The 115,343-nt window shown below is 71.5% G+C and carries 100 protein-coding genes and 2 tRNA genes (2 of these 102 only partly in view); 34 read left to right on the top strand and 68 right to left on the bottom strand.

The genetic code is table 11. From position 1 onward, the window contains the following. The 9 genes from CFN78_RS04515 to CFN78_RS04475 form a co-directional block, all read right to left on the bottom strand. A protein-coding gene (locus CFN78_RS04515; RefSeq protein ID WP_094861292.1) for a polyribonucleotide nucleotidyltransferase crosses the window boundary here: on the bottom strand, positions 1-1,678 show its 5' portion. 581 nt of this gene lie to the left of the window's left edge; 1,678 of the gene's 2,259 nt are visible here — the first part of the coding sequence; its start codon is at positions 1,676-1,678; the stop codon falls past the left edge of the window. A gap of 369 nt (positions 1,679-2,047) precedes the next feature. Beyond that, entirely contained in the window at positions 2,048-2,317 is a 270-nt protein-coding gene (rpsO, locus tag CFN78_RS04510) for a 30S ribosomal protein S15 (RefSeq protein WP_094861291.1), read from the bottom strand. 189 nt (positions 2,318-2,506) lie between these two features. Beyond that, positions 2,507-3,139 (bottom strand): 2'-5' RNA ligase family protein, encoded by a 633-nt coding sequence (locus CFN78_RS04505; RefSeq protein WP_094861290.1) that lies wholly within the window; start codon positions 3,137-3,139, stop codon positions 2,507-2,509. 12 nt (positions 3,140-3,151) lie between these two features. Beyond that, complete coding sequence (locus CFN78_RS04500) at positions 3,152-3,631, bottom strand: helix-turn-helix domain-containing protein (protein ID WP_094861289.1); 480 nt, start codon at positions 3,629-3,631, stop codon at positions 3,152-3,154. A gap of 131 nt (positions 3,632-3,762) precedes the next feature. After that, positions 3,763-4,746 carry a bifunctional riboflavin kinase/FAD synthetase gene (locus CFN78_RS04495; protein WP_094861288.1) on the bottom strand — a complete coding sequence of 328 codons (984 nt, stop codon included), beginning with the start codon at positions 4,744-4,746 and terminating at the stop codon, positions 3,763-3,765. A gap of 40 nt (positions 4,747-4,786) precedes the next feature. Next, positions 4,787-5,701, bottom strand: a complete 915-nt coding sequence (gene truB, locus CFN78_RS04490) for a tRNA pseudouridine(55) synthase TruB (protein ID WP_094861287.1) — start codon at positions 5,699-5,701, stop codon at positions 4,787-4,789. Between the two features lie 20 nt (positions 5,702-5,721). Then, entirely contained in the window at positions 5,722-7,083 is a 1,362-nt protein-coding gene (locus CFN78_RS04485; protein WP_094861286.1) for an MFS transporter, read from the bottom strand. Between the two features lie 142 nt (positions 7,084-7,225). Further along, a complete protein-coding gene (locus tag CFN78_RS04480; RefSeq protein ID WP_205660427.1) occupies positions 7,226-8,581 on the bottom strand; it encodes an MATE family efflux transporter in 1,356 nt (451 codons plus the stop codon). A gap of 60 nt (positions 8,582-8,641) precedes the next feature. Next, positions 8,642-9,610, bottom strand: a complete 969-nt coding sequence (locus CFN78_RS04475) for a DHH family phosphoesterase (RefSeq protein ID WP_240519284.1) — start codon at positions 9,608-9,610, stop codon at positions 8,642-8,644. A 225-nt stretch (positions 9,611-9,835) separates the two neighbouring features. Between CFN78_RS04475 and CFN78_RS04470 the strand changes: the two genes are divergently transcribed. Next, complete coding sequence (locus CFN78_RS04470; RefSeq protein ID WP_094861284.1) at positions 9,836-10,888, top strand: TRM11 family SAM-dependent methyltransferase; 1,053 nt, start codon at positions 9,836-9,838, stop codon at positions 10,886-10,888. A gap of 28 nt (positions 10,889-10,916) precedes the next feature. On the opposite strand, the gene CFN78_RS04465 is transcribed toward CFN78_RS04470, so the two are convergent. From CFN78_RS04465 to rimP, 7 genes are all read right to left on the bottom strand, one after another. Beyond that, on the bottom strand, positions 10,917-11,756 hold the full coding sequence (locus tag CFN78_RS04465; protein ID WP_240519263.1) for an alpha/beta hydrolase: 840 nt from the start codon (positions 11,754-11,756) through the stop codon (positions 10,917-10,919). Positions 11,757-11,759: 3 nt separating this feature from the next. Beyond that, entirely contained in the window at positions 11,760-12,269 is a 510-nt protein-coding gene (rbfA, locus tag CFN78_RS04460) for a 30S ribosome-binding factor RbfA (protein ID WP_094861283.1), read from the bottom strand. A gap of 63 nt (positions 12,270-12,332) precedes the next feature. Next, positions 12,333-12,629 carry a DUF503 domain-containing protein gene (locus tag CFN78_RS04455; protein WP_094861282.1) on the bottom strand — a complete coding sequence of 99 codons (297 nt, stop codon included), beginning with the start codon at positions 12,627-12,629 and terminating at the stop codon, positions 12,333-12,335. Between the two features lie 91 nt (positions 12,630-12,720). Further along, the gene (infB, locus tag CFN78_RS04450; RefSeq protein ID WP_094861281.1) at positions 12,721-15,666 is read right to left on the bottom strand and encodes a translation initiation factor IF-2; all 2,946 of its coding nucleotides are present in this window, start codon (positions 15,664-15,666) and stop codon (positions 12,721-12,723) included. Positions 15,667-15,752: 86 nt separating this feature from the next. Beyond that, positions 15,753-16,082: a YlxR family protein gene (locus CFN78_RS04445; RefSeq protein WP_420807850.1), complete on the bottom strand. Its 330-nt coding sequence runs from the start codon at positions 16,080-16,082 to the stop codon at positions 15,753-15,755. Positions 16,083-16,516: 434 nt separating this feature from the next. Further along, complete coding sequence (gene nusA / locus CFN78_RS04440; protein WP_240519262.1) at positions 16,517-17,590, bottom strand: transcription termination factor NusA; 1,074 nt, start codon at positions 17,588-17,590, stop codon at positions 16,517-16,519. Continuing rightward, a complete protein-coding gene (gene rimP, locus CFN78_RS04435) occupies positions 17,587-18,141 on the bottom strand; it encodes a ribosome maturation factor RimP (protein ID WP_094861280.1) in 555 nt (184 codons plus the stop codon). Before rimP ends, nusA begins: the two co-directional genes overlap by 4 nt. A 116-nt stretch (positions 18,142-18,257) precedes the next feature. Here rimP and CFN78_RS04430 point away from each other — a divergent pair, with 116 nt between their 5' ends. Continuing rightward, positions 18,258-19,250, top strand: coding sequence for a ferritin-like domain-containing protein (locus CFN78_RS04430; RefSeq protein WP_094861279.1), 993 nt, complete (start codon positions 18,258-18,260; stop codon positions 19,248-19,250). 19 nt (positions 19,251-19,269) lie between these two features. Here CFN78_RS04430 and CFN78_RS04425 read toward each other — a convergent pair whose 3' ends face one another. From CFN78_RS04425 to CFN78_RS04410, 4 genes are all read right to left on the bottom strand, one after another. Next, on the bottom strand, positions 19,270-19,983 hold the full coding sequence (locus CFN78_RS04425; protein ID WP_240519261.1) for a hypothetical protein: 714 nt from the start codon (positions 19,981-19,983) through the stop codon (positions 19,270-19,272). Positions 19,984-20,089: 106 nt separating this feature from the next. Next, complete coding sequence (locus CFN78_RS04420) at positions 20,090-21,121, bottom strand: aminotransferase class V-fold PLP-dependent enzyme (protein ID WP_094861278.1); 1,032 nt, start codon at positions 21,119-21,121, stop codon at positions 20,090-20,092. A 3-nt stretch (positions 21,122-21,124) separates the two neighbouring features. Beyond that, a complete protein-coding gene (locus CFN78_RS04415) occupies positions 21,125-22,663 on the bottom strand; it encodes a PH domain-containing protein (protein WP_094861277.1) in 1,539 nt (512 codons plus the stop codon). Further along, positions 22,660-23,181 carry a PH domain-containing protein gene (locus tag CFN78_RS04410; RefSeq protein WP_240519260.1) on the bottom strand — a complete coding sequence of 174 codons (522 nt, stop codon included), beginning with the start codon at positions 23,179-23,181 and terminating at the stop codon, positions 22,660-22,662. The genes CFN78_RS04415 and CFN78_RS04410 overlap by 4 nt, the downstream gene beginning before the upstream one ends. A 232-nt stretch (positions 23,182-23,413) precedes the next feature. Here CFN78_RS04410 and CFN78_RS04405 point away from each other — a divergent pair, with 232 nt between their 5' ends. Beyond that, a complete protein-coding gene (locus tag CFN78_RS04405) occupies positions 23,414-24,028 on the top strand; it encodes a TetR/AcrR family transcriptional regulator (protein ID WP_094861275.1) in 615 nt (204 codons plus the stop codon). Between the two features lie 11 nt (positions 24,029-24,039). Here CFN78_RS04405 and CFN78_RS04400 read toward each other — a convergent pair whose 3' ends face one another. Further along, the gene (locus CFN78_RS04400) at positions 24,040-24,708 is read right to left on the bottom strand and encodes a GOLPH3/VPS74 family protein (RefSeq protein ID WP_094861274.1); all 669 of its coding nucleotides are present in this window, start codon (positions 24,706-24,708) and stop codon (positions 24,040-24,042) included. Then, entirely contained in the window at positions 24,705-25,718 is a 1,014-nt protein-coding gene (locus CFN78_RS04395) for an alpha/beta fold hydrolase (protein ID WP_094861273.1), read from the bottom strand. Before CFN78_RS04395 ends, CFN78_RS04400 begins: the two co-directional genes overlap by 4 nt. A gap of 606 nt (positions 25,719-26,324) precedes the next feature. Between CFN78_RS04395 and CFN78_RS04390 the strand changes: the two genes are divergently transcribed. From CFN78_RS04390 to CFN78_RS04380, 3 genes are all read left to right on the top strand, one after another. After that, positions 26,325-27,590: a sensor histidine kinase gene (locus CFN78_RS04390; RefSeq protein ID WP_094861272.1), complete on the top strand. Its 1,266-nt coding sequence runs from the start codon at positions 26,325-26,327 to the stop codon at positions 27,588-27,590. Next, positions 27,565-28,224, top strand: a complete 660-nt coding sequence (locus CFN78_RS04385) for a response regulator transcription factor (protein WP_094861271.1) — start codon at positions 27,565-27,567, stop codon at positions 28,222-28,224. Before CFN78_RS04390 ends, CFN78_RS04385 begins: the two co-directional genes overlap by 26 nt. Positions 28,225-28,325: 101 nt before the next feature. After that, on the top strand, positions 28,326-29,225 hold the full coding sequence (locus tag CFN78_RS04380) for an aminoglycoside phosphotransferase family protein (RefSeq protein ID WP_094861270.1): 900 nt from the start codon (positions 28,326-28,328) through the stop codon (positions 29,223-29,225). 45 nt (positions 29,226-29,270) lie between these two features. On the opposite strand, the gene CFN78_RS04375 is transcribed toward CFN78_RS04380, so the two are convergent. Further along, positions 29,271-29,744 (bottom strand): hypothetical protein, encoded by a 474-nt coding sequence (locus tag CFN78_RS04375; RefSeq protein WP_094861269.1) that lies wholly within the window; start codon positions 29,742-29,744, stop codon positions 29,271-29,273. A 94-nt stretch (positions 29,745-29,838) separates the two neighbouring features. Continuing rightward, positions 29,839-30,213, bottom strand: coding sequence for an STAS domain-containing protein (locus tag CFN78_RS04370; protein ID WP_094861268.1), 375 nt, complete (start codon positions 30,211-30,213; stop codon positions 29,839-29,841). Between the two features lie 295 nt (positions 30,214-30,508). On the opposite strand from CFN78_RS04370, the gene CFN78_RS04365 reads away from it, so the two are divergent. The 9 genes from CFN78_RS04365 (at position 30,509) to CFN78_RS04325 (ending at position 51,110) form a co-directional block, all read left to right on the top strand. Next, on the top strand, positions 30,509-31,597 hold the full coding sequence (locus CFN78_RS04365) for an Rv2629 family ribosome hibernation factor (RefSeq protein ID WP_094861267.1): 1,089 nt from the start codon (positions 30,509-30,511) through the stop codon (positions 31,595-31,597). Positions 31,598-32,194: 597 nt separating this feature from the next. Next, positions 32,195-42,562: a non-ribosomal peptide synthetase gene (locus CFN78_RS04360; protein ID WP_205660426.1), complete on the top strand. Its 10,368-nt coding sequence runs from the start codon at positions 32,195-32,197 to the stop codon at positions 42,560-42,562. A gap of 2 nt (positions 42,563-42,564) precedes the next feature. Next, positions 42,565-42,786 (top strand): MbtH family protein, encoded by a 222-nt coding sequence (locus CFN78_RS04355; protein ID WP_420807849.1) that lies wholly within the window; start codon positions 42,565-42,567, stop codon positions 42,784-42,786. Further along, complete coding sequence (locus CFN78_RS04350) at positions 42,786-43,862, top strand: ATP-binding cassette domain-containing protein (protein ID WP_094861266.1); 1,077 nt, start codon at positions 42,786-42,788, stop codon at positions 43,860-43,862. The genes CFN78_RS04355 and CFN78_RS04350 overlap by 1 nt, the downstream gene beginning before the upstream one ends. Positions 43,863-43,876: 14 nt before the next feature. Further along, positions 43,877-44,659, top strand: coding sequence for an ABC transporter permease (locus tag CFN78_RS04345; RefSeq protein WP_205660433.1), 783 nt, complete (start codon positions 43,877-43,879; stop codon positions 44,657-44,659). A gap of 396 nt (positions 44,660-45,055) precedes the next feature. Continuing rightward, positions 45,056-46,237 carry a sialidase family protein gene (locus tag CFN78_RS04340; RefSeq protein WP_094861264.1) on the top strand — a complete coding sequence of 394 codons (1,182 nt, stop codon included), beginning with the start codon at positions 45,056-45,058 and terminating at the stop codon, positions 46,235-46,237. A gap of 159 nt (positions 46,238-46,396) precedes the next feature. After that, the gene (locus CFN78_RS04335; RefSeq protein WP_094861263.1) at positions 46,397-49,042 is read left to right on the top strand and encodes an EAL domain-containing protein; all 2,646 of its coding nucleotides are present in this window, start codon (positions 46,397-46,399) and stop codon (positions 49,040-49,042) included. A 132-nt stretch (positions 49,043-49,174) separates the two neighbouring features. After that, positions 49,175-50,044 (top strand): bile acid:sodium symporter family protein, encoded by an 870-nt coding sequence (locus CFN78_RS04330; protein WP_240519259.1) that lies wholly within the window; start codon positions 49,175-49,177, stop codon positions 50,042-50,044. A 322-nt stretch (positions 50,045-50,366) separates the two neighbouring features. After that, positions 50,367-51,110, top strand: coding sequence for a GAF and ANTAR domain-containing protein (locus tag CFN78_RS04325; RefSeq protein ID WP_240519258.1), 744 nt, complete (start codon positions 50,367-50,369; stop codon positions 51,108-51,110). Positions 51,111-51,216: 106 nt separating this feature from the next. Here the strand turns inward: CFN78_RS04325 and CFN78_RS04320 are convergent, their stop codons facing one another. From CFN78_RS04320 to CFN78_RS04310, 4 genes are all read right to left on the bottom strand, one after another. Next, the gene (locus CFN78_RS04320; RefSeq protein WP_240519257.1) at positions 51,217-52,080 is read right to left on the bottom strand and encodes an adenylate/guanylate cyclase domain-containing protein; all 864 of its coding nucleotides are present in this window, start codon (positions 52,078-52,080) and stop codon (positions 51,217-51,219) included. Between the two features lie 138 nt (positions 52,081-52,218). Continuing rightward, positions 52,219-55,287 carry an AfsR/SARP family transcriptional regulator gene (locus CFN78_RS04315; protein WP_165777442.1) on the bottom strand — a complete coding sequence of 1,023 codons (3,069 nt, stop codon included), beginning with the start codon at positions 55,285-55,287 and terminating at the stop codon, positions 52,219-52,221. Positions 55,288-55,406: 119 nt separating this feature from the next. Further along, the gene (locus CFN78_RS29025) at positions 55,407-55,571 is read right to left on the bottom strand and encodes a hypothetical protein (RefSeq protein ID WP_165777441.1); all 165 of its coding nucleotides are present in this window, start codon (positions 55,569-55,571) and stop codon (positions 55,407-55,409) included. Positions 55,572-55,907: 336 nt separating this feature from the next. Continuing rightward, positions 55,908-56,621 carry a MerR family transcriptional regulator gene (locus CFN78_RS04310; RefSeq protein ID WP_094861260.1) on the bottom strand — a complete coding sequence of 238 codons (714 nt, stop codon included), beginning with the start codon at positions 56,619-56,621 and terminating at the stop codon, positions 55,908-55,910. A gap of 276 nt (positions 56,622-56,897) precedes the next feature. Here CFN78_RS04310 and CFN78_RS04305 point away from each other — a divergent pair, with 276 nt between their 5' ends. Further along, on the top strand, positions 56,898-57,707 hold the full coding sequence (locus CFN78_RS04305; protein WP_094861259.1) for a M15 family metallopeptidase: 810 nt from the start codon (positions 56,898-56,900) through the stop codon (positions 57,705-57,707). A 96-nt stretch (positions 57,708-57,803) separates the two neighbouring features. Here CFN78_RS04305 and CFN78_RS04300 read toward each other — a convergent pair whose 3' ends face one another. Next, a complete protein-coding gene (locus CFN78_RS04300) occupies positions 57,804-58,382 on the bottom strand; it encodes a TetR/AcrR family transcriptional regulator (RefSeq protein WP_094861258.1) in 579 nt (192 codons plus the stop codon). 50 nt (positions 58,383-58,432) lie between these two features. Between CFN78_RS04300 and CFN78_RS04295 the strand changes: the two genes are divergently transcribed. Genes CFN78_RS04295 through CFN78_RS04285 form a run of 3 tightly spaced genes read left to right on the top strand, consistent with a single transcriptional unit; the run spans position 58,433 to position 60,950 of the window. Further along, the gene (locus CFN78_RS04295) at positions 58,433-59,308 is read left to right on the top strand and encodes an SDR family oxidoreductase (RefSeq protein ID WP_094861257.1); all 876 of its coding nucleotides are present in this window, start codon (positions 58,433-58,435) and stop codon (positions 59,306-59,308) included. 50 nt (positions 59,309-59,358) lie between these two features. Further along, the gene (locus CFN78_RS04290; protein WP_094861256.1) at positions 59,359-60,063 is read left to right on the top strand and encodes a TetR/AcrR family transcriptional regulator; all 705 of its coding nucleotides are present in this window, start codon (positions 59,359-59,361) and stop codon (positions 60,061-60,063) included. Next, positions 60,060-60,950, top strand: a complete 891-nt coding sequence (locus CFN78_RS04285) for an alpha/beta fold hydrolase (RefSeq protein WP_094861255.1) — start codon at positions 60,060-60,062, stop codon at positions 60,948-60,950. The genes CFN78_RS04290 and CFN78_RS04285 overlap by 4 nt, the downstream gene beginning before the upstream one ends. Before the next feature lie 174 nt (positions 60,951-61,124). Here CFN78_RS04285 and CFN78_RS04280 read toward each other — a convergent pair whose 3' ends face one another. Beyond that, complete coding sequence (locus CFN78_RS04280; protein ID WP_094861254.1) at positions 61,125-61,898, bottom strand: SDR family NAD(P)-dependent oxidoreductase; 774 nt, start codon at positions 61,896-61,898, stop codon at positions 61,125-61,127. Positions 61,899-62,040: 142 nt separating this feature from the next. Here CFN78_RS04280 and CFN78_RS04275 point away from each other — a divergent pair, with 142 nt between their 5' ends. Then, entirely contained in the window at positions 62,041-62,739 is a 699-nt protein-coding gene (locus CFN78_RS04275; RefSeq protein WP_165777440.1) for an SDR family oxidoreductase, read from the top strand. A 162-nt stretch (positions 62,740-62,901) separates the two neighbouring features. On the opposite strand, the gene CFN78_RS04270 is transcribed toward CFN78_RS04275, so the two are convergent. From CFN78_RS04270 to CFN78_RS04250, 5 genes are all read right to left on the bottom strand, one after another. Next, positions 62,902-64,659: a sialidase family protein gene (locus CFN78_RS04270; RefSeq protein WP_094861252.1), complete on the bottom strand. Its 1,758-nt coding sequence runs from the start codon at positions 64,657-64,659 to the stop codon at positions 62,902-62,904. A gap of 306 nt (positions 64,660-64,965) precedes the next feature. Continuing rightward, the gene (locus tag CFN78_RS04265) at positions 64,966-65,715 is read right to left on the bottom strand and encodes a phytanoyl-CoA dioxygenase family protein (RefSeq protein WP_094861251.1); all 750 of its coding nucleotides are present in this window, start codon (positions 65,713-65,715) and stop codon (positions 64,966-64,968) included. A gap of 54 nt (positions 65,716-65,769) precedes the next feature. After that, positions 65,770-66,894, bottom strand: coding sequence for an alanine racemase (locus CFN78_RS04260; RefSeq protein WP_094861250.1), 1,125 nt, complete (start codon positions 66,892-66,894; stop codon positions 65,770-65,772). Continuing rightward, positions 66,891-67,727: an amidohydrolase family protein gene (locus CFN78_RS04255; protein WP_094861249.1), complete on the bottom strand. Its 837-nt coding sequence runs from the start codon at positions 67,725-67,727 to the stop codon at positions 66,891-66,893. Before CFN78_RS04255 ends, CFN78_RS04260 begins: the two co-directional genes overlap by 4 nt. After that, positions 67,724-69,289 (bottom strand): N-acyl-D-amino-acid deacylase family protein, encoded by a 1,566-nt coding sequence (locus tag CFN78_RS04250; protein ID WP_133116283.1) that lies wholly within the window; start codon positions 69,287-69,289, stop codon positions 67,724-67,726. The genes CFN78_RS04255 and CFN78_RS04250 overlap by 4 nt, the downstream gene beginning before the upstream one ends. A 65-nt stretch (positions 69,290-69,354) precedes the next feature. Here CFN78_RS04250 and CFN78_RS04245 point away from each other — a divergent pair, with 65 nt between their 5' ends. Further along, on the top strand, positions 69,355-69,732 hold the full coding sequence (locus CFN78_RS04245; RefSeq protein ID WP_165777439.1) for a RidA family protein: 378 nt from the start codon (positions 69,355-69,357) through the stop codon (positions 69,730-69,732). An 11-nt stretch (positions 69,733-69,743) separates the two neighbouring features. Here the strand turns inward: CFN78_RS04245 and CFN78_RS04240 are convergent, their stop codons facing one another. Genes CFN78_RS04240 through CFN78_RS04195 form a run of 10 tightly spaced genes read right to left on the bottom strand, consistent with a single transcriptional unit; the run spans position 69,744 to position 81,623 of the window. Beyond that, a complete protein-coding gene (locus CFN78_RS04240) occupies positions 69,744-70,619 on the bottom strand; it encodes an IclR family transcriptional regulator (protein ID WP_094861246.1) in 876 nt (291 codons plus the stop codon). A 20-nt stretch (positions 70,620-70,639) separates the two neighbouring features. Further along, entirely contained in the window at positions 70,640-71,677 is a 1,038-nt protein-coding gene (locus CFN78_RS04235) for an ABC transporter ATP-binding protein (protein ID WP_094861245.1), read from the bottom strand. Further along, positions 71,674-72,747 (bottom strand): ABC transporter ATP-binding protein, encoded by a 1,074-nt coding sequence (locus CFN78_RS04230; RefSeq protein WP_094861244.1) that lies wholly within the window; start codon positions 72,745-72,747, stop codon positions 71,674-71,676. Before CFN78_RS04230 ends, CFN78_RS04235 begins: the two co-directional genes overlap by 4 nt. Beyond that, positions 72,744-73,628 carry an oligopeptide ABC transporter permease gene (opp4C, locus tag CFN78_RS04225; protein WP_240519256.1) on the bottom strand — a complete coding sequence of 295 codons (885 nt, stop codon included), beginning with the start codon at positions 73,626-73,628 and terminating at the stop codon, positions 72,744-72,746. The genes CFN78_RS04230 and opp4C overlap by 4 nt, the downstream gene beginning before the upstream one ends. Then, positions 73,625-74,584, bottom strand: a complete 960-nt coding sequence (locus tag CFN78_RS04220; RefSeq protein ID WP_094861243.1) for an ABC transporter permease — start codon at positions 74,582-74,584, stop codon at positions 73,625-73,627. The genes opp4C and CFN78_RS04220 overlap by 4 nt, the downstream gene beginning before the upstream one ends. Next, complete coding sequence (locus CFN78_RS04215) at positions 74,584-77,133, bottom strand: GH116 family glycosyl hydrolase (protein ID WP_094861242.1); 2,550 nt, start codon at positions 77,131-77,133, stop codon at positions 74,584-74,586. The genes CFN78_RS04220 and CFN78_RS04215 overlap by 1 nt, the downstream gene beginning before the upstream one ends. Before the next feature lie 7 nt (positions 77,134-77,140). After that, a complete protein-coding gene (locus CFN78_RS04210; RefSeq protein WP_094861241.1) occupies positions 77,141-78,694 on the bottom strand; it encodes an ABC transporter substrate-binding protein in 1,554 nt (517 codons plus the stop codon). A 30-nt stretch (positions 78,695-78,724) separates the two neighbouring features. Beyond that, complete coding sequence (locus tag CFN78_RS04205; protein WP_094861240.1) at positions 78,725-79,582, bottom strand: fumarylacetoacetate hydrolase family protein; 858 nt, start codon at positions 79,580-79,582, stop codon at positions 78,725-78,727. Next, a complete protein-coding gene (locus CFN78_RS04200) occupies positions 79,579-80,610 on the bottom strand; it encodes a Gfo/Idh/MocA family protein (RefSeq protein ID WP_094861239.1) in 1,032 nt (343 codons plus the stop codon). The genes CFN78_RS04205 and CFN78_RS04200 overlap by 4 nt, the downstream gene beginning before the upstream one ends. Then, positions 80,607-81,623: a Gfo/Idh/MocA family protein gene (locus CFN78_RS04195; RefSeq protein WP_165777438.1), complete on the bottom strand. Its 1,017-nt coding sequence runs from the start codon at positions 81,621-81,623 to the stop codon at positions 80,607-80,609. Before CFN78_RS04195 ends, CFN78_RS04200 begins: the two co-directional genes overlap by 4 nt. A gap of 76 nt (positions 81,624-81,699) precedes the next feature. Here CFN78_RS04195 and CFN78_RS04190 point away from each other — a divergent pair, with 76 nt between their 5' ends. After that, entirely contained in the window at positions 81,700-83,232 is a 1,533-nt protein-coding gene (locus CFN78_RS04190) for an aspartate aminotransferase family protein (RefSeq protein ID WP_205660425.1), read from the top strand. Position 83,233: 1 nt separating this feature from the next. Continuing rightward, positions 83,234-84,097 carry a fumarylacetoacetate hydrolase family protein gene (locus CFN78_RS04185; RefSeq protein WP_094861236.1) on the top strand — a complete coding sequence of 288 codons (864 nt, stop codon included), beginning with the start codon at positions 83,234-83,236 and terminating at the stop codon, positions 84,095-84,097. 199 nt (positions 84,098-84,296) lie between these two features. Here CFN78_RS04185 and CFN78_RS04180 read toward each other — a convergent pair whose 3' ends face one another. From CFN78_RS04180 to CFN78_RS04160, 6 genes are all read right to left on the bottom strand, one after another. After that, a complete protein-coding gene (locus CFN78_RS04180) occupies positions 84,297-84,728 on the bottom strand; it encodes a lasso peptide biosynthesis B2 protein (RefSeq protein WP_240519255.1) in 432 nt (143 codons plus the stop codon). After that, positions 84,725-84,982 (bottom strand): lasso peptide biosynthesis PqqD family chaperone, encoded by a 258-nt coding sequence (locus CFN78_RS04175; protein ID WP_094861235.1) that lies wholly within the window; start codon positions 84,980-84,982, stop codon positions 84,725-84,727. The genes CFN78_RS04180 and CFN78_RS04175 overlap by 4 nt, the downstream gene beginning before the upstream one ends. Continuing rightward, the gene (locus CFN78_RS04170; protein ID WP_133116282.1) at positions 84,979-86,718 is read right to left on the bottom strand and encodes an asparagine synthase-related protein; all 1,740 of its coding nucleotides are present in this window, start codon (positions 86,716-86,718) and stop codon (positions 84,979-84,981) included. The genes CFN78_RS04175 and CFN78_RS04170 overlap by 4 nt, the downstream gene beginning before the upstream one ends. A 156-nt stretch (positions 86,719-86,874) precedes the next feature. Then, a complete protein-coding gene (locus tag CFN78_RS29020) occupies positions 86,875-87,036 on the bottom strand; it encodes a hypothetical protein (protein WP_165777437.1) in 162 nt (53 codons plus the stop codon). A 467-nt stretch (positions 87,037-87,503) separates the two neighbouring features. Then, complete coding sequence (locus CFN78_RS04165) at positions 87,504-88,034, bottom strand: GNAT family N-acetyltransferase (RefSeq protein WP_094861233.1); 531 nt, start codon at positions 88,032-88,034, stop codon at positions 87,504-87,506. 407 nt (positions 88,035-88,441) lie between these two features. Further along, positions 88,442-88,515, bottom strand: a tRNA-Ile gene (locus tag CFN78_RS04160). 139 nt (positions 88,516-88,654) lie between these two features. Here CFN78_RS04160 and CFN78_RS04155 point away from each other — a divergent pair. Continuing rightward, on the top strand, positions 88,655-89,131 hold the full coding sequence (locus CFN78_RS04155; protein WP_240519254.1) for a YdeI/OmpD-associated family protein: 477 nt from the start codon (positions 88,655-88,657) through the stop codon (positions 89,129-89,131). 22 nt (positions 89,132-89,153) lie between these two features. On the opposite strand, the gene CFN78_RS04150 is transcribed toward CFN78_RS04155, so the two are convergent. Then, positions 89,154-89,972 (bottom strand): IclR family transcriptional regulator, encoded by an 819-nt coding sequence (locus CFN78_RS04150; RefSeq protein WP_094861232.1) that lies wholly within the window; start codon positions 89,970-89,972, stop codon positions 89,154-89,156. 167 nt (positions 89,973-90,139) lie between these two features. Here CFN78_RS04150 and CFN78_RS04145 point away from each other — a divergent pair, with 167 nt between their 5' ends. From CFN78_RS04145 to CFN78_RS04125, 5 genes are all read left to right on the top strand, one after another. Beyond that, positions 90,140-91,252, top strand: coding sequence for a mandelate racemase/muconate lactonizing enzyme family protein (locus CFN78_RS04145; RefSeq protein WP_094861231.1), 1,113 nt, complete (start codon positions 90,140-90,142; stop codon positions 91,250-91,252). Then, positions 91,249-92,769 (top strand): aldehyde dehydrogenase family protein, encoded by a 1,521-nt coding sequence (locus tag CFN78_RS04140; protein ID WP_094861530.1) that lies wholly within the window; start codon positions 91,249-91,251, stop codon positions 92,767-92,769. Before CFN78_RS04145 ends, CFN78_RS04140 begins: the two co-directional genes overlap by 4 nt. 36 nt (positions 92,770-92,805) lie before the next feature. Beyond that, entirely contained in the window at positions 92,806-93,981 is a 1,176-nt protein-coding gene (locus CFN78_RS04135; RefSeq protein WP_240519253.1) for an iron-containing alcohol dehydrogenase family protein, read from the top strand. Between the two features lie 128 nt (positions 93,982-94,109). Further along, on the top strand, positions 94,110-95,288 hold the full coding sequence (locus CFN78_RS04130) for a cytochrome P450 (RefSeq protein ID WP_094861230.1): 1,179 nt from the start codon (positions 94,110-94,112) through the stop codon (positions 95,286-95,288). Positions 95,289-95,436: 148 nt separating this feature from the next. Further along, positions 95,437-96,024 carry a GrpB family protein gene (locus CFN78_RS04125; RefSeq protein ID WP_205660424.1) on the top strand — a complete coding sequence of 196 codons (588 nt, stop codon included), beginning with the start codon at positions 95,437-95,439 and terminating at the stop codon, positions 96,022-96,024. Positions 96,025-96,365: 341 nt separating this feature from the next. On the opposite strand, the gene CFN78_RS04120 is transcribed toward CFN78_RS04125, so the two are convergent. Continuing rightward, positions 96,366-96,438 (bottom strand) — tRNA-Asn (locus CFN78_RS04120). 162 nt (positions 96,439-96,600) lie between these two features. On the opposite strand from CFN78_RS04120, the gene CFN78_RS04115 reads away from it, so the two are divergent. After that, positions 96,601-96,846: a hypothetical protein gene (locus CFN78_RS04115; RefSeq protein WP_094861228.1), complete on the top strand. Its 246-nt coding sequence runs from the start codon at positions 96,601-96,603 to the stop codon at positions 96,844-96,846. 41 nt (positions 96,847-96,887) lie between these two features. On the opposite strand, the gene CFN78_RS04110 is transcribed toward CFN78_RS04115, so the two are convergent. The 3 genes from CFN78_RS04110 to dnaG are packed head-to-tail and all read right to left on the bottom strand — an operon-like array spanning position 96,888 to position 100,090. Next, the gene (locus CFN78_RS04110) at positions 96,888-97,658 is read right to left on the bottom strand and encodes a trans-aconitate 2-methyltransferase (protein ID WP_094861227.1); all 771 of its coding nucleotides are present in this window, start codon (positions 97,656-97,658) and stop codon (positions 96,888-96,890) included. Between the two features lie 36 nt (positions 97,659-97,694). Beyond that, positions 97,695-98,210 (bottom strand): hypothetical protein, encoded by a 516-nt coding sequence (locus CFN78_RS04105; protein ID WP_094861226.1) that lies wholly within the window; start codon positions 98,208-98,210, stop codon positions 97,695-97,697. After that, positions 98,207-100,090 carry a DNA primase gene (gene dnaG / locus CFN78_RS04100; protein ID WP_240519252.1) on the bottom strand — a complete coding sequence of 628 codons (1,884 nt, stop codon included), beginning with the start codon at positions 100,088-100,090 and terminating at the stop codon, positions 98,207-98,209. Before dnaG ends, CFN78_RS04105 begins: the two co-directional genes overlap by 4 nt. A gap of 64 nt (positions 100,091-100,154) precedes the next feature. Here dnaG and CFN78_RS04095 point away from each other — a divergent pair, with 64 nt between their 5' ends. Then, complete coding sequence (locus tag CFN78_RS04095; RefSeq protein WP_094861224.1) at positions 100,155-101,084, top strand: sigma-70 family RNA polymerase sigma factor; 930 nt, start codon at positions 100,155-100,157, stop codon at positions 101,082-101,084. Positions 101,085-101,241: 157 nt separating this feature from the next. Continuing rightward, complete coding sequence (locus tag CFN78_RS04090; RefSeq protein ID WP_240519251.1) at positions 101,242-101,727, top strand: MarR family winged helix-turn-helix transcriptional regulator; 486 nt, start codon at positions 101,242-101,244, stop codon at positions 101,725-101,727. Positions 101,728-102,708: 981 nt separating this feature from the next. Here the strand turns inward: CFN78_RS04090 and CFN78_RS04085 are convergent. The 8 genes from CFN78_RS04085 to CFN78_RS04050 all read right to left on the bottom strand — a co-directional run bounded on the left by CFN78_RS04085 (position 102,709) and on the right by CFN78_RS04050 (position 111,590). Continuing rightward, positions 102,709-104,499 (bottom strand): glycosyl transferase, encoded by a 1,791-nt coding sequence (locus tag CFN78_RS04085; RefSeq protein WP_094861223.1) that lies wholly within the window; start codon positions 104,497-104,499, stop codon positions 102,709-102,711. A 49-nt stretch (positions 104,500-104,548) separates the two neighbouring features. After that, positions 104,549-105,667 (bottom strand): serpin family protein, encoded by a 1,119-nt coding sequence (locus CFN78_RS04080; RefSeq protein ID WP_094861222.1) that lies wholly within the window; start codon positions 105,665-105,667, stop codon positions 104,549-104,551. 40 nt (positions 105,668-105,707) lie between these two features. Further along, positions 105,708-106,160 carry an HIT family protein gene (locus tag CFN78_RS04075; RefSeq protein ID WP_094861221.1) on the bottom strand — a complete coding sequence of 151 codons (453 nt, stop codon included), beginning with the start codon at positions 106,158-106,160 and terminating at the stop codon, positions 105,708-105,710. Continuing rightward, positions 106,160-107,434, bottom strand: a complete 1,275-nt coding sequence (locus CFN78_RS04070) for a deoxyguanosinetriphosphate triphosphohydrolase (RefSeq protein ID WP_094861220.1) — start codon at positions 107,432-107,434, stop codon at positions 106,160-106,162. Before CFN78_RS04070 ends, CFN78_RS04075 begins: the two co-directional genes overlap by 1 nt. Before the next feature lie 40 nt (positions 107,435-107,474). After that, positions 107,475-108,128, bottom strand: a complete 654-nt coding sequence (locus tag CFN78_RS04065) for a YdcF family protein (RefSeq protein WP_094861219.1) — start codon at positions 108,126-108,128, stop codon at positions 107,475-107,477. A gap of 144 nt (positions 108,129-108,272) precedes the next feature. Continuing rightward, a complete protein-coding gene (locus tag CFN78_RS04060; RefSeq protein ID WP_094861218.1) occupies positions 108,273-109,658 on the bottom strand; it encodes a glycine--tRNA ligase in 1,386 nt (461 codons plus the stop codon). A 106-nt stretch (positions 109,659-109,764) separates the two neighbouring features. Continuing rightward, a complete protein-coding gene (locus tag CFN78_RS04055) occupies positions 109,765-110,472 on the bottom strand; it encodes a class F sortase (protein ID WP_240519250.1) in 708 nt (235 codons plus the stop codon). After that, positions 110,469-111,590 (bottom strand): hypothetical protein, encoded by a 1,122-nt coding sequence (locus CFN78_RS04050; protein ID WP_094861217.1) that lies wholly within the window; start codon positions 111,588-111,590, stop codon positions 110,469-110,471. Before CFN78_RS04050 ends, CFN78_RS04055 begins: the two co-directional genes overlap by 4 nt. 326 nt (positions 111,591-111,916) lie before the next feature. Here CFN78_RS04050 and CFN78_RS04045 point away from each other — a divergent pair, with 326 nt between their 5' ends. Next, positions 111,917-112,306 carry an ArsR/SmtB family transcription factor gene (locus CFN78_RS04045; RefSeq protein WP_094861216.1) on the top strand — a complete coding sequence of 130 codons (390 nt, stop codon included), beginning with the start codon at positions 111,917-111,919 and terminating at the stop codon, positions 112,304-112,306. Positions 112,307-112,358: 52 nt separating this feature from the next. Next, positions 112,359-112,781: a Fur family transcriptional regulator gene (locus CFN78_RS04040; RefSeq protein WP_094861215.1), complete on the top strand. Its 423-nt coding sequence runs from the start codon at positions 112,359-112,361 to the stop codon at positions 112,779-112,781. Positions 112,782-112,806: 25 nt separating this feature from the next. On the opposite strand, the gene CFN78_RS04035 is transcribed toward CFN78_RS04040, so the two are convergent. The 4 genes in view from CFN78_RS04035 to CFN78_RS04020 are tightly spaced (at most 13 nt apart) and all read right to left on the bottom strand, a layout consistent with a single transcriptional unit that may run on beyond the window. Continuing rightward, positions 112,807-113,523 (bottom strand): TIGR03943 family putative permease subunit, encoded by a 717-nt coding sequence (locus tag CFN78_RS04035; protein ID WP_094861214.1) that lies wholly within the window; start codon positions 113,521-113,523, stop codon positions 112,807-112,809. Further along, on the bottom strand, positions 113,520-114,557 hold the full coding sequence (locus CFN78_RS04030) for a permease (protein WP_094861213.1): 1,038 nt from the start codon (positions 114,555-114,557) through the stop codon (positions 113,520-113,522). The genes CFN78_RS04035 and CFN78_RS04030 overlap by 4 nt, the downstream gene beginning before the upstream one ends. 13 nt (positions 114,558-114,570) lie before the next feature. Continuing rightward, a complete protein-coding gene (locus CFN78_RS04025) occupies positions 114,571-114,996 on the bottom strand; it encodes a hypothetical protein (RefSeq protein ID WP_094861212.1) in 426 nt (141 codons plus the stop codon). Next, positions 114,993-115,343, bottom strand: partial view of an isoprenyl transferase gene (locus CFN78_RS04020; RefSeq protein WP_094861211.1) — the final stretch only. The gene runs 492 nt beyond the window's last position; 351 of the gene's 843 nt are visible here — the last part of the coding sequence; its start codon lies off the right edge, out of view — the gene reads right to left on this strand; the stop codon is at positions 114,993-114,995. Before CFN78_RS04020 ends, CFN78_RS04025 begins: the two co-directional genes overlap by 4 nt.

The raw sequence follows: 115,343 nt of genomic DNA, 5'->3' as shown, positions 1-115,343 counted from the left end.
CGGCGAGCACCTCGGACGGGATGCCGTCCAGCTTGGTGTCGAGCTGCAGCGCGGTGACCACGTCCTTGGTGCCGGCGACCTTGAAGTCCATGTCGCCCATGGCGTCCTCGGCGCCGAGGATGTCGGTGAGCGCCACGTAGCGCGTCTCGCCGTCGACCTGGTCCGAGATCAGGCCCATCGCGATGCCCGCGACCGGCGCCTTCAGCGGCACACCGGCGTTGAGCAGGCCCATGGTGGACGCGCAGACCGAGCCCATCGAGGTGGAACCGTTGGAGCCCAGTGCCTCCGAGACCTGGCGGATCGCGTAGGGGAACTCGTCCCGTTTCGGCAGCACCGGCACCAGGGCACGCTCGGCGAGCATGCCGTGGCCGATCTCGCGGCGCTTCGGCGAACCGACACGGCCGGTCTCATTGGTGGAGAAGGGCGGGAAGTTGTAGTGGTGCAGGTACCGCTTCGTCTTCTCCGGGGAGAGCGAGTCGATCATCTGCTCCATGCGCAGCATGTTCAGCGTGGTGACACCCAGGATCTGGGTCTCGCCGCGCTCGAACAGGGCCGAGCCGTGCGCCCGCGGGATCACCGCGACCTCGGCACCCAGCGAGCGGATGTCGGTGAGGCCACGGCCGTCCATGCGGATCTTGTCGCGCAGCACGCGAGCGCGCATGACCTTCTTGCTCAGCGCCTTGAACGCGGCGCCGATCTCCTTCTCGCGACCGGCGAAGGCCTCGCCCTCGCCGACGCCGACCTTCGCCAGGACGGCGGCCTTGACCTCGTCGGTGGCGTTGTCGCGGTCCTGCTTGCCGGCGATGGCCAGCGCCTTGCCCAGGTCGTCGGTGGCGATGGCCGCGACGGCGGTGAACGCGTCGTCCTGGTAGGCGGGGAAGGTCGGGTAGTCGGCGACCGGCTTCGCGGCCACGTCGGCGAGCTGCTGCTGGGCCTCGCAGAGGACCTTGATGAACGGCTTCGCGGCCTCGAGGCCTTCGGCCACGGACTGCTCGTTCGGTGCCTTGGAACCGGAAGCGATCAGGTCGAGGGTGTTCTCGGTGCCCTCGGCCTCGACCATCATGATCGCGACGTCCTTGGTGGCGCCCTCGCCGACGATCCGGCCCGCGACCACCATGTTGAAGGTGGCCTGCTCGAGCTGGGTCCAGGTCGGGAACGCGACCCACTGGTCCTCGATCAGCGCGACGCGGACGCCGCCGATCGGGCCGGAGAAGGGCAGGCCGGAGATCTGGGTGGACGCCGATGCGGCGTTGATCGCCAGCACGTCGTACGGGTCCTCGGGGTTAAGGCTCTGCACGGTGATGACGACCTGGATCTCGTTGCGCAGACCGTCGGTGAACGACGGGCGCAGCGGCCGGTCGATCAGCCGGCAGGTCAGGATCGCGTCCGTGGAGGGACGGCCCTCACGGCGGAAGAACGCGCCCGGGATGCGGCCCGCGGCGTACATGCGCTCCTCGACGTCCACGGTCAGCGGGAAGAAGTCGAAGTGCTCCTTCGGGTGCTTCGACGCGGTGGTCGCGGAGAGCAGCATGGTCTCTTCGTCGAGGTACGCGACGACGGAACCGGCGGCCTGCTTGGCCAGCCTGCCCGTCTCGAAGCGGACGGTACGGGTGCCGAAACGGCCGTTGTCGATAACGGCTTCGGTCTCGTGCACGGTGACTCCGGCGGAGTCGGTCATAGAGAGGTTCTCCTCTGTCGTCTTCGGGCTGCGCGCAGGCGGTGAGGCTCTGCTCCCCGCTGGGGCGGGCGCGTCAGAGGTGATGAGGCCGGTCTTCGATCGAAGCCCCCGGGGTCTGCCCCGGGAACCACTACCGAGGACCGGCGCCGCGTTTGCCGATGCCGTCGCGATCGAACGTGATCGCTCCCGGCGCCTAAACCCTCGCGCGCTGCGCTTGCCCTACTGTGTTCGTGTTCTAGCGGTGTCTGTTCTTGCGGTTGTTCTGGTGTTGCCGTGTTCTGGAGTTGCAGTGTTCTGGTGTTGCCGTCCTACTGTCTCAGTTGTACAGAGGGGGAGCGACCGGACGGTCACTCCCCCTTCTGCCCGAGGCTATCGGCGGAGGCCGAGTCGCTGGATCAGCGACCGGTACCGCTCGATGTCGACCTTCGCCACATAGTTCAGCAGCCTGCGACGGCGGCCGACCAGCAGCAGCAGACCACGACGTGAGTGGTGGTCGTGCTTGTGCATCTTGAGGTGCTCGGTGAGACCGGTGATCCGCTTGGTGAGCAGAGCGACCTGGGCCTCGGGGGATCCGGTGTCCGAGTCGTGCACGCCGTACTCGGTCAGGATCGACTTCTTCTCATCGGTGGACAATGCCACTGATCTGACTCCTCGATGTGTGCCGTGCGGGCCGGACGCACTCCGCGCCGGGTGGTGTTCGCCGATGCGCCCCACGAGAAGGGGGATCGCACCTCGGTCTCGGCCGCCACGGACTGCAGCCGGACCCGATTGTCAAGGGTAGCAGCAGCATGCACGGCGGGTGCCCGCGACGCGGCCGGACACCGCTGCTCAGGACCTTTCCGGGTGAACAGCCGTCCCCGTGGGCGCTGACGGCGTGTCACCCCCGCCGTCCCCGCCACGTGCGCCGCCGTCGAGTGGCACGGTCCCGGCGGGCACGTACCGCGTGCCACCGTCGATACGCTCACCGCGCAGCAGCACCACCTCGCGCGCCGTCCACGACCGGGTGCGGCACCCGGCGGTCAGCACTCTGGCCACCGCGGGCGGCGGGTTCTGCTCGCGTGGCCAGCGGGCCAGTGTCAGGTGCGGCCGGTACGCCCTGCGTTCGAGGTCGGCGCCCGCGGCGGCGGCCAGTCCGGCGAGTCCGCCGCCGTGCACGGCGGCCCAGAGGACGCCGGGGAACGTCCCGGCGCCCTCGATCCGGAGGGTCACCGGCGGCCTGCCCGCCAGTGCCTCGCGCAGCAGGCCGAGCCGTCGCGCCGGATCGCCGGGGCTGCCGGGCGGGCCATCGTCACCGTAGAAGCCGAGGGTCACGTGCCAGCGGGACTCCGGCGTCCAGCGCGGCGCGGCGTCCCCCGCACCATCCTCGCCGCCGCGCTCGCCGACGTCCCGGGGTACGCCGAGCGCGAACCGCAGCGATGCGCGGACGTCGACGGGCGGGAGGAGCGCGGAGAACAGGCTCACCGGCGAGCGGGCTCAGGCACCCTTGCCTGCCCGCCGCAGCAGTTCGGCGATGGCCGGGAACTCGGGATCGAGCCGGTCGGCCGCGTGACCGAGGTTCTCGTCCTCGGCGATGTCCCGCAGCGCGACGAGCAGCGCACGGTCACCGAACGCGGCACCGACCGGGAAGCTGTCGCGCCCCACGGTCGGCCGGGCGTCCCGGACGTCCTCCAGCGCGGCCTGCATGGCGTCGGCGTCGCCCGCGGCCACCCCCGGGGTCAGGACCTTGCGCTCCAGCATGATCATCCGGGCCAGTACGACGGGATTCCCGATCTTTGCCCGCCGCCCGCTCATCACCTGGCTGAGCATCGGGGCGCTGATGCCGAGCACCTCGGCCAGGAAGGCCTGCGAGACGTTGAAGGCCACCACCAGCCTGCGCACCCGGTCACCGAGCGGTTCGCCGTACCACTCGCGTTGCAGCGCGACGTTGCGCTGGACGATCTTGTGGTCCTCCACCTGTGCCCGCTCCCCCTGCCCAGCTTCGTCTGTCCTCGACATCGGCATCCTGCCAGGTCGGCCCGTCGCCGCGGGCCGGAATCACCGATGCGTTCGCTTTTGCACCCGGCCGGGCGGGGGGCGCGCAGGCGTCAGTGGCCCGTCCCCAGCGTCCGGCGGGTCTCGCGCACGTCCTCGGCCATCTGGTCGACCAGGCCGTCCGGCGAGTCGAAGCGGATCTGCCCGCGCAGCCTGCCGACGAAGTCGAGCGCGACGTGCTGGCCGTAGAGGTCCTCGTCGGCGTCCAGCACGAACGCCTCGACGGTGCGCTCCCGGCCGGAGAACGTCGGGTTGGTGCCGACCGACACCGCGGCGGCCAGCAGCCGGTCCGGGCTGCCCGAGCGGGTGAACCAGCAGGCGTAGATCCCGTCCGCGGGTACCGCGGCGAACCTCGTGGTCGACAGGTTCGCGGTGGGATAGCCGAGTTCCCGGCCCCGGCCCGCACCGCGCACGACGATGCCCTCCAGGCGGTGCGGCCGCCCCAGCGCGTCCCCGGCGGCCGACACGTCACCGGCGTCGATGCAGGAGCGGATGTAGGTGGAGGAGTAGGTGATCTCGGTCTGCGGCTGCTCCCCCGCCGCGACGGTGTCCCCCGGCAGGGTCGCGCCCTGCAGGTCGGCGCCGAAGGCGACGAAGCCGAAGCGCCTGCCGAGGGTCCGCAGCGTCTCGGTGTCGCCCGCGGCCTTGGCGCCGAAAGTGAAATTCTGCCCGACGATGACGGCGGCCGCGTGCAGCTTGTCGACCAGGATCTCGTGCACGAAGTCGTGTGCCGGCACCCGGGACAGCTCCGCTGTGAACGGCAGCACGGCGAACACGTCCACCCCGAGGCCCTCGACGAGTTCGGCCTTACGTCGCAGGGTGGTGAGCTGGGCCGGGTGGCTGCCCGGCCGGATCACCTCGGACGGATGCGGGTCGAAGGTCAGCACCACGCTCGGCAGCCCGCGCTCCCGCGCCACCTCCACGGTCCGGCTGATCAGGGCCTGGTGGCCGCGATGCACCCCGTCGAACACGCCGATGGTGACGACACAACGTCCCCAGCCGCCGGGAAGATCCGCCAATCCACGCCATCGCTGCACGGCTCCGGAGCCTACTGCCCCGCCACCGGTCGCCGCCTGCTCACCCCGCGGGGGTCAGCACCAGGACCGGTCGCGCGGTGGCGCCCTCGTCGCGCAGCAGGGCGATGGCGTGCGCGTCCGGTCCGAACACGCCGTACGTTCCGGCGACGCCGGCGGGAGGGACCGCCTGGCCGTGGGTGAGCGCCCGCGCCACCGAGGCGTCGACGTCCACCCTCGGGAACGCGGCCCGCACCGCGTCGTCGAGACCGAGCGAGAGTTCCGGGGTCTGTTCGAGCTGGTCCAGGGTGCGCGCCCGGGCCAGACCGAACGGCCCGACCCTGGTACGCCGCAGGGCACCGAGGTGGCCGCCGACGCCCAGCCGGGAGCCGAGGTCCCTGGCCAGCGCCCGCACGTAGGTGCCGGAGGAACAGTCGACCATGGCGTCGAACTCGACGGCCCCGTCCTCGCGGCTGACCGAGAGCACGTCGAAGCGGGACACGGTCACCGGCCGGGCGGCGAGTTCCACGCTCTCGCCGGAACGGGCGATCTCGTAGGCACGCCGCCCGTTGACCTTCACCGCGCTCACCGAACTGGGCACCTGCATGATGTCGCCGGTCAGCTCGGCGACCCCGGCGTGGATCTCCTCCTCGGTCACCGCGGACGCGTCCGCCGTGGACAGGACCTCACCCTCGGCGTCGTCGGTGCCGGTGGCCGAGCCGAGCCGGATGGTCGCCAGATACGCCTTGGTGTCCATCGCCAGGTGGCCGAGCAGCTTGGTGGCCCGCTCGATGCCGAGCACCAGCACGCCGGTGGCCATCGGGTCGAGGGTGCCGGCGTGGCCGACCTTGCGCGTACCCATGATGCGCCGGGCGCGGGCGACCACGTCGTGCGAGGTCATCCCGCCCGGTTTGTCGACGACCAGCAGGCCGGGCGGAGGGGCGGGACGGCGCGGACGGCGGGACTGCTGCTGGGACACCGGGAAACTGTAGCGAGCGCTCAGGCCGCGGCCGTCGTGGACCGGGCACCGACCGGGGTGTCCCAGCGGTGCCGGACGATGCGGACGGGGATCTGCTCACCCCGTGCCTCGGCGTCGAACAGCGCCGCCCGGGCCCGCCGCCACCAGACCAGCATCCGGAACACGCCGAGCACCAGCACGGTGACGATGCCGAGCAGCGCCCAGCGAAACTCGCCACCGGTCAGTTCGAGCAGCAGCCCGAAGACGAGCGCGCCGATCGTCGTCGCGACGAAGCCGCCGACGTTGACCACCCCGGTGGCGGTGCCGACACGGTGCAGTGGGTTGTAGTCGCGGGCGAGCGCGAAGCCGATCATCGACGCGGGCCCGCCGATGGACAGGAACGCGAAACAGGGCACGAGAACCGCGGCCGGCACCGTGCCCGGCCAGGACAGCAGCAGCGCCCAGACCACGACGGCACCGGCGAGGTAGCCGCCGACGATCGGCATCCGCCACGAGGGGCTGCGCCCGATCAGCGCGCCGACCACCGGGCCGCCGACCATCGAGCCGAAGACGAACACGGTCATCAGCGCGCTCGCGGTCGCGGCGGGCAGGCCCTGCCCCTGCACCAGGTACGGCACGCCCCAGATCAGGGTCAGCACGTTGGGCGCGAACATGGTCGAGAAGTGCAGCCAGAAGCCGAGTCGCGTGCCGGGCACCCGCCACGCACCGGACACCTGGGCGCGCAGGGCGCGCGGGCTCACCGGCCCGGCCGGCTCGCGGCGCACCCCGGCCGGATCGTCGCGGACCACGGCCAGCACCACGGCAGCGAACAGCGCCGTCACCACGCCTGCCACCAGGAAGGTGGGCGTCCAGCCGGGACCGGCGAGCAGCAGGGTCAGTGGCACGGTGGCGGCCAGGTTGCCGATGTAGCCCACGGCGGTGGTGAACGAGGTGACCACCGGGTACTGCCGTCCGCTGAAGTGCGCGGCGATCAGCCGGACGACGCTGACGAAGGTGAGCGCGTCGCCGAAACCGAGGACACCCCGGGCGAGCAGACCGAGCGGGTAGGAGTCGGCGGTGGCCATCAGCACCTGGCCGATGCCGAGGAACAGCAGGGCCGCCGTCAGGATGCGGCGCGGCCCGTACCGGTCCACCAGTACCCCGGTGGGGATCTGCATGGCCGCGTAGACCCCGACCTGCAGCACGGTGAAGGTGCCGAGGGCGGCGGCGCCGACGCCGAAGCGTTCGCTCGCCTGCAAGCCCGCGACCCCGAAGGACGTCCGGTGGAACACGGCGAGCAGGTAGACGGTGGCCCCGGCGAGCCAGATCAGCCATTTCGCCCGTCCGCCCGCCGATGCGACCGTGCCGCTCGGTGATCCGGTGGACTGCGGCCGGGCGGACACTGGCGGCTCCCTGGGTAGGCGGCGACGGGTGCTACGACTGGATGCGCCCTCGTCGCCGCACCCTGCAGTTGTATCGCCCGAGTAACGCCGAAATAAACAGCGCGGGCCCGTGCTGTTCACCACAAGCGGTACCGCCGCGTTCTCAGGCGCGCACGGCGCCGACGACCGCCCACCGTCCGGAACGCCAGCGCAGGACCACCGCGATCAGGCGGAAGACCATGAACAGCGACAGCCCCGTCCAGATCCCGGCCAGGCCCCAGCCGAAACCGAGCGAGGCCCACACCAGCGGCAGGAATCCGAGCGCGGCGCTGAGCAGCGTGGCGTTGCGCAGGAACGCCGCGTCGCCGGCACCGAGCAGCACCCCGTCGATCGCGAACACCACCCCCGCGATCGGTTGCAGCGCAACGAAGAACCACCACGCGTGCGGTACCTCGGCAAGCACTCCTGGGTCGGTGGTGAACGCCCGCGGCAGTACCTGGGACACGGCCGCGAACAGCCCGCACAGCACGACGCCGAGGATCAGCCCGTACCGGGTGATCTGACCCGCCACGCCGCGGGCCCGCCGGGACGACCCGCTGCCGAGCGCCGCGCCGACCAGAGCCTGCGCGGCGATCGCCACCGAATCGAGCACCAGCGAGAGGAACACCCACAACTGCAGGACGATCTGGTGCGCACCCACCGCCTCGGTGGAGGTGCGGGCGGCCACCGCGGCGGCGGAGACGAAGCAGGCCTGGAACGCCAGGCTGCGCAGCACCAGATCGCGACCAAGGCCGAGTTGCGCCCACATGACCTCGCGACGCGGGCGCATCGGCACCTTCTCGGTGAGCAGCGCCCGCACGAACAGGCCCGCGGAGAAGACCTGGCCGATCAGGTTCGCCACCGCCGAACCCTCCAGCCCGAGCCCCGCCGGATAGACCAGCAGGGGACACAGGACCGCGGAGATCCCGTTGCCCGCGAGGACGTACCGCAGCGGCCGGGCGGTGTCCTGCACCCCGCGCATCCAGCCGTTGCCCGCCATGGTGATCAGGATCAGCGGGGTGCCGAGCAGGGCGATGCGCAGCCAGGACACGGCGGCGCCGGTGACCTCGCCGGAACCGGAGAGCACCCCGGCGATCGGCCCGGCGAGCAGTTGCCCGGCCACCACCAGGATCAGGCCGACGATCACCGCCAGCCAGGTGGCCTGCACCCCCTCGCTGACGGCCTCGGCGCGCCTGCCCGCTCCGTGCAGGCGCGCGGTCCGCGAGGTCGTGCCGTAGGACAGAAACGTGAGCTGGGTGGAGATCTGGGACAGGATCACGCCGCCGACGGCGAGCCCGGCCAGCGGCAGCGCGCCGAGATGCCCCACGACCGCGGTGTCGACGAGCACGTACAGCGGTTCGGCGGCGAGCACGCCCAGTGCGGGGACGGCGAGGCCGAACACCGTCCGGGGCGGGACCCGCTCGGTTCCGGGGACGGGATCGTCCTGCGTGGAGTTCACCGGCTCGGATGGCGTCGACACGGCCGCAACCCTAGAGGGCTCCCCCGACGATTCGCCGGTGCAGTCGCGCGGGCATCCGGGTCACGGCCGCGGAGTGGGAAGCACGGCGGCGGCGACGGCGACGAGCACCCGTTCGCGGGCGGCGGTCAGCTCACCGGTGACCGTGCAGCCCGCCGCCCTGCGGTGCCCGCCCCCGCCGAGCTCGCGGGCCGCGGCGGAAACGTCCACGCCGCCCTGGGAGCGCAGCGACACCGACCACTGCCCGCCGGAGGCCTCCTTCAGCACCACCGCCACATCGGCCTCGCGGGTCGTCCGGATCACGTTGATCACGCCCTCCACCTCCTCCGCGCGAACCGTGGCCGCGACGGCGAGCGGCACGGCCGTGTGCACGACGCCGAGCCCGCCGGCGGCGTCCGGCAGCAGGCGGGCCTCGCCCAGTACGGCGGCCAGCATCGGCAGCCAGGCGAAGGGGTGGTCGTCGACGATCCGGCGGGAGACCTCCTCCGGATCGGCACCCGCCGCGAGCAGCCGCGCGGCGACGGCGTGGATCTCCGGGCGGGCCCGCCGGAAGCCGCCGGTGTCGGTGACCAGGCCGGCGTAGAGGCAGGTGGCGATGTGCTCGTCGAGCGGCTCGCCCATCGCGTCGATCAGCCGCAGCACCAGTAGCGCGGTGGCCTCCGCCGTCTCGTCGACGACGTGGTGCGTGCCGAATCGGGTGTTGCCGGCGTGGTGGTCGACGACCAACACGGCGCCACCCTCCGCTCGGCGGTCGTCCACCCGGCAGGCCAGCGGGCCCAGCCTGCGCTCGCTCGCCGAGTCCAGCGCGACCAGCAGCGACTCCGCTTCCGGCAGCTTGCTCGCCGGGACGAACAGGTCCCCGGCGTCCAGCCAGGCCAGGGTTTCCGGCATCCGCTCCGGCTCGCCCACCGACACCCGGACCACGGCGCCCCGACGGGCCAGCACCCGGCCGAGCGCCAGCGCGCTGCCCAGCGCGTCGGCGTCCGGGCGGACGTGCCCGAGCAGCGTCACGTCACGGGCACCGGACAGCAGGGCCGCCGCCCCGGCGACGGTCTCCTCCGCCGGCGCGCCGTCACCCGGTACGCCCGGGCCCGGTGCGCCTGCGCCCGGCCCGTGGTCACCGGGACCGGACGCGGGGACGGGGCTCGGCACGGAGTTCACGATGTCGGTCACGTCCCGCAAGCTACGCCGGGGGTCGGACGAACGCCGGGTCGCGGTAATCTCGGCCACTCCCCCGACGACAGCTCGCGAGCCCCCATGCCTGCCTACGCCATCCTGCTCTACCCCGCCGCCAACCGCGTCTACGCGGACGCCTCTCTCGGCCTGCTCCGCGCGGAACTGGCGGTGTTCGCCGCGACCGCCCTGGACGCGGACGTCACCGAGGTGGCCGAGCGTCGCATCGGCGGCGTCGGCTACGTCGGGTTCACCACCGGCACACCGCTCGGCGACCGGGACGTACGGCTGCTGTCGAACCTCTCCGCGCTGTACGCGCTGTTCGAGGTGACCGGGGAGCTGCTGCGGCCGGTCGAACTCCGCGGTCTGGACCGCTTCGACTCCGACCTGCTGACCATCCAGAAGTACCCCGGCAAGACCAACGAGCTGTTCACCAAGCTGCTGCTCAACGTCACCCTGCTCGCCCGCGACGAGCCCTCGGCCTTCCTCGACCGGCCGGTACACGTCCTGGATCCCTTGTGCGGCCGGGGAACCACGCTCAACCAGGCGATGATGTACGGCTTCGACGTCACCGGCGCGGACACCGACGGCAAGGACTTCGACAACTACTCGACGTTCCTCACCACCTGGCTGAAGAACAAGCGTCTCAAGCACACCGCCGACTCGACCTCGCTGCGGCGGGACAAGGTGCGCCTCGGCAGGCGGCTCGACGTCGAGTACGCCGCCACGAAGGAGCGATACAAGGCGGGCGAGGTCAACCGGATCACCTACTTCAACTGCGACACCCTGGAGACGGCCGCGCTGCTGCGGCGGGAATCGGTCGACGTGATCGTCACCGACGCCCCGTACGGCGTGCAGCACGGCAGCCACCGTTCCGACGGGACCGGGCCCGCCCGGAGTCCGCGGGACCTGCTGGCCGCGGCACTGCCGGTGTGGTCCAGGACGCTGCGCCCCGGCGGCGCCATCGGCATCTCCTGGAACACCACCGTCGCCGGCCGCGAGGTGCTCACCGGGATCCTGACCGGCGCGGGCCTGGACGTCGTCGAGGACGAGGCCTACCTGGGCTTCACCCACCGGGTGGACCAGGCCATCCTGCGCGACCTCATCGTCGCCAGGAAACCCTTGGCGGGCAACTGATCCCGGTGAGCGCGGGGAACCCGGTCGCTCAGGCCAGCCGGGCCCCGACGAATCGGAGGATCTCCGGCATCGCCGACGTCCAGTAGGACTCGTCGTGCTCACCGGGGCCGATCTCCGCGCGGGCAGGCGTGGTGGCCTGGACCAGTTTCCGCGCCGCACCGGCGAACGGATCGTCCTCGCCACACCAGACGCCGATCTCGGCCCGCCCCAGTTCCGCGGTGTGCCGCAACGGCTCGTGCGACTCCCATTGCGACTCGTTCGCGAACACCTCGCGCGCCTCGGCGTCCGGCCAGTCCACGAACAACGCCGGGCTGCACGCCGCGATCGCCTTCATATCCCGCTGCTCACGCGCGTACCGCAAGGCCCCGAACGCGCCCATCGAGATGCCCAGGGCCGCGGCCGGGGCGCCGAGTTCGGTGTCCGCCAGCCAGCCCGGGAGCTCATCGACCAGCATCCGCAGCGGATCGTCGCCACCGTCGACATCGACCCAGTAGTGCGCACCGTCCAGCGCGACCAGTGCGAACGGCGGCGTACCGGCGTCCACGACCTCGGAGAGCATCGCCGGCACCCCGAGGTCGGCGAAGCCGCGCGCGTTGCTTCCCTTGCCGTGCAGGGCAAGGCACACCGGCAGCCCAGCGATCGGCACGCCCTCCGGCGCGATCACCACCAGGTCCACCTCGGAACCGCGCGCGGCGGAGTACACCCGGCGCGCGCTCACCGGGACCGGCGGCGGCGCAGGCGGATCCGGCGTCGCCGGCACATACGGCACCGGCACCTGCTCGCGCTCCTGCGCACCGCACGCGGCCACGGACGTGCACACGGCCAGCCCACCGAGCAGCAGGCCCCGTCGCGTCAGCCCCGCCCGCACGGCTCAGCGCTTCTCGTCGCCGGCGTCCGTCGTGCTCGCGTCCACGCCCCCGGCCGCGTCATCCACGTCATCCACGTCCGCTTCGCGCGGGACGCGGTACGGGTCCGGCTCCCCGGCATGCGCCGCCGCGGCCGCCTGCCTGGCCACCTCGGCGTCGGCCTCCCGCGCCTTCTCCAACAGCTCCTCGATCCGGCGCGCGTCATCCGGCACGCTGTCGGCGACGAAGGCCAGCGTCGGCGTGTACCGCACCCCGGTCCCCTCGCCGACCTTCGTCCGCAGCACCCCGCGCGCCGATTCCAGCGCCGCGGCGGCACCCGCGAAGTCCGGTTCCGAATCCAGGCTCTCGCCCAGCACCGTGTAGAACACGGTCGCGTCCCGCAGATCGCCGGTGATCCGCGCGTCCGTCACCGTGACCCCGGCCAGCCGCGGATCCTTGACGTCATGCTCCAGCGAGGAGGCCACGATCTGCGCGATCCGCTTCGCCAGCTTGCGTGCGCGGGCGTTGTCAGCCACGGCGCACCCCCTAACTCGTTGCCGATGTCGCCCGGAGGGCGAATTGTTGCCAGATAAGGAAAATCAGTCGTCCTCGGGTCCGAACAGCCGCCGGTGCGCGGAGAGCAGCTCCATGTCGGGACGTCCCACGGCGAAACGTTCGCAGCCGTCCAGCACATCCCGCACATGCGCCGCGTCGGCGGCCACCACGGCCACCCCGATCAACGTCCGCCGGTGCAGGTCGAGATGCCCGGCCTCCGCCACCGACACATCGAACCGTTTCCGCAGTTCGGCCACCACCGGCCGGACCGCCGAACGCTTCTGCTTCAGCGACCGCACGTCACCGAGCAGCAGGTCGAGTTCCAGCGCACCAACGAACATCGGCACCCATCGCAGATCGAAGAGACGGACGGCAGCGGAAAGCCGAGTGGCCGGGAGGGGACCGCGGTCCCCTCCCGGCCACTCGTGAGACTCACGCGCGCGGCTTCTCCCGCTGCTCGTAGGTCTCGATGATGTCACCGATCTTCAGGTCGCTGTACGAACCAAGGGTCAGACCACACTCGAAGCCCTCCCGGACCTCGACCGCGTCGTCCTTGAACCGGCGCAGCGAGTTGATCGGCAGGTTCTCCGCCACCACGTTGCTGTCCCGCAGCAGGCGAGCCCGGGCGTTACGCCGGATCTCACCCGAAGTGACCATGCAGCCGGCGATGGTACCGATCTTCGACGACTTGAAGACGTCACGGATCTCGGCGGTACCCAGCTCGACCTCTTCGTACTCGGGCTTGAGCATGCCCTTGAGCGCGGCCTCGATCTCGTCGATGGCCTGGTAGATCACCGTGTAGTACCGGACGTCCACGCCTTCGCGCGTCGCCCGCTCGGTGGCCTTGCCCTGCGCCCGGACGTTGAAGCCCAGCACGATCGCGTCGGACGCCGTCGCCAGGTCGATGTCACTCTCGGTGACACCACCGACGCCGCGGTGCACGACGTTGAGGTCGACCTCCTCGCCCACATCGAGCTGCATCAGGGATGCCTCGAGCGCCTCGACGGTACCCGAGTTGTCACCCTTGATGATCAGGTTGAGGCTGTTTGTCTCCTTCAGCGCCGAGTCCAGGTCCTCGAGGCTGACCCGCTTGCGCCGCGACGCGTTGAGCGCGTTGCGCGTACGGGCCGAACGCCGCTCGGCGATCTGCCGCGCGACCCGATCCTCGTCCACGACCAGGAAGGTGTCGCCGGCACCGGGCACCGAGGTGAAACCGATGACCTGCACCGGACGCGAGGGCCACGCCTCGGTGACGTCCTCGTTGTGCTCGTCGACCATGCGACGGACACGACCGTAGGCGTCACCGGCGACGACCGAGTCACCGACCCGCAGCGTGCCTCGCTGCACCAGCACCGTGGCGACCGGACCGCGACCGCGGTCCAGATGCGCCTCGATCGCCACACCCTGGGCCTCCATGTCCGGGTTCGCCCGCAGGTCCAGCGCCGCGTCCGCGGTCAGCAGGATGGCGTCGAGCAGCCCGTCGATGTTGATGCCCTGCTTCGCCGAGATCTCGACGAACATGGTGTCGCCGCCGTACTCCTCGGCGACCAGGTTGTACTCGGTGAGCTGCTGCCGGATCTTGTCCGGGTTCGCGCCCTCCTTGTCGATCTTGTTGATCGCGACCACGACCGGGGCCTTCGCCGCCTGCGCGTGGTTGATCGCCTCGATCGTCTGCGGCATCACGCCGTCGTCGGCCGCGACCACGATCACCGCGATGTCCGTCGACGTCGCACCACGGGCACGCATGGCGGTGAACGCCTCGTGACCCGGGGTGTCGATGAAGGTGACCAGCCGCTCGACGCCCTCCAGCTCCGTCGCCACCTGGTAGGCACCGATGTGCTGGGTGATGCCACCGGCCTCGCCCTCGGCCACCTTCGCCTTCCGGATGGTGTCCAGCAGACGGGTCTTACCGTGGTCGACGTGACCCATGATGGTCACCACCGGCGGCCGCACCTGCAGGTCCTCGTCATCACCGGCATCGTGGCCGTAGGTGATGTCGAAGGTCTCCAGCAGCTCGCGGTCCTCCTCCTCGGGGCTGACCACCTGCACGGTGTAGTTCATCTCCGAGCCGAGCAGCTCCAGCACCTCGTCGGAGACCGACTGGGTGGCCGTGACCATCTCGCCGAGATGGAACAGCACCTGGACCAGCGAAGCGGGGTTCGCGTCGATCTTGTCCGCGAAGTCGCTCAGCGAGGCACCACGCGGCAGCCGGATCGTCTCGCCACTGCCCTTGGGCAGACGGACGCCGCCAACGCTGGGCGCCTGCATGTTGTCCATGTACTCCTGGCGCTTCTGGCGCTTCGACTTGCGGCCCTTGCGCGAAGGCCCACCGGGACGGCCGAACGCACCGGCCGTGCCGCCACGGCCACCGGGACCACCGCGACCGCGGAAACCACCGCCGCCACCGGGACCGCCACCACCGGGACGGAAACCGCCACCGCCACCGCCGCCACCGGGGCCACCGCCACCGGGACGGAAACCGCCGCCACCGCCACCAGGACCGCCACGGGCACCGCCACCGGGACCACCACGCGCGCCGCCACCGGGACCACCACGGGCACCGCCGCCAGGACCACCACGCGCGCCGCCGGGGCCACCGGCCGGACGCTGCGGGCGAGTCGGCATCATGCCCGGGTTCGGACGCGGCGGCATGTTGCCCGGCGTCGGACGATTGCCGCCACCCTGACCGCCGCCCGGACGCGGACCCGCGGCCGGACGCTCGGCGCCACCACCGGGACGCGGCGGACGCTCGGCGCCACCACCCTGCTGACCCTGCTGGCCACCCGGGCGCGGCCCGGACGGACGAGGAGCCGGCGAACCGGGACCGACACCGAACGGGTTGTTACCCACCCGCGGCGCACGCGGGCCCGGCTTCGGACCGGAGGGCTTCGGACCCTGCGGCTTCGGCGGCACCACCGAACCGCCCTGGCCCGACTGGGCCGCGGCCGGCTGGTCGGCGGCGGGCTGTTCCGGAGCCGGGGCGGGAACCTCGGCCTCGGGAGCCTGCGTCGCTGCCGGAACCTCCACCTCAGGCGCGGCCGGAGCCGGGGCCGGGGGCTTCGGACCGGGCCTCGGGCCAGGCCGCGCGGCGGGCTTGGGAGCCTCCGCCGCGGGCTTCTCCGCGGCCGGACCGGGCTTCGGGGCGGCCGGCTTGCCCTCCGGTGCCGCACCGTTCGACGGGGCGGGTGCGGGCTTCTTGCTGCTCTTGCCGCCACCCTGGCCGGGATACGCGTCGCGCAGACGGCGGGCAACAGGCGCCTCCACCGTCGACGACGCCGACTTCACGAACTCGCCCTGCTCCTTCAGCTTGGCGAGTACTTCTTTACTTGTGACACCGAGCTCTTTGGCGAGCTCGTGTACGCGGGCCTTGCCTGGCACAGCACTCCTACTCTGGGGAGGCCGGCGGCAGACCCGCAGACCTCGTCCTATTGTCGCGCGTTCATGGCTTCAGCTTCACGGCTGACTCATGACGGGTCGACCTGCTTCCTTGATTCCGACTGGATCCGGGCAGCTCCCGCATCCTGACTGTGTTCCGTGAGCCGCTCCAGGTGATGCTCCAGGTACTGCCGCACCTCGCCGAGTGCGTCGACGCCGAGCACCCCGGGAACCCGTAAAGCCCTGGGAAACGCTCGCCGCCGCTCGGCCTTGACCAGACACTCCGGAACCGGGTGCAACCATGCCCCGCGGCCCGGAAGCCGCCGACGCACGTCGACGACCAGGTGCCCGTTCACCGCGACCACTCGCAGCAACTCACCGGCCACCGCCCGCCGCCGGCATCCGACACACGTTCGCACCGGGCCATCCCGGCGCTCCTCGTGCCCGCTCGCCTGCCGCGGTCGTTGAACCACCACCAAGTCTATCCCACCCGTCTCCCACCACCGCCCTCAGGCGACACACTCCGTGCGACAACCCCACCCAGCGTCTCCCACCACCGCCCTCAGGCGACACACTCCGTGCGACAACCCCACCCAACGTCTCCCACCACCGCCCTCAGGCGACACACTCCGTGCGACAACCCCACCCAACGTCTCCACCACCACGCGACACACCGGGGTCCGAGCCGAGGCTGAGTGGACGGGCCGGCGCGGCCGGTCGCCCGAGCGGTGGGTAGCGGTCAACGCATCGCGTGCCCGGAGCATTCCGCGCACCCGGCGGCGCACCGGGGTCCGGCCGGTCAGGACAGCGCGTGGCGTGCCGGGCCACCGATGGCGGCCCGGCACACGAGGGATCAGTCCGCGACCGCGCCCTGGGTCTCGCTCGCGGCGGGCTCCGCCGTCTCGGCCGCTCCGGGAACGGGGTCCTCCGGGTCGGCGACCTCGGACTCCGCGGCAGCAGCATCGCTGCGGATGTCGATGCGCCAGCCGGTCAGACGGGCGGCGAGCCGGGCGTTCTGGCCCTCCTTGCCGATGGCGAGGGAGAGCTGGAAGTCCGGCACGACGACCCGGGCGGTCTTCGCCCGCTCGTCGACCACACGCACCGACACGACCTTGGCGGGCGAGAGCGCGTTGCCGACGAATCGGGCCGGATCCTCCGAGTGATCGATGATGTCGATCTTCTCGCCGGCGAGTTCGCTCATCACGTTGCGCACCCTGGCCCCGACCGGTCCGATACAGGCACCTTTCGCGTTGACGCCCTGCACAGTCGAGCGCACCGCGATCTTCGACCGGTGGCCGGCCTCGCGGGCGACGGCGGCGATCTCCACCGTGCCGTCGGCGATCTCCGGCACCTCGAGCGCGAACAGGCGGCGCACCAGGTTCGGGTGCGTGCGGGACAGCGTGATCTGCGGCCCCCGGTTGCCCCGCGAGACGCCCACCACGTAGGCCTTGATCCGGCTGCCGTGCTGGTACGACTCGCCGGGCACCTGCTCGGCCGAGGGCAGCACGCCCTCGGTGTCACCGACCTGCACCATCACCATGCCGCGGGCGTTGGCCCTGGCGTCGCGCTGGATGACCCCGGCGATGATCTCGCCCTCCTTGGCGGAGAACTCGCCGTAGGTCTTCTCGTGCTCGGCGTCGCGCAGTCGCTGCAGGATGACCTGACGAGCGGTGGTGGCCGCGATCCGGCCGAACCCCTCCGGGGTGTCGTCCCACTCCTCGTCGATCTCGCCGTCTTCGCCCAGGGTGTGGGCCAGGACGCGCACGTAGCCGTTCTTGCGATCGATGTCGATCCGCGCGCGCGGCTGGTGCCCCTCGGTGTGCTTGTACGCGGTCAGCAACGCGGTCTCGATCGCGTCGATCACCGTCTCGAAGGGGATGTCCTTGTCTCGCTCGATCGCACGAAGCGCGGCGATGTCGACGTTCACCTCGACTCCTCCTTCGGTTCCTCTTGAGTTGTGTCGTCAGTCGTATCGGTCGTGCCCGGCTCATCGTGGCCGAGCAACGCGAGGTCCGCAGCGGGCGGCTGCTTGAACTCGACCTCGATGACCGCCGAGGCGCAGTCGGCGTAGGCGAGGTCGCGCAGTTCTCCGGAGACGAGCAGCCGCACGGAGCTCTCCCCCGCGTCCCCGACCCGGCCGGCGAACGGCGCACCCTCGACCGGGGTCACCCGCACCAGCCGGTACCGGGCCCGCCGCCAGTGCCGCGGCTGCGTCAGCGGACGCTCGACGCCGGGCGAGGTGACCTCCAGGGTGTAGGCCCCCTCCAGCAGGTGCTCGTTCTCGTCGAGCACGGCCGCGACCGCACGGCTGACGCCGGCGACCTCGTCCAGGCCGACGCCCTCGTCGGAGTCCACCACCACCTTGACCAGCTTGCGCCGGCCCGCCTGCTGGACCTCGAGCGCGTCGAGGTCGAAACCCGCGCCATCGACGGCTTCCGCCACGATCGGCTCGAGCCTTCCGGCGAGTTCTGCTGCCAACGTGGCGCTCCCTATTCAGCTGCGGTCAGTGATGGACCAGCCTATCTCCTCCGCGCGGGTGCCCGCCGGTGGTCGGACCCCTGGCGTCCGGACGAGGCCTGGCAGGATGGCGCCACATGAGCGACCGTCACGATGCCCTGGCCGTGCGAGCGGATCGGGTCCGCCCGCGCACCCGCCGTGACGTGCTGCGTTGCGTCGCCTTGGCCGCCGTGGCGGTGCCACTGGCCGCGGCCTGCGGTCCCGGCTACGCCGAGGGGCCGGACGATCTGGTCCCGCTGCGCGACCAGGCCCGGGCCGACGCGGAGTCGGCCGCGGCCATCGCGGGCACCGGCGCGGCGCAGTCCGCCGCGCTCGCCAGGCAGGTGGCCGAGGTCCGCTCCGCCCACGCCGACGCGCTGCAGGCCGAGATCGACCGGGAGAACCGGCCCGCCGCCGAATCGCCCGCGCGCACCGCACCGGCCTCCGCCGATCTCGCCGGTCTCGGATCCCGGCTGGACACCGCACGTGCGCAGGCCGCCGCGCTCGTCCCGGCCCAGCCCCGGCACCGCGCCTCCCTGCTCGCCTCCGTCGCCGCGGGTTGCGCCGCGGCCCAGCAGCTCTCCGACGAACTCGGTGGTGGCAGCGATCCGGGGGTCGACCCGGCCGCGGCGCCGGTGCCGTCCGGGACGCTGCCCCCGGAGACGGCCGACGCCCTGCAGCGGGCACTGACGGCCGAGCACGCCGCGGTGTGGGTGTACGGGCTGGTGAGCGCGTTCCTGCCGGGCGACTACACCGCGGGTGTCGCGGACGGCGCGAGTGAGCACCGGGACCGCCGCGACGCACTCGAACGCATATTGAACGGGGCCGGTGCGACGCCGGTGGCCCCGGAGGCCGCCTACCTCCCGCCGAAGCCGGTCACCGACGAGCAGACGGCGGCCGCCGTGGTGGCGACCGCCGAGACGGACGCCGCGACCGCGTGGCGGGGAGTGCTCGACGGCACCGACGACGGCGAACTGCGCACCGTCGCGATGCGGGCGCTGATGGGTTCCGCCTCCCGCGGGACGGCGTGGCGGGGCGAGGCCGGGCTCACCCCCGCGGCGATCGCGCTGCCGGGCCGGACGGCGGTCTGAGCCGCCGGAGTCCTCCCGCTCAGCGAAGCTGGTCACCCAGCAGCAGCGCATCGGCGGCGATGCGCGGCAGCAGGGCCGCGTCCTGCACGCCGTCGAAGAAGTTCGTCTCGACGATCGTCACGGTGGCCTCGCTGACCCTCGACTGGTACTCGCCGGTCGCCACCCGCGGTGCCCCCGGGATCTTCGCGGAGCCGTCCCGGACGAGATCCGCGACGTTGCCCGTGTTGTCGGTGTCGGTGATCGCCTTGAACTGCTGGGCGAGTCGCGCGTCGGGCATGGTGACGAGGGCGACCGACACCAGTGCCCGCTTGCCCTCGACCTCGGTGACGTAGAGACCGCGGGACAGCGACTGGCAGGGGTGGTCGCGGAACCAGTCCTGGATCTCCCCGTAGGAACCGGCCACGCAGTCGGTGGAGCGCACCGGATCGGCGACGGAGGAGTACTGGAACGCCGCGGTGGTGCCCTGGTCCGGGCCGGCCGCCGGCTCTGGGCCGGCGGGCTCGTGCCGGACCAGCCACCAGACCAGACCGGAGACCACCGCCACCGCGAGCAGGCCCGCGCCCTTGAACAGCGTCGCGTACCGGGAGCCGTTGCCGCGGTCACCGCCGTTGTTGCCGCCACTGCCGTCGGCGACCCGCCGGATGGGCGCCGTGTCACCGGCGGCGGCACCGCGCACGGGCATACCGCCGGCGGAGGTGTCACCGGCGCCTGGAGAGAAATGCGGACCAACCACGAGCACATACCGTAGTTCACGAGCGGGCCGGAGTTCATCCGAGCGGGCAAACCGGTCGTCCACGCTGACACAGGGCGATCGGCCGGTCCGGGTCCGGAGTCTGTCTCTAGGACAGGGCCCTGGCGGCCAGTTCGACGTCGTCGACCGTGTTGTACAGGTGGAATCCGACCCGGGCCCGCCCCGCGCGGACACCGGCGCGCACTCCGGCGGCGGCGAGACGCTCCGCGGCGCCGTCCACCGTCAGCGACACGATCGCGCTTCCGCGCGCGGCCTGGCCGAGCCGCTCCAGGAACAGGTCCGCCAGTCCCGTGCAGTGCTCCCGCACCGCCGCCGGATCCAGGCCGGCGAGGTACTCCAGCGTGGCGGCCGCACCGAGGTGAGCGTGCCAGACCGGCGACAGGTCCAGCCCGCGGGCGCCGGCGGCGAGGCGCAGCGGCAGGCCGTAGGTGGTGCGCCACGGGTCCGTACCGGCGTACCAGTTGGCGGCGACCGGAACCGTGCGCTCCATCGCCTCCGGGCGCACGGCCAGCCAGGCCGCGCCCCGGGGCGCCATCAGCCACTTGTACCCGGCGCAGACCACCCAGTCCGCCCAGTCCAGCCGCAGTGGCAGCCAGCCCGCCGCCTGGGTGACGTCGAGCAGTACCCGCGCCCCGGTGGCGGCACAGGCGGCGCGCAGCGCAGGCAGGTGCACCATCCGGCCGTCGGCGGACTGCACGACGCTCACCGCGACCACATCATGTCCGTCCACACTGGACACCAGTTCGCCGAGGGGCACCTCGGTCACGGTGCCGCCCGAAGCGCGCGCCCGTACGGCGAAGGGGAAGCCGACGCTGGTGAAGTCGCCCTCCGCCAACAGAACGCGTCCCCCCTCCGGCACTCCGGCGGCGACCAGTGCGACCAGTTGCGAGACGGTGCTGCCGAGGGCGACCCGTTCGGCGTCGACCCCGACCAGCCGGGCGAATCCGGCCCGGGAGGCCGCAACCGGCTCGTCGAAGTCCACCGGGTCGTCCCCGCCGCACCGCCACCGCCGCACGGCCGCACTCACCGCCTCGCCGGCCCGCTCCGGGGGGATGCCGATGCTGGGCGTGTTCAGGTACCCGGCGGGCACGTCGAACGACGCACCGAAGGCGGAGCGCATGCCTCACACCTCGCCGGACACGGTCTCGTCGGCCCTGCGCGGAAGCGGCCCCTCGAGGAAGGGAGCGAACAGGTCCGGGACGGCCGCCTCGGCGAAGACGAGCCCCTCGCTCGCGCCGACGTCGTGTACCGAGTAACCGCCGGTGCCCGCCGCGGTGGTCGCGGTGAGCGTGATCAGCCCGGCCCTGCGCTGGAACACCGACTGCCGCGCGGTCCAGCCGATGATCCCGCGTCGCTGGAGCGCGACCGTGGAACGGCGGACGCTGCCGTTGCGGGCGACCAGGTAGTCGCCGGTCAGCCCGTGACCGAGCGCGCGGTAGGAGTCGAGCGCGATCAGGATCGCGATCGGCAGCAACACCAGCGCGGCGATCCACGCCAGGTGCAGCAGCACATCGGTCAGCAGCACGCCCAGCACCAGCAGCGGCAGCACGACGGCCACCACGGCGGCGAGCGCCCAGCGGATCCGGCGGCCGCGGGCCGCCCGGGGATGCCCGGCCAGCCGGGCACTGTTCGTCGGTGCGACCTCCTCGCGCAGCACGTCGGCCGCCACGCGGTCGGCGATGTCCTTCGGCGCCGGCGGCAGCACCGTGCGATGGTCGGTCTTGTCGTCGTCCTTGCGCTGCACCATGCCGGTGGCGATGATGTCCACGCGCGCGGCGCCGAGCATGCGCGCGCCGAGTGGTTCGACCACCTCGAGACCGCGCAACCGCTTCTCCTCCAAGGAGATCGATCGTGTGGTGAGCAGGCCGCGGCGCACCCGCAGGGTGCCGCCGGACTCCCGTTCCAGCCGGAACCGCCACCACATCTCGACGAACAACAGCAGCGAGCCGATCGAGCCGAGGACCAGCGCGAGCGCGATCAGCACCAGGATGGTCACCACCAGCGGCAGCCCGGAGAACAGGTCCGCCACCCACTCGATGACGCCCTTCTGCAGGCCGAACCACTCCGAGACGTTCATCACCACGCCGAAGGCACCGATTCCGAGCAGCGGAGCCAGGAACGAGGTCGGCGCGTACCGCACCCAGGCCGGGTCCAGTTCGGCGAGCATGCCCTCGGCGGTGGCCGTGTCGCCGACAGGACGGTCGAGCAGTTCGCGACGGAGTTGCTCCGCGGTTGCGGCGGTGACCGGCCGCAGAACGAAGGAACTCGTGCCCGGCGCGCTGCTCTCCCCGGTACCGATCTTCACGTTGGCAAGGCCGAAGATCCGGGTGATCGGATCGGCGGTGAGGTCAACCGCGCGGATGCGGTCGCGGTGCAGTGACCGCCGGGTGCGGACCAGGATGCCGGTGCGCAGTTCGGCCCGTTCGTCGCCGATCCGGTACCAGGTCTTGTACCAGCGCAGGTAGTCCCAGCCCGCGCCGATGGCGATCAGCAGCAACCCGGCGGGCACGACCCACAGCAGGGCGGTGCCGAGCGAGGTGTTCGACGCGATGCCCACCGTGGTCGGCACCCCGGCACCGATCGCCACACCGGCCATCACGATCGCGGTGACCGCCACCGTGCGACGGTCGAGCCGCCGCCAGCCGTCCTCGGCGGCGCTCATGTGGCATCACCGGGAATGGCCTGCGTGGTCTCGGTGAGCCGCTGCGCGAGTTCGGCGGCGACCTCGTGATCGAGGCCCTCGATCTTCACCTCACCCTTGGCCGAGGCGGTGGTGACGATCAGCGTCGCCAGGCCGAAAGCCTGCTCGAGCGGACCGCGCTGGGTGTCCACGGTCTGGATGCGCGACATGGGCGCCACCCGCCACTGCTGCCAGAGCGCCCCGGTCCGCGTGTAGACGGCGGTCTCGGTGACCTCCCAGCGATGCACCCGATACCACCACGCGGGCAGACCCAGCAGTGCGACGATCCCGATCAGCGCGACGGCGCCCGCCGGGACCAGCAGCCAGACCCGCGCCGGTGCGATCAGCAGACCCAGCACGACCAGCGCGACCACCGGCACGCCGAAGATCAGCAGCACCAGCACCCGCCACCAGGAGACCGCCCGCGGGTCCACCTTGTTCCGCGGCGGACGCAGCCGCACCTCTCCCGTGCCCGGTGGCGTTGTCGTCGACGACGTCACTGTGTTCCTCCCCAAATCACCGCGGTCGTCGGACCGGCGGTACTCGAATCGTCCACTATGGACATTCCACCGCGGACATCACCGCGAGGGATGCCGCGCTCCGGCGAAGGGACGGTGCCGCCCCGCCGAACTGTTCGCGACGAACGCTCCCGCGTTGCGGCGCATCGTATACTCGCGCCGGACACCGATGCAATGCGGCCGCATTGGACAGTGAGCGAGCGAAGGGAGACCGGTGCCCAAGCACGTCGACCACGACACCCGCCGCGCGCGAATCGCCGAGGCTCTGCTGAGCCTGACCGCGCGCGAGGGCCTCGAGGCGGTCAGCCTCCGCCATGTCGCCGCGGAGGCAGGGCTGTCGATGGGAGCCGTACAGCACTACTTCCACACCAAGGACGACATGCTGGTGTTCGCGCTGGAACACCAGAGCGCCGAGCGAGAACGCCGGATCACCGACCTGGTGCGATCGGCACACGCCCCGACGGTCCGCTCGGTCCTGCGCACCTGCCTGACCGAAGTCCTGCCCACCACCGAGCAGAGCCGTTCGGAATGGCTGGTATCGGTAGCCTTCTTCATTCGCGCCCTCAGCGAGCCCGCGGTGGCCGCGGTGCTCGCCGAGGGCGCACCGAAGGTGATCGGCTTCTTCACCGAACTTCTCTGCCGGGACCGGGACGCCGGCGTACTGCGCCCCGGCGCGGACCCGCACGAGGAGTCCGTGGTGCTGTGGTCCCTGGTCGACTCCCAGTGCGCCGCGATCATCACCGGTGAACGCACCGCCGATGCCGCTCTGTCCACTATGGACTACTACCTGGACGGCCTGTACATCGGCGAGTCGGTGCCGATGAGCTGAGCCGTTCCGGCTCAGCTTCCGTGCGAACCCGCCGAGGCCGCGGCGATACGGGCGTTGCGCACCTCGCGGAAAACCTTGCGCAGCGCGGGAACGGCCACTCCCGCGTGCTCCTCCAGCGCGTCCAGCCGGTCGCGGTTGCGACGGCGGTCCGCACGCGAGACGACGCCGCGCAGCTCGACCGCGGCCACCAGAGCCGTCAGCGCCGCGTCCTCTCTCGGCAGCCGCTCGACACTCCCACCACCGCGCAGCGCACCGTCGACGATCGCCGCCAGCCTGGCCCGTCCCCCCTCGTCGCGGACGGTGACCTTGCGGCGGCGGAAGATTCCGAGAGTGGTCGTCTGCTCCAGCCGGATCACCCGCGCGGAGTCGAGCAGGGCCTCCAGCGAGCGCAGTGTCCCGCGTGGATCCTGGCGTACCAGTGACTTCCACTTGCCGGGCTTGGCCTCGACGATCTCGCCGAGTACCTCGTCGAGCAGGTCGTCACCGGTGGAACCGCCCGGACGGGGAACGGCCCTGCCGTCGTCGTCGACCAGTCTGCCGCGCAGCAGCAGGTCGGTCAGTGCGGCCGCCCGGACCAGGTGCCCGGCCTGCTGCCGGTCCGGCACGCGGCGCGCCCCGATGTCACAGGCGAGCAGATACGCCTGCGCGGGAAGGGAACTGGTTCCGCCGGTCTCGTTCATTCGTCACCGTCCCCTTGTCCTGAGTCTCTTGTCGCCAGTCCGTCGAGGATATCGACGATCCTGGCGAACTGCGCGGCGTTGGCCGCGTGCGGCGCGTCCACACTGTGCACCTCGAACGGGTTGTCCGGGATGAGAGCGTCCGCCTCGGCGATCATCCGGTCCTGCATGGCGATCGGAATCATCCGATCGAGGGTGTGCCGGATGTAGGTACGGGGGATGCGTCCCCAGGTGCCCGCGTCGACCCGGCAGTCCTCGCCGCCGACGGTCACCGACTCGTCCGGTTGCAGAGTGGCGATCATGCCGTAGAACTCGGCGTCGGAGGCGCCGTCCATCAGCGCCTCCCTGGCGGCCGCGAGCGCCGCCGGGTCGGCGGAGCGGTAGTTCGCCCGCACCGCACCCAGCACCGCCGGGTCGGCCACCGTCAGGCCCGCCAGGTTCGGCGCCAGCGTGGTGGCGCCCTCGGGGGTGGCGTAGTAGTCGTTCGGGCTGGCGAGATCGACGCAGCAGAAGGCCGTGTCGTACACGATCCGGTCGATCAGATCGGGCACGGCGTTGCCGACCCGGTTGAGCGTCGCCCCGCCCATGCTGCCGCCGTAGAGGATGACGGGACCGAACTCGGCGACGCGCCGGACCACCGCGATCGCGGCGTCGGCGAAGTCGTCCAGGCCGACGTCGCGCATCGGGGACGGGCGGGTCGCCAGCGAGGTGAGGTCCTGCGGCGCCTGGTAGTCGAGCGTGAACTGACCGTCCGAGAGACGGTGGCCGGGCAGGTCCACGCCCACCGTGCGGTGCCCGCGCAGCGCGAGATCGTTGATGCCGCCCGGCGAGCCGCTGGCCCCGGTGACGATCACGAAGGTCGTCGTCCCCCGCCTGCCACCGGTCCCGGCCGTGGCACCGGCTGTATGGCCGGCCGTGCCGCCGGCCGTGCCGCCTACGGTGAGCCCGAGTGCGCCCGCCGTCCCGGCCACCGCGGCGGCGCGCAGCGCGGTCCTTCTGGAATGTCCGGTCATGTCCGCTCCTGTTCGTGTCCGATGAGGTCCGTCCTCCCCGGACGGATGCTGTCCGTGCTGCCGTGTCCGGTGCACCGCGTTCACCGGCCGCACCTGGTTCCGCAGGCGAGCGAGGCACCGCGCGGCTCGGCCACGTGGAGAACCCGGGCAGGGCGACGAGTCCGCGTCTTCGCGACCGGCCGGGATGCCGGTGGGCGTGCTGTCCGTCGCCCGAGCAGCCGATCCCGCGCCGGCCACAGCCGCGACGAGGTGGTGGCCGGTCGAGGTACCCCCAGTCCAGACGACCTCGACCGGCCGTTCCGGGGCATGACGCGTGGGAAGCCACCCCCGTAGCGCGTGCCGGTGAACGACAGCGGCGCACCGGGTGGCCGGCGACCGCGAGGATCGCGTCCGGCACCGGCGGGAGTCCCCGGCTTCCGCCGGTGCTGGTCGCGAACATGTCGACCATTCCAGCGCGGCAGGCGGGCCGGGCGACACCGCGCTTGGGGGTCGATCGCGACGACGAAGGTGGACTTCCCTGCGGGCGGGCGCAACTTTCGTCTACCCCGGGTGCGGCGAAGGTGCGCGGCAGCCGCACGCGGTGGCGAAGCTGGTTACGGTGAGCGCGTGCGCACCACATGCCCCACCCGCACCTGGTGGTCCGTCCTCTGGCCGACGAGGGGGGACGCGATCGGCGGGCTGGCGGCGGTGGCCGTGTTCGCGGCGCTCGACCTGATCGTCTACGGGGTCGGTTCCCGGACGTCGGGATGGCTCGGCCCGGACGCCGCACTGATGATGCACCTCGCGGTCGACGCCTCACTGCTGTTGCTGTCCCGCCGGCCGCGCGCCGTCGCGCTGCTGATCCTCGCCGTCTCGGTCGCCATCCTGGTGTCCGGGTGGGCCGCGCCCGGGCTGCTGGTGCCGCTCGAACCGGCCACCCAGACCCTGGTGCCGGCCGCGACCCCCGCGGTGGTGGTGAACCTGATCCGCCGGGTGGACCGGCGCACCGCGTTCACGTTCGTCGGGGCCTTCGCCGTGCTCGCCTGCCGGCCGTGGGCGCCGAGCTGGGCCACCACCCCGTTCGGACTGCTGAACACCCTCGTGCCCGCGCTGGCCGTGCTCTACCTGGACGCGCGCACCCAGCTCGTCGCCTCGCTGCGGGACAGGGCCGAACGGGCGGAGCGGGAGCAGGAACTGCTGGCCGAACGCGCCCGCGCGCAGGAACGGCGGTTGCTGGCGGCGGAGATGCACGACGTGGTGACCCACCGGCTGAGCCTGATGGTGCTGCACGCGGGGGCGCTGGGCGTGACCTCCGCCGACCCGGCCGTCCGGTCCAGCGCCGAGGACATCCGCACGGCGGGCACCCAGGCACTCGACGAACTGCGCGACCTGGTCGGCGTCCTGCGCTCCGGACAGTCCGAAGTGGACAGTCGAGAACCACCGGCCGGTGATCCGCGGCCCCGGCCGGATCCCGCCACGCTGATCACCGAGGCCCGTTCGGTGGGTGACCGGATCGAGTTCACTGTGGACGGTGAGGGTCCGGATCTGTCGGCGGCGGTGGCGCGCACGGCGTACCGGGTCGTCCAGGAGGCCCTGACCAACGTCCGCAAGCACGCTCCCGGCGCGGAGATCCGGGTCGCACTGCGCTATCGGCCGGACGGTATGCACATCGAGGTGGTCAACGGGCCTGCTCGCAGGCCCCCGGACGAGGTGCTCGCCCGCAGCGGTTCGGGCTCCGGGCTGCTGGGCCTGCGGCAGCGGGTGGAGCTGATCGGCGGGACCTTCGAGTCCGGGCGATCAGCCGGGGGTGGGTACCGGCTCGGTGCGATACTGCCCGCCTACGTTCCGACGCACGAAAGTGATCCTCATGATTCCGGTGGTCGTCGTCGATGACGAGCCCATGGTCTGCGCGCACCTGCGCGCGATCCTGGGCTCCGCGGACGACATCGAGGTGGTGGCCCAGGCGCACGACGGCGCCGAGGCGGTCGAGGCCGTGGTGCGCCACCAGCCCCGGGTGGTGCTGATGGACCTGCGGATGCCGGGCGTGGACGGCCTCACCGCGATCGAGCGGATCGTGGTCCTGCCCCGGCCACCGGCCGTGGTCGCGCTGACCACGTTCGACGCGGACAGCTACGTGATCCGCGCGCTGCGGGCGGGCGCCTCCGGTTTCCTGGTGAAGTCCACGCCGCCGGAGGACCTGATCAGCCTGGTGCGGGTTGCCGCCGACGGCCACACGGTCCTCTCCCCCGCCGCCGCCCGCAGGCTGGTCGCCGCCTCCGCCGACGAGCAGCAGCGCGGCGAGGGGGCACGACTGCGGATCCGGGACCTGACCGACCGCGAGGTGGAGGTACTGGGCTGTCTCGGGTCCGGAATGACCAACGCCGAGATCGCCGGGCGGCTGCACCTGTCGGAGGCGACGGTGAAGAGCTACGTCTCCCGGATGCTGGTGAAGCTGGACTGCGCGAACCGCACCCAGGCCGGCCTGCTCGCGCACGAGGCCGGGCTGGTGCCGCGCGAGCGTGCCTGACCCCTCGCGACCGGCATGGTGATCGGCATCCTGGCCGACGGTGCCGCCCGCGGTCCTACGCTGTCGCCGTACACATCCACCGCGAGATCGGGCAGGGCTACGTGATCGAGATCCCCACGGCCTTCGCAGCCGCCATCGTGGCCCGCGAGGAACGGACCGGGCCGCCCTGGCTGGAAGCCCTGCCCTCGCTGCTGGGCTCCCTGCTCGAGCGCTGGCGCTGCGTACCGGCCGAACCGATGTCGCACGGCCCCGCGGCGGTGGTACTGCCGGTACGGCGGGAGGACGGCTCCGGGGCGGTGCTGAAGGTCTCCTGGCCGGACCCGGGCAACCACGCCGAGGCCGATGCGCTGGCGGCGTGGGCGGGCAACGGGGCCGCCCGGCTGCTGGAACGTGAGGACGGGACCTCGGCGATGCTGCGGGAACGCCTGCGGCCGCGGTCGGCCGCGGAACTACCCGACCCCTTCGCCGTGGTCGCGGCCGCGGGCAGGCTCGCCAGGCAACTGGCGGTGCCCGCTCCCCCCGGCCTGCCCCGCCTGTCCACCGTGGCCGCGGGCTGGCAGCGAGACCTGCGCCGGAAGGCCGTGGCGCTCGGCGGCCCGTTGCCGGACCGGACGGTGGACGCGGCGGTGGCGACGGCACGGGAACTCGGCCCCGGTCAGCCGGAGGTGGTGGTGCACGGCGATCTGCGTCCGTCGAACATCCTGCGCGGACGCAGACAGCCGTGGCTGGTGGTCGACCCGAAGGGGCTCGCGGGTGATCCCGCGTTCGAAGCACTGACGCTGCTGCGCGCCTGCTGGACCGGGCTCACCGCGCACGGGAGTGCGCACGGGTCCGGGCACGCGCTCGAGGTGTTCGCCGAGACCGCGGAACTGGACCCCGAGCGGGTGCGCCGGTGGACCCAGGCCCGCGCGGTGGCGACCGTGCTGTCGGCACGGGAGCACGGCCGGCCGGGCACCACGGACGGGGTGTGCGAAGAACTGGCGGTCACCCTGGCGGCCTGAGCGCGCCTGCGAACCCGGCCCGCCGACGGCGGGCCGGCCCGTGGATCACCGATCGGTCGCCGGGTACGTTCCGCGCTCCAGCGGCGGGCTGAGCCTGGGGTCCCGGCCCTGCTGGCCCGGCACCGGTGTCACGGCCGCACCGGACTGCCCGGTTCCGGCCGCCGGCCCGCGCCGATCGGCGATGTGCTGCCCGACCACCTGCTCGTCGCGGATGCGGGCCAGCACGGCCAGTGCCACGGCGTGCGCCACCGCCAGTATCAGCAGGACCACGCCCAGCTTGCCGACGACGGCGACCGCGGAACTGCCGCCTCCGAGGTCGATCGTGGACAACAGGGCCAGCAGGCCGAGCACCACGAGGTGGAAGAGCACCGTGATCAGCCGGACCATGGAGGCACCGGAGTCGGCACTGCCCTCGGCGTTCTCCAGATAGCGGCGTCCGCTCCGGTAGATGATCTGCCCGTCGATCGCGACCAGCAGAACGCCTACGAGCAGGAACGTCATGTAAGCGTTGGTGTCCATCGTCGCCCCTTTCGGCAGGCTCCGCCCGTCGGGCGGCCTCACTTCCGGGGGGTGCCCGTCCGGTCACGCTGCGAAACCCGGTCCGGGCGGTGGGCTATGCCACCGGTGTACGGGAAAGCGCCTCGGCGACGGAGGGGAACACCGGGAACCGGTCCGCGATGCCGGTCACCTGGAGGGCGCGCAGCACGATGTGCTCGTCGGTGGCCAGGCACAACTGCTGGAAACGGCCGGAGGCGGCGACCAGGATCTCCATCCCGGCACAGCCGAGGAACGAGACGCCGGTCAGGTCGACGATCACCGAGTCGGCCTCGGTCAGCGCCGCCTCGTCGAGGCGCGCCTGCAGGTAACGGCAGGTGGAGGCGTCGATCTCGCCGACGGCGGTGACGACGGACGCGCCGTGCGCGGGACGAGTGGTGGTCAGAGCAAGACCGTGGCCGTCGTCCGGGGTCCGTGGTCGGGGTATTCCCATGTGCACTCCTCTCGGAACCCACCGGAACTGCCGGAACGACGTCGGCACGTGGCCGGATCCTGGCGGGCTGTGAGCGATTGGAACGCTGACCGGAGCACGCTTCTGAACAACAGCCAGTGACACGCCCGACGATACGCCGGTGCTCTGCGTGGTCAACCCCGTCAACCGTCCGTGCGAGACGTCGTGCCGGGTCAGGGCGGTTTGACCCGCCCCTGGCCTGGGGTAGCCGTCGGACGAGGGCGCCGATGATCACCCGATCCGGGCGCCACGCGAATGGGCAAGCGAGGAGGTTCCCATGCACTCGACCGCTCTGCTTGAGGTCACGGCGACCGACGGACCGTTCGCCTCGGTCTATCTGGACACCACCCACGACACGGCCGACGCCGACAAGCAGTTCACCGTGACCTGGCGCAACATGCGCGACGATCTCGCCGGCCAGGGCGCGGACGAGGGCCTGCTCGGCGTGCTCGACGAGGCGGTGTCCGGTGGGCGGCCGCCGGCCGGTCGTGGCGGGCGAGCCCTGCTGGCGGCCGGTACGACCGTGCTGGTCGATGAGTCCCTGGCCGAGCCGCCCGCCGAGCCGGTAGCGCGGCTGTCCCGCCTGCCGTACCTGGTTCCCCTGGCGCGGCACGGCAACCCCGGCACGCCGTACGTGATCGCGGTCGTCGACCAGGTGGGCGTCACGATCACGATCGTCGGCGCGGACGGTGAACTGCGGCGGCACGGCTCGGCGGACGGCGACCGGCACGCGGTGCACGCGGCTCGCGGCGGCGGAGCCGGGCACCAGGACATGCAGGCACGGACGGACGAGATCACCAGGGACAACCTCCGGCAGGCGGCGGAGAAGATCGCCACCGCCACCGAGAACGCGGGCGCCGGACTGGTCGTGCTCGGCGGCGAGGTCCAGGCCCGCTCCGCCCTGCTGGACCTGCTACCGGAGCGGACGAGGGCGCTGACCAGGCCGGTGCGGGCGGGCAGCAGGGACAAGGACGGTGGCGCGGAACTCGACCGAGCCGTGTTCGAGGTCGTCACGGGCAGGCGGCTGGCCCGGATCGACGAGGTGGCCGACCGGTTCCGCTCGGGCGGAGCACACGGTCTGGCCGTGCAGGGTCTCGGGCCGGTGACCGCCGCGCTGCGGGAGGCGAATGTGGAGACACTGCTGGTGGGCGAGCCGTCCGCGGACGCGACGGTCTTCTCGGGGGACGAGGTCACCCAGCTCGGCGGCGAGCAGGAGGTCGCGGCGCTCGGCGTAGTGCAGCCGCGCCGGGTCCGCGCCGACGAGGCCCTGCCCACCGCCGCGCTCGCCGCGGGCGGAGAACTGGTCACCGTCGACGAGAGGCTGGAGTTCGAGGACGGATTCGGGGCCATACTCCGGCACACGTGAAAATCACGGCCCTCGGTGACAGTTCCGCTCAGATGTGCACGATTTTCTCCGTGGTCCTGCCGAAACATCCGATGATCAACTCCCCGGCTCTGGAGGAATTGCCGACTCCGTCGACCAGAATTCACGAACGACATATTCACATCAATACGTGAGTACGGCCACCAGGTAGGGGCGCGAGCGGCCGGACGACAAGGCCGGGACATCCGGAGAATCCCTTCGGTGTCCCGGCCTTGCGCTGCAATCTCACTCTTTCGATACCTTCGTAAAATACTGACGAGTAGCCATTCTTCTCGTGATGTTCCGGGACCACCCGGCCCGCCGGGATGCCACTCCCAGAGGAGATCATCGATGTCACCCGAAGGTGCTTCATGTCACCTCGGCCAAGCCGTTCGTCTCCTGGGGGCGAATTACTTTCGTCCGCGACACGGGGACGCGGACCAATCACAGAACAAGGGCAGCGACCGACCCTCCGGCCGTGTTCTCCCGCACAGGGGCGAAATACGCCGCAGGAACGGAACGTCGCCACCTACGGGGACCCGTCCGGACATTTGCGGGACCCGGTAGACCACAGGACTGATTCGAAAGCGTGGCATAGAGATGTACGTCGATGCCGATGGAATGCGACTGTCCACCGCCCAGCAGGGCATCTGGTTCGGGCAACGGCTGGCTCCTGGAAACCCGATGTACAACATCGCGCAGTTCCTGGACATCGGCGGCGCGCTCGAGGTGGCCCACCTGCAGCACGCCGTCTGGCGAGTCCAGGCCGAGGCCGAGGCGCTGCGGGCTGGGTTCACCGACACCGTCGACGGCCCGCGCCAGTACCTGCGCGAGCCAAGCGACCAGCCCCTGCCGCTGATCGATCTGAGCGGCGAGGACGACCCCGAGGCTGCCGCCCGGTCATGGATGACACGCGACCTGGCCGCCCCCGTGGACCCGGTCACCGGTGAACTGTCCCGGGCCGCGTTGCTTCGCCTCGGCGAGCGGCGGCACTTCCTCTACCAGCGAGTGCACCACCTGCTGGTGGACGGGTACGGTGCCGTGCTGGTGCTGCGCCGGATCGCCGCGCTGTACCGCGCACTCGTCGCGGGTGACAAGATCCCCGAGACCGACTTCGGTTCCCTGGCCGAGGTTCTCGCGCAGGACCACGAGTACGCCTCGTCCCCCCGCTCGGCCACCGACGCCGCCTTCTGGCAGGCCAGGATGGCCGACCGTCCGGATGCCACCATGCCCTCGGACTCGACGGCCCCGATGTCGACGACCTTCGCGCAGCGGACGGCGCATCTCGACGCGCGGGAGGCCGCCGCGCTGCAGCACCGCTCCCGGGACCTCGGAACCTCATGGTCTCCACTGGTCGTGGCGGCGGTCGCCGCCTACCTGCACCGCATCACCGGGGACACCGACGTGGTGCTGGGCCTGCCGGTGACGGCCCGCCGCAGTCCCGTCCTGCGCGCGACGCCCTCCATGGTGTCCAACGTGCTGCCGCTGCGGTTGCGGGTGACGCCCGGGACCACGGTGGCCGAACTCGTCGCGCAGGCCTCACGGGAGATCCGGGACACTCTCCGGCACCAGCGGTACCCGGCCGACACACTGCGCCGCGATCTCGGCATGGCACCCGGCAAGCCCCTGCACGGCCCCACGGTGAACCTCCTGCCGATGGACGACAGCCCGGCCTTCGGGCCGGGGATGACCGCGTCGAATCACAACCTGTCCGTCGGCCCGGTCGACGATCTGTCCATCGTGATCCAGGGCATCTCGCCTGAGTCCGGCCTGCGGGTGGACTTCAACGCGAACCCGGCCCGTTACCCCGCCGCGGAGCTGACCGCACATCACGAACGTTTCCTGCGGATCCTGCGCCGGGTTGCGGCCACCACCGCCGACCGGGTCGGCGAGCTGGACCTGATCGACGAGGACGAGACCCGGCTGGTGCTGCGGACCTGGAACGACACCGCGCGCCGGGGGCCCGGCCCGGACGAGGCGACCCTGCCCGCGCTGTTCGACGCGCAGGTGGCCCGCACGCCGGACGCGCCCGCCGTGGCCGACGACCGGACGGCGCTCACCTTCGCCGAACTGGACGCCGAGGCGAACCGGCTGGCCCGGCTACTGATCGCCGGGGGCACCGGACCGGGCGACACCGTAGCGGTGCTGCTGCCCCGGTCCGTGGGGACGATCCGCGCGCTGCTCGCGGTGAGCAAGACCGGTGCCGCGTACCAGCCGATCGACCCCGGCCACCCGGCCGAGCGGATCGCGTTCCTGCTCGACGACTCCCGGCCGGCCCGGGTCCTCGCCGACCGCGCCACGGCGGGCTCCCTGCCCGCCGGCGTGACACCGCTGCTGATCGAGGACCTCGCCGCGAGCACGCGCTCACACTCCCCTGCCCCGATCGCCGGGACCGAGCGGCTCCGTCCCCTGCTCCCGGAGCACGCCGCCTACCTGATCTACACCTCCGGCTCCACCGGCCGCCCGAAGGGGGTCGTGGTGGAGCACCACAGCCTGGCGAACCTGTTCGCCGGGCATCGGGAACGCCTGTTCGGCCCTGCCCGCGCGGCGACGGGCGCGGACACCCTGCGCGTGGCGCACCTGGCGGGCGTGGCCTTCGACGCCGCCTGGGATCCGGTGCTGTGGATGCTCGACGGCCACGAGCTGCTGATGGTCGCCGACGAGATCCGCCGCGACCCCGAGGCATGCGCACGGTATCTGGCCGGGGAGAACGTGGGGTCGATCGAGACCACGCCCTCCTACTTCCGGGGGCTGCTCGCGGCGGGCCTCTACGACCAGGCCGGACCGGCCGTGGTCGCGCTCGGTGGTGAAGCCGTGGATCTCGCGCTGTGGCAACGGCTCCGCGCGCTGGACGGCGTGCTCGCGGTGAACCTGTACGGTCCCACCGAGTCCACTGTGGACTCGGTGGCCACGGAGCTGAGCGCATCGCCGGTACCGGTGATCGGCACGCCGATGCCCGGGGTGCGCTCCTACGTACTGGACGCCGGGCTGCGGCCCGCTCCGGCAGGGGTGACCGGCGAGCTGTACCTCGCGGGCCACGGACTGGCCCGCGGCTACCACGGCCGCGCGGCGCTCACCGCCGAGCGTTTCACCGCCAATCCCTTCGACGGCGCGGGCGAGCGGATGTACCGCACCGGCGATCTGGCCCGCTGGAACGACGACGGGCGGCTCGAGTTCCTCGGCCGTACCGACGAGCAGGTCAAGATCCGCGGCTTCCGGATCGAACCGGGCGAGGTGCGGGCCGCGCTGGCCGCGGTCGACGGCGTCGGCCAGGCCGCGGTGATCGTCCGCGGCACCGACGACGCGAGCCGCCGCCTGGCCGGGTACGTCACCCCGGCCACCGCCGATCCGGCCCGGATCCGGGACCGTCTCGGCGAGACGCTGCCCGCCCACCTGGTACCGGCGACCGTGCAGGCGATGGACGAGTTCCCGTTGACGCCCAACGGAAAGCTGGACACGGCGAGGCTGCCCGAGCTCGCGGCGGACGACCGCGCCGGCACCGTGCGCGAGCCCGCGGGCCCGACCGAGGCCGCGCTGTGCAGGCTCTTCGCGTCCACCCTCGAACTGGCCGCGGTCGGACCGGACGACGACTTCTTCGAACTCGGCGGGCACTCGCTGCTCGCGACCCGGCTGACCGGGGCCGTCCGCGCCGAGCTGGGCGCCGCACTGTCCATCCGGGACCTGTTCGAGGCCACCACCCCGGCGCGGCTGGCCGCACGGGTTGCCGGCTCGCCCGCGGGCGACCGGCCGGCGCTGACGCCCCGCTGGCGTCCCGAGCAGATCCCGTTGTCGTTGGCCCAGCGCCGATTGTGGTTCCTCAACCGCCTCGATCCGGCCTCGCCCGAGTACAACATGCCGGTCGTGCTGCACCTGTCCGGAGCGCTGGATCGCACCGCCCTGCGCGAGGCGCTCGGCGACGTCGTCACCCGGCACGAGAGCCTGCGGACGATCGTCGCCGAGCGCGACGGCGAACCGCACCAGCGGATCCTGCCGCCCGAGGCGGCCGGGATCGCGATGGACGTCGAGACCGTGACCCCCGGAGCGGTGGAGGCCCGGATCGCCGCCGAGGCGCGCCGCGGCTTCGCCCTCGACTACGAGGTGCCGGTGCGGGCGGTACTGCTGCGCACCGGTAACCGGGAGCACGTGCTGGTGCTGGTGCTCCACCACATCGCCGGGGACGGCTGGTCCTTCGCGCCGCTGGCCCGGGACCTCGGGGAGTCGTACCGGGCGCGCCTGTCCGGCAGGCCCGCGGATCTGCCGCCGCTGACCGTGCAGTACGCCGACTACGCGCTGTGGCACCACGAACTGCTCGGAGCCGACACCGACCAGGACAGCCCGGCTGCGGCGCAGGCCCGGTTCTGGAAGTCCACTCTGGACGGTGTGCCCGCGGAACTGGGTATCCGCACCGACCGGCCCCGGCCCTCGGAGCCGCTGCGCTCCGGGGCGACCGTGGCGGTCGAGATCCCCGCGTCCGTGCACGCGGCGCTGGCTCGTGTCGCCGCGGAACGCGGTGCGAGCCCGTTCATGGCGCTGCACTCGGCGATGGCGATCTGGCTGTCCCGGCTGGGCGCGGGCCGGGACATCTCCATCGGCACCCCGGTCGCCGGTCGTACCGACCCGGCGCTCGACGAACTCGTCGGCTTCTTCGTCAACACCCTGGTGCTGCGCACGATCATCGACGGCGACCCCTCGTTCCGGGAGTTCCTCGCACGGGTCCGGGACACCGACCTCGCCGCGCTGGAGAACCAGGACCTCCCCTTCGACCGGGTGGTCGAGGCGGTCGATCCCGAGCGCATCCCCGGGCGCAACCCGCTGTTCCAGGCGATGCTGACCCTGCAGAACAACGCGGCCGCCACCCTCGATCTGCCCGGACTGCACGCGCGGGCGGACACCACGGCGGTCACCGCCGCCGCGAAGTTCGACCTGTCGCTGACGCTGGGCGAGCGCTTCGCGCCGGACGGCTCCCCCGCCGGACTCTCCGGCGAGCTGGAGTACAGCACCGAACTGTTCGACGAGAGCACCGCCCGGTGGCACGTCGAAACACTGCTGCGGCTGCTCGGCTCGCTGACCGCCGACCCGGACGCACCTATCCGCCGCAGTGGACTGCTGACCGAGCGGCAGCGCGCCGAGGTGCTCACCGAACGGCACGGCTCCCGCCGCCCGGTGTCCCCGCTCTCGCTGCCGGAACTGTTCGAGGCCCAGGCCGATGACCGTCCACACCGGACCGCGGTGGTCGCGGGTGAGGTGACTCTGAGCTTCGCCGAGCTGGACGCCCGGGCAGGGGCGCTGGCCACCACCCTGCGGGAGCGCGGCGTCCGCGCCGGAACGCCGGTCGCCGTCGCGCTGCCGCGCTCGGCCGACTCGGTGGTCGCGCTGCTGGCCGTGGTCAAGGCCTCGGGCATCTACCTTCCGGTGGACGTGGAGTACCCGGCCGAGCGGATCGGGTACCTGCTGGAGGACGCTGCACCCGGGCAACTCGTCACCACCTCGGCGGTCGCCGACCGGCTGCGCGAGCAGCTACCCGGCCCGCTGCCCGGGACGTTGCTGATGGACGAGGAATCCCCCGGGAACTCCGGCACCGGCAGACTTCCCTCGCCCTCGCCCGCCGACTCCGCGTACCTGCTCTACACCTCGGGTTCCACCGGGCGTCCCAAGGGTGTGGAGGTGAGCCACGAGGCGCTGGTGAACCTGCTGTGCGGTCACCGGGAGAAGGTGTTCGGCCCGGCCTCCGCGGCCACCGGCCGCGAGGTGCTGCGCGTCGCCCACACCGCCGGCATGTCCTTCGACGCCTCCTGGGACCCGATCCTCTGGATGGTCGACGGACACGAGCTGCACATGATCGACGACGACACCCGACGCGACCCCGAGGCCCTGCTCGACTACGTGTCGAACAGGCGGATCGACGCGATGGAGACCACGCCGTCGTATGTGGCGCAGCTTCTGGCCATGGGACTGCTGGACTCCGACGGCCACCGGCCGACGGTGCTCGCGCTCGGCGGCGAGGCGGTCGGCGAGAGCCTGTGGGACGAACTCGGCTCGGTGCCCGGCTTGCTGGCATTCAACTTCTACGGTCCGACCGAGTCCACTGTGGACGCCATAGTCGCCAGGGTGGACGCCGGCACCGGGCCGGTCATCGGCTCGGCGGTGCACAACGTCCGGGCCTATGTCTTCGACTCCGGTCTGGAGCCGGTGCCGGACGGGGTCGACGGCGAGCTGTACCTCGCCGGAGCGGGCCTCGCCCGCGGCTACCGCGGGCGGCCGGGGCTGACGGCCGAACGGTTCGTGCCGGACCCGTACGGCCCCGAGGGCACCCGGATGTACCGCACCGGCGACCTGGTGCGCTGGACCGCACCGGGCGGCGAGCTGGAGTTCGTCGGCCGGATCGACGACCAGGTGAAGATCCGCGGGTTCCGGGTGGAGCTCGGCGAGGTCGAGGCCGCGCTGACGGCACACCGGGACGTCGCGTCCGCGGCCGTCCTCGTGGACACACCGGAGGACGCACCGGCCAGGTTGCTCGCCTACGTGGTGCCCGCCGCCGGATCCGGCGAGCCGGACACCGCGGCGCTGCGGGAGGCCACCCGCGCCTCGCTGCCGGACTACATGGTGCCGCAGACGGTGCTGGCGATCCCCGAGTTCCCGCTGACCCCCAACGGAAAGCTCGACCGGGCCGCGCTGCCCGCCCCGGATGCCGCGGCGACCGGGCCGGCGCAGGGGCCGCGCGACCACGTCGAGGAACGCCTGTGCGCGGTGTTCTCCCGCACCCTGGGCGTGCCCGGCATCGGCATCGACGACGACTTCTTCGCCCTCGGCGGGCATTCGCTGCTGGTGACCAAGCTGGTCAGCCGGATCCGTGCGGAACTCGGCGTCGAACTGCCCATCCGGGCGCTGTTCGAGGAGCCGACCGTGCGCGGCCTCGCCGGACGTCTGCCGGACGCGGACGCCGGACGGTCACCGCTGGTGCGGCGGTCCCGGCCCGAACGCGTGCCGCTGTCCTACGCACAGCGCCGGATGTGGTTCCTGAACAACTTCGAGGGCGCGAACGGCAGCTACAACATCGTGATGGCCCTCGAACTGGACGGCGAGCTCGACGCCGGGGCGCTGCGGGCCGCGCTGCGCGATGTGGTCGCGCGACACGAAACGCTGCGGACCCTGTTCCCCGCCGAGGACGGCACGCCGTACCAGCGGATCCTGCCGCCGCGCGACGCCCGCCCGGAACTGCCGGTGCACCGGATCGACGGCGGGGCCCGGGAGGCCATGGCCGCCTCGGCCCGCCGCGGCTTCGCGCTGGACGAGGAACTTCCCCTGCGGGCGGAACTGTTCCGTTCCGCCGAGGACCGGCACACGCTGTTGCTGGTGGTGCATCACATCGCCGCGGACGGCTGGTCCACGGCACCGCTTGCCCGTGATCTGGCCGCGGCGTACGCGGCACACATCGGCGACACCGAGCCCTGCCTGCCCGCGCTCGCGGTGCAGTACGCGGACTACACCCTGTGGCAGCAGGACGAGCTCGGCGCCGAGGACGACCCGTCGAGCAGGTTGCGCGGACAGCTCGACTTCTGGGCGGCCGAACTGACCGGGCTGCCCGAGGAGTTGACCCTGCCGCACGACCGTCCCCGGCCCGCCGAACCCGGCGGCAGCGGCGGCACGGTCGCCATGTCGATTCCGGAGCGGGTGCACGCGGCCGTGGCCGGTATAGCGCGCGGGCACGGCGTCAGCGTCTTCATGGCCCTGCACGCCGCGCTGGCGACACTGCTGTCCCGGCTCGGCGCGGGCAAGGACGTGCCGATCGGCACCCCGGTCGCGGGACGCCGGGACGAGGCGCTCGACGAGCTGGTCGGCTTCTTCGTCAACACCCTGGTGCTGCGGGCGGATCTGGCCGGAAATCCCACGTTCGCCGAGCTGCTGCAGCGGATCCGGTCCACCGACCTGGCCGCCTTCGACCATCAGGACGTCCCGTTCGAGCGGGTCGTCGAGGAGGTCTCGCCGGCCAGGACCCTGAGCAGGCACCCGCTGTTCCAGGTGATGCTGACGCTGCAGAACACCCCGACGGCGGAACTGCACCTGCCGGGACTTAAGGTCTCCGTGGCCGACCTGGAGGGCGTGGACGCGGCCAAGTTCGACCTGTCGCTGTCCCTGTCGGAGCGACGTCACCTGGACGGGTCCCCGGCCGGGCTCACCGGCACGCTGGAGTACAGCGCGGACCTGTACGACCGCCGCACGGCGGAACGCTTCGCCCGCTGGTTCGAGCAGGTGCTGGACGAGTTCACCGCCACCCCGGACGCCAGGATCGGCGATGTGGACCTCGTCTCCGCCGCGGAGCGCGAACAGGTGCTGGAGCACTGGAACGACACCGGGCGCTCGCAGTCCGCGGCCACCGTGGTGGAGCTGTTCGAACGGCACGCGGCCCTGGCCGAGCCCGCGGCCCTGTCCGTCGTCGCCGGTGCCGAGCGGATCACCACCGCCGGGCTCAACGCCGAGGCCAACCGGCTCGCCCGGTCGCTGCGTTCCCGCGGCGTCGGCACGGGCGACACGGTGGCGGTCGCGCTGTCCCGTTCGGCACGGACCATGACGGCTCTGCTCGCGGTACTCAAGGCGGGCGCCGTCTACCAGCCGATCGACCTGGAGTACCCGGCCGGGCGGATCGCCTTCCTGCTCTCCGACACCGATCCGGTGCTGGTGCTGGCCGACGAACAGGGCGCCGCCGTTGTCGGCGACACGCATCCGTTGCTGCGCCTGGATTCCGCCGCGACGCTGGCCGAGGTGGCCGGTCACGACGGCGACGATCTGTCCGATGTGGAGCGTGAACGCCCGCTGTCCGAGGACGATCCGGCGTACGTCATCCACACCTCCGGATCCACCGGCCGCCCCAAGGGTGTGGTGGTGGAGCACCGTTCGCTGGCGAACCTGTCCCGGCAGCACGGCGAGCACCTGTTCGCCCCCGCGTCGGACCGGCTCGGCGGACGGATGCTGCGAGTGGCCCTGACCGCCGCCGTCGCCTTCGACGCCTCCTGGGATCCGGTGCTGTGGATGATCGCGGGCCACGAACTGCACATCGTGGACGACTCGACGCGGCGCAACGCGGAGGACCTGGTCGCCGGGCTGCGGGAGCAGCGCATCGACGTGATCGAGACGACGCCCTCGTACCTGCGCCAGCTCATGACACATGGTCTGCTCGACGGCGGGGGGCACCGCCCGACGGTGCTCGCCCTCGGCGGGGAGAGCGTTCCGGTGGACCTGTGGGCGGAACTGCGCGAGTTGGACGGCGTGACCGCGTACAACTTCTACGGCCCTACCGAGTCCACTGTGGACTCTGTGATCGCCGACCTCGCCGACCGGGACCGCCCGGCGATCGGCAGGCCGGTACGCAACACGAAGGCATACGTGCTCGACGAGCACCTGCGGCCGCTGCCGCCCGGGGTGCCCGGCGAGCTGTACCTCTCCGGTGCGGGCGTCGCCCGCGGCTACCTCAACCGCACGCAGCTCACCGCTGAGCGGTTCGTGCCCGATCCCTTCGCCCAGGGCGGCACCCGGATGTACCGCACCGGCGACCTGGTGCGGTGGCAGCCGGACGCGACGCTGGAGTTCGTCGGCCGTGTCGACGGGCAGGTGAAGCTGCGGGGCTTCCGTATCGAACTCGGTGAGATCGAGTCGACGCTGACCCGCGCGGACGGCGTCGTCGGCGCCGCGGTGGTCGTCCGGGACACCCGGGCGGGCAACCGGCGGCTGGTCGCCTACGTGGTGCCTGCCCTGCCCGGCGAGGTCGACCCGGACGTCCTGCGGGACGCGCTGGCCGGCTCGCTGCCGGACTACATGATCCCCTCCGCGTTCGTGGAGATGGACCGGCTTCCGCTGACCCCCAACGGAAAACTCGACCAGCGGGCACTTCCGGAACCGGCGGATCCCGGCGCGGGCGGGCGCGGCCCGCGCTCACCCCGGGAGGACCTGCTGTGCAGATTGTTCGCGAGCGCACTGGGCATGCAGCGGGTGGGGATCGACGACAGCTTCTTCGAGCTGGGCGGGCACTCCCTGCTGGCGACCGGGCTGATCGGCCGGATCCGCTCGGCCTTCGGCGTGGACGTGCCCATCCGGCGGCTGTTCGAGAACCCGACCGTCGCCGGCCTCGCCCGCACCCTGCACGACGACACCGAGGAGAACGCGCTCGACGTACTCCTGCCGCTGCGCACCTCGGGCAGTCTGCCGCCGCTGTTCGCGGTGCACTCGGCCAGCGGACTCGCCTGGGGCTACTCAGGCCTGCTGCGCTACCTCGACCCGGAGCGTCCGCTGTACGGCCTGCAGTCGCCACGGCTGACCGACCATGCCTACGACCCGGCAGGGATCGGGGACATCGCCGCCGACTACGTCACGCAGATCCGCTCGGTGCAGCCGCACGGCCCGTACCACCTGGCCGGCTACTCCTTCGGCGGGAACCTGGCACACGAGGTGGCCGTGCAACTCGAACGGGCGGGCGAGGAGGTCGCGTTCCTCACGCTGTGGGACTCGTACCCGATGGCGCCGCAGGACGGGCTGGAGCACGCGACGGAGGACCAGATCTTCCGTGCGCTGCTGGGAAACCAGGGCATTCCGGTGCCCGAACAGGACGAGCTGGACCGGGCCGGAGTACTGCGGGCCTACCGCTCGGCGGGCAGTCCGCTGGGCAGCCTCTCCGAGGAGGACCTGGGCGCGATGCTCGGCGTGTTCGTCCTGCAGGCACGGCTGATGAACGACTTCACCCCCCGGCGCTTCGACGGGGACGTGCTGTTCTTCACCGCCGAGGCCGGACGGGACGAGAACACACCCACCCTGCACGAGTGGGCGCCCTACCTGCAGGGCCGGATCGACAACCATCCGGTGCCCTTCGAACACGCCCGGCTGCAGCAACCCGCTGCGCTGGAACACATCGGCCCGGTCGTCGCGGACGCGCTGGCGGCATGGTGCGCCGACGAACCACAGGAACGAACCGGGAGCTGACCTTGAGCGAGACGATGACCAACCCTTTCGACACCCCCGACGGCCGCTATCTGGTCCTGGCCAACCACGAGGACCAGCATTCGATCTGGCCGTCCTATTTGGACCTGCCCGGTGGCTGGGAACACCGCTTCGGTCCCGCCGCCCGGCACGAGTGCCTGGACTACGTGGAGCGGAACTGGCCGGACATCACCCCGCGTAGCCGGATCCGGAAAGGAGGTTCCTGATGCGTGGTGACCCGCGCGGCGCCCCCGCCGTTCAGGTGAAGAACCTGCACAAGAGCTTCGGTGGCACGAGGGCGCTCGACGGCGTCGACCTGACCATGCGCAAGGGCGAGGTCTTCGCGCTGCTCGGCCCCAACGGCGCGGGCAAGACGACCGCCGTACGCATCCTGACCACTCTGTTGCGCCCCGACTCCGGCACCGTCCGGGTGGCCGGGCACGACGTGACCACCGCCCCGGACGAGGTGCGCCGTTCGATCGGGCTCTCCGGGCAGTACGCGGCCGTCGACGACAAACTGACCGGCTTCGAGAACCTGTACCTGGTCGCGAAGCTGTACGGGATGCGGCGGAAGAAGGCCGCGGCGGTGGCACGGGAGCTGCTCGAACGCTTCCACCTCGTCGACGCGGCGGACCGGCAGTCCCGCACCTACTCCGGCGGTATGCGGCGCAGGCTGGACCTCGCGGGCGCGCTGATCGCCGCCCCCGAGGTCGTCGTGCTCGACGAGCCGACGACCGGACTGGACCCGCAGAGCAGGCTGGACACCTGGGACGTGGTGGGCGGGCTGGTCGCCGACGGCACCACCGTCCTGCTCACCACCCAGTACCTGGAGGAGGCCGACCAACTCGCCGACCGGATCGCCGTGATCGACCACGGCGCGGTGATCGCCGAGGGCACCAGCGACGAGCTGAAGACCCGCATCGGCGGCGACACGCTCGAGGTCATCGTGGCCGACGAACGTGACCTGTCGACCGCGCACCGGGTACTCGCCCAGGCCGGCAACGCTCCCCCTTCGGTGGACCGCAGGCTGCGCCGGATCGAGGTCGCGGTGGGCACCGGCCAGTTCGCGCTCGGCACGGCCGTGGACCGGCTGAACGCCGCGCGGGTGCGGGTGCTGGAGATCGGGCTGCGCAGGGCGACGCTGGACGACGTCTTCCTCAGCCTCACCGGCGACACCCCCACCGCCCCGGCCGCTCCGTCCGAAGTGGACACCGAGCGGACCACCATCCTGCCCGCCGTGCCGCACTGGCCGCCGCCGGATGTCACCGGCAGGCACCGCAGGGACGAGGAGGTGAGCGCGTGAACGCCGTGGTCCGGATGACCAGGGACAGCGGAAACCTGGCCTGGCGCAACCTGCTCAACATCCGGCGCACGCCGGGCTCGCTGGTCGCCAGCGTGGTGCAACCGGTCATGTTCGTCTTCCTGCTCGCCTACGTGTTCGGCGGCAGCCTGGGCGGCGCCTCGTACCGCGAGTTCATCATGGCCGGGATCTTCGCCCAGACCGTGACGTTCAACGCCTCGTTCACCACCATCGGACTGGCGAACGACCTGCAGAAGGGCGTGGTGGACCGCTTCCGGTCGCTGCCGATGTCGCGGGTCGCGGTGCTGCTGGGGCGCACCACCTCGGATCTGACGACCAGCGTGGTGAGCCTGGTGGTGACCACGCTCTGCGGGCTCGCCATCGGCTGGCGGATCCGCGGCAACCCGCTCGACGCGGTGCTCGGCTATCTGCTGATCCTGTTGTTCGCCTTCGCCATGTCCTGGGTCGGCGCGTTCATCGGGCTCGTCGCGCGCAGTGTCGAGGTGGCGCAGAGCCTCGGCCTGATCTGGCTGTTCCCGGCGACGTTCATCTCCTCCGGGTTCGTGTCGGTGGCCGCGATGCCGGAACCGCTGGCCACCATCGCCGAGTGGAATCCGATCACCTCGCTGGCGAACTCCGTGCGCGACCTGTTCGGCAATCCGACCCCGGCCGGCCTCCCGCAGCCCCAGGGCTGGCCGGCGGAGAACGCGGTGCTCTACACCGTGCTGTGCTCGCTCGGGCTCATCGCCCTGTTCATGTCGATGGCGGTCGCCCGCTACCGGCGGGCCGCGTCCCGCTGACCGAGCCAGTTCGATCCCCGTGGACGGGCCGGCCTCGGCCATGTCCACCCTGCCGGTACCGGGCCTCGACCCGAGCGGGCGGATGGCAGCTTCCTGCCATCCGCCACGCGCCGGTAAGGGTGGGCATCGAGATCGCCCCACTGGTTCATTCGGCTGCCGGGAGAACCGGGACCATGGCCGTGTCCAGGGCCTACGCCGTGCGGCCGGGGTATCCCGCGGGCAACCATCGCGGCGTCCACCGGCCCACCCTGGCGGCGGATGGGACGAACGGTGGATTGACGGACAGATCCGTCACAAACACACTCGACGGCGAATGATCCGGGTAATCCTTTACCCGGACCCGGGAGCCGAAGGAGTTTCCTCGTGGGGGCTGCATTCAGACGTCACCGTCGTTCGATGATCACCGGAGTTCTGCTCGGCGCGCTGGCGCTGCTGGGCCAGGGACTGTCCCCCGCCGCGGCCGAGGCTCCCGGGCCCGCCGCGGACGCCGACGCGGGCGGTGGCGCGATGGCCACCGGGACACCGCTACGCAACGGCAACGGCCTCTACCCCCGGCTGATCCGCCTGCAGAACTCCGGCGAGGCCAACGGAAACCTGGTCGCCTCGGTCGTGGACTTCGACCCGAACGGCGGCGTCGGCGCGATCTACCGCAGCACCGACAACGGCGCCTCGTTCACCGAGATCGGCTCCATCCACGATCCCGGCACCCCGGCGGGGTACTGCTGCTCGACCCTGTTCGAACTGCCCCGTCAGGTCGGCGCCATGCCGGCCGGAACCCTGTTGTGGACCGCCTCCGTCGGCCAGGACGCGCCGGACCGGCGGATGACCCTGCCGATCTGGCAGAGCCCCGACCAGGGCGTGACCTGGAAGTACCTGTCCACCTGCCGGACCGCGGAGAACACCGGCGGCATCTGGGAGCCGGAGCTGGCGGTGAACAACCAGGGCGACCTGATCTGCCACTACGCCGACGAGACCGATCCCGCGCACAGCCAGCAACTGCGCGAGTCGTTCTCCGCCGACGGGCTCACCTGGTCGGCTCCCTTCCCCACGGTCGCCCCGCCGAACGGCGACCTGCGGCCCGGCATGGCGAACGTGCGCCAGCTCGGCGACGGCAGCTACTACATGAGCTACGAGATCTGCGCGACCGGGAACCAGTACGACTGCGCGACGCACTTCCGTACCTCTGCCGATGGCGCCGACTGGGGCCCGCCCAGCGACGAGGGCCCGCGCATCTTCTCCGACACCGGGCAGTACTACACGCACGCGCAGACCCTCGCCCGCATCGACAACGGCACCGGCCCGACCCGGCTGGCGATGGTCGGCCAGCAGCTCCGGGACGGCAACGGCGAGATCGCGGCCGGCAGCGGCAACACGGTGATGATCAACGACAACGGTGGCGCGGGCCCGTGGCGCTCCATCCCGGCACCGGTCTCCGTCCCCTCACCGCCGAACGCCCCCTGCCCGAACTACAGTTCCACCCTGGCCTCCACCGCCGACGGCGCGACGCTGGTGGAGATCGCGACCGATCTGGACGGACCGCTGTGCAAGCCGTACTTCGCCTCGGTCCCGCTGGGCTGAACCGTCGACGGCTCACCGGTGCCCGCGGGCACGCCCGACCCGGGCGTGCCCGCGTTCGCGTGTCCGCCGAGAATGACCGGCTAACCACTGCAATTAACACTTTCGTGTGCAATTAACCACGTACGCTGAGTGGAGCGAAAATCGCACACACACGATCTGATGATCGAGACGCCACCTGAAGGGGGAACGATGGTCGCCGGGGGGCCGGACAGTGGTGACCGCGTCACGCGGTCACCGCGGCGGCCGCGCGCGTTCCATTGGTTCGCCCGCCTCACCGCCGTCACCGGACTGCTGCTGGCAGGCACCCTGGCCTGGGCCTCCCCGTGGAACTGGGACGCGGGCCTGTGGTGGCTCGCCCCGGTCCTGATGGCGGCGTTCCTGCTGGTCGAGCACTTCGGCTTCGAGGTCGACGTGGACGGGGTCGGCTGGAAGGTCACCTTCAGTGAGCCGCCCCTGCTGATCGGCCTGTTGCTGATGCCGTTCCCGCTGATCCTCGCCGTGCACCTGCTGGCGGGCGGGGTTTTCCTGCTGCTGAACAAGGTCCGGGACCGCTACGCGTACAACTTCGGCGTCCGCTGCGTCGAGGTCGGCGTCGCCTACCTGACCTACAGCGCCGCCATCGGCGCGCACTGGCCACCGGTCGCGGCCGCGGCACTGGGCGCGGCCACGGTGCCCGTGCTGTCGATCCTGTTCGCCCTGCTGGTGCTCCCGCTGCTCGGCCCGGGACTGCCAACGGGGGCGGCGCTGCGTCTGGCCAGCCGGGTCATCCTGCCCGGAATGCTCAACGCGGGCGTGGGCGGCCTGCTCATCGTGCTGGCGACGACCGTCGAGGACGGCCTCCTGCTGGCGTTGCCGATGCTGGTCGGCGTGATGCTCTGCTACTACACCTACGGCACCGCGCTGCGCGACCACCGCGATGTGCGAAGGCTGTCGCAGGCCTCGCGATCGGTCACGGCGGCCCTCGACCCCACCGCGCACGGCGAGCGCGCGATGACCGAGGCACTGGAGCGAGTACGCCGGCACATGTCCGCCCACCGGGTCGTCCTGTGGCCGTACGGCGGCGACGCGGAACCCCGGATCGCGGGCGCGCCGCTGGCCGCCGCCGCGCTCTGCCGCGAGGACGAGCTGGCCACCGCGGCGGGCCCGAGGGTGCGGTACGTGCACACCTCCGACTGCCCTCGAACGCTGTGCCGATCGCTGCGGCTGCGCGAGGCGACCGAGTGCCTGCTGGTGGAGTTGCGGGTGCCCGGCGGCCCCCTCGGCGTGCTCGAGGTGCACGACAGGGAAAGCCGGTGGCGCGGGTTCGGTCCCGCCGACGAGCAAGCCCTGACCACGCTGGCGAGCGCACTGGGCAACGCCATCGCCAACGCCCGGATGATCACGCATCTGCGTCACAACGCCTACTACGACCCGTTGACCGGACTGCGCAACCGGGACGGCCTGCGGGCCGCGGTCTCGGTCGCCACCGGGACCACCGTCCTCCGGGTGGAGGTCGACGCCGCCACCACGGCCACCGCGCTGAGCCCGAAATGGGGCGCGGCCCTGCTGTGCTCGGCGGCCGAGCGGCTCACCGATCTGCTGCCCACCGCGACCGTGGCCACCATCGAGCGCGGGAAGTTCGTGGCGGTCGTACCGCCGCCGGATCCGGACACCGGCGGAACGGGATCCGGCGAGCCGGAACCCTTCGCTGGAGTGCCCGGTCGGGCGGAGGACGCCGAAGAGCTCGCCGAGTACGTGCAGCGCGCTCTGGCCGAGCCGTACACCCTCGGCTCCGTCGCGGTGCAGGCCGGCACCGTGGTCGGGGTGGCGACCGCGGGAGCGGGCGACGAGGGCGAGGCCGGAACCGACGAAGCAGGCCCCCTCGGCGCGCGGCTCCCGGGTATCGACGATCTGGTGCACCACGCGGGCATGGCCATCGGGGTGGCGCGCTCGGTGGATCGCCCGGTGCACGTCTACCGGCCGTCGATGGGAGTGGAGGCCAGGCGTCAGCTCGAGTTCACCAGCCAGATCCGCGAGGCGATCGCGGACGGCCAGATCCACGTCCACTACCAGCCGAAGATCTCCCTGAGCTCCGGCCAGGTGCTGGGAGCCGAGGCCCTGGTGCGCTGGCAGCACCCGCACTACGGCGCGCTGCGGCCGGACGTGTTCATCCCCGCACTGGAGCGCACCGGCCGGATCGGGGCCCTCACCGAGCACGTGCTGGAGCAGGGCCTGCGGACGATCGCGGGCTGGCTGGAGCAGCAGGTACGCATGTCGGTCGCGGTGAACCTGTCGGCGCGTTCCCTCGCCGACTCCGGCTTCCCGGAACTGGTCGGCTCGGCCCTGCGCGAGCACGGCGTCCCCCCGGAACTGCTGACCTTCGAGCTCACCGAGAGCGCGGTCATGGAGGATCGCGACCGCGCCCTGCCGATCGTGCAGCGGCTGCACGATCTGGGCGTCCGGATCAGCATCGACGACTTCGGCACCGGATACTCCTCGCTGGCCTACCTGCGCGACCTCCCGGTGGACGAGGTGAAGATCGATCGTGGCTGCATCGCGGAGTTCGCCGGCTCGCCCGGTGACTCCGGCCTGGTGCGCACCGTTCTCGCGCTCGGCCACACGCTGGGCCTGGTCGTGGTGGCCGAGGGCGTCGAGGATCCGCAGACCCGGGACGCGCTGATCTCGCTGGAGTGCGACATCGTCCAGGGCTACCTGTACTCGCGTCCGCTGCCGCTCGACGCTTTCGGCGAGTGGCTCACCAGCCGCACCAGGCTCACCGGGCCCGCCACCGGCGCGTACCGGGTGCCCGTGGTGACGCCCGGCTGAACCCGGGACGCGCGACGGCCACTCGGCACGATCGCCGTCCGATTCGCACGCTTTGCGCTATTCTTGTGCGCTCCCCGGCCGGTCGGCCCGGGCGGTCCGGAGATGTCCCGGGAGGCCTGCGTGGTGTCGTCGGTGGTCACGGTTTTCCTCCCGCTCGCCCTGGCCGTGGTGATGTTCGGGCTCGGCCTGTCGCTGACGGTGGCCGACTTCCTCGCGGTGGCCCGCTCACCGCGAGCGGTCGTGATCGCACTGCTGTGCCAGCTCGTCCTGCTACCCGCCGTCTGCCTCGGCCTGGTATTGGTGTCCGGGCTCGAGCCCGTACTGGCGGTGGGCATGATGCTGCTCGCCGCCTCCCCCGGCGGCACCATGGCGAACCTGTTCAGCCACCTCGCAGGCGGGGACGTCGCGCTGAACGTGAGCCTGACCGCCATCAACTCGCTGATCTCGGCCGCCACCCTGCCGGTGGTCGTCAACCTCGCGCTGGACGGCTTCCTCGGGGACGGCTCCGGAATCGGCCTGCAGCCGGGAAAGGTCGCGCAGGTCGTCGCGATCGTGCTGGTACCGGTGGCGATCGGGATGGCGGTGCGCGGCCGCTTCCCGGCCCGGTGCGCGGCACTGCACGGTCCGGTGAAGGTCGCCTCCGCGGTCTTCCTGGTGGGGGTGATCGTGGTCGCCCTGGTGCAGGAGCACCGCACGCTGGCCGAGCACGCCGCCACGGTCGGCGTCCTCACCGTCGTGCTCTGTGTGCTGAGCCTGGCGGTGGGCTACTGGGTTCCGCGGCTGGCCGGTATCACCCGGGAGCGGGCCATCGCCTCGGCGATGGAGATCGGCATCCACAACAGCACGCTGGCGATCACCGTGGCGATCTCGGTGCTGGGCAGCTACGAGCTCGCCGTTCCGGCCGCGATCTACGGCGTCGTGATGTTCGTGCCCGCGGGGATCTGCGCGTTCGCCTTCTCCCGGCGCGGCCTCGGTCCCACCGTCCCCGCACGGACGGCCTGATCGCACGAGCGCCGTGGCACCGGCACGGCGAAGGGGACGGAGTACCGCGCCGCTCCTGCGGTCCGTCGCGAAGCGGTGATCCCGGTGTACTAATGTTCCGGTGACGCGCCGGTTTCCGGTGTGCCACCTCGTATAGCTGCTGCACCACGGCGGGCAGAGACCGCCGGGTAGCCGCACACGATCATCTCCGGTCAAGCCACGGCCGGGCAGACCAGCGACGTACGCCGCCTCAGGGCGCCGTGCCGTCGCGGCTCCGGTCTGCTCGCTCGTGCGCGACACCCGGCGATCGCTCCCTCCGGACTCCCCGGAAAGGGACGACACTGTGACCGATGACCTCGCCCAGGGACCGGCGACATGGCCGGACGTGCTCGAGGACGTCACCGGAGCGCTGGAGACCCTGGCCGACGTGCTGAGCCGGGAGAACGAGTTCGGCACCCTGCTGCACGAGGTGTGCGAGCAGGTGGTGCGGGCGGTCCCCGGCGTCGAGGCGGCCACCGTCGCCCTGCTGGAGGACGGCACCCCGCGCACCGCCGCCTCGACCGACCAGGAGGTGGCCGGCCTGGACGAGGAGCAGTACAGCGCCGCGGAGGGACCGTGCCTGGAGGCGGCGCACAGCGGCAAGCTCGTCCGGGTCTCGCTCGCCGAGGCACAGGCACAGTGGCCCTCGTTCGCCAAGGCGGCGCACGAGGCCGGGATCGGCAGTTTCCTCTCGGCGCCACTGATGGTCGACCGGCAGGTCTCCGGCGCGATCAACTGCTATAGCTCCCAGCACCACGGCTTCCGTGAGCTGGACGCGCGGCTGCTCGAGCTCTACACGGCCGCGGTGGAGGCCGCGTTGCGCAGCGCCCGGCGTTTCCACCAGGCGCTCGAACTCGCCGAGCAGCTTCGCGCGGCACTGCGCTCCCGGGCGGTGATCGACCAGGCGAAGGGGATCGTGATGGCGGTCCGGCACATCGACGCGGACCAGGCGTTCACCGTGCTGGTCGAGCAGTCGCAACAGGAGAACACCAAGCTGCGCGACCTCGCCAAGCGCCTCGTCGCGGGTGTCACCGCCACCCCACGCTGACCACCCGGCACCAGCCCAGCAGCCGTGTCGGGCGCCCCAGCACCCCGTGTCGGGCGCGGCGGCACCCCGTGTCGGGCGCCCCAGCACCCCGTGTCGGGCGCGGCGGTCAGCCCGGACGTACCGAGTACACCGCCAGGTCGCGCGGCGCGCCCTTCGCCGCGAACCGGCGCTTGCGGCGCAGCCGGTACTCGCCGGTGTCGAGTTGACCGACGCAGGTCTCCGACACGAGCACCTGGGACCCTTTCGCGGCATCGGCGACCCGCGCGGCGACGTTGACGTCCACGCCGAGGTAGTCGGCCCCGACCTGACGGGGCCGCCCGGCGTGCACCCCGGCGCGCAGCAGCGGGCGGTACCCGTCGACGTCGAGTTCGCCCACGCCCTGGCACGCCTGCAGTGCGGCCCGCGTCGCGGCACCGGGCTCGGCGAACGCTGCCATCATCCCGTCGCCGAGCCGCTTGACCACCCGTCCGCCGTTGCGGGTGATCGCGTTCTCGCTGACGGCGGCCACGGCACGCAACGCCCGCAGCGCTTCCTCGTCACCCACCCGCAAGGCCCACGCCGAGAAGTCGACGAGGTCGGTGAACACGATGGTCACCTCGACCTCGCCACGGGACCTGCCGCGCGCATCGCCGAAGGACTGCCACACCTGCACGGCGGTGAGCCCGAGTTCACGCAGCACGCTGGGCCTGCGCGTGCCGCCTTCGGCGAGTGCTTTCGCCAGCCGGTCCGAGGGCAGTCCGGACGCGGTGGACAACGGGTCGCCGAGGCTGCTGTCGCCGGGTGCGAGCCTGCGCACGAACCGGGCGGTGCGCACCAGGCCGTCCTGCCGGTCGGCCTCACGCAGGGCGCGACTGAGCCGGGAACCCCAGCCCGCGCGGTCGTCGGCCTCACCGCGGATGCGCGACAGTGCGAGTTCCGCCGCCTGCTCGCGTCCCGGGTCGGGGTTGCCGTGCCGCTCGTCGGTTGCCACCGGCGCATGTTACTTCGAGTAACGGCGAGAGCTCAGCCCCCGGTGCCCGGCATCACTCGCGCTCCCGGCGCGGATCGGCGTCCGGTCCGTCGAACCGTCCCCTCCGGTACCGGAGGGGACGCCGCCATGCGGTCCTGTTCAGGCGGGCGTCCCGGACCCGCGCAGCTCGGCGATCCGCTCCTCGATGGCTGCCGCCTCGGGCAGTCTCGCCGCCCTGGCCGCGGCGAGTGAGCGTTCCCAGTGGTCCAGCGCCACGGCCCGCTCGCCGCGCACGGCCGCGATCCGGCCCAGGCCGTCGTAGGCGAAGGCCTCCTTGAAGTTCTGGCCGGTACGCCCGGAGAGGCGGATCAACCGGTCGAAGCACCCGCCGGCCGCGTCCAGGTCGCCGAGCCGCTCGTGGATCCGGCCGAGCACGTCGAGCGCGTGCCCCTCGATGTCCGGGTTCGCGATCTCCCTGGCCAGCACCAGTCCCTCCCGGCAGTGCTCCAGCGCGCGTTCGGGCTCCCCGCCGCGCAGCAGGCAGTCCGCGAGCAGATACAGGCTGCGGGCCTCGTCCTCCCGGGCACCGACCTCCCGGCTGAGCTCCAGTGCCCGGCGCAGATGGTCGGCGGCCGTGTCCAGTTCACCGGCCAGCGTGCACGTCCAGCCCACGTTCACCAGCCCGGAAACCTCGAACGCCCGGTTCCCCTGCTCGGTGTTGATGGCCAGCGCCTCCCGGTGGTACCTCGCCGCCTCGCCGTACCGGCCGAGTTTGCTGTGCACCACCCCCAGGTTGCCGAGAATCGCCGCACGGTCCCTGGCGGTCCCGTTGTCGTACAACAGTTCCCGGGAACGATCGAGGTGGGTCAGCGCCTCCTCGTACTGACCCTGTCGCATGTGGACGATGGCGATGTTGCCGAGCATGCGGCCCGCGCCCTGGGAGTCGCCCCGTTCCCGCTCGATCGCCAGGCCATCGCCGAGCGCGTCCAGCGCTTCGTCGAACCGGCCCAGTCCGACGTAGGTGGTGCTCAGATTCCGGTACAGCACCGTCATCCCGTCCCGGTCACCGGACTCCTTCGCGGCCGCGAGACCGATCCGGTAGCAGGCGACGGTGTCCTCCACCTGTCCGTGCCGCAGCAGCGCGGGACACAGCACCGCCACCAGCCGCCAGGTCTGCTCATGCAGGCCGTTCTCGGCCGCGTGCCGGATGATCGCCGAGAAATTGCGCTGCTCCGCGTCGACGACCTCCCGCACGTTCTCCCCCGACCGCAGCTCGGGCAGCCCCTCGCCGGGGAGCCCGTCCGCCGTGCCCGCGGCGCCGACGATCCGCTCGCCCGCGCGGCCGAGCGCGAGGTAGTGCTCGGCCAGCCGCAGCACGGCCTCCCGGCGGGATGCCGCGGGCTCGTCCCGTTCGGCGGTGGCCCTGGCGTACTGCCGCAGCAGGTCGTGGAAGTGGTAACGGTCGACGGCGTGCTGGGACAGCAGGTTCGCGTCGAGCAGGTTCTCCAGCAGCCGCTCCGCGTCGTCCGCACCGACCCCGAGCAGTGCCGAGGCTCCGTACACCTCGAAGTCGGCTCCTGGATGCAGGCTGAGGAAACGGAAAGCTCGTTGTTCCGGAGCATCGAGATGCCCGTAGGACACCGCGAACGCGGCCATCACGCTGCGGTCCTCCGAGGACAGTTCGGTGAGCCTGCGCCGCTCGTCCCGGAGCCGTTCGATCAGGTGCTCGACCGTCCACCGGGCGTGGTTGCGGAAGCGCGCGGCGGCGATCCGGATGGCCAGCGGGAGGTGCCCGCACAACTCGACCACCCTGGCCGCCGAGTCGGCGTCGGTGCGATCGGGCCCCGCCACCCGCCGGAACAGGTCTGCGGCCTCGGCCGGCGGCATCAGGTCGATCGAGAACGAGGTCGTACCCTCCAATGTGGACAGTCGGTGCCTGCTGGTCACCAGCACCCGGACGCCGGGGGCACCGGGCAGCAGCGGACGGACCTGTTCGGCGTTCTTCGCGTTGTCGAGCACCACCAGCATCCGCCTGCCCGCCAGCGCGGACCGCCACGCCCCTGCCCGTGACTGCACGCCGTCGGGAATCTGCTCCGGCGGAACGCCCAGCGTGCGCAGCAGCACGTCGAGCGCGTTGGCCGGGTCGAGCGGCCGCTGGCCGGGCGTGTAGCCGTGCAGGTCGATGAAGAGCTGCCCGTCGGGGTAGTCCCTGGCCACCAGATGCGCGACCCGGACCGCGATCGTCGTCTTGCCGATGCCGGCCATGCCGTTCATCGCCGTGATCACCACGGCCGGGTCGTCGGTGGACTCGGCCATCGTCACCAGCCTGCCGACCTCGGCGGTGCGTCCGGTGAAGTCAGCGACGGCGTAGGGCAGGAAGAACCGCGGCGCGGGCGCGTCCGGCCGGGCAGGCGACTCCGCGGGCGCCGGGGCGGCCGGTTCGGGCCGGGGGGCCGCGTCGGGACTGTCCGAACGCAGGATCGTCGAGTGCAGCTCGCGCAGTTCCTCCCCCGGGCTCATCCCGAGTTCGTCGGCGAGGAAGACCCTGGCGCGTTCGTAGGCGTGCAGGGCCTCCGCCTGACGGCCCGCGCGGTGCAGGGCGACGATGAGCTGGCGGCGGAAGCTGTCCCAGAACGGGTGGACGGCGACCAGTTCGGTGACTTCCGGGACGACGGCGTTGCTCTCGCCCCGGTCGAGCCTGCACTCGATGAGCAGCTCCCGCGCCGCGAGCCGCTGCTCGTCGAGGCGCGCGGCGGCGGCCTCGACGTTCTGGCCGGTCATTCCCTGCAACGCGCGGCCGCGCCAGAGCGCGAGCCCGGCGGACAGCTTTTCGATCGCGGCATCCGGGTCGCCCGCCGCCCGGTCCGCGCGGGCCGCCTCGACCGTCCGGGCGAACCGGTCGGCATCCACGACACTGTCGCCCGCGTCCAGCCGGTAACCGTCCCGTTCCGTGCGGACGATCGTCCGGAACTCGTCGAGACTGCGGCGCAGTGCGGCGATCGCATTGTGGATCTGCCTGCGGGCCGTGTCCGGCGGGCGGTCGCCCCACAGGGCGTCGATGAGGGCGGCGGTGGTGACGGTGTCACCGGCCGAGAGGAACAGGGTGGCCAGCAGCTTTTCCTGGCGGGAACCACCGAGCGGACATCTCCGGTCGTCGATCCGGACCTCGAACGGTCCCAGGAGGCAGACCGTGAGCCGGCGGGCTGTGGAGGTCGGCTGGCTCGGCATGCGGCTCATTATGCCCAGGCCGGGTGACTTTCCGGCGGACCGCGGGAGGCGGGCGGGTTCAGCACCGGCGGGGCGTCCGCCGCGGCGGGACCGGAGTCACGCCGCGGCGGACACCGGGGTCACGGCCACCAGGGGAAGAACGGGAAAGCGCTCTGGGTCTCCACCACCGGGGTGTCCCCGGCCTGGGCGGATTCGACGGTGGAGGCCTGCGCGGTGGCACCGAAACCGAGGGTTACGGCGATCGCGATTCCGGCCATCAGGGACGCGGCGCGTACGACTCGCATGGGGACCCTTCCTGCGGCAACTGGATTCTCGTGTCCCGTCCCATGGTGCCCTGCACGCTATCGAAACGCTATCGAACATACATCGGAAACCGAGGTTCGCTGCTGGGACCTGCGATTTTCCGCCGATGTTCGCGCGATGGCCCGCTGCTGGATGCTGGGCTCGGCTCGCCAAGAGGGCGCGGCGAGGCTCGAGCGGACGACGACGTGTGTCCATCGCTGCTGGGGGTAGCGATGGACACACGCCGTCACCACCGCCGAGCGTGCGATCTTCCCCGCTGCTCCTGTTCCCCGGCTGTGGCACGGGTTCCGCCGCGCCACGCGGCACCGGGTTTCCGGTCACCCCTGGCCGAGGTAGGCGTGCAGCCTGCTGTCACCGCCGAGCACGGCGGCCGAACGCGAGGTCAGTGCCTGCCCACGACGGGCGATCGCGTCCCGCAGCGCGGCACTGCTGCCGGACTCCCGCAGGCCGTCCAGCACCGGCCGGATCTGCGCCAGTGGGTAGTGGCTCTGGCGAAGGATGGCGATCATCCGCGCGTCCCGGACGTCGGCGGGGCCGTAGCTGCGGTACTTCGTGCCGTGTTCGCGCCGGGGCGTCAGCAGGCCCGCGTCCTCCCAGACGCGCAGCGCGGACGCGCGGAGCCGGAGCAGGCTGGCCACCTCGCCGATCCGCAGGCCCGTTCTCGGCGTCTCCCGGCTCGGCGGCACCTGCTCGGCGACGGCTTCCAGCGCACCGGCCGCGGCGGCCAGGTCCTCGCGCTGCCGGTGCAGCAGGGCGTGCCCCTCGTCGACGATGGTCAGCGCCCGCGACACGTCCCCGTCGTGGACAGCCCACATGATCGCCCGCGCGGTGGCCGGGCCGTAGCCCCGCGCCAGTGCCCGGTAGGTGAGCAGGGCGTCCCGATGCCGGGCGTCGAACCGGCGGTACCCGGAGGGCGAGCGCGGCGCCGGAGGCAGCAGGCCCGCGTCCGCGTAGTTGCGTACCTGCTGGACGGAGATGCCCGCGGCCCTGGCCAGGTCGATCGGACGGAGTGCCCGGCACTCGGTGGCCATCCGCGCATCCTAGCGACGGACCTCGCCGCCGGATGTCCGTTCTCGCCGCCACGCCGCCGTGTCACGCGCCCCAGCACCCCGTGTCGCGCGCCCCAGCACCCCGTGTCCGGCGCCCCAGCACTGCGTGTCGGGCGGTGAGACCAGGCCGGGCGCCGGCCGTGCCCGCGTACGGGCCCGCAATCCCCTTCGTGGCACGCGAATCTCCGTACTCGACGCCGATGATCGTTGCTCCATAAGGAGCATTACCGCGACCTCGGTGCGTGCTACAACGGGGCGATGCGATTCCCCGTCTCGCGCATCGGTGCGCTGACCGCGGCTCTGCTGGTGCTGGCCTCTCCGCTCGCCGCCGCCACCGACGAGCCGACGGCCCCACCGGAGTTCGTCGCTCTGTCCGATGTGGACTCGACGATCCTGCAGGAGATCCGGTACACCGGCGAGCACGACTTCGTCGGACGCCCGGTGAACGGTTACCTGGAGCCGATGTGCATCATCACCCGGCCGGCGGCGGAGGCGTTGCGTACCGCGCAGCAACAGTTGCTGCCGCGGGGGTACACGCTCAAGGTCTACGACTGCTTCCGCCCGCAGCGCTCGGTCGACGATTTCGTCGCCTGGGCCGAGGATCCGGACGACACCGAGATGAAGGCCGAGTTCTACCCGGACATCGACAAGTCGCGCCTGTTCGAGGAGGGCTACATCGCGGAGAAGTCCGGTCACTCCCGGGGCAGCACCGTGGACCTGACCCTGGTGCGCACCCCGCCCGCCCCGCAGCCGGACTTCGTGCCGGGACAGCCGCTGACGGCGTGCACCGCCCCGGCCGGGGAACGGTTCCCGGACAACATGGTCGACATGGGCACCGGGTACGACTGTTTCGACACGCTGTCCAATACCGACGATCCGCGGGTCACCGGTGAACAGCGTGCGAACCGTGATCTGCTGCGGGATGCGATGAAGGCACAGGGATTCGACGGCATCGAGACGGAGTGGTGGCACTTCACCTTCGCCGGGGAACCGTTCCCGGACACCTATTTCGACTTCCCCGTCGCCCGTTCCTCCCTGACCCCGGCTGACGCCTGCCCTTCCCGGTGAGGGGTACCCGAAACGGCGCGGCACGTTCTCGGTGAGACCGCCGTCCCGGTGACGATCGCGGCCAGGTTCGGCCACATCCCCGGCGGCGTGGCGTGGCTACGTCGTGTCGCCCGCGACCATGCGGACGAGGGTGTCGACGACCTCGTCGGCGGTGGTGTGCCACTGGTCCGCGGCCAGGTAGCCACTGACCTCCATGCCCGCGATGCCGTGGGCACCGGCGAGCAGCAGGGCGCCGTAGTGCCGGGCGTCGCGCTCCCCCACCAGGGCGGCGACGATCTCCCGGAACTCGTCCTGGGAGCGTCCGGCCGCGCGCTGGGCCGCGGTGGGATCGCCCGCCGGCGCGCTGCACATCACCTGGTAAAGGTGCGGCTGCTCCCGGCCGACGCCGATGAGGACGCGGAGAGCGCCGCGCAGTTTCTCGGAGGCAGGCAGGGCGGGGTCGATCCGCAGAGCGCGCACCTGGTCGCTGATCCGTTCCCAGCTCTCGGTGGCCACGGCGGTCAGCAGACTGTCCTTGTCCGCGAAGTGCCGGTACGGCGCTCCCCGTGTCACGCCCGCCCGCGCACCCACCTCGCGCAAGGTGACGGCTCCGGGGCCGCCGAGGTCGAGGAGTTCGGCGGCGGCGTCGAGCAGGGCGCGACGGGTGACGGCGGCGGACTCCGCACGGGTGACCATGAGTCCACCATATAGGTGACAGTGTCATCTGAGGTGGTACCGTAACGAAGGTGACAACGTCATCTGAACCCCGGAAGCTGATCGTCGTGACCGGAGCCTCCACGGGCATGGGCGCGTCCACCGCCCGCGAACTGGCCCGTCAGGGATTCCACGTCCTGGCCGGTGTGCGACGCGACCAGGACGCAGACGCCATCCGATCGCCCGGCATCGAGCCGGTCATTCTCGACATCACCGAGCCCGAGCAGGTGGCGGCGCTCGTCGCCCGGGTCGCCGAGGACGAGCGCACGCTGCACGCGCTCGTCAACAACGCCGGCATCCAGGTGAACGCCCCGGTGGAAACCATGCCGATGGCGCAGTGGCGACGGGTGTTCGAGGTCAACCTGTTCGGCCACATCGCCGTGACGCAGGCACTCCTGCCCGCACTGCTGCGCGGAAAGGGCCGCGTGATCAACATCAGCTCGGTCGGCGGCAAGGTCGCCATGGCCACCTACGGCGCGTACGCGGGCGCGAAGTTCGCCCTGGAAGCGGTCAGCGATTCGCTTCGCCGGGAGGTCGCGCCGCTGGGCGTGCCGGTAGTGGTGATCGAGCCCGGCGGCGTCCGCACGGAGATCGCCGGCCGCGGGGTCGCGACGGCGAACGAGCTGGCCGCCGGGATGACGCCGGAGCAGGACGAGCGCTACGGCGGCCTGGTGAAGGCGAACAACAGGCTGATGGCCTCGGGCACCGGATCGGGCGTGACCGCCGAGGCCGCCGCCCTGGTCATCGCGAAGGCCGTGACGACCCCCAGGCCCCGCGCCCGCTACACCATCGGCCGGGACTCCGCCCTCATCACCCGCCTCACCCGGATCCTGTCCGACCGCACGCTCGACCGCATCCTCGCCGCCAACCTGCGCCGCCACTACCCGAAGGCAGCCAAGGGCCGCTGACCCGGCCGGCAACGGCGTGACCCGAACCTTCGAATGATACGGTACGAAACGTGTCGTATCGAAACTATGCCGATAACGGTCCGCCCGCCGGCCACGCCGGGCGCCCCCGGGACGCCCGGCGGGAGAGCGAGATCCTCGCGGTCGTGACCGCGCTGCTCGCCGAGCGTGGCTACGAGGGCGTGACCTTCGAGGAGGTCGCGCGCCGGGCAGGGGCGTCGAAGGCCACGCTATACCGGCGGTGGGCGGGCAAGCGGGACATGGTGGTCGCCGCCGTGAAGGCGGGCCCCGCCCGCCGCGACGGGCCGGACGAGATCGACACCGGCAGCCTGCGCGGGGATCTGCTCGCGCTGTGCCGGCGCCTCGTCCGGTCCATGTGCTCCGCGGACGCCCAGGCCGCGGTGCTGCTCCTCCAGGCGGGACTCGAGGACCCGGAGCTGTGCGAGGAGATAGAGCGAGCGGTCGGCCCGACCGGCGCTCGCTTGCCCGCCACCGTCATCGAGGCCGCGGTCCGCCGCGGGGAGCTTCCCGAGGGCGTGCACCCCTTTCCCTACGAAGAGGTGACGGGCGCCGCGATCCTGCTCCGCCGGCTCAACGCGCTGGAGATCGACACCGGCTATCTCGAAGCTCTCGTCGACTCGATCCTGATCCCGGCCCTGCGCGCCACGGCCCGGCTCCACCACGAACCCCCGGCCGGCATCTTCTCCGGCCACCCCACCCCCTCGGCCGGCACGTCATCTCCGGAGGAGTCTCAATGAACCCGTTGACCATCCCCGAATTCGAGTACCGGACCCTGCCCGGTGAGCAGGGCGTGGACCTGAACGTCGCCGTCGCGGGCACCGGTCCCGCCGTGGTACTCCTGCACGGTTTCCCGCAGACCCACTACATGTGGCACCAGGTCGCTCGGGAGCTCCGCGCCCGGCACACGGTGATCGTTCCGGACCTGCGCGGGTACGGGCAGAGTGGAAAGCCCGCGGAGCAGGGACCGCAGACCTACTCGAAGAGGACCATGGCCCTGGACGTCCTGCGCGTGGCCGAAGCGCTCGGGCACGAACGTTTCGGCCTGGTCGGTCACGACCGGGGCGCCCTCGTCGCCGTCCGCGCCGGACTCGACCACCCGCGCGCCGTGCGGTACCTCGGAATCCTCGACGTGTTGCCCACGCTCGACACCTGGGAGGTCCTGCGCGGGGCCGAGGCCAAGGTGGCCTGGCACCTGTACCTCATGGCGCAGCCCGCGGGACTTCCGGAAAAGATGATCAGGGCGGTCGCGCCCGAGTTCTTCGGCTCGTTCCTGGACGCCTGGGACACCGAGGGCACGGCCTTCACCCCCGAGGTCCGCCGCCACTACGTCGACAGCTCCGTGCACGCGGTGGACTCCATCGTCGCCGACTACCGGGCCACCGCGAGCATCGACCTCGACATGGACCGCGCGGACCGGGAGGCCGGCAGGACACTCGACATGCCGGTGGCCGTCGTTTCCCAGGACTGGGGGGCCCGACTGGGCTTCGACGCCGCCGCGCTCTGGCGCGCGTGGGCACCGGACCTGACGTTCGAGCCCATTGGGGCGGGCCATTTCATGGCCGAGGAGAAACCGATGGAGATCGCGGACTTCGTCCGCTCCCTCGCCGGCCGTAGCCGGCGCTGAATACTCTGACGACCCCGGGTACGAGGCGGCAGGCACGGGTCCCATGCTCGGCGGAGCACCGGCGGCCACGGCGCGCGTGCTGATCCGGCGGAGGACACGCCGGCAACCGCGGCGGGCCAACGGTTTCTGGCCGTGGCGACGGCGGCGGAACGTACGGGCGCTCACGTCCGGCGCTCAGAGCCAGTGGCCTCCGGCGACCTGGATGATCTGCCCGGTGATCCAGCGGGCTTGGTGGGAGGCCAGGAAGACCGCCGCGTCGGCGATGTCACTCGGGTCGCCCACCCGGCCCAGCGGGATGGCCGGAGTCACGGCGCGGATCACCTCCTCGCTCATCCAGCCCGTCTGCACCGGCCCGGGCGCGATACCGTTGACGCGGACCCGCGGCCCGAGATCCATGGCCGCACCGCGCGTGAGCGAGTCGAGCGCGGCTTTCGAGGCACCGTAGGCGACTTGTCCCGGGAACCCCCGCGCCGCATCGGTCGAGATGTTGACGACGCATCTCGATCCTTCGCCCGCGTCGGCGGGAACCCGGCGGGAGAACTCTGCCAGCAGCATTGTCGGCACGACGGTGTTGACCCGGAAGGTGCGCTCCACGCCGCCTTCGTCGAGGCTGTCGAACGCGTCCGCGTCCTCGGCGTGCGCGGCGTTGTTGACCAGCACGTCGATGGGTCCGAGACGAGCCTCGACCTGGTCCAGCAATCGCGCCGACGCACCGGGCCCGAGAAAGTCCGCCTCCACGGCGATGGCATCGGGCAATGACCCGACGAACGCGTCGACCTCGTCGTGGGTCGCCCGCACATGCTCCGTCGCCGTGGACGCGGCGCCCGCCACGTAGTGGACGGCGACACGCGAGCCCTGTGCTGCGAACGCTCGGGAAATCTGGGCGCCGATGTTCATCGCGCCACCGGTGACGAGAACTGTCCTGTCCCTCAGTCCGGGATCGATCATCGATCTGATCCTGCCACGGGGCGCCAGACCGGCGCAGCCCGTCCGTCGCGGGGTATGTCCTAACAGGACTGCGCAGCGGGATGGACGTCATCCTTCTAAGCTCGTTTGTCACGCCATGGCAACGATCTCCAGGAGTGATTCGATGAGCTCGAGGTTGGACGGACGACGGGTGCTGGTCACCCACGCGCACCGCTATCTGGGACCGCCGGTGGTCGAACTGTTCCGCGCCGAGGGCGCGACGGTGCTCGCCGACGAGAGCGAGCTGACCGGGCCGGACGAGCCGGAGGAGCTGGTCGCGCGCAGCGGGCGGATAGACGTGCTGGTCGCCAATCTCGCCGGGCCACCGGAGGCGATGCCGGTCACCGGCATGATGGTGCGACCCACCGAGTTCACCGACGAGGCCGTGCGGGGCTACATCGACGCGCTGGTCTGGCCCCTGCTGCGGATCGTGCGCGCCACGCTTGCGCAGATGTTCGAACGCGGGTCGGGCAAGATCGTCGCGATCACCAGCGCCACCCCGGAGCGCGCGATACCCGGCCTGTCGATCTACTCGGCCGCGCGCGGCGCGCAGAACGCCTTCCTCCAGGTCGTCGGCGCCGAAGCGGCGCCGCACAACGTTCAGGTGAACGCGATCGGCCCGGCCCACATCGAGAACAACATGTACTACACCGAGGACATGCTCGCGGACCGGTCCGTGCGCGAGTCGTTCGAAGCCGACATCCCGGCCGGCCGGCTCGGCAAGGGCCACGAGGCCGCGGAACTGGCACTGGCGCTGGCAAGTGGTGCCAGTGACTTCCTGGCGGGCCAGCTCATCCCGGTCTCGGGCGGCTGGACCACCTGAGCGGCCCCCTGCGTCGTCCCAGGACCGGGTCCGGCCGGCCGATCTCGCCGGGAGAGCACGGCCCACCGCCACGGTCCCGGACGTGATACCGGGCCCGGTATCGGACGGCGAGATCGTGCGCGGTCCTCGCCGCGGTCACCGTGGTGCGGTCCGGCGGACCGGTCACCGGTTGATGGTCACCAGCCGAGACCACACTCGGGATTCCAGCGGTTTCGGGTCGGCCCAGTCGGCGCCGCGGTCGCCGAAGGTGAGCAGGTGGTCGTCGTCCACGGGGACGAACGTACCGTTGCCGCTGTTGCGGTAGTCGACCGTCTGTGGCGGGGTCCACGAGTTGCCGGTGCCGTCGCGGGAGACGAGCAGCGCCTGGCCGGGCCGCCCTATCCACAGCGCCAGTTCGCCCGAGGCGAGCCGGGTCAGCGTCGGGTAGATGCCGGTGACCGGTATCGAATCCGCGAGGACCGGCTCCGGTGCGCTCCACGTCGCGCCGTCGTCGGCGGAACGGGCGGAGTACATCTGCTGGAAGCTGCCGGTGCGCATGACGATCAGCAGATCGCCGTTCGCGGTGCGTTCGATCGCGCCCTCGTCGAAGCCCTCGTACCGCGGCTCGGGGGACAGGCCGGGGTCGTAGGCGACAGTGGTCAGCAGTTCCCAGTTCACCCCACCGTCGGTGGAGCGCAGCACGATCTGCCGGAACTTGGTGTCGTTCGCGTAGTAGCCGTAGCCCGACTGCAGCAGCGAACCGTCCGGGTTCTGCACGACGTTGTGCACGAGCACGAAACCGCCGAGCGGTGAGCCGGGGCGATCGGTGACGTTGTTGATCGGGCGCATCGCCTCCGGCGTCGTCATCACTCCCGCCCGGCGGGTCCAGGTCAGGCCGTTGTCGTGCGAGATCGCGGTCGGCACCTCGGCGGAACGCTCGCCGGAGTTGGGCGTCATGTAGGTCTGGTAGCCCACGGCGAGGATGTCACCGTTCGCCAGCTTGGTCATCCCGTAGGAATGCGCCTCCGGCATCGGGTTGCGCGACTGGGCGTCGCTCCAGGTGGTGCCCTTGTCGGTGGAGACAGCCATTCCGGTGCCGCCCACGTCGTTCGCGTCGCCGTGCGTCGGGTAGGCGACCAGCGTCTGCTGCTGTCCGTCGACGGTCACGTTCACCGCGGTGTTGGGCATCTGCACGTGGGTGTCGGAGGTCGCGATGGTGACGTCCGGGCCCACCGTGAACGGCTGGGTGCGCGCGGGTGGGGTGTCGACCGCGTCGCCGATACTCACGTCGTCGACGAACACTTCGTCGCCCGCGGTCTCGGTGCCGTTGCCGGTGATCTGAAAGCCGGTGACATCGGTGACCGCCCGGACTCCCCACGACCCGGCCTCGCCGACGTAGCGGTCGTCGACATAGAGGTACGCGGCTTCCTGGGAACTCGGCACCTGCACTCGCAGCGTGCTCCACTCGTTCACCGGGACGGTCCCGGCCGGGGTCAGTTGCGTCCAGCCGAGCCCGTCGTACCACCGCAGCGCGCCCTCGGGGGTGACGCTCAGGTGCAACACCGACCGTTCGGTGTCGATGCCTTCCAGGTGACCGAGCAGGCTGTAGGAGAAGCCGTTCGTCAACTGGGCCGGATACGCCGCGAAGCTCAGGTCCACACCCTGTCGCGCGGTGTCGGGGCAGGTGATGCCGACCGTGGTGGCCGTGGACTGGTCGTTGAGCCGCAGGCTGTGCGCGCCTGCCGCGGCGCGCACGTCACTGACCACGGCCGCGGTGCCACCGGCCGGGGCCGCGCAGCCCGCCGGGACCGCGCCGACCGCGTCCTCCTCGAAGGTGCGCACCGTGTTCGCCGCTTGGGCCGTCGCTGCCGCCGCGGGCGACAACACGGTGAGCAGTAACGCGAAGACAGCGACCAGAATGGGGGTCCGTTGCCGATGCACTGTGCCTCCTGGGACTCGACCCGATTGCGATCAGCACACGCGGAATATCGTTCCATGTCAACAAGTTGGCCGGATCAGGACGTCGCCGGCCGGGATCGCGCCGGGATGGACCAACGGCCGGTCACCGCATGCCGCCGACGAGGCCGGCGCGCTCGGCTGTCCGGGCGCCGTCGCCTTCGACCGCCGTTCGCCGCGCCGGTGCGCGGATCGCCCGGCAGACCGCCCGTCATCGCTACCCGCCGGCCTCCCCGCGCGCTGACCGCGATCCTGTTCGCGCCCCCGCCGTGCCCGGCCGAGGGCGCCGCGTCATCCCCGCTCGGCCTGCTGCGCGGCATAGGCCGCGGCCGCCGCCTCATACTGCGCGCGCAGGTCCTTCGAGGTCCGGGTGTGCGCGGCCCGGTAGACGAACAGCAGGCCGGTGCGCCGCTGCTCGGTGCGATTGGGTTCGCTCCAGTGCACGGTCTGGCAGTGGTGCACCATCGCGTCGCCCGGCTCCAGCAGCCCGACGGTCACCCGCGACTGGTCGTAGGACGGCGGGTCGGCGAGCAGCATCGAGTTGCCGGGGATGCCGGATCCCTTGTGCGGCAACAGCTCCGCGCGGCTGTCCCGGACATAGTGCACGGGGCCGTTGGTCGCCGTGGTGGCGTCGATGGCGACCCAGACGGTGAGCATGTCCGGTGGCTGCTGGCAGAAGTAGGCGTTGTCCTGGTGCGGCGGTACGGCGCTGCCCTGCAGGGCGGGCTTGTTGAAGGTCTCGACCGCGGCCAGCACCGGTTCACCGCCGAGCAACGCGCCCATGGTCTCCAGCAGACGCGGATCGTCGCCGAGTTCGCGGAAGTACTCGTCGTAGGTCTCGAGCCGCCACAGGTTGCGGACCTTGCCGCCGGGTTCGAGGACGAAGTCACCGGGCGCCATCCGCTCCGCGGCGCGCGCACCGGCGTCCTCGATCCTCTCGGCGATCTCGACGACCCGCGCGGCGTCGAACAGTCGTGGCAGCGCGACGAATCCGTCCCGCTGGTAGTGGGCGACGACGTCCCCAGTGGTGCTTGCTGTCATGGGATCAGCTCACGCGGAATGCCGTTCCATGTCAATACGTGCGGCCCGCCGGAGTCAGTACCGCGCCGAGATCGCCCAGCGATCGGTCACCGCCGGGCCGTCCACGACGTACAGCCCGCTCCACATGTTGGTGGTGCCGCAGGCGTGGTTGGGCACCAGCCGCACCAGGTCGCCGACGCGCAGGGCCGCGGCGCCCGCACCGGTCAGGAAGCCGTGTTCCTCGTTGCCGTCGGCGAAGGTGACCTCGGGCAGCGGCCTGCCCTCCTGGTCACAGACCAGGCCGAGGGAGCCGGCGGCGGCGATGGTGTCGGAGCTCATCGCCTTGATCCCCGCGTCGATGATCACCCGCTGCGGACGCTGGATGCTGATCACCGTGGCCAGGACGGTGAGCGCGCAGTCGTCGAGCGTGGCACTGCCCAGACGGACCTGGTTGGCGTCGAAGTAGACGTAGGTACCCGGCCGCGCTTCGGTGACGCCGCCGGCGAACGGGGCGGAGGTGGCGCCCGGCGTCGAGCCGACCGAGACGAGCTCGATGCCGTGGCCCGCGTCGCGCAGCTCCCCCGCCACCTGGGACAGCAGCGTGCCCGCCTCGCGGCCCGCCCGTTCCAGGCCGGGGCGGTCGCCGACGTAGCCGGCCAACTGGCCCTCGTGGGTGAGCACCCCGCGCAGTCGCAGCGAGGAGTGCGCCGCCATCGCCGCGGCGCGCTCGCGGGCCAGCTCCGGCTCGACGCCGCCGCGGGCGTGCCCGGTGTTCACCTCGAGCACGAAGGGCACGACCACCCCGGCCGCCGCGGCGGCAGCGGCCAGCGGGGCGGCGCCCTCCGGTGAGTCGAGGGTGACGGTGAGACCGCCGCGTGCGGCGGCGGCCACCGCGAACTCGACCTTGCGCGGGCCGATCGGGTGGTGCGCCCACAACAGATCGGCCACACCGCGTTCCCGCAACCAGTCGACCTCGGCGGGGGTGGAGCAGGTGAACCCGATGGCGCCGGCGGTGAGTTGCCTGCGGGCGACCTCCCAGCACTTGGACGTCTTGACGTGCGGGCGCAGCGCGACTCCCGCCGTGTCGTAACGCCGCGCCATCGCGGCGATGTTGCGTTCCAGCCGGGTGTTCTCCAGGAGCAGCGCCGGAGTCGGCAGTGCGTCCACAGTGCTCGGCCGCGGGAACTCCGGCGCGCTCATCCGGCGATCCCCAGTGCTTCGCGCGGGTCGCCGTCCAGCAGCCACTCCAGCGTCTCCGGTCTGATCCCGGGCATACCCGCCGGCCGGGTATCGGCGATCGAGCGCAGGCCGGCCGCTGCCTCTGCGGGTGTCCACAGTGGAAAGTCCGAGCCGAACAGCAGCTTGGGTACCACCTCCCACTCCTGTGCGCGGGCCAAGGCGAAGTAACCCTCCATCGGCCGCGCCCACGCCCCGGAGACGTCCGCGTAGACGTTGCGGTTCTTGCGCAGGGTCACGATCGACTCGCGCTGCCACGGGTGCCCGAGGTGGGCGATGATCTGCACCAGCCCTGGGTGCCGCCGGGCGACCTCGTCCACCACCAGCGGCTGGCTGACCTCGAGTCTGCCCTCCGGGCTGGGGGTGGCGCCCATGTGCCACAACAACACCAGCCCGGCATCGGCGGCGGCCCGGTAGAACCCGTCGTACGCCTCGTCGCGCGGGTCGAAGTGCGCGAGCACCGGGTAGAGCTTCACGCCGCGCAGGCCGCGGGCGATGCCGTCGGCGAGCTGGGTCATGAGGTCCTCGTCGGCGAGATCGAGAGCCATGAACCCGACGGTCGGTGTTTCGGTGCGCGCACAGAAGTCCTGCACGTACTCGTTCGGAGTGCGCACGCCCGCCCGGGAAGCCCGCAGCCCGAACACGAACGCCAGGTCGACGCCGCCGCCGGACATCGCCGCGTCGTACTCCTCGGGTGTCCAGTCGCGGTAGTCGTAGCCGTACACCGGTTTCCAGTTGCGGTGCCACTCGCAGCCCCAGTGCTCGCTGAGGTGGCAGTGTGTGTGCACATCGATCATCGGATTCCCTCTCTCACTCGGAGCACCGACCCCGGACGCGCACCGGTGTGCGTCCCGTTCACCACGACCGGTTCGCCGCCCACGAGGACGAGGTCGATGCCGTCCGGATAACGCTGCGGTTCGGCGAAATCGGCGGTGTCACGGATGAGTTCCGGGCGCAGCACCACGAGGTCGGCGGGCGCGCCGGGGCGCAGCACTCCGCGGTCGGTCAGGCCGGCGATCGCCGCGGGCCGCGAGGTGCACCGTGCGATTGCGGCGGGCAGGTCGGCCCCCGCGTAGCGGGAGAGGTAGCGCGGGAAGCAGCCGTAGCTGCGCGGATGCGGGCTGCCCGCGCCGGTGACGCCGTGCGGGTCGAGGGCGAGGCCGTCCGAGGCGACGACGGTCGCCGGATGGCCGAGCACGGTGCGCAGGTCGTCCTCGCTGCGCCCGCCCGCCACGATCAGCACACCGGTGCCGTACATGGCGAGCAGATCCAGGGCGACCTCGTCGGGTTGCCGGGCCTGGATCACGGCCAGTTCGGCGATCGTGTGGCCGGTGACGGGTGCGGCATCGGGCACTCGGCTGACCGTGATCTCCGCCCAGCCAAGCGGCTGGTGTGCCCAGTGTTGCCGGACCTCCGCGCGCACCGCCGGATCAACGAGCCGGGCCGGGTCCAGCCCGTTCTCCTGCACCGAGGCGGGCAGCAACTGCGCCAGCGGCGCGTTGCCGTGCAGGTACGGGTACACGTCCACGCCGATGTCGAATCCCTCGGCGCGCGCGGCGTCCACCAGGTCCAGCGCCTGGCGCACCGTTCCCCAGTTGCGCCGCCCGACGGCCGCCAGGTGGGAGATCTGGGTACGGCACCCGGTGCGCCGTGCGACGTCGACGGCCTGCCGGACCGAGGGCACCAGGTCGTCGTCGTAGCTTCGGACGTGCCAGGCGAAAACCTTGCCGCGCGCGGCCGTGACGGCGGCGAGCGCGTCCAGCTCGGCCTCCCGGGCGAAGGTCAGCGGCGCGTACACCAGGCCCGTCGACAATCCGGCCGCGCCCGCGTCGAGCGCATCGGCCAGCAGCCCGCACAGGGCATCCAGTTCCGCGGGCCCGGGCGCGCGGTCACCGAAACCGACGGTCGCCGCGTGCAGCACGAGATGCGGTACGAGGGTGGCGACATTGACCGACGGCGGCGTTTTCTCCAGCGTGGCCAGGTAACCGTCGATGTCGTCCCACGGCCACGCGACGTCCGGATCGAGGTCGAGATAGGACACAGCCGCGCGAATCGCGGCCCGGTCACAGCCCGCGGGCAGTGGAGCCACGCCGAGACCGCAGTTGCCGACCACTTCGGTGGTGACGCCCTGATGCACCTTGCTCGGCGCGTCCGGGTTGGCGAGCAGGGTCAGGTCGGAGTGGGTGTGGATGTCCACGAAACCCGGGCACACCACCGCGCCCGTCACGTCCACCTGCCGGGCGCCCCGCGCATCCAGGCCGGCACCGATCGCCGCGACGTGCCCGTCCCGCACCAGGACGTCGGCACGCAGCGCCGGCGCCGCGCTGCCGTCGATCACCGTGCCACCGCGCAACAGCATCACCCGTGCACCTCCCACCCGAAATGTGGTTCCCTGTGCCCGACCATCAACGTCAGGAGCCGTCCGTGATCGAACGCATTCATCCGCCGGAGTTCGCACAGCCCGCCGTCCCGCTCTCGCACGGTGTGCGCGCGGGCGGTTTCCTGTTCGTCTCCGGCCAGACCGCGACCGACGACGAGGGTGGCATCTACGTCGGCGACTTCGAGCGGGAAGTGCGCGGCGCGCTGGACAACGTCGAGGCGGTGCTGCGCGCGGGCGGCGCGAGCGTGGAACAGGTGGTGCGAGTGGGTGCGTACCTGTCCAACGCGACGCTGTTCGCGCCGTTCAACGCGATCTACGCCCAGCGCTTCGGTGCCGCACCACCCGCGCGTACCACCGTGGTCGTCGATTTCGGTCATGCCAACGTCCGCGTCGAACTCGACGCGGTCGCCTTCCTCGGCTGAGCGCGGCGAGATCAGGCCGGCCTCGCCGGAGTGCGCAGGGAACGCCGCGCGAGGCGAAGCGCGGCCTCGACATCCGGATCGGCGGCGAGGTCGGCGGCCGCCCCGTGCAGCCGCGCGACGTACTGTTCCTGTTGCGCGGCGCCGAACTCCCCCGCGGGCCCCGACACGCTGACGGCCGCCACCGACTCGCCCTCGTCGCCGCGGACCGGAATCGGTACGGCAACGCACCGCAACCCGGTGCTGCGCTCGTTGTCGTCCAGGGCGTAGCCGCGTTCGGCGATACGGCGCAGGTCGTCACGCAGCGAATCCAGCCTCGTGTGCGTGTTGTCGGTGAACGCCCGCCACGGCTCGGCAGGCAGGCAGGCGGATACCCGCGCCGGCTCGAGCTGGGCGAGCAGCAACTTGCCGAGACCGGTGCAGTACAGGTGGTCGCGCGCACCGGTGGCGGTGGTGAACCGGAGCGGCCGGTCGGGCTCGGCGACGCACACGTGCAGCACCTGGTCGCCGTCGATCATTCCGAGGTTCGCGGTCTGCCCGGTCTGTTCGGCCACCGGAGCGAGATGCGGGCTCGCGACCACCGAGAGGTCGAGGGTGGTCAGGTACGCGCTCGCCAGTCCCTGCACCTTGTGACCGAGCCGGTAGGACGGCCGATCGTCGACCCGCACCAGATAGGACAGTTCGGTGAGCACCGCGAGCAGCCGCACCAGGGTGCTCTTCGGCAGTGACGTGCCCTCACTGAGCTCGGACAGGGTCAGCGGCCTGCGCTGCGCGGCGATCAGCTCCAGCAGCGCCAGACCGCGAGCGAGCGCGTTGGCGTGGTAGTTCGCGGACGCGGGCCGCGCGTCGTCGACGGAGGAGCGCAGGACCTTGCTCGGCTGTCGGGGCACGGTTGCTCCTGACTAGTGGCTCAGTGATCGGACCGGGTGTCGATGGTGGACGAGGCGGGGCGGTCACGGCTGCGGACCGGGGCCAGCTCCGGGAAGTGGCACGCGCTCGGATGCCCTGTCCCGAGGCGATCGGCCAGCGCAGGCTCCTCGGACGCGCACACCTCCTGCGCCTTCGGGCACCGGGTGCGGAACCGGCAGCCGGACGGCGGGCTGCTCGGGTTGGGCACATCGCCGGTGAGCGTAATCCGCTCGCGGGTGTCCCGGCCGACCGGCTCCGGGGTGGGGATCGCCGAGAGCAGCGCGTGGGTGTACGGGTGGGTGGGCGTGCCGAACACCTGTTCGCTGGTGCCGGATTCGATGATGCGGCCCAGGTACATGACGGCGACATGATGCGAGAGGTGCCGGACCACCGACAGGTTGTGCGAGATGAACAGGTAGGCCACCCCGAGTCGCTGCTGCAGCTCGCGGAGCTGGTTCACCACCTGCGCCTGCACCGAGACGTCCAGCGCGCTGACCGGCTCGTCCAGGATCAGTACCTCGGGGTCGAGGGCCAGGGCCCGGGCCAGGCCGATGCGCTGCCGCTGCCCGCCGGAGAACTCGTGCGCGTACCGGTTCTCGTGCTCACCGCGCAGTCCGACGAGTTCGAGTAGTTCCCGTACCCGGCCCTCCGCGTAACAACGCTGCACCCGCAGCGGTTCGGCGACGATGTCGTGCACGGTCATCCGCGGTGACAGCGAGGCGTACGGGTCCTGGAACATGATCTGGATGTCGCGCCGCAGCGACCGCAGACTGCGCTGCGGCAGCGTCGCGATGTCCTGGCCACGAAAGGAAATGCTGCCCGCGGACGGGTCGAGCAACCGTGCCAGCAACCGCCCTGTGGTGGATTTCCCGCAGCCCGACTCACCCACCAGGCTCAGCGTTTCGCCGCGGTGCAGGGTGAGGTCGACGCCGTCCACCGCGCGTACCGCGCCGACGGTGCGCCGCAGCACCCCGCCGCGCACCGGGAAGTGCTTGGTCAGCCCCGCGACCTCGAGTACCGGCTCGCTCGTCCCGGTCATTCGGGCACCTCCGCTCGTGTACCGGCGAAGACCTGCGCGCCGGACCGTCCGTCGAGTTCGCCGGCGAAGTGGCAGGCGCTCTGCCTGCCGTCACCGATGTCGGCGAGTACCGGGCGTTCGGTGCGGCAGATCTCCCGCGCGAGCGGGCAACGCGGGTGGAAGGCGCATCCGTCCGGTGGGTTGGCCATGTCGGGCGGGTTGCCCGGGATCTGCCGCAGTTCCTCGGTCGGCACGTCCAGCCGGGGCAGGCTCGCCAGCAGCCCCAGGGTGTACGGATGCCGGGGCTGGGCGAACAGGTCGAAGACGGTCGCGGTCTCCACGATCCGTCCGGCGTACATGACGACGACGCGGTCGGCGAGTTCGGCCACCACGCCGAGGTCGTGCGTGATGAGGATGGTGGCCGCCCCGGTCTCGGCCTGCGCCGTCCTCAGCAACCCGAGCACCTGCGCCTGGATCGTCACGTCCAGGGCGGTGGTCGGCTCGTCGGCGATGATCAGCGCGGGGTCGTTCGCGATGGCCATGGCGATCATCGCGCGCTGTCGCATGCCGCCGGAGAACTCGTGCGGGTACTGCCGCACCCGCGCTGCCGGGTCGGGTACGCCGACGAGCGCGAGCAGCTCCCTGGTGCGCCGCATCGCCTCGCGTTTCCCGGCCTCCGGCTGGTGCAGCCGGACGGCCTCGGCGATCTGCGCGCCGATCGTCATCACCGGATTCAGCGTGGTCATCGGATCCTGGAAGATCATCCCGACCGGGCCGCCGCGGATACCGCGCAACTCCCGGGGGGACAACGAACGCAGCTCCCGGCCACGGAAACGGACGCTGCCCGCGAGTGTGCGGGCCGGTGGTTCGCGGACCAGCCCGAGCACGGACATCGCGGTCACGCTCTTGCCGGAACCGGACTCCCCCACGACGGCCACGATCTCGCCGCCGTGCACGGTCAGGCTCAGGTCACTGACCGCGTGCACGGTGCCGTCGTCGGTACCGAACTCGACGGTGAGCCCGTCGATCTCCAGCAGCGGCTGCTCGTTCGGTTCGGTCGTGTTCGGTTCGGTCGTGTTCGGTTCGGTCATGACTGCCTCGGATCCACCGCGTCGCGCAGCCCGTCGCCGATGAAGTTCACGGCCAGCACGGTGACCGCCACCGCCAGGCCCGGCGGCAGCCAGAGCCACGGCATGGTCCGCACGACGGTCAGGCTCTGCGCGTCGGTGAGCATGTTGCCCCAGCTCGCCGCGGGCGCCTGCACGCCGAGGCCGAGGAACGACATCGTCGCCTCCAATCCGATGGCCTGGGCCACCGCAAGGGTGGCGGCGACGCTGACCGCGGGCAGGACGGCGGGTACGAGGTGCTTGCGGATCAGCCAGGCCGGGCTGCTGCCGGTCGCCCGGGAGGCGAGCACGTACTCCTGCTCGCGCAGCGACAGCGTCACCCCGCGCACCAGCCGGCCGCAGACCGGCCACTGGAACAAGCCGATCGCGATCACCAGCGTCGGCACGCTCGGCCCGATGATGCCGGCCAGCACGATGATCACGACGAGCGAGGGGAACGACATGAACACGTCGGCGAGCCGCATCACCAGGCCGTCGATCCAGCCGCCGAAGTACCCGGCGATCGTGCCCAGCACGGTGCCCAGTGCCACCGCGAGCAGCGCGGCCAGTACGCCGACGAGCAGCGACACCCGGCCCGCGTGCAACAACCGGGAGAACACGTCGCGCCCGACGGTGTCGGTGCCCAGCCAGTGCGCCGCGGACGGCCCCTGCCGGGTCGCGCCCAGGTCGGTGGCGTCCGGATCGACGCCCGCGACGGCCCCGGCGAACACGGCCAGCGCGATGATCACGAACACCAGCACCGTGCTGGCTACCGCCAGCCGGTGCCGGAGGAACCGGCGCAGCATGAGCCTGCCGGGCGAGCGGCGCAGGGCCGGGGCGTTCCCGGACGGGACGGTGGCGGTCACGTCAGCCTCACCCTCGGGTCGACGACGGTGTACAGGATGTCGGCGAGCAGGTTCGACAGCAGCACCAGAATCGCGACGAGCAGGGCGAAACCGATGATCACCGGGTAGTCGCTGGAGCGCACCGAGGTGATCGCGAGCTGGCCCATACCCGGCCAGGCGAACACCTGCTCGATGACGACGGCGCCCGCGAGCAGTTGCCCGAGGTTCGTGGCGATGACCGTCAGCACCGGGATCAGTGAGTTGCGCAGGGTGTGCCGCATGACCACCCGGTTGCGCGAGGCGCCTTTGGCTTCCGCGGTGCGCACGTAGTCGGCGTTGAGTTCGGTGATCATGCTGCTGCGCACATAGCGCATCAGCGGTCCCGAATTGCCGAAGCCGAGGATCAACGCGGGCAGCACGAGATGGGCCAGCAGGTCGCCCAGTCCGGGATTGCTGGGATCGGAGATGCCGGAGGAGGGAAGTAGCTGGAACTTCAGGGTGAACACGTAGATCGCGATCAACCCGAGGTAGAACGGCGGGAAGGACACCGAGCCGAGGCTGACGGTCGTGGCCAGGTAGTCGACGATCGTGTTGCGGCGCAGGGCGGCGAACATGCCGAGCGGGAACGCGATCAGGATCGACAGCAGCAGGCCGACCAGCATCAGCTCGACGGTCGGCCCGATCCGCTCGGCGAGCAGTTCCAGCACCGGCCGCCCGTCGCTCAGCGAGTATCCGAGGTCTCCCCGCAGTGCGCGGCCGAACCAGCTGAAGTACTGCAGGACAACCGGATCGTTCAGGCCGAGTTCCTCGCGGCGCTGGTCGATCAGTTCCTGGCTGCCGGCGTTGCGGTCCGCGGGCGAGATCTGGCTGGCGATCGGGTCGCCCGGCGTCTGGTGCACGAGCCAGAAGATCGCCACCGAGATGAGCAGGAACACCAGCAGGTTGATGCCGAGCCTGCGCAGCAGGTACGCACCCATCAGCCGGCCCCGACGTCGACCGACTCGCCCGCGGGCACCGGCGCGCTCAGTGCGTGCTCGGTACCCGCGATCCGCACCGAGGCGACGTCCAGGGTGCCGCGGACCACCGCGATCCGGACGCGGCCGCCGGCCGCGCTGATCCGGCCCCACGCGCCGCCCGCGACGAACGGGAACGTGCCGGAGTCCCGGTCGACGGTGAGCCTGCCGCGCACGGCGTCGTAGCGGAACCCGGTCGCCGCCTCCAGGACCGACCAGCCCGCCTGCCCGCGCACGTAGTGGTCGCCGCACTCGATCTCGTTGAACGGGTTGCGGCGGGTGCCGTCCTTGCGGCGGTGCACGGCGCGCAGCACGCCCGCGGCCTCCTTGCCCATGCCCTCCATCAGGCAGTGCGCCGCGACCTGGTACTCGGTACCGACCCAGCTCTCGTCGCAGTAGTGGACGGGCTTGTCCGGGCGACCGCCGTGCGGCCAGCTGCAGTTCACCAGCCCGCCGTCGGCGCCGTCGGCGAAGGCGCGCGCACCGAGGTCCGGCACCGGGACCCGTTCGCGGTCGTTGTACAGCAGGATCGCGCGCAGTGTGCCGCGCACGTGTTCCGGGTCGAGTAGGTGGCCGAGTTCGAGCTGGTGCGCCCACCATTGCCCGATGAGCTGGTCGGCGTGGCAGCCGAGTCCGTAGTCGTCGGTGCCGGCGGGCTCGGTCTGCACGTAGTACTCGCCGTTCCACAGCAGTTCGTGGTAGTTGCGCGCGGCGGTGGCGCGCAGTTCGGCGAACCGCCGCCCCGGTTCGCCGAGGACGTCGGCGACCTCGTACATGGTGGCGAGTGTGGCCAGCCAGAGCGAGCCGATGATCATGTTCGGACCGGTCAGCGGATAGTCGTAGGTTGTCGGCTGCGGTCCGCGCAGGATGCCGTCGCCCCGGGTGTGCCAGCCGTGCTCGACATGGTCGATCACGCGCAGCATCTCCGGCCACCGCGCGGACAGCAGTTCGGCTCCGCCACCCTGACGCGCCTCGCGATAGGTCTTGAGGACGGCACCGAGCATGCCGTCCAGCGCGGGCGTTTTCGGGCCGCCGATCGGACCGCCCCGGTACTGGGGCAGCCAGGCGGGCAGCACGATGCGGTGCGGGATCGACCCGGTCTCGTCCTGCGCGGCCCACTCGGTGTCCCGCATGGACCGTTCGAACTCGCCGAACAGCCGGGACATGGTCTGGGCGTAGTTCCACACGTGGTTGCAGTTCAGCGGGCACGAGCCGCCGACGTGGCCGGACCAGTACTCGTTGGACGCGCCGTTGCCGCCCTCGTGCCCGTAGCAGCGGCCGTCCGCGGTGCGGAACAGGACGGGGTTGCGGACGCTGCTCGACTGCAGGGTGAGCTGGTGGCGCACGGGTTCGGTCAGTTCGGCCTCGGCCAGTTCGGTGCCCGCGACGCCGTCCGCCCAGGACCGGGACGCCGCCCGCAGGTCCGTCTCGTTCTCCCGGAAGTGCCGGACGACGTCCATCGCGGTGCCGAACCGGGTGGCGTAGTGGTTGCCGACCCACAAGCGTCTGCCACCCGGCCCGGCGTCCACGTACTGCTGGAGGAAGTCGAGGTAGCGGTTCGGGAAGCGCCAGGCGTGCACGAAGCGCACCGTCGTCCGCTCCCCCGGCGCCAGGTGCCAGGCCGCGCAGAGCGCGGTGTCCCAGGTACGGCCCGCCGGGCTCGGCCCGTGCGGAGTGTGCACCGGCGGTGCGAGGCGGGCGGTGTTGGCGCGCAACCGCGCGTCGCTCCAGTCTCCGGAACCCGCGCAGTCGATCAGCGCCAGCCCGGCGACCGCCGCCGCCGTGGCGGCCGGTCCATCGCAGCGCACCAACGGCCAGCACGGCGCGTCGGTGGCCACCACCTGCTCGCCGGCGAACGGATCGTCGTCGCGCAGGCCGGGGTTGTCCATCACGACCGCGGTGGTGTTTCCGTTGCGTACCAAGCGGTTCACGTTGCCGCCGTAACGGCCGTGCCACACCCCGTCCACCGGGCTCGCGCCGTCCCAGCCGACGGTGTTCTGCCCGTGGTACACGGCGAATCCGAACAACGGTGCCGGCCCGGTGTTCTCGATGTCCACCCGGTGCTCGATCAGCGGCAGGCTGCTGGCGTCCAGATCCCCTGGCACGAACGGGGTCCACGCCTCGGTCGCGACCCGCACCGGCAGCGTGTCGTCGTCGAACTCGACACGAACGAACGGGTAGTCGACCTCGGCGCGCGAGTCGGCCAGCAGTGGCCAGTCGATCGCGGGCCGGTCGGGCACTCGCCAGTCGGTCGAGTCCTGCGGTGGCGTTGCCGGGGCGGCGGGCGGGTGTGCCCGCAACACCCGAGACGCGTGATCGGCGGGCCTGCCCGAACCGAGCGTCGCCACCCGCAGCCCGAGGAAGGTACTCGGCGCGGGCGCGACGTGGTTGATCACGTTGGCCAGTTGCCACTGGTCCAGCGATCCGTCCGCGCGCAGTGCGACGGTGCCGGTGCCGATACCGCCCAGCGGCACCGCCGCGGCCCGGCGGGCGTCTCCGGAGAAGCTCACCATCGCCGCGTCACCCCCTGACCTTCCAGGTTCCCGGCGCCCAGAACGGGAACTCCTGCGATCCCGGCGCCTGGAAGTTCTCGATGCGCTTGTTCACCGCCCACAGGCCGAACGGGCTGTAGAGCCACATCAGGTCCGCCTGCTCGTTCTCGCGCAGCGCCGCCTGGTCGTAGAGCGTCTTGCGTTGCGTCTCGTCTGCGGTGGAATTGGCCTGCCGCATGATCTCGTCCAGTTCCGGGTCACAGAAGAAGTTCTGGTTCGCACCCTCGGGGTAGCGCAGCGAGCACGCGGTGATCGCGTTGACGCTGGACGAGTCGACGGCGTAGTTCCCGCCGCCGTAGAGCAGCATGTCGTAGGACTTGTCGTCCAGGCTGGGCGTGATCTGCGAGGACTGGACCTGCTTGAGTTCGACCTTCACCCCGATGGCCTGGAGCTGGTTCTGCACGATCGTGGCCGCCGCGTCCCGGTCGCGCTGGCCCGGCACCCACTGCAGGACGATCGTGCGGTTGGCGTCCCATCCGGCCGCCGCGAGCAACTGCCGGGCCTTCGGCGGGTCGTAGGCGTAGTCGTTCAAGCCGGGCGGAGTGTTCTCCGCGTAGAAGTTCGAGTTCTGCACCAGCGCCTTGCCGAACAACACCTTGTCGACGATCTCCTTGCGGTTCACCCCGTGCAGCAACGCCTGCCGCACCCGCTGGTCCGCGAACTCCGGCTTCGACTGGTTCAACCCGATGCGCACGAAGCCCGCGCCCTTGATCTCCTGGCTCTCGACCGTGTCCAGGCCGTTGACGGTCTCCGCGTCGGTCGGCGAGTAGGACGCGATGTCGATGCCACCGTTGCCGAGCTGCGCGGTGGCGACGTCTGAGGTCAACGGCTTGAGGTAGATGTCCTTGATCGAGGCGGGCGCGCGGTAGTTGTCGTTCCGGGTGACGTGCACGTACTGGTTGGTCTGATAGTCGACGAACGTGTACGGACCCATACCGACCGTGGGCTTGCGGAAGAACTCGTGCTTGGCCAGCGAACCGACCGGAACCTCACCCAGCACGTGCTTGGGCATGATGTTGACTATGCCGATGAGGGCGAGCAGGCCGATGTCCGGCGTCTTCGCCTCGATGACGAAAGTGGACTCGTCCGGGGCGCTGAAGCCCGCGACGTTGCTGTAGTTGCCCGCCGTCGCGCTGCCGCTGTTCTTGTCGGCCATCCGCTCGTAGGTGAACAGCACGTCGGCGGAGCTGAACGGCGTGCCGTCGCTCCACTTGAGTCCCTCGCGCAGGGTGAAGGTGAACGTCTTCGCGTCCGGCGAGACCTGATAGCCGGAGGCGAGCATCGGCTTCAGGTCGTACTGCGGATCGACGGCGAGCAGGCCCTCGTCGATCATCGACATCACCTGCAGGTCGGGTCCGCTGGCGGGCGCGAGTGGGCTGAAGACCCCCACCGGCTCCTGGTACAGGTAGACGTTGACCGTTCCGGCCTCACCCCCACCGGTCGCGGGCCCGGTACATGCGGTCAGCGCTGTGGCGGCGACCGCCACCGCCGCGAGCGCGGCGTGGACGAACCTACGTGCCATCCGAGAAGCTCCTTACGGTTCGGGCTGCCGTCAGGCGACCGGGTTGACGAGGGTGCCGAGCGGACCGACGGTCACCGACATGACATCGCCCTGGCCGAGGAACTCCCCCGTCGCGGCGCCGACACCGGAGGGGGTACCGGTCATGATCATGTCGCCGGGCTCGAGGGTCATCAGCCGGGAGGCGTGCGCGATCAGCTCGGCGACGGTGAAGATCATGTCCTTTGTGGACCCGTGCTGCCGGGACTTTCCGTTGACCTCCAGGTCCACCGCGAGGTCCTGCGGGTCGGGCACCTCGTCGGCGGTGACCAGCCAGGGCCCGATGGGCGCGAATCCGTCCAGCCACTTGCCCGCGAGCCAATCGAAGAACCAGACGGCCCCTTCGGTGTCGCATTCGTAGCCGTAGTCCATCGAGCGGGCCGACACGTCGTTGGAGGTGCAGTACCCGGCGACCACGTCCAAGGCCTCGCCTACCGCGAGATCGCGGCAGCGGCGGCCGATCACCACCGTCAACTCGGCCTCCCAGTCGACCTGGTCGCTGACGCTGGGCATCGGCACCGGCTCGCCCGGCCCGGCGATCGAGGTGGACGGTTTGAGGAACAGCCGCGGCGACAGGCGGGAGCGATCCAGCGGTTCGCCGCCGGTCTCGGTGACGTGCTCCTGGTAGTTGGCCGCGGCCGCGAGCAGCTTGCCCGGCCGCGCGATCGGGGTGAGTAGTTCGACGCCGTCCAGCGGGTGCTCTCCGCGCGGCTCGGCGACCCCGTCCAGGATCGTCCCGGCGATCGTGCCGAGGTCGCCGTCGCCGAGCTCGGCAACCCGTTGTGCGCCACCGGAATCCTCGATTCGACCGTGCCGGACCACGCCGTCACGCCGATAGCTGACCAGCCTCATCCCTCGCTCCTCTCAGCGTGTTCGCCGTCGCGCGCCGGTTCGGCGGGACGGCCGGTGCGCAGGGATTCCGCCGCGGCCTCCAGCACCAGCCCGGTCCGCACCGCGTCCCAGGCGGTGAGTTCCGCGCTGCCGGTGGTCACCGCGGTCCAGGTCGCGTCCAGCAGGTGCGCGAGCGTGTCGCGGCCCGTGCCCACCGGTGTACGCCCGGTGGTGGTGTGCAGGTCCGCGGCGGGCTTGAGCGCGTCGGCCAGCACCACGCCGTGCGACCCGCTGATCCGGTAGCGGTGCACCACCGGCGCCGACGGCGGAACGTCGCGCAGCGCGGGCAGCCTGCCGCAGACGATCGTGCTGCGGACACCGCGCTCGTGGTCGAGCAGCAGGGTCACCGGCGCGTGCCCGCCCTCCGGTACGGCCGCGCCACCGCAGGCGTACACCCGTGTCACCGGCAGGCCGAGCAGCGCGAGCACGACATCGACCGGGTGGAGCGCGAGGTTGGCCAGTTCTCCACCGGGGGCAGGCTCGCCTCCGGCCACCAGCAGATCCGCCTGCACGTTCCACGGCAGCCCGATCCTGCCCGCCCGCACCGCACCGCGCACCGAGCGCAGGACGCCGCCGAGGCGCTGGTGATGGGCCGGGACGAGCACGACCCCGGTCTCGTCGGCGAGCGCGGCGAGCCGGGCGGCGTCGGCGGCGGCCGGGGCGAGTGGCTTGTCGGCGAGCACGTGCCGTCCGGCCTCGAGGACCGCCGTGATCGCCTCCGTCCGCGTCTCGTACGGCGCGGCGAGGCACACCAGGTCCACCCCGTCCGCGCGCAGGGCGGCGTCCAGGGATTCGTGGCACACCACGCCGTAGCGTTCGGCGGCGGCCCGGGCCCGTCCGGGATCCTCGCCTGCCGTGGCGACGCCGGCGACTTCGAAGCGCGGGTCCGCGGCCAGCGCGGGCAGGTACATGTCGGTCTGGTGGTCCTGTCCGCCGGGAACGCCGATGCCGCCGAAGCCCGCGGCCAGTACCCGCACCCGGCCGGTCATGTGTGCGCCCCCGTCATGAGGTCGTCGAGATCGACCGGCTCGCCGGTCTCGATCGAGCGCTGCGCGGCGACGCCGAGCGCCACGGCCCGGACCCCCTCGGCCGCGGTCATCTCCGGCGGTTCGCCCGCGATCGCGCCCAGCCAGGCGGCGAGCTGCACGGCGAATCCGTCGGCAGCGGTGGCGGGCAGGCCGGTGATCCCCTTCTCGTCCACGACGAGTGCCGCCTCGTCCTGCCAATCGAGCCGCAGCACGCCCTGCGTGCCCGCTACGAGCACGTCACGGTGGCCGAACGAACCCGGCCGATGCGCACGGCTCATCTCACAGATCGCGGTGGCGCCGTTCTCGTCGGTCAGCACCATTTCCAGGTGGTCGTCGATGTCCAGAGCGGCGGAGGTGACCCGCGCACCGCGGGCGTGCACGGTGCGCGGCTCGGCGCCGAGCCACCAGGTGGCCAGATCGAGCAGGTGCACGCCGTTGTGCAGCGGGTGGCCGCCGGAGCGCGCCGGGTCCAGCACCCAGGCGTTCCAGTCCGGCCAGATCCAGCCGCCGAGGATCGCCAGCCGCACGAGCGTCACCCGGCCCAGCTCGCCCGAGACGATGGCGCGCCGCACGGTGCGGCCGTAGTCGTAGAACCGGTGCGTGTGCGCGGCCGTCAGCGTCAGCCCGGCCGTCGCGAACGCGGCGGCGACGGCCTGCGCGTCGGCGATCGTGGTCGCCAGTGGCTTCTCGACGAGCAGGTGCTTGCCCGCCGCGGCCACCCGCAGCGCGATCGCGGCGTGGGTGTCGTTCGGGGTGCACACGATCACGGCGTCGACGTCCTCGCGGGCGAGTGCCTCGTCAAGGTCGGCGGTGGCGTACACCCCGCCGTTGCGGTGCGCGGCCACGGCCAGCCGCCCGGGGTCGGCGTCGACGAGCGCGGCGAGCCGCGCGCCGGGCTGGGTGGCGAGTGCGGCGATGTGGGCGTCGGCGATGAACCCGGCACCGATCACGAGAACGCCGAGCGGGCGGTTCATCGCGACGCCGCCCGCCGGGACGGCACAAACACGGAACGCGATTTCATGTCGGCGATCTTGGGACGTGACCGAGATCATGTCAAGGGTTCGGGCAAATTACCCGGCGCGCAAGGAGACGCTGATCAGCGCGCCGGTAATCGAGTACCCGAACAACATGGAACGCCTTGCCATTTCCGGCCGGAGCGGTCTAGCGTTCCGTGCCGGGGCGGCCGAGCAGCAGGCCGCCGACGGACGACGAAAGGCCGTTATGTCCTCGGTGCGGTCCTCCGCGACGCCAGACACGTCACCGCCCGCCACCGCGCCACGCGGTGCGGCACTCGCCGAGGCGGCACGCCGGGTGATTCCGGGCGGCGTCAACTCCGCGACCCGTGACGTCGGAGAGCCGTTCGCGTTCACCTCGGCCGAGGGCGCCTACGTGGTCGACGCCGACGGCCGCCGCTATCTCGACTACCACGCCGCGTTCGGCGCGATCCTGCTCGGCCACAACTCCCCCGTCGTCAACGACGCCGTACGTGCCGCCCTGCGTGGCCACGACCTGGTGGGCCTCGGCGTCAGCGAACTCGAAGTGCGCCTCGCCGAGCGGGTCGTCGAGCTGATCCCGTCCGCGGAGTCGATGATCGCGACGATGAGCGGGTCCGAGGCGGTCGCGCAGGCGGTCCGGCTTTCCCGGGCCGCCACCGGGCGCGCGAAGATCGTCAAGTTCCAGGGCGGTTTTCACGGCTGGAGCGACGCCGTGGCCCGTAACGTCATCTCACCGGCCGAACGCGCCTACGGCAGCGACCCGCTCTCCCACGGCATCCTGCCCGCGGCCCTGGACGAGACCCTGATCGCCGAGTTCAACGACCTCGACTCGGTACGCGCCCTGTTCGACGCGCATCCCGGCGATGTCGCCGCGGTGATCCTCGAACCGATCCCGCACAACGTCGGCGCCCTGGTACCCACGCGGGAATTCGTCGAGGGTCTGCGTGCGCTGACCCTCGAGCGCGGTGCGGTGCTGATCTTCGACGAGGTGATCACCGGGTTCCGGCACTCCCTCGGCGGCTACCAGCAGGTCGTCGGGGTGACCCCGGACCTCACCACCTTCGGCAAGGGGATGGCGAACGGCTACCCGGTCGGCGGCCTCGCGGGCAGGCGTGACCTGATGGACCACTTCGACGGCCGCGGCGGCGATGTGCTGCTCGCGGGCACCTTCAACGGTCACCCGGTCGGCTGCGCCGCGGCGATCGCGACCATCGACCACCTGCGCGCGAACCCGGACTTCTATTCCCGCACGTTCGCCCACGGGGATCGCATCCGCGCCGGCCTCACCGAGATCACCGCCGAACTCGGCATCGTGACCCAGGTGACCGGGTTCGGTGGCGTGTTCTCGATGTACTTCTGCGCCGGCCCGATCCACGGCTACCGCGACCTGCTGCGCAACGACAACGCCGCCTACGTCGCGTTCCACCGCGGCATGACCGAGCGCGGAGTGCTGATGCTGCCGATGTCGCTCAAACGCAACCACGTCTCCGGCGCGCACACCGACGACGACATCGACCGCACGCTGGAGACCGCCGACGTCGTTCTGCGCGAACTGGTCGCCGCGGGCACCGTGCGCGGCGAGGGCTGACATGCGCCTCGGCAACGTCGCGGGACGGGCCGCGCTGCTCGGCGATCCCGCCGAGGCGCCCGTTTCGGTGGACCTGCACGACGCCTCCGGCGGGCGCTTCGGCCCCGAGGTCCAGTCCTGCTACGAAAACTGGGACGCCCTGCGCGCCTGGCACGCCGGCGCCGAACTGTCACCGGGCCGCCCGATCTCGCCCGACGAACTCGGCCCGCCGGTGCCCGCGCCACGGCAGGTCTTCGCCGTCGGTCTGAACTATCGCGACCACGCGACGGAATCCGGGTTCACCGCGCCGGACACGCCACTGGTGTTCACCAAGTTCCCGTCCTGCGTGACCGGTCCGGTCGGCGCGGTCGAGCTGCCCTCCGACACGGTCGATTGGGAGGTCGAACTCGTCGCCGTCGTTGGGCGCAGGGCTCACCGGGTAGCCGAGCGGGACGGCTGGCAGCACGTGGCGGGTCTGACCGCGGGGCAGGACCTGTCCGATCGCGGGGTGCAACTGGCGGGCGACCCGCCGCAGTTCAGCCTCGGCAAGTCGTTTCCGGGGTTCGCGCCCATCGGCCCTGCCGTGGTGACCGCGGACGAGTTCGCCGACCCGGACGACCTCACGCTCGGCTGCGACCTCGGCGGAGACCCGGTGCAACGCGGCCGCACCCGCGACCTGGTGTTCGGCATCCCGGCGCTGATTGCTGCCCTGTCCCGGATACTGCCCCTGCTGCCCGGCGACCTGTTGTTCACCGGCACTCCCGCCGGTGTAGGCATGGGCCGCACACCGCCGCGTTACCTACGGCCGGGTGAGACGCTGAGGACGTTCGTCGACGGCGTGGGCGAGCTACGGCAGACCTTCACCGCGCCGGACACGCGCCGATGACCGGGAACGGCTCAGTGTCGGCCCGTGGCGAATCATCCCGCTCCCGGCGGCGATAGCAGGAGTTCCCCGGCGCGAGTGACCACGGTGGCGCCAAGCCGGACAGCAGGTGTCCATTGTGGACTGCCCTGGACCGTGGACTTCGACCGTCATCCCGCGGGGTCCTTCGGAGCGACCGCTTCCGCGGGCCGCGCGGGACGGATCAGCCGGCGGATGCGACGGTGATGGTGCGGGTGAAGCCGGTGCCGTTGTCGCTCTCCCCGATGGGGACTCCGTCCACTTCCACCCAGGCATGCGCGTTGAACGGTGGGGTGACGCCCACCCCCGTGCACCAGGTCGGCCAGCGGCCGAGCAGCCGGGAGGTCAGCGCGGCGGCGATGGAGCGCGGCAGACACGCCTTGTGCGCGTTCAGCGCCAGACTGCTGGACAACACCGACCGCAGGGCCTCGTCCGCCTCCTCCGCGGTCGCGGGCCGGGCCCGGCCACGCAGCGCCGTCATCACCTGTTCCGAGCGGTAGGGCGAAAGCAAAGTCAATCCGCGGGCGAGGCAGATCGCCAGCCTGGTGCCGATCCAGAGTGCCGGGCGCCGACGGCGCATCCGTTCGTGCCACGGGATCATGATGTTGACGCTCATCGCCGCAGCACTCCGGCCGCGCGCCACTGCGCCAGCAGTGCGGTCACGTCCTGCCTGGCGCGCCCGGCGTCCACGTCGAAGGCCGTGACGACACGCTGTACCGCGTCGTCGACCGAACCACCTGCTTCGAGCGCATCGGCCACCAGCACGGCAGTCGGGTTCAACTGCCAGTACCGGCTCTTCTTCTTGTCCAGCACCACGGCCCCGTACTCGGTGCGGGTGTAGCTCACGTGTTTCGCGAAAACCGCGCTCATGTGCGCACGCTCCTTTCTGGCGTCGGCGTTGCCCCGGTGGGTGTCGCGGAGCGCGCCCACAGTTCCGCGGCCACCGTGTCTCCGAGGCCGTTCTCCGCCGTCCCCTCGGACAACGGCGACAGGCTGACCCTGCGCAGTTCCCCGGTGTCCACCAAACCCAGTTCGCCGAGTACCGAGTCGTCCCACAGCGAGGCCAGCGCCTCGCGTTCCTGCCGCAGTCCGGCGTTCAGCGCGCCCTCTCCGGTGGCTTTGGTCCGGCGCCGGGTCATCTCCTCGGGCACCACCCCGCGCATCGCCGCGGCGAGCAACGGCTTGTAGGCGAACGGTGTCGAACGATCCCGCAGCCGGACGGATCTGGCGGCGTCGACGACCTGGTCGTCGAAGTAGGGAGTGGCGAACGTGACGCCGTGGCGGCGGGCGACATCGCGCCAGCCGGGTATTTCCCGCGTGACGAGTTCGGTGGCGTCCAGTTCGATGTGTTCGCCGCGGTTGTCCGCCAGCGGCGGCGTGTCGGCGGCTCCGGCCACCGCCTCGGTCACCAACTCACGGGTGGTACCGGTGATCCAGGACGGCACCCTGGGCGGATAGCACCACGCCAGTACCACCGTGTTGAACGTGATCGGGTCGGTGTTCGCCAGGTCCATGGCACGCATCGTGTCGCCGAAGGAACTCCGGTCGGCCAACGCCGGCAACAACTCCCGCCAGCGCCAGGAGAACAACGCGCGGTAACCGCGGATGTGCCGCAACCACAACAGCGGATGGCGCGGCAACGGCGAGTGATAGTGCGCGGCCTGTCCGAGAAAGAGATGGTCGCCGCCAAGGCCGTTCAGGTGCAGTCGCGAGCCGCGCTCGGCCATGCCGCGCAGCGCGGAGAAGATCCGTTTGCGGTGCATCGACAGTTCGGTCGGCCCGTCGAAGGCGACCTGCTCGTCGAGAAGGCCTTCGTAGAAGGGCGGTCGGTCGGCTCCGCTGAACACGGTGTGCTCGACGCCCGGCAGGTGAGCGGCGGCGGTGCGCGCCCAGCGCAGATCGTCGCAGTTCTCCGGGTTGTCCGAGCCCGTGCAGACCAGCAGGTGCTGTGGGTCGAGTTCGCGTGCGGCGAGGAAGACCAGCGAGGTCGAGTCCAGGCCGCCGGAGAGATCGGCGCTGACACGGTCGACTCCGCCGGTACGCAGCGCGACGGCGCGTTCGAGGGCCGCGCGTACCGCGGTCGCGCCCTCGGCCAGCGGAATCTCGGCGCGGGGCGGACGGTGCCAGCGCACCGTGCGTGGTGCGTTCCCTTCGGCCGACACCAGGTGGTGTCCCGGACGGACCGGGTGCACCCCGGTCCACAGCGGACGGTCCCCGAGGGGATACGGCGTCGGCGTGATCAACCGAGTGGCCAGGCCGACCCGATCGATCGGCGCGCCGGTGAGCCTGGCCAGTGCGGCGGCCCGGTCCGAGGCGACGGTCATCCCGGCGTACTCGGTGTGGAACATCCGTCGCGTGCCGTAGGCGGTACCCCGCGACCAGATTCGGTGGCCGACCGAAGCGATGACGTGGAAATCCCCCGCCCATTGCCGGGTAAGCCGCACCGGCTCGCCACTCGAATCCCAGGCGGCCAGCGCGGCGCGCAGTTCGACGTCGGTGGCGGAGGTGAGACCGATGACCGCCAGCGCGTCCGTGCCGCTGCGCACCACCCGCAGTTCGCCGTCCCACCGGCCGATCAGCCACGGGCGACCGGACGCGTGTCGCACGGTTTCGACGTCCTGCGCCGCAAGCGAAGGATGGTGGAGCACGGTATCGCCGTGCCCAGTGTCCGGAAGGACGACAAAGAACGGCGTACCGTGCTCCACCACGTTGATCTCACTTTCCGTTCGCGGGAACGATCAGCTCATCCTCCACGGCACGGACTACTTGATGCCGTGGGTCGTTCCCGGCTCGATGGGTGCGGCCGCGAAGGCGCCCGTCTCGGCACGGAAAGAGCCCATGTCCTGGAATGATGGCGGCTCGTATGCCTCGGTCTCGGACACGGCGTTCGAATTGTCGACGTGGTCTGTTGAGATGTTGTGCACGACGGCTCCCTCATTTCTCAATCGTCGAATGGTCCAGCCGACGCCAGTCCAACATAGCGCCCGCAAACCGTGCAACTCACGGACGGTCACAAGGCTTGACAAGAAGCACTGGCCAGCCTGTTCATAGAAATTATATAGCTATTTGATTAACTGACGGCCCGTGTTCGACGTTGTCCGGCGGTTAATTTCTCGGATATCCGCATTGGCCGCGTCCGGCCGAGGCTAAGGGTTGGCAACGGTTGTTCCAGCCGTTGATGCCAGCTGGGATCTTGAAAGTCAGGATCGCATGCGGAGCAGAAGGGGCCACCGCAGGCGACCCGGCCGCGGATTCGCCGCCGGCCAGTCCCGAACCCGGCTCGCTGTGCACCACACGACGAGCCGGCGCCGGCGACACGGCTCACTCGGCCAGCAGACCCCGGTCGTCAACACCAGGGCGCCGGGCATACGGATCCACCATCGGGCGCCGTTCACAACTCTCGAACGGCCAGCAGACTGCGGCCGTGGACAGAGTCGGGCTCCACCCGGCCCGTTTCGCGGAACCCGAGCTTCTCCAGGACCCGTCGCGACGCGACATTCCAGTCCCAGACCGTCGCCCACAACCGCCGGTAGCCCGCCTCGCTCGCCCAGACGACCATCGCCCTGCTTGCTTCAGTTGCGTAACCGCAACCGTGAGCCGCACGCAGCAACTCGTAGGCCAACTCAGGCTCGTCGGGCGATGCGCTCTCATGAAAGATCAAGCCGCAGTACCCGATGACGTCGGCCGTGCCCTTCCGTTCCACCGCCAGAATTCCTGAGCCCGAATTCTCACGTTCCGCGCGCACCTCTGCCGCGATGTCCTCCACGGTCGGCCTGCCCTCAAGATCCATCCGCCGATGCGGCGGCACCCGCGGATCCCGTTCAGTCCACAGCCGGTGATAGACGGCAGCCTCGCCCACTCTGCGTCGCCGAAGGGTGAGGCGCTCGGTCTCCACGGTTTCCGGAACGGACGCCAGCGACATGCCGGCATTGTCTCAGGGGACGCCCTCGACGAATCAATCGCAATTTGCGCGTCGACCCGGTTTCCGTGCTTGGGTTTCCAGCCAGTTCGACAAACACGGGCAGCTTCCAGTTTCCCACGCTTCGTGAAAACAACGTCGAGATCTGCCAGGAGCGTTCCTCACGCGGATGCGGAGGCCAGTCGGCGACCCGGGCGCCACGATGCCCGAGTAGACGCGCACCTGTAGCGAGCTGCCACGCCTGCGGATGTTGTCCCGCTCCTGACGGTCAGCGGGCTCTGGCGAACGGGGTCATGAACTCATGCGTCCGACGTCAACCGGGCGCACGTCAACGAGCAGTCCATGGACAGAACCGCGGAGATGCGGCCATCAGTGATCTTGCGTGTCGTTATATTGCCTGCTCAGAACTGTGGGCCGGGCGGGGCTCGAACCCGCGGCCAAGGGATTATGAGTCCCCTGCTCTGACCAACTGAGCTACCGGCCCCGTCGCGTCCGGCCGTGGGCGGTGTGGCGAACGTCGCCCCCCGCGGATCGCGGCGTTGAACCTACCCCATCCGGCGCGAACGCCCGTGCACTGGTCACCGGTGTGTAACCGATCCGGACGGTGCGGCGACCTACCGGTCATGACGACGACGGGGGCGCTGCCGATGAGGTTCCGGACGACCGTGGTGCTGGGCGGGAAGACGGCGACCGGGCTGCGGGTGCCGGACGAGGTGGTGCGGACGCTGGACGCGGGCAGGCGCCCGGCCGTGACGGTCACCGTGGGCGGCCACACCTATCGCAGCACGATCGCCTCGATGGGTGGGGAGTTCATGTTGCCGCTCAGCGCGGAAAACCGGGCGGGTGCCGGCGTGGCGGCGGGCGACGAGGTGGACGTGGAGCTTGCGCTGGATTCCGCGCCGCGCGAGGTGACGGTGCCGCCGGACTTCGCCGAGGCGCTGGACGCCGTGCCGGAGGCCCGCCGCTTCTTCGACGGCCTGCCGTACAGCCAGCGGCGCTGGTTCGTGCTGGACGTCGAGGAGGCGAAGAAGCCGGAGACGCGACTGCGCCGGATCGACAAGGCCGTCGCCCGGCTTCGTGAGGGACGCGGGCAGCGCTGAGTCGCGCGCACCGCCCTCCCGCTCAGGTCGGTTTCGACGCGGGCGGCGGGGGCGCCGTGTCCCAGCCCAACTGTGCGGAGACCGCCGCGGCCGCCGTGCGGGCCGCTTCCCCGGCCGCGGCGAGCCGGTGACCGAGCCTGCCCCGTGGCGCGGAGACGTTCAGCGCGGCGATCACCCTCCCGCGAAAGTCACGCACCGGCGCGGATACGCCCACCAGCCCGGCCTCGAACTCCTCGCGCACAGTGGCGTAACCGTCCCGTTCACCCTCGCGCACCCGCGCCCACAGTTCCGGCAGGGAACGCACCCGCGATGCCGCGCAGGCGGCACCGAGGTCGGTCTCCGGGCCGAAGCGGACGTACAGCTCGTCCGGCGTCGCGTCGAGCAGCAGCACCCGGCCTGCCGAGGTGCAGGCCACCGGCACCCCGCGCCCCTCCCAGCCGTGCACCCGGAACGAGTGCCCGGACACCGACAGCAGGGTCAGCACCTGCGTATCGCGCAGCACGCACAGGTGGACGGTCTCCTCCAGGCCGGCCGACAGGTCCCGCATGACGGGCTCGGCGACGCGCAGCAGCCTGCTTTCCACCGTGCGCGACACCAGCGAGAACAGCCGCCAGCCGAGCCGGTATTCGAGGGTGTCCGGATCGCGTTCGACGATCCCCTCGTCGGCAAGTGCCCGCAGTACCCGCGACACCTGGCTCTTGTCCCGGCCGACGAGCTCGGCGATCCGCACGACGCCGAGGCCACCGGCCCGCTGGGCCTCGGCGGAGGCCAGCGCCTCCAGCAGTTCGATGTCGCGGCGCAGTCCGTGCCCCGGTGACCGGGGCCCGCCCGGGACCGTCATGGGCGCAGCGTAAACCACCGGGCCCGCCGGTTGGCCTCAGTGCAACGCTGGTCTCGATCACCCGGATTCCCTTGCACCGCAGCCCTTCGCCTTTTTAGGTTCGGTTGGGCGGACGGCAGGTCCGCCTCGCTGACGCAGCTTGGAGCCGCCATGTTCCCGTATCGCCGATGAAGATCACCGACATCACCTCCGACCAGCTGCGGCTGGACCTGGACCCGCCGTTGCGTGCGGCGTGGGACCCGGAGCCGCGCAGGCACTTCGACGCGACGATCGTGCGCGTGCACACCGACGAGGGCATCACCGGGATCGGCTCCGGCGACACGATGGCCGGGCTGGAGTCGGTGGCGCCGCTGTTCGTGGGCGAGGATCCGTGCGCGATCGTCCGGCACGTCAAGGCCATCGAGAGCGCCAACTTCCACGGCGCGTACTACTGGCCGCTGGAGGCCGCACTGTGGGACATCATCGGCACCGTCGCGGGCCTGCCGGTGTCGGCGCTGTTCGGCAACGCCGCGTCCTCCCTGCCCGCCTACGCCTCCTCGGCGGAACTCAAGGCACCCGCGGAGCGGGTGGAGACGGCGCTGCACGCACGCGAGGTGGGTTTCCGCGCGATGAAGATCCGCATCGACGGTGACCGCACGGCCGAGGGTGTCGCCACGGTCGCCGCGGTGCGCGAGGCGCTGGGCCCGGATTTCGACATCATGGTGGACCTGAACCAGTCCTGGCGGATGGCGGGCGACACCGCCGAGGCCACCGATCTCGCGGCCACCCGCAGGCTGGTGCGGCGGCTGGCCGAACTGGACGTGTTCTGGGTGGAGGAACCCCTCCCCTACGCCGATCTCGACGGTTTCCGCACCTTGCGCGCCGAGAATCCGGGCGTCCGCATCGCCGGTGGCGAGATGCACCACTCGATGCCGGAACTGCTGCGCTATCTGGAGAACGACGTACTCGACGTGTACCAGCCGGACGTGGTGCTGGCGGTGGGCATGCACCGTGCCCGCACCCTGGCCGAACTCGCGCAGCTCAAGCACCGCCGGTTCACTCCGCACTCCTGGACCAACGGGATCGGCGTGCTCGCCAACCTGCATGTGGCCGCCGGGGTGGGCGGCGGGCCGTACTTCGAGTTCCCGTTCGACCCGCCCGGCTGGACGCCCGAGCGGCGCGATTTCATGCTCGCCGAACCGCTCACGATCGGCGCCGACGGGCACCTGCACGTGCCCCAGCGGCCCGGTCTGGGGATCGAACTGGACACCGAGGCCGTCGAGCGATGGAGGATCCGATGACCGAGGCACAGGCGGACCCCGGTGTCCGCGAGTACGAGCGGCGCCGGGCGGCCGCGGCCCTGATCGCGCCGGAGACCCGGCCGTTCGTCGACGGCCGGTTCACCGGCACCGTCTCGGGGGAGACGTTCACCTCCACCTCGCCGCGGGACGGTTCGGTGGTGGCCGAGGTCGCCGCCTGCGGGGCCGAGGACGTCGACCGTGCCGTGCGGGCCGCCCGCGCCGCCTTCGACGACGCCCGCTGGCGGGGCACCGCCCCGAAGGAACGTAAGCGGGTGATGTTGCGGTGGGCCGAACTGATCCGTGAGCACGCCGGGGAACTGGCTCTGCTGGACACCCTGGAGATGGGCAAGCCGCTCGGTGAGGCAGGCCGGGTGGACGTGGCCGGTGCGGCCGAGACGATCGCCTGGTACCCGGAGACGATCGACAAGACCTACGACCGGATCGCACCCGCGCCCGCCGACGCGCTGGCGCTGATCACCCGGGAACCACTCGGGGTGGTCGGGGCGGTGGTGCCGTGGAACTACGCGCTGCTCATCGCGTCCTGGAAGCTGGCGCCGGCGATCGCCACCGGCAACTCCGTGGTGCTCAAGCCGGCCGAACAAACCTCCCTGGCCGCGCTCGTGCTGGCCAGGCTGGCGACCGAGGCCGGGCTCCCGGACGGGGTGCTCAACGTCGTCCCCGGCATCGGCGAGGTCGCCGGGCAGGCACTCGGGCGGCATCCGGACGTGGACAAGATCGCGTTCACCGGCTCGGCCGAGGTGGCACGGTCGTTCCAGGTCTACGCGGGACAGTCCAACGGCAAGCAGGTGGCCGTGGAGGCGGGCGGCAAGTCTCCGCAGCTCGTGCTGCCGGACGCGGACATCGCCGCGGCCGCGTCCGCGGTGGCGTGGGGGATCTTCTACAACGCCGGGCAGACCTGCAACGCCGGTTCCCGGGTGATCGTGCACGAGTCGGTCCGGGAACAACTGCTCGCCGAGGTCGTCGCCGTCACCGAACGGACCTTCCGGGTCGGTGATCCGCTCGATCCGGCCACCACGATGGGCCCGATCGTCGACCGGACGCAGCTCGCGCGGATTCTCAGTTACGTCGAGACGGGACGTGCCGAGGGCGCCACCGTCGTCCTCGGCGGGGAACGGATCCTCGACGACACCGGCGGTACCTACCTCGGCCCCACGATCCTCGACGGGGTGCGCAACTCCGATGTGGTTGCGCGAGAGGAGATCTTCGGGCCGGTGCTGTCGGTGATCGGTTTCGACGGCGGCACCGAGGAGGGCGTGCGGCTGGCGAACGACACGGACTTCGGGCTGGTCGCCTCGGTGTGGACCCGTGACGTCACCACGGCCCACCGGACGGCGGCGCTGCTGCGCGCCGGGACGGTCTGGGTGAACACCTTCGACGCCAGCGACGTGATCACCCCGTTCGGCGGGTTCAAAGCCACTGGCGCCGGGCGGGACAAATCACTGCACGCACTGGACGCCTACACCGCGTTGAAGACGACCTGGCTCGATCTGAGCTGACCGGCCCCTGCCCCCGTACGGAAAGCGAGTCCCGAGGTGAACGACGGCATCGGCGGTGCAGGCGCGGCGGAGCAGCGTCTGAGCATCGACGCGGGCGGCCGGACGGAGTTCGGTGCCGGGCTGGTCACGGCGATACCGGAGTTCGTGGCCCAGGCCGGGGACCAGCGCGCCCTCGTGGTGACCGACGCCGGCCTGCTGGCGGTGGGCATCGTGGACAGGGTGACCGCGGCGCTGACGCGGGCGGGAATGGAACACCTCGTCCACGCCGACATCGGGGCGAACCCGTCCACCGACGAGGTCGACCGGGGAGCGGAGGTGGCGCGCTCGTTCGGACGGGCCGCGGTCGTCGCGGTCGGCGGCGGCTCGCCGCTGGACGCCGCCAAGGCGATCTCGCTGCTGGCGGGCAATCCCGGTGCCACCGCGGCGGGCATCGGCGGCGAGGCCGATCCGGCGGCGGGCTGGCCGTTGATCGCCGTGCCCACGACCTCCGGGACCGGTGCGGAGACCAACGGATTCGGCGTGATCGAAGACGCCTGCGCCCGCCGGAAGGTCTACATAGGACACTCGTCGGTCCGGCCACGGGTGGCCGTGCTGGACCCGGAACTGACGATCGGTCTCCCGGCGCACGTCACGGCCGCGACCGGTATCGACGCGCTCGTCCACGGTGTCGAGTCGCTCGCCTCCCGTGGCGCCAACGTCGTCTCCGCCGCCTACGCCGCGCGGGCGGTGACCGTTCTCGGCCACTGGCTGCCCGCCGTGCACCGGGACGGGCGGGACCTGGAGGCGCGGGCACAGGTCATGCTCGGCGCGCATCTCGCCGGGCGGGCCCTGACCATCTCCGGACTGGGACTGGTGCACGGCATCGGGCACGCCCTGACCGCGCACACCGGAACCCCGCACGGGGTGGCGCTGGCCGCGGTTCTGGACCGGGTGCTGGAGTTCAACGCACCGGCCGCCGCCGCGGCGTTCGAGGAGACGGCCAGGGCGCTGCGCGTCGCACCGTCCGATGTGGACTGGACGGGTGCGGCGCTGGCCGCGGTGCGGGAGATCGGCGGGACGCTGGGAGTGGCGCGGCCGTTGCGTGCGCTCGGCGCGACCGCGGACCTGCTGCCCCGGATCGCCGAGTCCGCCGTGGCGGATCCGGTCACCGGAAACAATCCGCGCGCGGTGACCGTGGCGGACGTACTGGCGATCCTGCGATCCGTGTTCTGATCGGTAGCGGATCGGGCAAGAACGGTCGAGCAGCTGGATTCCCGCGGGACGTTCTGGCAGGTTCGACCCGGCGTCGGTGGTGTTGCGTCGCCGCAGGTGCGCGCCCGATCCCGTACGAGGAGGAATCTTTGACCGCGATTCCCGTCAGCGACGTCGACCTGTATACCGAGCAGGCACGTATCGACCCCTACGGGATCTACTCCGAGCTTCGCGCGCTCGGCCCCGTCGTGCATCTGTCCCGCTACGACCTGTACGCGTTGCCCCGCTACGACGAGGTACGTGCCGCCCTGATGGACTGGCAGACGTTCTCCTCGGCGCGCGGGGTGTTCGTCGATCCGGACGTGAATGCCCGGCTGGAAGGGATCACACTGTGCAGTGACCCGCCCGAGCACACGGCGATGCGTTCGGTCCTGGGGCGACCGCTGCGCCCGGATCAGATGCGCGAGGTGAGCCCACGGATCGAGGCGGAGGCCGACCGGATCGTCGAGCGGCTGGCCGGTCAGGGCGGCTTCGAAGTCGTCACGGAGCTGGCGGAGTACCTGCCCATGACCGTGGTGTCGGACCTGGTAGGGCTGCCCGAGCACGGGCAGGCGAAGATGCTGGAGTGGGCAGCGGCCATCTGGAACACCCAGGGCCCCGCCGACGACCGGGCCGCCGCGGCGGGGCCTGCCGTCGAGGAATTCATGGCGTTCGCCACGAATGACGCCGTGCCAGGCAAAATCACTCCCGGCGGCTGGGCGGACCAGCTCTACGAGGCCGCCGACCGCGGCGAGATCCCGCACGACAAGTGCCCGGTGATGATGCTCGACTACGTCACCCCCAGCCTGGACACCACGATCCTCGCGATCGCCAACGTCGTCGCGCTGTTCGCCAGGAACCCCCACCAGTGGGACCTGCTGCGCGAGGACCGTTCGCTGATCCCGCACGCGATCAACGAATCACTACGCCTGGAAACCCCGGTCCCCCAGTTCAGCCGGGTACTCACCCAGGACCACGAGATCAGCGGAACCCCGCTGGCCGCGGGCTCCCGGGTCGCACTGCTCTATGCCTCCGCCAACCGCGACGAACGCCAGTACCCCGACCCGACGCGCTTCGACATCACCCGCCGCCCGTCGGACCATCTCGCCTTCGGACGGGGCGAACACGTATGCGTCGGCATGCACCTCGCCCGGCTGGAAATGAGCGCCCTCCTGGAAAGGCTCGCCGACCGGGTCGCCCGCTTCGAGATCAAGGACAGCCGGTCGATGATCAACAACGGTCTGCGCGGATTCGACTACCTGGAGGTGGCCGTCGAGTCCGTGCCCTGACCCTGGTGGCCCAGCGGCCACACGTCATCGGCCGGCTCAGGCATCGCCGTGCGTCGTGCCAGCGGTGCCCGGGCGGACCCGTCCCTCACGTCGCGTCGCCCGCAACAGAGAAATTTGCTCCCGGTGGGCCTCTGCTACGTTGACGCGGGTGCCCACCTCCGAGGAGATCACCCGACACCATGATCCCGATCCGGCCGAGAACCCGTGGGTGAACGGGCCCCCACCGCCGGAGACGGTATCGATCGTCGCCTACGACTCCGAGTGGCCGCACCGCTACCAGGCCGCAGCGTCGGAAATCCGCGCGGCGCTCGGCTCGGCGGTGGTGGACCTCCAGCATGTCGGGTCGACCTCCGTCGAAGGACTGGCCGCCAAGGACGTCATCGACATCGACCTGACCGTGGCCGACCCCCGCGAGGAGGAGCTGTATCTCCCTTCGCTCACGCGGATCGGTTACGTCCTCACGGTTCGGGAGCCGTCCTGGCACGAACACCGGTGCCTGAGGCTGGACGAGCCCCGCGTGAACCTGCACGTGTTCGGGCCGGAGTGCCCGGAGGTCATCCGGCACCGCATGTTCCGCGACTGGCTGCGTGCCCATCCCGAGGAACGCGCGCGGTACGAGGACGCGAAACGAGCCGCGGTCCCCGGGGGCGGGCGCGTGATGGATTACAACGCGCGCAAGCAGGAGACCATACGCGCGATCTATGACCGCCTTTTCCGTGCGGCGGGAATGCTGTAAGTACCCGGACAACGGCCGCACTCGGTGCATGCTTGACGCCGGCAGCGTGTTCTCGTGCGCCCTGACGCCGCCCTCGATATCGGCGGCTTGCACCCGGTTCACCAGACACGACTCGCCGGTCCCATCACGATCCGTCGTGTCGCGCACGAGCCACGGCACGGGGGCGCCACCGCGACACACGCCGACGGACGCCACTCATCGCGCTTACGTTCCCAACTCGCGGATGGTCTCGTCACGCCGGAGGCGATGTGGAGCGGCTAGGTTTTTGGACAGTTTGTGGTCAATTTGGCCTTCTGCGTTCGGGCACAAAAAAGCCCAGGCCGTGTGGCCTGGGCTTTTTGCTCCCCCGGTTGGACTCGAACCAACAACCCTCCGGTTAACAGCCGAATGCTCTGCCAATTGAGCTACAGGGGAATGCTGCTGCGGTGCGACCGTGGCCGTGCCGACTGGAGAAGACTCTAACGCATGCCCGGGCGGTGCCATCGAGGGGCCCCGGCCCTGTGCGTCCCGGGCGGGCGCGCCACGGGTGAGCGACAATGGGCGATCAGTTCCACTACCGATGAGGAGGCCGGGAGCATGAAAACCTTCCTGCTGGGAGCGGCCGCGGGTTACGTGCTGGGCGCGCGCGCCGGGCGGGGGCGGTACGAGCAGATCGTCCGCACCTACCGCAAGGTCGCCGACCATCCCGCCGTCCAGGGTGCCGCGGGGATCGCCAGGGCCAAGGTGGGCGAGAAGATCGGTGACGCGCTGCCGGTCACCCGCAAGGTCGCCGCGCACGGCGCGAACGGTCACCAGCGCAACGCCGACGCTCGCCCGCGCTGATCCCCGCGCGCCCCGTCGCCGTCGTGGCGCCGGACGCGATGTCATCCCGCCGCTGTCCGGGCGACGGCGAACACCCGCCGGAACGGGAACCAGGTGGAGCCGTCCGGCCGGCGCGGATAAGCCCGCGCCAGCCGGGGCGCGAGCTGTTCCCGGAAGCGCTGCCAGCCCGCGTCGTCCAGGGCGGATCTGATCGGGCGCAGGGCCGTCCCGGAGATCCACTCCAGCACGGCGTCCGGCCCGGTCAGCCGCTGGACGTAGGTGGTCTCCCAGGCGTCGACCGCGCACCCGGCCGAGGCGAGCAGTTCGGCGTAGTCCGCCGGAGCGTCGACGACCCGGTCCTCGCGTAGCGGCAGGCCCGCCAGCGCGACCGCCCATTCGGGTGAGCGGGCCAGGTCGCCGACCAGCTCGTGCGAGGGGGCGGCGAAGTTGCCCGGCATCTGCACGGCGAGCCAGGCCCCCGCGGGCAGCACGCCCGCCCAGTGGCGCAGCAGGGCGCGGTGTTCCGGAACCCATTGCAGTACGGCGTTGGAGATCACCACGTCGGTGTCGGGCTCCGGCGTCCAGTCCTGCACGCGGCACCGCCGGGCATCGACGCCGGCGTCGATGGCGGCGGCCACCATCTCGGGCGACTCGTCGAACGCCTCGACGGCCGCCCCTGGCCAGCGGGCGGCGAGCCCGGCAGTCAGGTGGCCAGGACCGCAGCCGAGGTCGACCACCCGGCGCGGCGACTCGGCGGGCACCCTGGCAAGCAGGTCGTGGAAGGGCCGGGCCCGTTGCCCGGCGAAGTCCAGGTACTTGTCGGGATCCCACACAGGCGCCTCCAGCCGACTCACAGTACGAACGTACTGCTAATCCTGCGCGGTAGCCATCCGCTCCGCCACGTCCACCGCGATCTCGGCCACCAGGCCCGGGTCGGTGCCCCGGTCCGGCCGGGCCTGCAACACGGCGCCGTCCCGGCCGGGCACCTTGCGCAGCACGAACCACGCACCACCGCCGCCGGGCAGCTCCTGCCGGTGCCGGACCCGGATCGACCCGTCGACGCGGGCGCGGACGAGTTGCGGGAGCTTGCCGGGGCTGCGCACGCCGAACCGCACCGGCGGCAGGTCGGTCAGCAGCACCGCCGCCCCGGCCCGCCCGGACTCCTCCGCCTCGGTCACCGTCATCGTCCCCTCGCCCCACGCCACCTTGGCGAGGAGGTGCCAGCCGATCCGGCGCGGGCCCGGAACCCACAGACCCAGCGCGGTCACGGCCAGGTGCCCGCCGCCGTCGACCTCCGCGGCCGCGAGCACGTGCTCCTCGCCGTCGAGCAGCCCGGTGAGGGACTCCGGTGCCCGATCGCCGAACAGTCGCCCCAACCAGCTCATTCCAGTCCTCCGCCCGCCTGTTCCCGCAGGGCCTTGCGGTACTGCTCGAGGGCGACCAGGTCGCCGAAGAGCGCCCGGTACTCCTCCGGCGCCTCGACCGGCGAGAGCCGCTGCAATTTCGACTTCAGGTCCGCGATCTGCCGCCCCACCAGGTTCTCCTGGACCGCGGCCAGCACGCTGGAGATGTAGCGCAGGTCCGCCTCTCCCCTGGCGCGCAGGCTCTCCACCGCCAGTTCGGACAGCAACGACTGCACCGTCCCTTGTGGACAGTTCTGCGAGGCGGCCTCCAGCAGACCGGGGCCGGACAGCCCGGACCCGGTTCCCCCGGCCGCCAGGATGGCGGAGTGCACCATCACGTAGGCGGGATGGGTGAACGCGTCCTCAGGCAGCGAGTCGTAGAGCGGACCCGCCAGTGCGGGCTCCTGCAGGGCCGCCTTCAACGCCTCGCGCTGCGCCCGGAGCTGCGGGTCGGCCGCGGACGGACGGGTGATGTCCTCGTCCGGGCCCGGCCGCTGTGCCGTCCGGCGAACCGGCGCCCGCTTCGACGGTGAGCCCGCTTCCTCCCGCACCCGGCGCACCACCATCGATTCGTCCGGCCAGCCGACCCACCAGGACAGTTTGGTGGCGTAGCCGTCGCGCTTGGCCCGGTCCTTGATCCGCGCCACCACCGGCACCGTGCGCTGCAGCGCGGCCACCTGCCCGTCGACGGAATCCAGGTCGTACTCGACGAGCATGCTGCGGATGGCGAACTCGAACAGCGGCGTCCGGCGCGCCACCAGGTCGCGCACCGCCGTGTCGCCCTTGGCCAGCCGCAGTTCGCAGGGGTCCATGCCGTCCGGGGCCACGGCGATGTAGGTCTGCCCGGCGAAGGTCTGGTCCCCCTCGAACGCCTTGAGCGCCGCCTTCTGCCCCGCCGCGTCGCCGTCGAAGGTGAAGATCACCTCGCCGCGGAACGCGTCGTCGTCCATCAGCAGCCTGCGCAGCAGCTTCATGTGCTCGTCGCCGAACGCGGTGCCGGAGGAGGCGACCGCGGTGGGCACCCCGGAGGCATGCATGGCCATCACATCGGTGTAGCCCTCGACGACGACGACCTGGTGCCGCTTGGAAATCTCGCGCTTGGCCAGGTCGAGACCGAACAGCACCTCGGACTTGCGGTAGACCGGGCTCTCACTGGTGTTCAGGTACTTGGCCTGGATCGGATCGTCGTCGAACAGCCTGCGCGCGCCGAAACCGACCACATCCCCGGCGAGGTCGCGGATCGGCCAGACCAGCCTGCGGTGGAAGCGGTCGATCGGGCCGCGCCTGCCCTCCTTCGATATCTGCGCCTTGTACAGCTCGGTCAGCTCGAACCCCTTGTTCAGGAGCACCTTGGTGAGCTTGTCCCAGCCCGACGGCGCGAAACCGCAGCCGAAGGTCTGCGCCGCGGCCGAGTCGAAACCGCGGTCCCTGAGGAAGTCGCGGGCGACCTGGGCGTCGGGGATGAGCAACTGCTCGGCGTAGAACTCCTGGGCGGCCTTGTTGATCTCGGCCAGCCGCGCGCGGGTGCCGCGATCGCGCTGCACACTGCCGCCGCCGCCCTCGTAGGTGAGCTTGTAGCCGATGCGGTCGGCCAGCCTCTCCACCGCTTCGACGAAGCTGAGCTTCTCGTACTGGGTGAGGAACTTGATGACGTCGCCGCCCTCGCCACAGCCGAAGCAGTGGAAGGTGCCGTGTGTCGGCCGTACGTTGAACGAGGGGGTCTTCTCCTCGTGGAACGGGCAGAGCCCCTTGAGCGCTCCGCCGCCCGCGCGCCGCAGCGCCACGTAGTCACCCACGACCTCGTCGATCCGGTTGCGCTCACGCACCTCGGCGATGTCGCTGTCCCGGATCCGTCCTGCCACGTACCCGAGTCTAGTGCTCGCCCTCGGACCCCGGACGGGGCCGTGGATACGGCACACTCGGCACATGTCAGTCACCGGCGGCGACGCTCTGGCCCGCGAGTTCACCGAGCACCGCGCCCACCTGGTCGCGGTGGCGTACCGGCTGACCGGTTCGGTCGCCGACGCGGAGGACGCGGTGCAGGAATCGTGGCTGCGCCTTGCCGCGCTCGAACCGGAGCGGAGAGCGGAGATCCGTGAACCACGGGCGTGGCTGACCACCGTCGTCGGGCACCTGTGCCTGGACCGGCTCCGTTCGGCGGCCGTGCGACGGGAGTCCTACGTCGGGCAGTGGCTGCCCGAGCCGATCGTGAGCCCGTCCGGTGGTGGACTCGGCGAGAGCCCGCTCGACGCCGCCGTCCGCGACGACGGGGTCCGGATGGCGGCGATGCTGGTGCTCGACCGGCTCACCCCGGAACAGCGCGTCGCGTTCGTGCTGCACGACGCGTTCGCCGTGCCGTTCGCGGAGATCGCCGAGGTCCTCGGCTGCTCCCCCGCCGCCGCGCGGCAGCACGGTTCGCGGGGCAGGCGGGTGCTCGCCGACGCGGACCCGCCGGCCCGGGCGCCCGCCGCCGAGCAGCGGGCGGTGCTGGAGCGCTTCCTCGCGGCCGTGCTCCGCGGCGACATAGACGCGGTCACCGAGATCCTGCACCCCGAGGCCGTGCTGATCGGCGACTCCGGCGGCAAGGCCCGCACCACCCGGCAGGTCATGGTGGGCGCGGACCGGATCATCCGGTTCCTCACCGGCCTGCTCCGCCAGTACTCGCCGGACGCACTGGCACACGTCCGGCCGGTGCTGGTCAACGGCGACCCCGGCATGTACGTGCCGCCCGCACCGGGCCACGACGGTTACCGGGATCTCGACGCGCGGCTGCAGACGGTCGCCGTCCGGGACGGCCGCGTGGTCGCGATCTACGACCAGGCGAACCCGGACAAGCTGCGCCGCGTGACCGGCTGAGCGTTCCGGACCGCGCGCAGAAGGACACGGGCCGGGAGCGGACGGGGCGATGCCGCGCGATCGGGTGGTCCGGTTCCCGGGCCGGGTGAGAAGAACGGGCGGGGCGGGCGAGTGCGTGGCACGATGACCCGATTCCGACCGACGGGGAGAAGCGCACGTGACCGACCAGGCAGCGGTGCCGTTCCCGCAAGCCGGGCCCGCGCTGTTCCGCCTGGTGCGATTCTGGTCGCGACGCTGGGCGCCGGGCGTGGCGAACGGGGTGCGCGGTGAACCGGAGAACGTGCAGAACGTCTTCGTCGTGGAGGCGGTGGACGGCGCCGGGCACCAGGCGGAAGTGACGGTGGCCGACATCGCCCATCAGCTCGGCCTCGACCGCTCGGTCGCCAGCCGGATGGTCTCGATAGCCGTGGACGCCGGCTACGTCCGCCGTGGAACGTCCGAAGTGGACGCTCGCAGGGCCAGTCTGGCGCTCACCGAGACCGGACAGCGTTTTCTCGCCGACTCGCACGCGTTCCAGCAGCGGACATTCGACGACATGGTCGCCGGCTGGCCGGAAGCGGACCGGCACAGCCTGGCCCGCTACCTGCGGCGGCTGGCGACCGAACTCATCGACGCCGACCGGCCCGCTGCCCGCGGCGGTTAGGCCCTGCCCCGCGGTGCCGTGTGGTCGCGGTATTCGCGTCGAGACGGCGTCGATCACGAATTCCATCGACCAAGAACTACCGGGCAGGGCCCGGCGTTGCGTTTCGTTGATTGGTCGAGGTTGACGGGCGCCAGAATGCGGTATCGCGAATCGTTCTCGGCGCGAAGGGTTCCGGCAATCGCGCCGATCAGTCGACGCCTCAGGGTCAGTTTCGTCCTTCGGTCGCACGATCTGGCCGACCCCACGACTCAAGCAATCACAGCGCCCCTGGTCCAGATTGCTGGGGTGTTTGGGTAGCATCTATGCACGAAAGCACTCGCACCACACCCTCCGACTTCGCATTCGGCTACCATTCACGCGGGATACCTCACCATTCCAGGCCGCAGTACAATTAGGGAGCCGAAAGTGATTCGTAAAGTTCTGGCCAGTTTCGCATTTGCGCTGATTCTGTCGGGGACGGCGGCCGCCACGTCCGGGGCGGTCGCGTCGGCGGACCCCGCCCCGAGGGAGGTCTCCTCTCAGGCAACGTGGGTCTACGTCAAGTGGTATCAGGGAAACAATAAGTACGTGCAGGTCGTTTGCAACAGGGACGGCCGCTATGAATACCCCGGTAAGCCGGTCTCGTGCCGAGGCGTGGGAGACAGGACAGAGTTGTGGGTCAAATTCTGATCCGACTTTCTGGCGGATTTTTTTAGTACCGGGAGCCGGGCCCGGTTCGTCCATTGGTCATGCTGACCCGGGCCCGGCGAACGAAATCTGCCTAGAACGCGGGTCACTCGACGGGCACCGGCTGACTGTTTGCACCGGCCACTCCCCGCCCCACCGATCCGGCGAGAACCGGCCCCGTCCGGCGAGTCTTGGCCCCACGTTGCTCGACTGGAATTTCGGGTCGAGAGGTGCTTTGACCGCTTCCTCTGGACCACAACCCGCCGAGCACATTCTCAAGAAAGCCAACCGTCGGACAACGTCACACACGGACCACTAGCGCGTCAGTTCCCGCACGTCCCACACCCAGACCCCGGCGAGTTCTCGAGGCGGCCTGCGCAGCAGGAGTTCCAGTGTGTCGCGCAGTTCCCGGTCGTGCTCCTGCGGGCCGAGCACGATCACGTCGGCGTCCCAGAACCGCAGATCCGCCAGCGCGTCCCGGCGGTCCCGGGAGTCGAGCGCGGGCACCGACCCGGTGCGGCCGACCTTGTCCAGCGTCGACGAGGTTGGCCGTCGCACCGCGCCGTAGCCGCCCTTGCCGTCCGCGCCGGGGCCGACGAAGTACCCCTCCGCGAGCGGGAACTCGAGTCCGGCGTCGACCTGCCAGCTCAGTGCCTCGGCGTCGCCCGCGTCGGGCAGGGGCACCACGACCACCGAGCCGCCGGGATCGACGAAGTCACGCCACGCCCCCTCGGTGAAGAACCGCGGGGTGGGATCGCGCCGCGCGACCTCCAGCGGCGTCGGTGCCACCGGCAGCAGCGCGACGGCGAGCACGGCGAAGCCGGCCATCCGCACCGGCGTGCGCCACTGCGCCACGGAGGGCCGGACATCCAGCAGCTTCCTGATCGCCATCGCGAGCAGCACGCCGATCACCGGGACCGCGCCGATCGCGAACCGGGACTCCAGCACGGACTCGAACAGCGGCTTGTCGAACAGCAGCATCCAGGGACCGGGAACGCTGGTGACCGTGCCGTTCACCATCACCAGCGCGCCGAGCGACAGCCACACCATCACCAGCATCGTCACCGACAGCGCCCGCGCGGCCGCCGAACGCCACAGCCACCCGGTGAGCACCAGCATCAGCACCGCCAGCGGCCAGCCGAAGAAGGCGTTCTCCTCGGTCCGGTTCATCGACAGGTCCCGCGCCGACCGGGGATCGCCGGCCAGCGACTCGGTGGCCGAACCGGTGACGGCTGCCAGATCGTTGCCGACCAGGCCGTGCTCCAGCGAGCTGTACCCCTGCGGGCCGAAGAACTGCCACCACAACGGGAACGCCACCAGCGCGAGCGTGACCGCCGCGCCCACACCCAGCCCGACCCCCAGCGGGCGCAGCATGCCGGCGACCTCGGTGGGCCGGAACACCGCGTAGACGCCGGCGAACACCGCGAAGGTCGTCGCGCCGATCAGCAGCGGCTCCTCGCCGAGAAAGATCTGGTATGCCAGCAGGAGACCGAGCACCACGCCGTCGCGCACCGGCCTGGCACCGCGGGCGAGCCGGACGACCCTGGCCGCGATCAACGGCAGCACGAAGAGCACCACGAAGTTGGGGTGCGCGTTGGCGTGGGAGATGATCGGCGGAGCGAACGCGCAAAAGGCGCCGCCGATCGCCGCGCCACACCGCGAGGCGACGAAGTGCCGGGAGATCACCCAGTACCAGGCGGCCGCGGTGGCGGCCAGACCGCCGGTGAGGGCGACGGCCCAGGTCGCCGTCGGCCCGAACACCACGGTCACCGGGGTCAGCGGGACGCCGATGCCGAGCATGACCGTGTTGGCCATCAGGTTCACCCCGGCCGGATGATTCTGCAGCGTGGTGAAGAACGGGTTGTCCAGGTTCACCACGTTCTTCGCGGTGACGGCGAAGAACCACTCCCACATGTGCTGGTCCTGCATGCTGTGGTCGAGATAGCCCCGCGAGAGGTCCGTCCACAGTGGACCCAGGACGACGAACGCGAGCGCGGTGTAGCCGGCCAGCACGGCGGCGTCGGCCAGAGTGAACCGCCAGGGCCGCCGATCGCCGCCGGACGCGGTCGCGGCCGGTGCGGCGGCCGGGGCGTATCCGGGGGTCACCTCAGCCCGGTCCGCCCGCCGCCACCGTGCACCGGCCGTGCGGGCCGCGTCACGGGGTGACCACGCGGGCGAGGAAGTACACCGCACCGGTGCCCGCGTTCCGGACGAGCAGCAGGAACGGGCGGTCCGCCGTGACCTCCACCGGCTGCTCGGTCGAGATCGACGCCATCCGCACCATGACCGCGGTCGCCGCCGCGCCCTCGAAGCCCTGCTCGTCCACGCGCAGCACCGCCTGGTGCAGCACATCGGACACGGACAGCCTGGGGTCGTCGGTGAGCGGGCCGAAGTCGGCCTGCGGGGTGAACAGGGTGTGCACTCCCAGCGAGCGCAGAGCGTCGGTGAGGCCGCTGCTCACGTCCAGCGACACCCTGGGCATGGCCAGCCGCACCTGGCGGCGACGGGTCCCGGACAGCAACTCCGACAGCACATTGGTGTCCAATGTGGACTCCTGCTCTGCCAGTTCACCGTCCGGCAGCAGGAGCACCGCCTCCAGCCCGCCGGCGGCGGGCAGGGCCACGGCCTGCCAGCCGCGGGCGGCGACGTGACCGAGACGCTCCTCCTGGGACATCATCGGCACTTCGCGTGTCCCCGAGGGAGCGTGGAAGTCCGCTGGGACGGTGGCGTCCTCGCCGAACCGGAAGTTCCACGCGGCCTTGAGGTAGAGGGCGTTGACGATGCTCGCCACGGTGTCCGGCCCCACCGCGTCCTCGGCCAGCAACTCCGGGATCAGGTCCCTGGTCGTCTCCGCGACGTCGGCGTTGATCTGCCTCCTGGCGGCGTCCGGGTCGTCCACGAACGGCGCCGTGGCCACCCGCCCGTTCGGCCAGGCGGCCAGTTCGCCGGTGAACCCGCCGTGCAGGCGCAGCTCCTTCCACGCCCACAGCGTGTTCGACACCGCCAGCACCGGCTCCTCCCGGCCGGCCCGCGCGGTCAGCGTCGCCGACTCCCGCAGCAGCGCCGCCTGCCCGGCAAGCCCATGGGCACCGCCTGCCAGCAGACCCGCCAGCTCCTCCGATGCGGCACCCCGGGTGGCACGCGCGGCGAGCCCCAGCGCGCTGGCCACGGAATAGGGCGAGAAGCAGGAGTCGGCGCCGCCCGCGGCGACGGCGCGATGCAGGGCGAGGGTGAAATCGAGGTGTGCCCGCTCGGAACCGGTGCGCTCAGCCATGACGCGACGCTACCGCGCCGCCGTGGGCGGGACACGCGGACTACCGCAGGACGTCCTGCAGCGAGATCGCCAGCTCGTCCATCCGTGCCTCGCCGACCCGGTCCGCCGGTGCGGCACCGAGCAGGGCGAAGATCCCCGGCCCGCGCCGTTCCGGTGGCAGCTCGGCCGCCACCGGCACCAGGTGGAAGTGCACGTGGGCGTAGCCGGGCTGCTCGGCGAACTGCACCACGTACGTCTTCGCGCAGCCGGTGACCTCACGCAACGCCCTGGACAGCCGGACCTGCCAGCCACCGAGAGCGGCCGCCTCGCCGGAGGACAGATTCGCGATCGTGGTGACGTGCCTGCGCGGGGCGAGCACCAGCCAGCCGGGAAGCGCCGTGTCGAAGGCGTGGGCCGCGCGCCAGTGCTCGTCGGCGGCGACCCGCTCCCGGGGCGGCAGGGAATCGAAACGGGCGTTCCTCCCGCAGGTGTAGCAGCCCATCGTGCTCGCCATCAGCGATGCCAACCGGTGTGCCAGGAGTGCCAGGCGTGGGCCTGGGCGTCGGTCAGCGAGGCGACCTGGTCGATCACCACCCGCAGCAGCTCGGCATCACCGGCGGCGGCCTCCCAGGCCGGATGGAACGCCGCGTCCAGTGACTCCGGCGCCCGGCGGGACAACGCGCCCACCAGGTCGATCAGGAGCTGCTGCTGGCCGTCCTGCATCGCGAGCCGCCGGGGATCGCTCATCACGTACCGCAGTGCCAGCGCCTTGAGCAGGGCCACCTCCGCGGCCGGCTGTTCGGGCACGGACAGGTCGGCGTCGTAGCGGCGGAGCGGGCCGTCACCGTGCGCCACGCGGGTGGCGGTCACCACCGCCGAGGCGAACCGGCCGACCAGTTCACTGGTGAGCCGTTTCAACGCGACCTGCGCACCGAGCGAGGCGTCGTAACCGGGAACGGCGAGCCGGGACATCACGGGCAGGCGCAGCAGTTCCCGCGCCGCGCTCTCCAGCGTCGACACCGAGAGACCGGAGAAGTGCTTGGCGGCCAGCTCGGCCACGGCCGCCCGTTCCCCGGCGTCGGCCAGCACGTGCAGCGAGATCCGGCCGGAGAGCACCCCGTCCTCGACGTCGTGCACCGAGTAGGCGACATCGTCGGCCCAGTCCATGATCTGCGCCTCCAGACTGGGCCTGCGCTCCGGCGCACCGTCCCGCATCCACCCGAAGACGGCCAGATCGTCGCGGTACGCGCCGAACTTGCGGTCCCCCGCCGCCCTCGGCCACGGGTACTTGGTGGTCGCGTCCAGGCAGGCCCTGGTCAGGTTCAGACCGGCGACCTCACCCCCGTCCGCGAGCACCTTCGGCTCCAGCCGGGTGAGGATCCGCAGGGTCTGGGCGTTGCCCTCGAACCCGCCGCACTGCTGGGCGACGTGGTCGAGCGCGTGCTCGCCGTTGTGCCCGAAGGGCGGGTGCCCGATGTCGTGCGCCAGGCCCGCCGTGTCCACCAGGTCCGGGTCGGCGCCGAGCTCCTCGGCGATCCCGCGGCCGATCTGGGCGACCTCGAGCGAGTGGGTGAGGCGGGTCCGTGGCACACCGCTGATCTCCGCGCCCTCGCCGGGCCCGACCACCTGGGTCTTGCCGGCCAGCCTGCGCAGGGCGGCCGAGTGCAGGACACGGGCGCGGTCGCGGGAGAACGGGGTCCGCCGGTCGGCACGGGAACCCGGCAGTACGGAGCCCTTCGGCCCCTCCGGCAGCCTGCGCTCCTCGTCGTGCGAGGTGTAGACGTTCACGCCTGCGAGCCTATGCGGGCGCGGCGACCGGCGGCGGCCCTCAGCCGAGACCGGTGCCGCCGATGTCGTCCGCCGGGGTCTTGAACAGCCGGTAGTACAGCAGCGCGCCGGTCTCCCGGTAGATGTACTTCGCCTGCCGCTCCCGGGTCTGCACGATCGGGCCGGTGTGCGTGGGCGAACTCCAGGCGTCGAGGCCGACGTCGTTGGCCATCGTCCTGGCGCGCAGCGAATGCCAGGGGTCGCTGACGATCACGGCGGTGTGCCAGCCGCGCGCGTGTACCGAGTCGGACACCGCCTGCAGACTGCCGAGCGTGTCGCTGCCCTCGCCGACGGCGAGCGTGCGGTCCTCCGGCACCCCGTTGTCCACCAGCCAGCGCGCGCCGGCCTCGGCTTCGGTGAAGTCGTCTCCGGCTGCCCCGCCACCCGAGGTGACGACGCGCTCCGCGACCCCCTGGGAGTAGAGCCGCTGCGCGTGCGAGAGGCGAGCCTCGAACACCGGGGACGGTTTCCCGTTGTACTGCGCGGCACCGAGCACCACGATCACGTCCGCCTGCGCGCGGTCGTCCAGGCGGGCGACATGCCATACACGGGCGGCGGTGCCCCCGACCACCAGAAGCGCGATCAGGACGGCGCCGGCCGCGAAACGTCGTACCCAGCTCGCCGTACCGGCGCCGGTCTGGCCTCGCGTACTCACACCGTCCAGTCTGACAGAGCCGCCTCACCCGGTCGTGCACCGGCGTACCGTCGCACAGGGTCGTCCACAGTGGACGGACGTCCGCGCACACGAACGCCCCGCCTCCGCGGGAACGGGGGCAGGGCGTCCGGGAAGTGGCGGGGTTCAGCAGCCGATCAGGCGGGCGGCGAGGTAGGACTCGAGCTTGTCCACGGAGACGCGCTCCTGCGCCATCGTGTCGCGCTCGCGCACGGTCACGGCGTGGTCGTCGAGCGAGTCGAAGTCGACGGTCACGCAGAACGGCGTACCGATCTCCTCCTGACGGCGGTAGCGCTTGCCGATGGAGCCCGCGTCGTCGAAGTCGATGTTCCAGTGCTTGCGCAGGGTGGCCGCGATGTCACGTGCCTTCGGCGTGAGATCGGCGTTGCGCGACAACGGAAGCACGGCCGCCTTCACCGGCGAGAGCCGGTAGTCCAGCTTGAGCACGGAGCGCTTGTCCACGCCGCCCTTGGCGTTGGGCACCTCGTCCTCGCTGTAGGCGTCCACCAGGAACGCCATCAGCGAGCGTCCGACACCGGCGGCCGGCTCGATGACGAACGGACGAAACCGCTGCCCCGAGGCCTGGTCGAAGTAGGACAGGTCGACGCCGGAGTGGTTGGAGTGCGTGGTGAGGTCGAAGTCGGTGCGGTTGGCGATACCCTCCAGCTCGCCCCACTCCTGGTTCTTCGAGAAGCCGAATCGGTACTCGATGTCCACCGTGCGCTTGGCGTAGTGGGACAGCTTTTCCTTCGGGTGCTCGTAGTGGCGCAGGTTCTCCGACTTGATGCCGAGATCGGTGTACCAGTCGGTGCGCAACCGGAGCCACTGCTCGTGCCAGGTCTCGTCCTCGCCCGGCTCGACGAAGAACTCCATCTCCATCTGCTCGAACTCGCGGGTGCGGAAGATGAAGTTGCCCGGCGTGATCTCGTTGCGGAACGACTTGCCGATCTGCGCGATGCCGAACGGCGGCTTCTTGCGCGAAGTCGTCTGCACGTTGAGGAAGTTGACGAAGATACCCTGCGCGGTCTCCGGGCGGAGGTAGTGCAGGCCCTCCTCGGTCTCGACCGGGCCGAGGTGGGTGCGCAGCATCATGTTGAACTCGCGCGGCTCGGTCCACTGGCCGACGACGCCCGTCTCCGGGTCGGGGATGTCGGCGAGGCCGTTCTCCGGCGGGTGGCCGTGCTTCGCCTCGTACGCCTCGATCAGGTGGTCGGCGCGGTAGCGCTTGTGGCTGGACAGCGATTCCACGAGCGGGTCGCTGAACACGTCGACGTGACCGGAGGCGACCCAGGTCTGCCGGGGCAGGATGACCGAGGAGTCCAGGCCGACCACGTCGTCCCGGCCCTGCACCATCGACTTCCACCACTGGCGCTTGATGTTGTCCTTCAGCTCGACACCGAGCGGGCCGTAGTCCCAGGCGGAGCGGGTACCGCCGTAGATCTCCCCGCACGGGAACACGAAGCCACGGCGCTTGCAGAGGCTGACGACGGTCTCAATGGTGTTGGCGGGCACTCCACGCTCCGAGACATGCGAGGACGGATATCGACTGGACGGCCCAGCGTATCCCCTGGCGTTCCCGGCGCTCACAAGGGGAACCACACCGAACGGAAGCGTGCGCTCACGGACGGGAGACGAGCTCCGCGCTGACGATCCGGTTGTCCTCGTATCCGTCGGTACCGCCGACGTAGTCGCCGCCGCAGGTGACCAGCACCAGCCGGTGCGGTCCCGCCTGGTCGAACAACCGCTCGGCCTGCGCGGGCAGCTCGTCCTTGTGCAGGGTGACGGCGTCGACGATCCGGTACACCCACTCGCCGCCGCCGGTGTCGACGACGCTGACCTGCTCGCCGGGGGCGTTGCGCCACAGCTCGTCGAACGGCCCCTTCTGGCCCTTCCAGTTCACGTGGCCGGACAGCAGCGCGACCCCCCTCGGCGCGCCGAGGGACGCGCCCCACCAGGTGGCCTCGTCGAGGCTCTCCGGGATGGGCAGCGTCCCGTCGCCGGTGATCTCCTTGCGCACCAGTGACGCGGTGCCGCCGCCGGGAAGCCGGACGGTGCCGGGAGGCTGCCCGGCGTCGGCGGGGGTGACCGGTGCGGTCACCGGCGCGGAGGCGGCCGTCGTCGGTGCGGGCGCGGCGGAGGTGGCGGGCGCGGCGGCGGGCGGAGGCGGGGGCGCATCCTCCGGGGAGTCGACGAGCACGACACCGGTCACGACCGCGGCCACGGCCAGCACGACGAGGCAGGCGGCGGCCCACAGTCCCCGGCGCGCGGTGCGCGAGCGCCGGCCGTCCGTCGGCGCGCCACCGCCGGGCGTTCGCGGCCCGGTCACCGCTTCGCCGACCGGGCGCGCCGGAGCAGGAACACGGCGGCGCCGCCCGCGGTCGCGCCGCCGGCGATGAGCACGATGCCGAGCAGGGTGGCCGACTCGGCGTGGGCGCCCTTGCCGTCATCGGGGCCCTGGGCCCCGGCCGCAGGACCCGCCGGGATCTTGACCGGGACGCTCGGCTTCTGCGCGCCACCTCCCGCGAGGGGGACGAAACCCGCGGCGGTCGAGCAGCTCACGCCGCCGAGCACCAGTTTCGTGCGGATGTCGCGCACCTCGGGCTCCACACCGTCCTCGGCGGCGAGCGTGACGTGCGAGACGACGTCCACCTGCCAGGCCGCGGCCCGGGTCAGCTCGCCCCCGCGCCACTGGTCCTGGCGGATGAGATCGTCGAAGGAGGTGAGCCTGCTGATCCTCAGGTCCGAAGTGGCCGGGACCGCGGGGTCGGCACCGTCCACGGTCAGCGGGGCGCCGAAGGGCAACCCGGTCAGCTCCAGCGGCGCACCGTCCGCGGGCAGCTGCACCGGGGCCAGCGTGCCCTGGCGGTCCTCGCCCGCCTGCTGCCGGACGAGGACACGGTCCGCGGTCGTGGCGGCGGTGGCGGCCTCGGCGCCCGCGCACTCGACCGTGCTGCGGGCGTTCTCCAGCACCAGCACCGTGTTGTCCATCGCGGCGCCACCGCCGCGCCCGTTGTCCTGCAGCGCGTAGGTGGCCTCCGCCTCGGCCGAGGGGACCGTGTTCTGCCCGAGCGAGGCGGTGACCCGGTGCGCACGGCTGGGAACGTCCCCGGGGAACGGGCTCTGCTCGCCGAACTCACCGAAGCTCAGCACATAGTTGGGGCCGACGCTCTTCGCCTCACCCTCGTCCTTCGGGATCACCGACCGGGTCTGCGCGAGCGTGGAGACCCCCGGTCGCAGCGGAGAGCGCTGCGTCTCGGTGATGACGGTGCCGTCTCCTGGCACGCCGTCCTGCGATACCCGGCTGCCCGCCGCGTTGGCGTAGGCGACAGGGCCGGACGCCTCGTCGACGGATGAGTCCTGGGCCCAGGCCACCGAGGACACCGGGGCCGCCGCGAGGGCGAACGCCGCCGTCGTCACGGCCAGCTTCGTCACGAATCGGGTCATGTCTCCTCAGTTCCGCATCCGGATCGCCCGGCCGCTGCCGTGTGCCCCTCCGGTCATCTCATGCCGTGACCGGTCCGCGGCGTTGCATCGGTTCTGCGGCCGACCGCGGAATACATCACCACGGGCCAACCTTTCACCTACATCGGCCATAGATCACCATAGCGGTCACAATGCAGGCTAAGTCACCCGAATGGAGCAGGCCGACGTCCTCGGCCACCGACAGTTCCGGGTGGATCCGCGAAGAACACTAGAATGGCAGCCGAACCACCGGAACGGACAGCTCGGTTCGCATCCGGACGGCCACCACGACGAGGCTGGAGAGCACCATGCCGACGGCGAGTTCCGACGCGGCCCCACCCGGGCTGCCCGCCGAGGCCGAGGAACACTCCCCCGCCCGTCCCCTGTCCCCCCGCGCGCCGACGCCATCGGCGGCCACGCTCGCCGACGCGGGCGAGCTGCTGCGCGCGCTCGCCGCGCCGGTGCGGATCTCGATCGTGCTCCAGCTCCGCGACGGTGACCGCTGTGTGCACGAGCTCGTCGAGGCGCTCGGAGTGACCCAGCCGCTGATCAGTCAGCACCTGCGGGTGCTCAAGGCCGCGGGCGTGGTGCACGGGGAACGACGGGGACGCGAGGTGGTCTACCGTCTCGTCGACGACCATCTCGCCCACATCGTCGCCGACGCGGTGACGCACGTGCAGGAGGATCCGGCTCGGTGACCGCACGCGCACCCGCCAGCACCCCAACACGCAGCCGAACCGCGGAGGCCGTATGAGCACCACCGCCACCCCGAAGTCCGCCCCGCTGCCGGGCCGCCGGGCCACCAGGCAGCGCGCGGCGGTCGTCGACCTGCTCGACGAGATCAACGACTTCCGCTCCGCCCAGGAACTGCATGACGAACTGCGCAAGCGGGGCGAGGGCATCGGCCTGACCACCGTGTACCGCACCCTGCAGTCGCTGGCCGAGGCCGAGGAGATCGACGTGCTGCGCACCGACTCCGGCGAGGCCATCTACCGTCGCTGCTCGGCACACCACCACCATCATCTCGTCTGCCGCCGCTGCGGCTACACCGTCGAGATCGAGGGGCCGGCGGTCGAACGCTGGTCGGCGAAGATCGCCTCCAGCAACGGGTTCTCCGACATCCGGCACACCGTCGAGATCGTCGGCACCTGCGCCACCTGCGCCGCGGCCTGAGGGACGGGCCCGCCACCCGGACCGCTCAGTACTCGTACGGGTCCTCCGGAGCCGGCACCTCACGCAGGGCCGCCACGGTCAGGTCCGGCGTGTAGCCGTTGTCCCGGCGCGCGGTATCCGGCACCACCTCGCCGGTGACCTCCACCCACGTGTCCGCGGGCAGGGCATCCGCCGCGCCACCGGGCAGGCGCACGGTCACCGGATAGGCATCGGCGGCGCAGCAGCCGATCGTCAGCCTGGCCAGCAGAGTCCCCCGGTCGCCGTGCACGACGAAGCCGCGCAGCGCCACCGTCCGCCCGTTCAGGCTGCCGCCCCGGTCCCAGCCGGCCCTGGTCACGAAGTCGGAGATCGGCAGGGGCACCACCTCGCCGGGAGGCAGCGGCGGGAAGGCCGAGCCACGGGCAACGGCACCCTGCGCCGACCGCGACTGCGTCCGCTCCACCGAGTCGGAACCCAGCGCCGGCGGCGCCACCAGGAGCACGGCCAGCACCGGGACCATCAGCAACCACGCCGACCGGGCCCGGTGCTGGTGGTCCCCGTGGCCCTCGGCGGCCGGGCGCCGGGCGGCACGGATGTCGCGCACGATCGCCAGTGCGCCGAGCGCCAGCATCACCCCGCCGCCCAGCAGCACCCAGGGCTGGTGGGCCGGGCGGACGTAGCGCAGGTAGTCGCCGTTGATACCGATCTTCAGCAGGGCTCCGCCGAGCAGCACCAGCAGGACGTTCTGCGTCTCGCGCCTCATCGCGCACCGCCCAGGAACACCAGTCCGGCGAGCACGGCGCACACCACGGCCACGGCGAAGGTCACCGGCGCGAAACGCAGTGCGAACGAGCGGCCGAACGTGCCGGCCTGCAGGGCGAACAGCTTCACGTCCACGGCGGGCCCGACCACCAGGAACACCAGCTTGGGCAGCAGCGGCACCGCGGTGAGCGAAGCGGCGACGAACGCGTCGGCCTCACTGCACAGCGCCAGCACCACGGCGAGCACCGCCATCACCAGGACGCCGAGCACGATCTGCTCGCCCAGCACACCGAACACCTCGGCGGGCACCAGCACGCCGAGGGCCGCCGAGATCAGCGCGCCGAGCACCAGGAAACCGCCTGCTTCCACCAGGTCCGCCCGCGCGGTCTCGGTGAACGCCCGCCAGCGTGATCCCGGCTCGACCTCGGGCAGCCTGCGCAGCGCGCGTTCGGCGATCCAGTCGAGCTTGCCCCAGCGGGCCCAGAGCCAGCCCATCGTCATGGCGGTGGCCAGTGACCCGGCGAAGCGGGCCGCCACCATGCCGGGCTCGCCGGGGAACGCGACGGCGGTGGCCACCATCACCACGGGGTTCACGGCGGGCGCGGCGAGCAGGAAGGTCAGCGCCGCGGCCGGGGCGACGCCCTGCCCGATCAGCCTGCGGGCAACGGGCACCGAGGCACACTCGCAACCGGGGAGCGCCACCCCGGCGATGCCTGCCACGCCGACGGCGGCGTTCTCCTTGCGCGGCAACACTTTCCGCAACACCCTGGCCGGCACGAACGCGGCGATCGCGCCACTGATCAGCACGCCCAGCACCAGGAAGGGCAGCGCCTGCACGCAGACGGCGACGAAGACCGTCGCGCCGGTCCGCAGCGCGGGAACGTCCAATGTGGACCGTAACCAGGACTGGCCGAGAAGCGCGAGCAGCAGGACCGCGCACAGCACCTCGATCGAGGTGATCCGGCCACGCCCGCGCCCGGGGCGTCCACCGGTGGTGTTCCCGGCGGCGGTGCCGTCGGCGGCTGCGGTGTCCACCGGTGGCGGGCCCTCAGTCGTCGCCCGCGGCGTCGCCGAGCAGGTCGCTGCGGACCTGCGAGGCGGTGGACACCACGAGCATCAGCAGGGTACCGAGCGGGGCGGCGTCCAGCCCCTGTGCCGGAAAGGCGTAGCGCAGCGTCAGGTCCACGCCGCGGTCGGTGTGCACGACGCCGAGCGTGCCGAACAGGCCCTGGCCCGCGCGCTCGGCCACCGAAGCGGCCAGCGCCGGGTCCTCGGGCAGATCCCAGGCCACGACGCAGGTCAGGCTCAGCACGGTGAGTCCCTCGGCGAGCCGGGTGGCCTGCACGACGCAGGGAACGTCGGCGTGCGAGAACGTGATCGCCCCGTCGTCGTCCACGCTGACCTCGAGATACCGCTCCAGTGCTTCCCTGGCCTGTGTCAGCAACTCGGCCGTATCGACGGCTTCAGCGCTCACGACGTCCCCTCTCCTGCGTCCTCGGCGCCACCGGCGGCGGCGTCCACCGCGGCGCCGAAACGGCGATCACGTTTGGCGTACTCGAGGCAGGCGTGCCACAGGTGTGTGCGGTCGAAATCCGGGAACAGGGTGTCCTGGAAGACCATCTCGGCGTACGCGGCCTGCCAGAGCATGAAGTTCGACGTCCGCTGCTCGCCGGAGGGGCGCAGGAAGAGGTCCACATCGGGCATCTCGGGCTGGTACAGATACCTGGCGATGGTGCGCTCGTCGACCTTGTCCGGATTGATCTCTCCGTCCGCGGCCATCCTGGCGATCCGCCGTACGGCATCGGCGATCTCCGCACGCCC

Origin of the sequence: Amycolatopsis antarctica, from assembly GCF_002262875.1 — a bacterium.
Taxonomy (GTDB): Bacteria; Actinomycetota; Actinomycetes; order Mycobacteriales; family Pseudonocardiaceae; genus Amycolatopsis; species Amycolatopsis antarctica.
This window is presented reverse-complemented; position numbering and strand designations above follow the sequence as displayed.

Coding starts and splice junctions, on each gene's coding strand:
- CFN78_RS04470 (WP_094861284.1), top strand. CDS start 9,836: ATGCCTGCCTACGCCATCCTGCTCTACCCCGCCGCCAACCGCGTCTAC.
- CFN78_RS04455 (WP_094861282.1), bottom strand. CDS start 12,629: ATGTTCGTTGGTGCGCTGGAACTCGACCTGCTGCTCGGTGACGTGCGG.
- CFN78_RS04430 (WP_094861279.1), top strand. CDS start 18,258: ATGAGCGACCGTCACGATGCCCTGGCCGTGCGAGCGGATCGGGTCCGC.
- CFN78_RS04420 (WP_094861278.1), bottom strand. CDS start 21,121: ATGCGCTCCGCCTTCGGTGCGTCGTTCGACGTGCCCGCCGGGTACCTG.
- CFN78_RS04415 (WP_094861277.1), bottom strand. CDS start 22,663: ATGAGCGCCGCCGAGGACGGCTGGCGGCGGCTCGACCGTCGCACGGTG.
- CFN78_RS04400 (WP_094861274.1), bottom strand. CDS start 24,708: ATGAACGAGACCGGCGGAACCAGTTCCCTTCCCGCGCAGGCGTATCTG.
- CFN78_RS04395 (WP_094861273.1), bottom strand. CDS start 25,718: ATGACCGGACATTCCAGAAGGACCGCGCTGCGCGCCGCCGCGGTGGCC.
- CFN78_RS04385 (WP_094861271.1), top strand. CDS start 27,565: ATGATTCCGGTGGTCGTCGTCGATGACGAGCCCATGGTCTGCGCGCAC.
- CFN78_RS04375 (WP_094861269.1), bottom strand. CDS start 29,744: ATGGACACCAACGCTTACATGACGTTCCTGCTCGTAGGCGTTCTGCTG.
- CFN78_RS04370 (WP_094861268.1), bottom strand. CDS start 30,213: ATGGGAATACCCCGACCACGGACCCCGGACGACGGCCACGGTCTTGCT.
- CFN78_RS04365 (WP_094861267.1), top strand. CDS start 30,509: ATGCACTCGACCGCTCTGCTTGAGGTCACGGCGACCGACGGACCGTTC.
- CFN78_RS04360 (WP_205660426.1), top strand. CDS start 32,195: ATGTACGTCGATGCCGATGGAATGCGACTGTCCACCGCCCAGCAGGGC.
- CFN78_RS04350 (WP_094861266.1), top strand. CDS start 42,786: ATGCGTGGTGACCCGCGCGGCGCCCCCGCCGTTCAGGTGAAGAACCTG.
- CFN78_RS04345 (WP_205660433.1), top strand. CDS start 43,877: ATGACCAGGGACAGCGGAAACCTGGCCTGGCGCAACCTGCTCAACATC.
- CFN78_RS04340 (WP_094861264.1), top strand. CDS start 45,056: ATGATCACCGGAGTTCTGCTCGGCGCGCTGGCGCTGCTGGGCCAGGGA.
- CFN78_RS04335 (WP_094861263.1), top strand. CDS start 46,397: ATGATCGAGACGCCACCTGAAGGGGGAACGATGGTCGCCGGGGGGCCG.
- CFN78_RS04315 (WP_165777442.1), bottom strand. CDS start 55,287: ATGCCGAGCCAGCCGACCTCCACAGCCCGCCGGCTCACGGTCTGCCTC.
- CFN78_RS29025 (WP_165777441.1), bottom strand. CDS start 55,571: ATGCGAGTCGTACGCGCCGCGTCCCTGATGGCCGGAATCGCGATCGCC.
- CFN78_RS04310 (WP_094861260.1), bottom strand. CDS start 56,621: ATGGCCACCGAGTGCCGGGCACTCCGTCCGATCGACCTGGCCAGGGCC.
- CFN78_RS04305 (WP_094861259.1), top strand. CDS start 56,898: ATGCGATTCCCCGTCTCGCGCATCGGTGCGCTGACCGCGGCTCTGCTG.
- CFN78_RS04300 (WP_094861258.1), bottom strand. CDS start 58,382: ATGGTCACCCGTGCGGAGTCCGCCGCCGTCACCCGTCGCGCCCTGCTC.
- CFN78_RS04285 (WP_094861255.1), top strand. CDS start 60,060: ATGAACCCGTTGACCATCCCCGAATTCGAGTACCGGACCCTGCCCGGT.
- CFN78_RS04280 (WP_094861254.1), bottom strand. CDS start 61,898: ATGATCGATCCCGGACTGAGGGACAGGACAGTTCTCGTCACCGGTGGC.
- CFN78_RS04275 (WP_165777440.1), top strand. CDS start 62,041: ATGAGCTCGAGGTTGGACGGACGACGGGTGCTGGTCACCCACGCGCAC.
- CFN78_RS04265 (WP_094861251.1), bottom strand. CDS start 65,715: ATGACAGCAAGCACCACTGGGGACGTCGTCGCCCACTACCAGCGGGAC.
- CFN78_RS04260 (WP_094861250.1), bottom strand. CDS start 66,894: ATGAGCGCGCCGGAGTTCCCGCGGCCGAGCACTGTGGACGCACTGCCG.
- CFN78_RS04255 (WP_094861249.1), bottom strand. CDS start 67,727: ATGATCGATGTGCACACACACTGCCACCTCAGCGAGCACTGGGGCTGC.
- CFN78_RS04250 (WP_133116283.1), bottom strand. CDS start 69,289: ATGCTGTTGCGCGGTGGCACGGTGATCGACGGCAGCGCGGCGCCGGCG.
- CFN78_RS04235 (WP_094861245.1), bottom strand. CDS start 71,677: ATGACCGGGACGAGCGAGCCGGTACTCGAGGTCGCGGGGCTGACCAAG.
- CFN78_RS04230 (WP_094861244.1), bottom strand. CDS start 72,747: ATGACCGAACCGAACACGACCGAACCGAACACGACCGAACCGAACGAG.
- CFN78_RS04220 (WP_094861243.1), bottom strand. CDS start 74,584: ATGGGTGCGTACCTGCTGCGCAGGCTCGGCATCAACCTGCTGGTGTTC.
- CFN78_RS04215 (WP_094861242.1), bottom strand. CDS start 77,133: ATGGTGAGCTTCTCCGGAGACGCCCGCCGGGCCGCGGCGGTGCCGCTG.
- CFN78_RS04210 (WP_094861241.1), bottom strand. CDS start 78,694: ATGGCACGTAGGTTCGTCCACGCCGCGCTCGCGGCGGTGGCGGTCGCC.
- CFN78_RS04205 (WP_094861240.1), bottom strand. CDS start 79,582: ATGAGGCTGGTCAGCTATCGGCGTGACGGCGTGGTCCGGCACGGTCGA.
- CFN78_RS04200 (WP_094861239.1), bottom strand. CDS start 80,610: ATGACCGGCCGGGTGCGGGTACTGGCCGCGGGCTTCGGCGGCATCGGC.
- CFN78_RS04195 (WP_165777438.1), bottom strand. CDS start 81,623: ATGAACCGCCCGCTCGGCGTTCTCGTGATCGGTGCCGGGTTCATCGCC.
- CFN78_RS04190 (WP_205660425.1), top strand. CDS start 81,700: ATGTCAAGGGTTCGGGCAAATTACCCGGCGCGCAAGGAGACGCTGATC.
- CFN78_RS04185 (WP_094861236.1), top strand. CDS start 83,234: ATGCGCCTCGGCAACGTCGCGGGACGGGCCGCGCTGCTCGGCGATCCC.
- CFN78_RS04180 (WP_240519255.1), bottom strand. CDS start 84,728: ATGAGCGTCAACATCATGATCCCGTGGCACGAACGGATGCGCCGTCGG.
- CFN78_RS04175 (WP_094861235.1), bottom strand. CDS start 84,982: ATGAGCGCGGTTTTCGCGAAACACGTGAGCTACACCCGCACCGAGTAC.
- CFN78_RS04165 (WP_094861233.1), bottom strand. CDS start 88,034: ATGTCGCTGGCGTCCGTTCCGGAAACCGTGGAGACCGAGCGCCTCACC.
- CFN78_RS04155 (WP_240519254.1), top strand. CDS start 88,655: ATGACGACGACGGGGGCGCTGCCGATGAGGTTCCGGACGACCGTGGTG.
- CFN78_RS04150 (WP_094861232.1), bottom strand. CDS start 89,972: ATGACGGTCCCGGGCGGGCCCCGGTCACCGGGGCACGGACTGCGCCGC.
- CFN78_RS04145 (WP_094861231.1), top strand. CDS start 90,140: ATGAAGATCACCGACATCACCTCCGACCAGCTGCGGCTGGACCTGGAC.
- CFN78_RS04140 (WP_094861530.1), top strand. CDS start 91,249: ATGACCGAGGCACAGGCGGACCCCGGTGTCCGCGAGTACGAGCGGCGC.
- CFN78_RS04115 (WP_094861228.1), top strand. CDS start 96,601: ATGAAAACCTTCCTGCTGGGAGCGGCCGCGGGTTACGTGCTGGGCGCG.
- CFN78_RS04105 (WP_094861226.1), bottom strand. CDS start 98,210: ATGAGCTGGTTGGGGCGACTGTTCGGCGATCGGGCACCGGAGTCCCTC.
- CFN78_RS04095 (WP_094861224.1), top strand. CDS start 100,155: ATGTCAGTCACCGGCGGCGACGCTCTGGCCCGCGAGTTCACCGAGCAC.
- CFN78_RS04080 (WP_094861222.1), bottom strand. CDS start 105,667: ATGGCTGAGCGCACCGGTTCCGAGCGGGCACACCTCGATTTCACCCTC.
- CFN78_RS04075 (WP_094861221.1), bottom strand. CDS start 106,160: ATGGCGAGCACGATGGGCTGCTACACCTGCGGGAGGAACGCCCGTTTC.
- CFN78_RS04050 (WP_094861217.1), bottom strand. CDS start 111,590: ATGACCCGATTCGTGACGAAGCTGGCCGTGACGACGGCGGCGTTCGCC.
- CFN78_RS04045 (WP_094861216.1), top strand. CDS start 111,917: ATGCCGACGGCGAGTTCCGACGCGGCCCCACCCGGGCTGCCCGCCGAG.
- CFN78_RS04040 (WP_094861215.1), top strand. CDS start 112,359: ATGAGCACCACCGCCACCCCGAAGTCCGCCCCGCTGCCGGGCCGCCGG.
- CFN78_RS04035 (WP_094861214.1), bottom strand. CDS start 113,523: ATGAGGCGCGAGACGCAGAACGTCCTGCTGGTGCTGCTCGGCGGAGCC.